Consider the following 113,181-nt stretch of genomic DNA (forward strand, 5'->3'; position numbering starts at 1 on the left):
TCCGGCCCACTCAGGCCTGGGTCTACAACGTTGCTCCGGCCGTGGACGGCTACGAGGACGAGTACGTCAAGATGAGCGGGGAACGGATCAGCGACTTCAACAAGGGCAACATCAAGGCCCGCGCCCGGATGACCGCCCAGTACGCGGTCGCCGGCCAGCACAACCTGCTGGTCATCGGCACTGACCACGGCGCGGAATCCGTCACCGGGTTCTTCACCAAATACGGCGACGGCGGGGCCGACATCCTGCCGCTCTTTGGGCTGAACAAGCGCCAGAACCGGCAGCTGCTGGCCGAGCTGGGCGCCCCGGAGAGCCTCGTGAAGAAGGCTCCCACCGCGGATCTGCTGGACGACGCCCCCGGCCAGACCGATGAAACGGAGCTGGGCATCAGCTACGACACCATCGACGACTACCTTGAGGGCCGCGACGTTCCGGCGGACGCCGCCGAGAAAATCGAACGCCGTTTCCTGATGACCCGGCACAAGCGCACGGTGCCGGTCAGCATCCTGGACACGTGGTGGAAGCCCTGAGGCATGCCCTGATCAGACGGCTCATTCGGTAACGTAGCAAGGGTGAAGATTGCTACCTGGAATGTGAACTCCATCCGTGCCCGTGCCGACCGCGTGGAAGCGTGGCTGCAGCGCTCCGACGTCGACGTCCTGGCCATTCAGGAAACCAAGGCCAAGGACGAGAACTTCCCGTGGGAGGTCTTTGAGAACAATGGCTACGAGGTGGCGCACTTCGGCCTGAGCCAGTGGAACGGCGTCGCCATTGCGTCCCGGGTGGGGCTGGACGACGTCGAGCGCACCTTCCCGGGCCAGCCGCAGTTCGGCAAGACCGAGGCCACCACCGCGTCCGAGGCGCGCGCCATTGGTGCCACCTGCAACGGGATCCGGATCTGGAGCCTCTACGTGCCCAACGGCCGGGCCGTCGGGGACCCGCACATGCCCTACAAGCTGCAGTGGCTGGACGTGCTGAAGGACCAGGCCTCAGGCTGGATTAAAGATAACCCGGAGCTGCCGCTGGCCCTGATGGGCGACTGGAACATCGCGCCGCAGGACGAGGACGTGTGGGACATCGACTGGTTCCGGGCACAGAACGCCACCCATATCACCGAGCCGGAGCGGGCCGCGTTCCGCGCCTTCCTCGACGCCGGTTTCACCGACGTGGTGCGCCCCTTCACCCCGGGACCCGGGGTGTACACCTACTGGGACTACACCCAGCTGCGTTTCCCGAAGAAGGAAGGCATGCGCATCGACTTTGTCCTTGGCTCCCCGGCGCTTGCCGCCCGCGTCACCGGCGCCACCATTGACCGCGAAGAACGCAAGGGCAAGGGCGCCTCGGACCACGCACCCGTCATTGTGGAGCTGGACTGATTGTGAGCGGGAAGCCGCAGCGCTCCCTTTACCGCACGTTCCCGTACGTGTCGCACCTGCGCGTCTACGAACCGCTCGACGTGTTCGACGACGACCAGCAGCTGGCCATTATGGAGCAGCGGGCGCGCGGGCGCCACGAAACTGAGGTGCTGGACCGCAGCGACGCCGTGCGCCGGCTGGTGCGCGCCGTCTCCGATCCCTTCCCGCACAGCACCACCGACCTGGTGCGCGTGCTGCATTATCCCGGCCACGAGGGAACCACGAGGCGGCTGTACTGCCCCAACCAGCTCGCCGTCCGGACATCGCTGGCCGCGGAGTCGCTCGGGGAGAGCATCCGCGGGCCGCTGGTGGACGTCCTGGTACCGGAGGTGGCCCGCGAGGCGCACGCCGCGCGGATCGACCCCGATTCCTTCGCCGATTCCCTTGCCCACCTGCACACCCGGTCGGCGACCTGGGGCGTTCCGTTTGGCTGGTTCGTGCTGCTGCACGAGGATGACCATTCCGAAGTGGTGGAGGACGACGGCAAGGTCCAGACCGTGCGCCTGAGCGCTCCCGTTCCCCAGTGCCTGGACCGGGCGAGGCGGGCCACGGCGGCGTTGACGCTGGCCGCACCCGAACTGGACCTGGTCGATGAGCTGGATGAGCTCATCAACTGGCTGGAAATCTTCTCCGAGGACGCGGTGCTGGAGCTGGACTACGGTCCGGTGGCGGATTTGGTCTTTCCCGACGACTCGCCCTCGGATGTCCGGCTCGGGATTGAGTCGCTGGCCGACGGCGACATGACCGGAGCCGCAGCCTCGTACCGCCGGCTGGCCAACCGCTGGATTCCGATCCGTCAGCTGGCCCGCGCCAGCTGATCCCCGGACGGGTCCTAGCGGACCCGGTCTTCGCGGTTGAAGCGCAGCCGGCGGCCGCCGTCGATACTGATCAGCACCGGAGTTTCCTGCCCCAGCGCGGCGTCGAGAGACTCCACCAGGGCGGTGGCGTCGGCGGCAATCAGGTGCGGCGCCGAACCCTGGCGGGGGGTGATGCGGATCCGCAGCGCGGAGCGGCCGTGCAAGTCGTAGGTACTGACAGCGGCGGACGCCACGTCCGGGTCATCCTGCAGCGCCGTCCGCAGCGCCTGTTCCGCCACGGCCCCGCTGATCGCCACCCGCCCCGGGGCGCCGTCGTCGTCGTACTCCGACACCAGGGTGCCGGTCCGTCCGCGGCCCTGCGCCGCGGCCCACAGGATCAGCAGGACGATCGCCACGATCATCGCCAGGGCCAGCAGCGGCCAGACCCAGCTCTGGGACTGGCCGGGAAGGGCGGTCTGCGCGCCGAAGTCGTGCATCCGGTCCAGCAGGCCGGGGGCAAAGACTGCCAGCGGCGGGCCGCTCCCCGTCAAGGCTGATCCACAGCAGTCCGCCGCCGAGGCCGATCAGGATCAGCCCCAGCAGACCGAGCAGCAGGCGGTTCAGCGACCGCGGAGTCCGGTTCACTGCCCGATCACCCCCAAGGTGGAAACCTGCACCCGGACCTCGGGCTGCGGATCCAGTCCGGTCAGCTGCAGTTCGTCCTGCACAGCTTCCCGCACCACCTCGCCGTTGACGGGCACTCCCGACGTTGGCCGGATGCGCACATCCACGCGGGTCCGGCCGACAGTGACCAGCACCTGCTCGGCCGTGACCCCGGCCGTGAGCCGGGCCCGTCGTGCCAGCGAGGAGGCCAGCACATCGGCGTCCACGACGACGGCGGCCCGCGGGTTGGGCAGGGCGTAGCGCGGGCGGCGGCCCGGCAGGACCGCCTGCAGGAAAAACACCAGCCCGGCCAGCAGGATCAGCACGCCAACAAGCCCCAGCACGGTGGTATCGGTGTCCGCCGGCAGCCGGGACAGCCAGGTGCCCAGGGCAGCCGGGTCGGTCAGCCAGGCGTCCTGGCCCAGGGCCTGCAGGGTTGCTTCCAGCAGGACATAGAGGCAGAACAGGATCCCCAGGAAGGCGGCGACCATGGCTCCGGAGGTCCGGCTGGCGTGGGTTTCACGGCGTACGATCCGCCGGGTCAGCGGCTCGTTGCTGTTCAACGGACCCTGCTTCCCTGGCTGAGCTGGACCCCGGTGACGCGGATGTCCACCCGGGACACCAGCGACCCGGTGAGTGCGGTGACCTTCTCCAGCAGGTACGGTTTCGCGGCGTGCGCGCGGTCCCACACGGAACCTCCGGAGCGGGTGACCAGTCCGGGATCAGCGGCTATGCGGGTCAGCGCAGGAAGGGAGACCGGCAGGGACAGGGCCATCGCCAGCATCCCCTGGTCATCGGACCAGCCGACACGGATGGAAGCCGGGGAAACATCAAAGAACTCCGCGGCCGCCGCCTTCGCTGTGGACGTCAGCGCCTGGGTGCTGATCCGGTTATGGCCGGCGAGGCCGGAGTTCCGGTCAGCGGCAGGGGCAGCGTCCTGGACTGCGGGGCTCACGAGGATGAACGGCGTCCGGTCAGCGCATCGCGGACGGTGCGGAAATCCACTTTGCCTTCTGCCGCGCGGCCGCACAGGGCACCCACGGCGATGAACAGCGCCATCAGGAGGAAGCCCCAAAAATCAAAGATCAGGGCGGTGAAGGCCAGAACAGCCCCGATCGCCATGCCCGTTACGGTTGGTTTCATTGTTCCTGCCTCATAACGATGGTCTGCGAGCTATCTTCGACCCTATACTGCCTGCTGCCGTCCCACCGTGTTGGCTGGGACTGTCCCGGCTAGGAAGGTGCGGAGCCCGGCCGGGGCTTGTCCGGGCGGGGCTCCGGGGCGCCGGGAATCTGTACATCATTCACATCAACGTTCACCTCGACCACCCGCAGGCCAACCAGGGACTCCACCGCCGAGTAGACGGCTGCCCGAACGTCATTGGCGATCCGGGTGAGCGGAATCCCGTACACGGCCACCAGGGTGACATCCACCGCGACCTCGGTTTCCCCCACCTCCACGTGGACGCCCTGGGTGGCGCTGGATCCGCCGACGGCGTCGCGTACCGCACCCAGTGCACGGCCGGACCCGGTGCCGAGGGCATACACCCCGTCCACTGCGCGTGCGGCAATGGCAGCCACCTTGGCCACGGCCTGCTCGCTGATGGCGGTCTTCCCGCCGATATCCTCCGGGCGGACTCCTGACCCCGCCGGGGCAGCAGGTGCAGGCGCCTGCACGGGAACGGGCGCGTGCGCCGGCGTCCGGGCGGGAGGAACATTCTGGTTGTGGGCATCATCCATGGTGCCCAGCGTATCCTGCGGCACTCCTCCTTGGGAGGCACGTCCGCGGGCGGTACTCACCGCTTACCGACCCGGCGCCCGGTCACCGCGGCGGGCTGGGTCCCGGTAGTCCAGTCCCCGCCAAGGACACCGCCGCGGGCGGTGCGGAAGCAGGCAGGCAGATTCCGGGAAGAGCAGCACGCGGCGTCCGGGGAAAGGACAAGGAAATGGCAGTCCGGGCAAAGAAAACCCCGGACTCGTAAGTCCGGGGTTTTAGCTGGTGGCTCCGACCGGCGTCGATCCGGTGACCTTTCGATTTTCAGTCGAACGCTCTACCAACTGAGCTACAGAGCCGGGCATCATCGCAACCGATGATCACCGAGATCTTCCAAATCGCTTCAGAAAATCTGAGCGACCCTGACGGGACTCGAACCCGCGACCTCCGCCGTGACAGGGCGGCGCGCTAACCAACTGCGCTACAGGGCCTTACTTTTCACGAGTGTAAACTCTACCAGCTTTTCACTGGCCCGATTACCACTCATGAGTACCCCCAACGGGATTCGAACCCGTGCCGCCGCCGTGAAAGGGCGGTGTCCTAGGCCGCTAGACGATGGGGGCCAACAGAACACACGGGAACGCTTGGAAGCGGAAATTTCCGTTCGTTTGCGCCCCTGTGGACTCATAAAACTATAGGGCCTGTTGGAGCAAACAGCAAAACGGCCGCGGCAGCACCCCCGGAGGCGGCCCCGGCTAGAGTGGCAGAGTGCCCATAGACATGCTGCCCGACGACTTCGAGACCGCCGTTGATGACGCGGTCGACTCCATCCCCGCAGACCTGGCGGCGGCCATGAACAACGTGGTGATCTTCATCGAGGACGAGTATGTTCCCGGACCCGGGGAGGATCCGGGAACCGAGCTCCTGGGGATCTACGACGGAACGCCGCTGACCGAACGGGACTCCTGGTGGGACGCAGGCTCACTGCCGGACCGCATCGTCATTTTCCGCGGGCCGCTGATGCGGATGTGCTCCTCGAGGATGAGCTGGTCCGTGAAATCCGCATCACCGTCATTCACGAGGTTGCCCACCATTTCGGGATTGACGATGCCCGGCTGCATGAACTCGGCTGGGGCTAGCTAGCCTTAAGGCATGGGAAATCATCACGGCCACACGCACGGCCTGCCGGCAGGCACCGCAACGGGACGCCACCGCCGCAAGCTGCTGATCGTTGTCATCATCACCCTCAGCGTGGTTTTCCTTCAGGTGGCGGGCGCCCTGCTCTCCGGCTCGCTCGCGCTGCTGGCCGACGCCGGACACATGCTCTCCGACGCCGCGGGCGTGTCCATAGCCCTGCTGGCCTCATGGATCGCCACCCGCCCGGCCACGAAGCGGCGAACCTACGGATACCAGCGCGCCGAAGTCCTGGCCGCCCTGGCCAACGCGGTGCTGCTGATTGTCATCGCAACCGTCATTTTCGTTGAGGCCATCCGCCGCTTCGGTACGGAACCCGAAGTACACACCGGCCTGATGCTCGGCGCGGCCATCATTGGCGGGCTGGCCAACCTCGCCTCCCTGCTGGTGCTGCACAGCGGCCGCCGGGAAAGCCTGAACGTGCGCGGCGCCTATCTGGAGGTCCTCGGCGACCTGCTGGGCTCGGCCGCCGTCGTCGTCTCCGCCGTCATCATCATGCTCACCGGCTACCAGCAGGCGGATACCTGGGCGTCGATCCTGATTGCCCTCATGATCCTGCCGCGGGCCTGGTCACTGCTGAAGGAGGTCATCGACGTCCTGCTGGAAGCCACCCCCCGGGGCGTGGACACCGAAATGATCCGCGACCACATAGTGAACGTGGAGGGCATCTCCGACGCGCATGACATCCATATTTGGACCATTACGTCCGGCGTGCCGGTGTTTTCGGCGCACGTAGTGGTCGACGACGACCACCTCACCTCCGAGCGGATGGACCAGCTCCTGGACCGGCTCACGAGCTGCCTGAGCCGGCACTTTGACACCGAGCACTGCACCTTCCAGCTTGAACCCGCCAGCCACGCCGTCCATGAAGGACACCAGCACGCCTGACCGCCGGCGCCCGGCTGCGCCTCGGCCGGGCTAGTTTTCGGCCGGAGTAGTCCTGCGGCCGGAGTAGTCCTGCGGCCGGCTAGTCCTGCGGCACCGGCCCGAACGCCGAACGGTCCGCCAGCCGCGGATCTTCGTGGTCGGGGACCACCATGACCGGCCCCTTGGCGTGGTGGAGGACGCTCTGGCTGGTCGAACCCATCAGCATTCCGGTGAACCCGCCCCTGCCGCGAGTGCCCAGGACCAGCAGCTCCACGGATGCCGTGCGCTCGATCAGGATTTCCGCCGGCGGACCGTCAACCAGCTGCACCGTCATGGGCAGCCCCGGGAAGTGGCTTTGCAGCCAGTCCCGGCCCGCGCGCAGCTGTTCGGAGATCTCCTCGTGGAGCGCTTCCAGATCCATCGGCGCCGGAACCCAGGCCAGGGAACCGCTGAACGGCGGCAGGGCGCACAGGATCTGCAGCGGCAGCCCCCGGTTCACTGCCTGCTCGGCCGCAACCAGGGACGCGGCGCGGCCCTGCTCCGACCCGTCCACGCCAACTACCACCATGTCCTCGACGGTCTGCTCGGTGGGTGCCCCGGACGGCGGCCGGACCCCGGCTTCCGGAAGCCGGCCGGCAGTGCGCAGCGGCACCACGGCGGTGGGGCATTTCGCGTGCGCCGGCAGGGCGCTGGACACCGAGCCCAGCAGGCGGCCGACAAAGCCGCCGCGGCCCCGGGATCCCACGACCATGAGGTCTGCTTCCTCGGAGAGTTCCAGCAGGACGGCGGCCGCATCCCCGGTCTCGACCCTTGGCAGGACCTCAATGTCGTATCCGCTGATGCGCTCAAGCGCCTTGTCCAGCACTGACCGGGCACCGTCGCGGATGATCGCGTCATCCATCGTGGTGTAGCCGGCGTCCATCGAGGACGCGGCAAAAATGGGAACGGTGTAAGCGGTGACCACATGCAGCGGAGTCCGGCGCCGTTCGGCTTCCTTTGCCGCCCAGACCAGGGCAAGGAGACTCTGGTCGGATCCGTCCACGCCGACGACGATGCCCGCCGACCCCTCCAGCCCGCCGTATTCACTCCACATTGAAGACAAGTGCCCCACCCCTTATGGTTCATCACCGGACGCCGTGTTCGTCGTCGAACACTGGAACCGTGCTTGTTTCGGTAGCCTACCGCGCGGCGGCCCCGCGCCGTGGTGTCCCCCGAAACACGCCCGCCAAAGCACTACACAGAGGTCCCTGCGGCGGATAGGCTTCGGGGCATTACAGCCGAAAACCGTCGCCGGGCAGCCGGGTGGCGCACATCTGCGGGACCGGAAGAGGCGCCGTTCCCGCTGCCTTGATCTACGTCAGGGGGTTGCCTCGGTGGATGGAACAGCGAACCGCGCGGAAGACGATGCGCCGGCGGCAGCCGGGCCGGGCACCGAGGTGGCGGCCGCCGTCGTCATAGGCTGCGGCCTGACGGGCCTGGCAGTGGCCAGCGAACTGAGCCGGCACGGCATCCATCCCATTGTCCTCAACGGGCTGCGCCAGGACACCGCCCCGGTGCCCGTCCCCGGCCCTGCCCCCGATGCCCTGAGCCTTCCACAGCGCGCGGAACTGCTGCGCCTGCTCCACGGTTATGCCGCCGGCCACTCCCTGGACGTCCGCCGCGGCACCCCCGCCGAGGAGCTGGGCCTGCTGCGCGGACCCGGCAGTCCTGCCCGGGAGTCCGGCGCCCTGCGGTGGACAGTCCACACCCGGCACGGAGTACTGCTGGCCGACACCGTGGTGCTCGCGGGCTGCGGCCAGCCGGCACTGGTGAAACTAATCCATGCTCTTGGCTTTGCCGCAGGCGCGGAGCTGATGAGCGCCCTGCGCGGCGTTGGACTCTACATCGTGGGCGCCGGCGAGGTGCTTACTGCTCCCACCCGCGAACTCCTCCGCCAGGCAAAGCGGGCCGGCCGGCAAATAGCGGCGCGCGGTGCAACCTTCGACGGCACGTCCACCCTGGGCGTGGGCACCGCTTAGAACCGCCCGCCGGGCCACCGCCCCGGACGCGAGCAAAATCACAATAAACCCCGTCCGCTTTGGCAATCGGTCCCGCTGCCCCGGCTGGAAGGGGCGCGATAAGATCGAATGGCGGATTTTCCCAGCAAACCAACACCCATTCAGAGGAACGTTCATGCTCAAACAAGGTTCAAAGCTGGACCAGTATTTTGAAATCACCAAAAGGGTTCTTCCGTTTCCCGCGAAGTCCGGGGTGGTTTGGCCACGTTTTTCGCCATGAGTTACATCGTTGTACTGAACCCGCTAATCCTCGGTGGTCCGGACTCCGCGGGGAATACGCTGGCCGGCCCCGCCGTCGCCGCGGCCACCGCCCTCGTGGCCGGCGTGCTCACGATCATCATGGGTGCCTGGGCAAAGCACCCCTTTGCCCTGGCTACGGGCTTGGGCGTCAACGCCTTCGTTGCAGCAACCGTGGCCACCAATGAGGGCCTGACCTGGCCTGATGTCATGGGCTTGATCGTGCTTTCCGGCATCACCATGTTCATCCTCGTCCTGACCGGTTTCCGCACCGCCGTCTTCAAGGCCGTTCCCGCAGGCCTCAAGACTGCCATCGTCGTCGGCATCGGGCTGTTCATTGCCCTCCTCGGATTCGTGAACGCAGGATTCGTCCGGCGCATCCCCGATGCCGCCGGCACGACCGTTCCCGTGGAACTGGGCACGGGCGGACAGCTGCTGGGCTGGCCCAGCCTGGTTTTCGTGTTCGGCCTGATCCTGACCATCGGTTTGATGTCCCGCAACGTCAAAGGCGCCATCCTCATTGGCATTGTTGCCTCCACCATCCTCTCCGTCATCATCGAGCTTGTGGCATCCCCGGGCGCGCAGGGCGCGGGCGTGGAAACCGGCTGGTCGCTGGTTACGCCGAGCATGCCGGACTGGGCCGCACCGGATCTGTCCCTGCTGGGCCAGGTCAGTGTGTTTGGCAGCTTTGAGAAACTCGGCATCGTGGCCGCGTCACTGCTGGCCTTCGTGATCCTGCTCAGCATTTTCTTCGACGCCATGGGCACCATGGTTGGCCTGGCCACCGAAGCAGGGTCGATTGACAAGGACGGCAACATTCCCAACGTGGAACGTGTGCTGCTGGTCGACGCGGCGGGCGCCGTAGTGGGCGGCGCCGCGGGCGTTTCCTCCAACCAGATCTTCGTCGAGTCCGGCTCCGGCATTGCCGAGGGCGCCCGGACCGGACTCGCCTCCGTGGTGACCGGCCTGCTGTTCATCGTTGCCATGTTCCTGACCCCGCTGATCTACCTGGTGCCGTTTGAGGCCGTGGCTCCGGCCCTCGTGGTGGTGGGGTACCTCATGGTGTCCCAGGTGGGCAAGATCGACTGGAGCGACATTGGCATCGCCGTCCCCGCGTTCCTGACCATCGCCCTGATGCCGTTCACGTACTCCATTGCCAACGGCCTGGGAGCCGGCTTCATCGCCTTCGCGCTGATCCGCCTGTTCCAGGGCCGCGCCAGGGAAGTCCACCCGCTGATGTGGGTTGTGGCCGCGGCGTTCGTCTTGTTCTTCTCCGTGGGAGCAATTTCCTCCGCCCTCGGGATGTAGCCGGGCTCAGGAAGCCGGCACGAAAAAGCCGCCCGAACCGCACTGCGCGCTTCGGGCGGCTTTTCTTGTGGCTGTCCGGATGCCCGCCCCAAGTGGCTGGCGCGGATCAGCCTGCCTCAGCGTCAGTGAGCGGCTGGGTTCCCGCCGCAAAGGCCCGCACCTTGGCGTCCTCCCATAGGTGGGCGGGCACCGCGCCGCCCAGCAGTGTCCGGGGCAGCGCGGGATGTCCGGCGAAGGGCAGGTCACTGCCGGCGATGATCATGTTGCCGTACCGCCGGCCCTTGAGCATGGCCGGGTCGGCAACGATGGCCGTGTGCGCAAAAACGGCCGCCACCGCGGCGGCTTCGCGCCGTGCACCCTTCAGATCCGGAGTGTCACCGCAGTTCATGATGTACAGCCCTCCGGGCGCGAGGACGCGTGCCGCTTCCGCGGTGAACTCCAGAGTGGTCAGGGCCGGCGGCGTTTTGGCACCGGCGAAGACGTCCCGGATGATCAGGTCCCGGCTGTCCGCATGAAGGGTCTCGGTGACCCCGCGGGCTTCCCCCACCCGCAGCCGCATCAGGGGCGCGCGGGGCAGGTCAAACCAGGCACGCACCAGTTCGGCGAGCCGCCCGTCCAGTTCAACGACCACCTGCCGCGCATTCGGATAACCGGCGGCAAAATAGCGGGCCATGGAACAGGCGGCACCGCCCAGATGGAGGGCACGCAGTTTTGCGTCTGCCTCCCAGTGGGTGTCTGCAAGGGCGGCGATCCAGCGCATGTACTCGAAGTCGAGCTGCCGGGGATCGGCGACGTCGATGTGCGAGCTGTGCACGCCGTTGACCTTGAGGATCCATCCATTCGGGTTGAACTGGTCCGGAAGGAGTTCGCAGGTGCCGGTGTCGATGGGGAAGGTTCCGGCTACGGGGCCGGATTTCGGTGTTCCTTCGGCCGGTTCGGAGGCGGCAGGGCCTTTGCCGGGTCGTTGCCGGCCCATCAGGCCGGTGTCCGCTTGAAGGTGGGAGTCATGCCTTCAGTTTGAGTGCCGGGCTGGGGCCCTTTTACCCCCGCCGAGTGTCGGGATAATGCCCTTGCCTGCCATCCATTGACGGAATCACGCCTGTATTTCGGGCTGAAAGCCGGAGGAGCCCGGCATTCGATGAAGACAAGCCGCACGAGCCCGACACTCGACGGGAAGAAGACGACGAAAACGGCCCCCACGGCAAGCGGGCGCCCGGCCGACCCTAATCGGAAGAGCGCTCCAGGGCTGCTTCCAGGCGTTCCACCTTGCCCTCGAGCTCACCGGAGTGGCCGGGCCGGATGTCTGCCTTGAGGACCAGCGACACCCGGCTGCCGTAGCGGCCCACTGCCTCCGTGGCACGGCGGACCACATCCATGACTTCGTCCCACTCACCCTCCAGCGTGGTGAACATGGCGTCGGTCCGGTTCGGCAGGCCGGATTCGCGGACAATCCGGACAGCGGCCGCGACGGCATCGTGCACCGATGCGTCCGCGGCGCCGGCACCGGCAGGGGTGTCCGGACCAACGCCGGACGGGGCTACGGAGAAGGCAACTAGCATGCCGACCAGTCTGCCACCCCCGCGGGGAGGTGCAAGTCCCCGCGGCAGGCACAGTCCGGCTAGGCCTCCGGGGCGGCCGGCTCCTGTTCGCGCTCCAGCCGGTCGGCGCGCTCGGCCGCACGCAGCTCCTTGAACTTGTCATTCAGCCGCGAATGGCGGCGGCCGTAGGCGAAGTAAAGCAGGAAGCCGACCAGCAGCCAGGCGGCAAAGTAGATCCAGGTTTCCACGGCCAGGTTGGTCATCAGGTACAGGCAGAGCAGGGCCGAGACGACCGGAATCACTGGGCCGAACGGCACACGGAAGGCGGGCTTGAGGTCGGGGCGCTTGCGCCGCAGGACCAGGACTCCGACACTGACCACGACAAACGCGGACAGGGTGCCGATGTTGATCATTTCCTCCAGCACGTCCACCTGGGTGAACCCGGCGACCAGGGCCACGAGCGTTCCGCACAGGATCTGCAGGCGGGCCGGAGTGGAATGCTTGTCACTGGTGCGGGAAAGGGCCCGCGGCAGCAGTCCGTCGCGGCTTATTGCCAGGACCACCCGCGCCAGGCCCATCAGCAGCACCATGATCACCGTGGTGAGGCCAATCAGGGAGCCGACGGCGATGACCCCCGCCGCCCAGGTGTTGCCTACGAGCGTAAACGCGGTCGCCAGATTCGGCGACTCGACGGCTGCGAGGTCGGTGTACGAGACCATGCCCGTCAGGGCCAGGGACACACCTATGTACAGGAGGGTGACCACGGCCAGTCCGGCGAAGATTCCCCGCGGCAGCGTCCTGCCCGGATTCTTCACTTCTTCCGCGGAGGTGGCGACGACGTCGAACCCAATGAATGCGAAGAACACGATCGCCGCGCCGGCAAAGACGCCCAGCATGCCGTACTGCGCCGGAGCGGCACCGGTCATGAAGGAGAACAGTGACTGCTGCATCACGCCGTCGCTGCCCAGCGACTCGGTCGGCACCGATTCCGGGATGAACGGGGTGTAGTTTTCGGCCTTGACGTAGAAGAACCCCGCAATGATGACGAACAGCACCACGCCGATCTTGATCAGCGTGAACACGTTGCCGACCTGCGCGGAAAGCTTGGTTCCCTTGACCAGCAGCACGGTGAACACCGTGACGATCAGCAGCGGGCCCCAGGTCAGATCCACCGGGCCCAGGTCGATCGTGGCCGGGATATTTAGGCCCATCAGGGTGAACACTTCGCTGAGGTAGATGCCCCAGTACTTGGCAATCACCGCCGCAGCGGTGAACAGTTCCAGGATCAGGTTCCAGCCAATGATCCAGGCCACCAGCTCGCCCATGGTCGCGTAGGTGAAGACATAGGCGGAGCCGGCCACCGGAATGGCGGTGGCGAACTCCGCGTAACACATGATGGCCAGGGCGCAGGTGAGGGCGGCCAGGACAAAGGAAAGGGTTACGGCAGGGCCGGAAAAATTGGCGGCTGCATTAGCTCCCACGGAGAAGATGCCCGCGCCCACGGCAACGGCGACACCCATGATCATCAGGTCCCACGTTGTCAGGGTCCGCCTGAGCCGGCGGCCCGGCTCGTCGGCGTCCGCGAGGGAATCCTCAATGGGCTTGGTTCTGAAGAGACTCACGGTGGTCCTTGTGCTCTGGTATTTCGTCAAAACTAACCGATCAATCGTAGGCCGCGGCCGGCCTGCCTCAGTTTAATCCCACATGCTGAGACGCTGCGGTCCATTCGGAGCCGCCGGCCGCCGGTTCCGGCGGGTGTAGCCGCATGTCCGCTAGCCAGCCATGGACGCTTTTGGGAGGATGAGAATGTGTTCCGCGCCACACTATGGAAGCGGACCGCGTGCTTCCCAAACCCACAGATCGGACAGCAACCATGGCCCGCGGAATCTATATCAGCGCCATGACCCCGGGGTCCGGCAAATCCCTTGTCACTCTCGGCCTGGCGGACATGCTGCTGCGCCATGCAGACCGCGTGGGGTTCTTCCGGCCGATCGTGGAAGGCGCCGAACCGGCCCGGGATCCGATGGTCCGGCTGATGCAGCGGAAGTTCAACCTCACTCCCGAAACAAGCCGCGGCGGGCTCACCCGCCCCGAACTGCGCGCCCTGCTGGTCGCCGGTGAACGCGGGGAGGTGGACTCCCGCTGCCTGGCCGTCTACAACGAAGTGGCCGCCCACTGCGACGTGGTGATCATCGAGGGCACCGACCTCTCGGGACACGACGTCGCCCTGGAGTTCGACCTGAATGCCCGCCTCGCAAACAACCTGGGCGCGGTCGTGCTGGCCGTCGTCAACGCCCGGGAAATGACGGTGCCGGAAACGGCGGACGCGGTGGATGTGGCCCGCAGGGAGCTGCATTCGGCACGGTGCGACCTGCTCGCCATGATGGTCAACCGCGCGGAGCCGGATGCGGTGGAGGAGATCCGGACCGCGGTGCGCCCCGGAACGTCGGGCCGGCCGGTTTACGTGATGCCAGAAGTGAATGAAATTTCCCAGCCGTCCATGTCGGAGGTCGCCCGGGCCCTCAAGGCCCGCCAGGTGGCCGGCAGCCCGTCACTGGAGCGCGACGTCGTCGGCATCAAAGTGGCGGCCATGACGGTGGGGAACTTCATTTCCCAGCTGGACCACGGGAACCTGGTGATTGCCCCCAGCGACCGGGCCGACGTCATGGTGGCCGCCCTGGCCTCCGCCGTTGCGCCCGAGTTCCCGGTGCCCAGCGGCATGGTCCTGACCGGTGGCCTGCCGATCGATCCCGGGATCCTCGCCCTGCTCTCCCAGGCGCCGTTTCCCGTGTTCGCCGTCGACGTCGACACCTACACCGCGGCGCGGCAGGTGAGCCGGGTCCGCGGGGAGATCTCCTCGGGCCAGCGGCGCAAGGTCGCCGCCGCCCTGGGTGTGTGGACCCGGCACGTGGACGAAAACGAACTGCTGGAGCGGCTGCAGCTGCCCCGCCCGGAGAAAATCACGCCGCTTCGCTTCCTGAACCAGCTGATCATCCGGGCCCGGGCGCAGCGCAGGCATATTGTCCTGCCGGAGGGCCTGGACACCCGGGTCCTGCGGGCGGCGGAAATCCTGCACCGCCGGGACGTTTGCGCGCTCACCCTGCTGGGACCGGAGGGGGAAGTGCGGGAGCTGGCCGCCAGCGAGGGCATCGACCTCAGCGGCACGGCGATCATCAACCCGGCCACCAGCGCCCTGCGGGATGACTTCGCGCGCGAATATGCCGCACTTCGGGCGAAGAAGGGCGTGACGCTCGAGGACGCCCGGGAACGCATGCTTCACGGCGCATATTTCGGCACCATGATGGTCCAGCTGGGCCGCGTTGACGGGATGGTCTCGGGCGCGGCGCACACCACGGCAAACACCATCCGCCCCGCCCTGGAATTCATCCGCACCAAGGAGGGCGTGGACATTGTTTCCTCCGTGTTCCTCATGCTCCTGGAGGACCGGGTGCTGGTCTACGGCGACTGTGCCGTGAACCCCGAGCCGGATGCCAAGCAGCTGGCTGACATCGCCCTGGCGTCGGCCGGCACGGCGTCCCGGTTCGGTGTGGAACCCCGGGTGGCGATGCTGTCCTATTCGACGGGCGCCTCCGGTCACGGCGAATCCGTGGAAATGGTCCGCGCGGCCACGGAAATTGTCCGCAGCCGCCGCCCGGACCTTCCGGTGGAAGGGCCCATCCAGTACGACGCCGCGGTGGACGCCACCACGGCGGCGTCGAAAATGCCCGGATCCGACGTGGCCGGGCATGCCACCGTTTTCATCTTTCCGGACCTGAATACCGGCAACAACACCTACAAGGCGGTGCAGCAGTCCGCCGGCGCGGTGGCGGTCGGGCCGATCCTGCAGGGACTGCGCAAACCCGTCAATGACCTCTCCCGCGGCTGCACCGTCGAGGACATCGTTAACACCGTGGCCATCACCGCGGTCCAGGCCCAGGAGGGCTGATGCTCGTACTCGTCATCAATTCCGGTTCCTCGTCCCTGAAGTACCAGGTGCGGGACACCGCCAACGGGGAGCTCCTGGCCAAGGGCATCATCGACCGGATCGGTGAGGATGCGGTCCCGGACCACGGCGCGGCCCTGGAGGAGCTAAGCCGGCGCATGCCCGGCCTCCTCGGCGGCCGCAGCATTGACGCCGTCGGGCACCGGGTGGTGCACGGCGGCGAGCGCTTCAGCGAACCCGTTCTGGTCAACAATGAGATTGTCCGGTCCATCGAACGGCTCAGCCCGCTGGCACCCCTGCACAATCCCCCCAGTGCCCGCGGCATCCGGGCCGTGCACGACAAATGGCCGGATATTCCCCAGGTGGCGGTCTTCGACACTGCCTTTCACCGCACGCTGCCCGAGCACGCCTGGCGCTACGCCGTGCCGGACAGCCTCTACCGGAAGTACGGGATCCGCCGCTACGGGTTCCATGGGACGAGCTACGGGTACGTGGCGCCGGCCGCAGCCCGGTTCCTTCGTATTGAACCCGGGGAGTTCGACGCCGTTATCGCCCACCTGGGCAACGGTGCGTCCGTCACGGCGATCCGGAACGGCAGGAGCATCGACACGTCGATGGGATTCACCCCGCTGGAGGGGTTGGTGATGGGCACCCGGAGCGGCGACGTTGACCCGTCCATTCTGGTGTTCCTGCTGCGCGAAGGCTACGACGCCGACTCCCTCGACAACCTGCTAAACCGGGAATCGGGACTTCTGGCACTGGGTGGCGCCTCGGATATGCGGACGGTGGAGGAGGCAGCGGCAGCAGGCGACGGCGCCGCGGCCCTGGCGCTGGACGTCGCCGCCTACCGGCTGGCGAAGTACATTGGCGCCTACCACGTGGCCGTGAACGGCGCGCAGGCAGTGGTGTTCACGGCCGGCATCGGAGAGAATTCCCCCGAATTCCGCGAGCTGACCGTTAACAAGCTGGGTGCTCTCGGAATCACCCTGGACCGGGAAGCAAACCAGCGGCGCGAACCGGGGGCGCGGCTGATCAGCGCCCCGGATTCGGCCGTTCCGGTGCTGGTGGTGCCCACCGATGAAGAGGAAGCGATCGCCGAAGCCACCGCCGCCACCGTGGCGCGCGACTTCGCCCCGCCGGCAGGGAGAGCAGGCGGCTGACCTGCACCGCCGCGGAACTACCCGGCGGAAACTGAGTGGCGGGCCGGTAATCAGTGGAAGGGACTCCCATTCGGCCGGCCTTTGGGCTACGGTCGAAGACCGGTCAAGCAGAGGCCGCCTGCCAGCGCCTGCGGAGAATCCCATGGACAGCCTCACCTCACGGGAACACCCATCATCCGACCACACACTCCGGGTTCTGGTCCGGGTGGACACCCGGCTGCGCGAGGCCTGCGTGGAAGTGCGCGGCTGCCTCACCTCCGACACCAGTCCCACGCTCATGAACATCCTGGCCCACACCGGCACCCTCGGGGCCGCCGTACGCATCAACCTGCTCCGGGCCGCCCACGTGGAGCAGGATGCCCTGGAACTGCTGTTTTCCGGAGCCGGCCCGGCCACCGGGGAATGCCCCGTCAAAGTACTGGCACCGCCGAACCTTCCGGTCTGCCGCCTGGGCTCCTTCGCCGCGCCCGCAGCGGACCGCCACGGCGCGCCGGCCCGTCCGCTGACCAATGAAGAGGCCCTCGAACTGGCCTTCCTCCGCAGGGATCCCCGGGTACTGGCCGCCGAACGGGCGGCCGGCCCGCACCACCCGGAAACCGGGCACGACATTCCGGTGTGACCGAGCCGTTTTGTCAGTACCCTTACTATTTGCGACAATGGGAGCACGCACTTTCAAGCACCCAAAAGCAATTAGCAGGAGGATCGCACGTGAAAGCAGTTACTTGGCAGGGAAAAACTCCGTCAGCGTCGAGCAAGTCCCGGATCCGGTCATCCAGGAGCCCACTGACGCCATCATCCGCGTCACCTCCACCGCAGTCTGCGGTTCGGACCTCCACCTGTACGGCGTACTCATGCCGTACATGAAGCCGGGCGACATTCTCGGCCACGAGACCATGGGCATCGTGGAAGAGGTCGGCTCCGCCGTCACCAACTTGAAAAAGGGCGACCGTGTGGTCATCCCCTTCCAGATTGCCTGCGGCGACTGCTTCATGTGCCGCCAGGGCCTGCAGACCCAGTGTGAGGTTACCCAGGTCCGCGAGAAGGGCTCCGGCGCCGCCCTCTTCGGGTTCTCCGAGCTGTACGGCTCCGTTCCCGGCGGACAGGCCGAATACCTGCGGGTTCCGCTCGCGGATTACAACCCCATCAAGGTCGGCTCCGAACTCCCGGACCACCGCTACCTGTTCCTCTCCGATATCCTGCCCACCGCGTGGCAGGGTGTCCAGTACGCCAACGTGCCCGACGGCGGCACGCTCGCCGTTTACGGCCTGGGTCCGGTGGGCCAGTTCGCGGCCCGCATCGGCACCCATTTGGGCTACCGGGTGATCGGCGTCGACCCCGTGGTGGAACGGCGCAAGCTGGCCGGGCAGTACGGCGTGGAGACTCTGGACCTGCATAAGGACGTTGCCGATGAGCTGCGCGAGATGACGGAGGGCCGCGGACCCGACTCGGTGGTGGACGCCGTCGGCATGGAAGCCCACGGCTCCCCCGCCGGCAAGGCCGCGCAGACCGCTGTTGGCCTGCTTCCCGACAAGCTGGCCCAGAAGGCCATGGAAACGGCCGGAACGGACCGTCTTTCAGCCCTTCACGGAGCGCTCGACGCGGTCCGCCGCGGCGGGACGGTATCCCTGAGCGGCGTCTACGGCGGCACGGCCAGCCCCATGCCCCTGATGAACATGTTCGACAAGCAGCTGAACCTGCGCATGGGCCAGTGCAACGTCAAGCGCTGGACGGATGACCTGATGCCGCTGGTGGAGGATTCCACCGACCCGCTGGGTGTCACCAACCTGGTAACCCACCAGGCATCCCTCGATGAGGCTCCGGAGCTGTACGAGAAGTTCCAGAAGAAGGAAGACGGCTGCATCAAGGTGGTCTTCCAGCCCGGGAACAACTAGGCACCCGCCTGCTGCCCCGCCGTCCGCCTATCGGACCGGCGGGGCAGCAGCCGTTAAGCCGCGGACGTGCGCGGCGGAAGCCGCACGAGCTCGGACGCGACGTCGGCGCCGTCCACTGTGACACGCAGGTAGGTGCAGAAAGGCTGCCGGCGCCGGTCGGTGGGCGACCCCGGATTCAGCAGCCGCAGCCCGCGCGGGGTCACCGTGTCCCACGGGATGTGGCTGTGCCCGAACACCAGCAGGTCGGTGTCCGGAAACTGTTCGTCCATGCGCCGCTCCCGGCCGGCTGCCGCACCGGTTTCGTGAATAACCGCCAGACGGACCTGCTCGATGGTTGCCGTCGCCACCAGGGGCAGCCGCGCCGGCAGCGCACCGCCGTCGTTGTTGCCGTAGCAGGCAATGAGCCGGTGGGAGCGCCGCAGCATCTCGTCGAGCGACTCTTCGCTGACCCAGTCGCCCGCGTGGACGACGGCGTCGGCCGCTTCGATGTCCCGCCAGAGCGCTTCGGGCAGTTTCCGCGCACGTTTGGGGAGGTGGGTGTCGGACAGGACGAGCAGGGTGGTTGCCATCTCCGGCCCCTAGCGGCGCAGGCTCCAGGCCCAGCGGATCAGGGGAAGCTGCAGCGGCAGCCGGGCCAGGTGAATGGCTTTCTGCTGATCTGATCCGCGCGGGCCGAAGGCACGCTGCAGGGCACTGAGGTGTCCGGCGATGAAGGCAACATACATGACAGCGGTGGCCGTGGCCGCAGCCCGCCGGGTGGCCGGCAGCAGCAGGCCGGCCGCCGCGGCGAATTCCAGTGCGCCGCTCAAATGCGTCCACTGCCGGCGCGTCATCACGCCCAGCGCGCCGTTGGTATCCGTGCTGATGCTCCGGGGCACCACGGCGTTGTAGAACTTCGGGTTGCGGAAGTGGTTGACGGCGCTAATGGTCAGCAGGGAGGCCATGCCGGCCGCTGAAATGCTGTGGCGGTTCATGTGCTTCTTTCAGATGGGAAGAACGCGCCGGTGGGCACGGGGGACGGTCGGCCCGGCTGACGATCCGCGGTATTCAGCGCATCTGCGGCCCGGACGAGGGCGAGGTGGGAAAAGGCCTGGGGGAAGTTCCCGGCCATGGTGTTCCCTACCGGATCGTACTCCTCGCTCAGCAAACCCAGTTCATTGGAGTAACCCACGAGCTGGTCCATGAGGGCGGTGGCCTCCTCCATCCGTCCGGTGGCGGCGTACTGCTCCACCAGCCAGAAACTGCAGGCGAGGAAGGGGTTTTCGCCGGTGGGCAGCCCGTCCACGCCGGAATGGGTGGAGTAGCGCAGCAGCAGGCCGGAATCGGTGAGCAGGTCCTTCTCCAGCCGCGCTACGGTGCCGAGCATGCGTTCGTCGCCGTAGGGCAGGAAGCCGACCTGCGGCAGCTGCAGGAGGGCGGCGTCGACCTCGGCGCTGCCGTAGTACTGGGTGAAGGACCCGAGTTCCGCGTTGTAGCCGCGGTCCAGGATCTCCTCCCGGAGCCCGTCCCGCAGGGCATCCCACAGTTCCACCGGCCCGTCCAGGCCATGGGTCCGCACCGCTGCCGCCGCCCGGTCGAAGGCTGCCCACATCATGACCCGCGAGTGCGTGAAGTGCTGCGGTTCGCCGCGCATTTCCCAGATACCACGGTCCTTCTCCTCCAGATGGCGTTCCAGGAAGGACATCAGGGCGCGCTGCAGGGGCCAGGAGAAGTGGTCCTCAGCCACCCCGCGGTCGCGCAGTTTGGCCAGTGCCACCATCACTTCGCCGACAACATCGGCCTGGTACTGGCTGACGGCGCGGTTGCCCACCCGGACGGGAACGGCGCCCCGGTAGCCGGAGAACTGTGTCAGGATGCGCTCGGGCAGGTCCCGGGCCCCATCCACGGCGTACATGATCTGCAGGTCCTCCGGATCCCCCGCAACCGCCCGCAGCAGCCAGTTGCGCCACTGCAGGGCCTCCTCCGCGTAGCCGTGGCCCAGCATCGCTTCCAGCGTCAGCGCCGCGTCCCGCAGCCAGCAGTAGCGGTAGTCCCAGTTGCGTTCCCCGCCGGCTACCTCCGGAAGCGAAGTGGTGGGGGCCGCGACAATTCCGCCGGTGGACTCGTGCGTGAGCGCCCGCAGCACCAGCAGCGAGCGCCGGACCGCCGGGGCATACCGCGGTGCGGGCTCGCAGGACGCCGCCCAGGATTCCCAGTAGGCGGCCGTGGCCTTCAGCGCGGCATCGACGTCCGTCAGTCCGGGAGCCGCGGAGTGCGAGCGGAACCAGGTCAGCTCCAGGTCCACCCGTTCCCCGGCCGAGACCTGGAATCTGCCCACGTGCCGGTGGTCCTGGGCCACAGGCAGGTTACCACCTCGCAGCACCAGCGCACTGGGCCCGGCAATGGCCAGCAGCCGCTCACCGTGCGGGTACGGGTCCCGGCGCATCCACGGCAGGACCGTGCCGTAGTTGAACCGCACCTCCAGCTCCTGGCGCATGTCCACGGTGCCGCTGATCCCCTCCACCCGGCGCACGATCGATGCCAGCCCGTCGGCAACCGGCATGAACTCGGTCACCAGCACGGTTCCCGTAGCGGTGACCCAGCGGGTCTGCAGAATGAAGGTGGACCCCGTATAGCTGCGGTGAACGACGTCGGCATCTCCCTCCGGCGCGAGCAGCCAGCGGCCGTGGTCTTTGGTTCCCAGCAGCGCGCCAAAGACCGACGGCGAATCGAACCGGGGCAGGCAGAGCCAGTCGATGCTCCCCCGCCGGGATATCAGGGCACCCGTGTGCAGGTCCGACACCAGCGCATAATCCTCAATCGGAGCAGCCATCACCCCACTCAATCACACTGCCGCAGCTTGGCCTAGGACGCCGCAGGGCGCCCTGCATTGGCTGACATGGCACCATGCCAAGCAGACTGACAAGATGGGCGGCATGAACTTATTTTCGATACGTCCCGTCCGGCGGGTCCGGACCGGCGGAGCCAGCGCATGAGCGTCCCGCTGCTGAATGACGTCGAACGCGCGGCGGGCCTGCGGCGGATGAAAATGCTGGCCACCGGCCTGCTCGTGCTGCTGGCGGTTATCTTCGTGTTTTCCTTTGCCCTGCAGGACCGCTACCCCTGGCTGCAGTATGTCCGTGCGGCAGCGGAGGGCGGCATGGTGGGGGCCCTGGCGGACTGGTTCGCCGTTACGGCGCTCTTCAAGCACCCGATGGGCGTGAAAATCCCGCACACGGCCATCATTCCCCGCAAAAAGGACCAGATTGGCGCATCCCTGGGGCAGTTCGTGGAGAGCAACTTCCTCTCCGAGGAGGTCATCCGCCAGAAGCTGGGATCCATGGCGCTGGCGCAAAAAGCCGGGGCCTGGCTGGAGCGCCCGGAGAGTGCGGCCCGGGTGGCTACCGAAGGTTCGGCGGCTATCCGCGGAATCCTGCGGGTTTTGGACGATGACGCGGTCAAGGCCGTCCTGGAGTCCATGTTCCGGCGCCACGTGGTTGATCCGCCCTGGGGCCCGCCGATGGGCCGGGTGGCGGAGAAGGTCTTCGACGAAGGGCACCACCACCAGCTGGTGAACCTGGTGGTGGACAGCATCAGCGACTGGGTGGCCGCCAACCCGTACATCATTTCCGAACTGGTCACCCAGCGTTCCCCGTCCTGGGTTCCGTCCTTTGTGGACGACCTGGTGGGAGACCGGGTGCAGGTGGAGGTGCGGCGCTTCCTGACGGCTGTGCAGGAGGATCCGAACCACGAGCTGCGCCGCGCCCTGGACGACTACCTCAAGGGCCTGGCCCGGGACCTGCAGGAGGACCCGGCGGTCATGGCGAAGGCAGACGCGATCAAGGAGCAGGTCCTCGACGACCCGCGGGTCCAGCAGCTCATTACTTCCACCTGGGCCACGGTCAAGAATGCCCTGACAACCGCCGTCGACGACCCGGACAGTGAGCTGACGCGGAACTTCAAGGCAGCAGTGCAGGACTTCGGCCGCCGGCTGACCACTGACACGGAACTCGCAGCGAAGGTGAACAACTGGATCGCCGACGGCGCCGGCTACCTGGTCAAGACCTACAGCAGTGACATTGCCGCAGTGATCACCGAGACGGTTGAGCACTGGGACGCCCGGGAAACGTCCGAGAAGATCGAGCTTCAGGTGGGCAAGGACCTGCAGTTCATCCGCATCAACGGCACAGTGGTCGGGTCCCTGGCGGGGCTGGCAATTTTCAGTGTCGCGCACGCCGTCTTCGGCTAGGCCGGCGGCAAGGGCTGGCAAGGCCGGGGGCGTGCCGGTCCGAGGGCCAAGGCCCGGCCGGCCCTACTGGTTATGAAGCGCCGCCGGGCAGCCGGCGCAGGTCTTCGGCCAGTTCTCCGCTAATGGTGTCCGGGGCCGGGCCGAAGGCCTTGCGCGCCGTTTTGATGACGCCCTTGCCCATCGCGTGGTTGCCTGCGCCGCCCACCACTGCGCCAACTCCCAGCGGCAGCGCGCGTCCCAGCATGGCCGTGCCCTGCCGGGCGACAATGCGCTTGGTGAACTGTTTGCGGATGGACGAACCAACGCCGCCCATCAGCCCGGAGGGCATTCCGCCCAGGGAGCTGGCCCACGGTTTGGCACCGCGCCCGGCGACGGACTGCATCATGGCAGTTCCTTCTTCGCCCAGCATGATGGCCATGACCATGGTCCGGGACCGTTCCGGGTCCTCCAGCTGCACGCCGTGCAGTTCCGCCACGGACTGGGCGAAAAGCGCGGTGGCTTCGAGGAAGCCAACGGTCGCGGCAGCGGAAAGGCCCAGGGCCGCCACGGTTCCAATGGCCGGGACGACGGCCGTGGCTCCCACAGCTGCTCCCCCGCCGGTTACGGTGGCCAGGTAATGCTTCTCGATGAGCGCGACCAGTTCCGCGGGCGCCGCGTCCGGATGCTTGCGCTGCAGTCTGCGGATGTTGGCCAGGACCAAGGGGCGCTGGACCTCCACGGCCCGTTCCATTGCCCGCAGCAGTCCAGCCTTCGGTGTGCCGTCCTTTTCAAAGACGGCACCTCCGGCAACCTTGAAGGCACGGTTGGATACAAAACCCACGGCAACGCTCCTTTGTAACTTCGGCGGACCGGTGCGGTGACCGGCCCGGTTAAGCCTACGTGAGGCAGATACGAAAAAGCGGGGCCGGCGGATATCCGCCGGCCCCGCTCCCTGCAGTTACTGCAGGGATCCGCGCCGAGGCGCGAAACTCGTGAAACTACGCGCGGCTGCCACTCTTGCGAGTAACGAAGCCGTAGATCACGAGGACAACGAGAGAGCCCAGGATGGCTACGAGCCAGGTCTCGATGGAGAAGAATTCATTGATGTCGGCACCGAAAGGGCGCCGCCGATCCAACCACCAAGCAGGGCGCCGATGACGCCGAGAACCAAAGTGGCGATCCAGCCGCCGCCCTGGCGGCCCGGAAGGATGGCCTTTGCGATAGCACCGGCGATAAGACCCAGAATAAGGAAAGCAATGAAACCCATGATGTACTCCTTGCTGTGTGAACGAGTGATGATTTCGTTGTTTTACTGAGCGGCCTGTGGGCCGCGCTTTCCTCCACTGTACTTCATAAGCATGCTTATGTAGTAGTCGAAGCGGATTTTCCTTCCCCGGTTATCAATGTTAGGACCGTTTGTATTCCTTGCTGCTTCAGGGTGGGGTTGATACATAACGGCGCAGAAAGATCCCGACGTCGCGGGCTTCCTCAGGACCGATTGAGTGCCCCATTCCGGGATACGTCCGCGCGGTCAAGGCGGTATTCTCCCGGAGCCAATTCTCCGTGTGGACAATCGCATCTTCATTGATGACCCAGTCATTCCGGTCCCGCCCCCAGAAGTACGGAACCGGCTCCGGCAGCGGTTCGGCCATGGCCAGCAGTTCGTTTTCCGCTATGAATCCGGACAGTCCGACGACGGCGCGGAAACCGGCGGGACGCAGCCGCAGCAGCGTAGTTGCCATGGCCATGCCCTGGGAAAACCCGAGCAGCGAAACGCCCGTATAGGAGCCGCCGGCACGGATTTTATCCACCCGGGCGAGCAGACCGGACGCTGCCTCCAGCACTTCCGAGGTATCCGATCCAAGGTAGGGATCCAACAGGAACCATCCGAAGGAATCCCCCACCGGAAAGCTGCCCTGCAGGGCAACACCGGTGACCCCGGCCGGCAGCGACGGGAATAGCCGGACCATTCCAGCCTCGTCGGCACCGTAGCCGTGCAGCATCACCAGGAGGTGGGTTCCGGGACGGGCCGGGGCTTCAGCGGACCAGATTTCCTTCTGCATCCATTTACCCTAGACCGCCGGCCCGCCCTCAGCCGCCAAGCGGTGCGCTGCTTGGCGGATGCGCCCGCCGCGGCGTGCCAATTCCGTCTTGGGAACGGCCGTCCCGACGCAGGTTATTGCAAGCGCCGATCGACCAAAAGTACGCTGGATTGAGCACACCGGACATGGTGCGCACCACAGATTGCAGGTGTCATTCCTTGGCTCCCTTCAACTCATAACAGCTTCCCGCAGCTCCCAGCATCATTGACGGACCGTGCGGCGCCGGCCGCCCAGGACCTCTTCGCCAGTGATTCCGCCACTGCTGCAGCACCGGCAGGCACGGCCGCCGCCCGGCCCCGGCTAAAGCCGCAGTATCCCCAGGAGCCCGAACATGGTGGTTCAATGATCGTCACCCTTACTGTCAATCCCAGCTTGGACCGGACCGTTGAACTGCCCGGGACCCTGGTCCGCGGCGCTGTCCAGCGCGCCACAGCGATCAGCGGGGACCCCGGAGGCAAAGGCGTCAATGTTTGCCGGGCCCTGACCGCGTCCGGGGTTCGGGCGGTGGCGGTCCTGCCCGGCCGGGACGACGATCCCGTGATGGCCGGGCTGCGTTCCGCCGGTGTCAGCTATGCAAACCTGCCGATCGCGGCCGCGCTCCGGAGCAACATCACGCTCACCGAACCCGACGGCACGACCACCAAGATCAACGTTCCGGGCCCGCCGCTCGATGCCGGGGAACAGGAAGGCCTCCTTGACCTGCTCCTTGCCACCTGTGCCGCCGGCGAGGACGGCTCCCCGGCGTCCTGGCTGGTGCTTGCCGGTTCCCTTCCGCCGGGGGCCTCACCGGACCTCTATGCCCTGGTCACCCACGCCGTCCGGCAGCGCTTCGGAAACCGGGCGCCGCGGATCGCCATTGATTCCTCCGGACCTCCCCTCCTGGGTGCGCTCCTTCACAATGCCGCCCCCGACCTGCTCAAGCCGAACGCCGAGGAGCTGGCCGAAGTGACGGGCATCGGCACCGAGGATGAGCTCGAGAGGGATCCCGCCCTCGCGGTCACGGCGGCCCGCACCCTGGTTGCCCGGGGTGTCGGCGCCGTCCTGGCGACCCTGGGACCCAAGGGGGCACTGCTGGTCACCGCCGGCGGTGCCTGGCAGGCAACCCGCCCTCCCGTTGAAGCCAGGTCAACCGTCGGGGCCGGAGATTCCTCGCTGGCCGGTTTCCTGCTGGCCGACGTGGCCGGAGCGCCGCCCCGGGACTGCCTCCGCCAGGCGGTTGCCCACGGAGCCGCTGCGGCGGCCCTGCCCGGCACGGCTGTCCCCGCCCTCTCCCAGACCGACCCCGCCGCGGTGACCGTGACGGAGATTGCCGGTCCTGTTGCCGTGCCGCACACCGGCTCCGCCCGGGCAGCATCCACCAAGGAGGAAGACTAATGTCTGAACTCATCACGCCGGAGTTAGTGACACTGGACCAAAATCTGGGACCTGAACGTTCGGAGGTGATCCGCCACCTGGTCCAAAACGTCGTCTCGGCGGGCCGCGCCACCAGCTTCGATGACCTCTATTCCGATGCCATGGCCCGAGAATCCAAGACAGCAACCGGAGTTCCGGGCGGCATCGCCATCCCCCACTGCCGGTCCGCTGCCGTCACGGAACCAACCCTGGTTATGGCACGCATCCACCCGCCGGTGGACTGGGGCGCCAAAGACGGGCCGGCGGACATTGTCTTCTTCATTGCCGCCCCTGAAGGCGCCGACCAGGAACACCTGCAGCTGCTCGCCAAACTGGCCCGTTCGCTGATCAAGAAGAACTTCACGGGGGCGCTCCGGACCGCCCAGTCCCCCGCGGAAATCGTGGAACTGGTCGACGGCGCCCTGGGCCTGGGCCCCGTCCCGCCGCCCCAGGCGGAAACCGCGGGCACTCCGGGAGCAGCTTCCGGCGCTCCGCGCGGCGCCCACACCGCAGGTGCCCGGCCGGCTGACGCTGATACCGGCGCCGGAACAGCCGGCAGCGGTGGGACATCCGGCACCGGGGGCGGGGAAGCCGCGTCCGGGGAACACCCCGCCGGCACGTCCGGCGCCGGGGAGCCCCGGCGGCTCGTGGCCGTTACGGCATGTCCCACCGGCATCGCCCACACGTATATGGCCGCGGATTCCCTGGGGGCCGCGGCAGCGGAGCGCGGCGTCGACCTCCAAGTGGAGACGCAGGGCTCGGCCGGCTCCACTCCGCTGGATCCGTCCGTGATCCGGAATGCTGATGCCGTCATCTTTGCCACCGACGTTGATGTGCGGGACAAGGGCCGGTTCGCCGGGCTGCCCGTGGTCAGCGGTCCGGTGAAGCGGGGCATCGACGAACCGGGCGTCATGATCGACGAGGCCCTGGCTTCGGCAAAGGACCCGCACGCCCGGCGGGTGGCCGGCGGAGGAGGCCCCGGAGGGAGGAACGGGACGCCGAAAGCAGCGGCGGCGGAGAAGGATTCGGCGGCCAGCTCAAGCGTGCGCTGCTGACCGGCGTCAGCTACATGATTCCGTTCGTTGCCGGCGGCGGCCTGCTGATTGCCCTGGGCTTCCTGCTGGGCGGGTACGAACTCTCGCTGTCCAGCGACGACGGCACCCTCACCGGCGACATCATCCTCGACGGAAACACCCTGTTCAGCCCCGGGCCGGAGGGCCTGCTGACCTATCTGGGCGCAGTCTTCTGGAAGATCGGAAACCTGTCCCTCGGCTTCCTGGTGCCGGCGCTGGCCGGCTACATTGCCTATGCCCTGGCGGACCGCCCGGGCATCGCCCCCGGCTTCACGGCCGGCGCCGTCGCGCTCTTCATGGACGCCGGGTTCATTGGCGGCATCATCGGCGGCCTGCTGGCCGGCTACGTCGCCAAGTGGGTGGGCAGCTGGAAGGTACCGGCCTGGCTCAGGGCCTGATGCCGGTGGTCATCATCCCCCTCGTTGCCTCCCTGATAGCCTCGGGCCTGATGATCCTGGTCCTGGGCGGACCAATTGCCGGCCTGACCCTCGCCCTGAACGACTGGCTCACCGGACTGTCCGGAGCCGCCGCCATCGTGCTGGGCATTATTCTGGGCCTGATGATGGGCTCGGACCTCGGCGGTCCCATCAACAAGGTCGCATACGCCTTTGCCGTCGCCGGCCTGGGCGAAGGCAGCTTCGAGAACCAGGCGCCATGGCAGATCATGGCGGCGGTGATGGCCGCGGGCATGGTTCCTCCGCTGGGCATGGCATTGGCCACCGTTCTGGACAAGCAGCAGTTCTCCATGGCGCTGCGGGAAAACGGGAAGGCCGCATGGCTGCTGGGAGCCGCGTTCATTTCGGAGGGCGCCATTCCGTTCGCCGCCGCGGATCCGTTCCGGGTCATCCCGTCCTGCATGGTCGGCGGTGCCGTTGCCGGCGCCATATGCATGGGGACAGGCGTGACGTCGCAGGCACCGCACGGCGGTATCTTCGTCTTCTTCGCCATTGGCAACGTACTGATGTTCATCGTGGCTATCCTCGCGGGAATGGCGGCCTCAGGATTGATCTATGTTGCCCTTAAGCGATGGACGTCGCCTAAGCGTGCCGAGGAGCCGGTCATTGCTTAACCCACCAACCATCCACGGAGAGGCACATTGATGCGGACCATCACGGGAATCGGAGTCAGCGCCGGACGGGTGCTGGGGCCCTCGCTGCGGATGCCGCCACCGGTGCCCGAGCCCGACGCAGATGCAAGGTTCGGCGCGGACAGCACAGTGGATGGTGAGAAGGCGCGCCTGAAGGACGCCGCCGAAGACGTTCGGGATGATCTGCGGCACCGCGCCGAAACAGCATCGGGTGACGCCAAGGCCGTCCTGAACGCAACGGCCATGATGGCAACGGATCCGATGCTGCTCAAGGCGGCCGGGAAACATATCAACGCGGGCATGACCCCGGAACGCGCCGTCTGGGAGGCGGGAATGGAGGTGGCGGCCATGCTGCAGAGCCTGGGCGGCTATATGGCCGAGCGCACCCAGGATGTCCTCGATGTTCGGGCCCGCATCGTCGCCCGGCTGGACGGGCTGCCGGCCCCCGGGATCCCGGCGTCCGATGTTCCGTTCATCCTCCTCGCCGAAGAACTGGCTCCCGCGGACACCGCCACATTGGATCCCGCCAAGGTGATCGGCCTGCTGACATCGGGCGGCGGGCCGCAGTCCCACACCGCCATTCTGGCCCGTTCCCTCGGGCTTCCCGCCGTGGTGGGTGCCCCGGACGCCGACTCGATTGCCGACGGCGCCGAACTCTTCCTCGACGGCGCCTCCGGAACCGTAGTGGTGGAACCCGGGACCGCCGAGCGGGAAGCGGCGCAAAAGTACGCAGCCAGGGTTTCCTCCCGCCGTTCAGCGGCAAGGGCATGACGTCGGACGGGTACGCCGTTCCGCTGCTCGCCAACGTCGGCTCCGGCAAGGACGCCCGTGCCGCTGCAGTGGCCGGCGCCGAAGGGATCGGCCTGCTGCGCACTGAGTTCTGCTTTCTGGGCCGTGATTCCGAACCCGGCGTGGAGGAGCAGGTGCAGGCCTACGGAACCGTCTTCGAGGCCTTCCCGGGCCGGAAAGTCGTGATCCGCACCCTGGATGCCGGAGCCGACAAACCGCTTCCGTTCCTGACCGACGCCAGCGAACCCAATCCGGCGCTGGGCGTCCGGGGTTACCGCACGGACCGCACTTCCCCCGGCGTGCTGGAGCGGCAGCTCGAGGCCATTGCGATTGCTGCGGGCGCACACGAGGCCGACGTTTGGGTCATGGCGCCCATGATCGCGACCGCAGCCGAAGCCGCGGACTTCGCCGTCATGTGCACCGGAGCGGGGCTGGCCATCCCCGGGGTGATGATTGAGGTTCCCGCAGCCGCAGTGATGGCGCAGTCGATACTGTCCCGGGTTCGGTTTGCCTCCTCGGCACCAATGACCTCACGCAGTACACCATGGCGGCGGACCGGCAGCTGGGCTCCCTGGCCGCCCTGAACGATCCCTGGCAGCCTGCGGTCCTGCAGCTGATAAAGAGCACTGTCGGCGGCGCCCGGGCCGCCGAGGCTGCCGCCGCCTCGGACTCCCCGGACGCGCCCAAGAATGTGGGCGTCTGCGGCGAGTCGGCAGCGGACCCGGCGCTCGCCGTCGTGCTGGCGGGGCTGGGAGTCAACACCCTGTCCATGACCCCGCGGGCGCTGGCAGCCGTGGGTGCGGTGCTGGCCTCGGTAAGCATTGCCGAAGCCCGGGACCTGGCCTCCCTTGCCCTGGGTGCCCCCTCCGCCGCAGAGGCGCGGTCGGCGGTGCGCAGCCGGCTCCCCGTCCTGGACGAGCTGGGGCTGTGAACGTCCTCCCAACTACGAAGTGCAACCGGAAGGAAACATCCCATGCCAGAACGTAAAGCCACAATCGCGAGCCGGGTGGGCCTGCACGCCCGCCCCGCGTCAATCTTCGCCGAGGCCGCAGCGGCGCAGCCGGTGGATGTCACCATTGCGATGGAGGGTGAGCCGGCCGACGAAGCGATGGACGCAGCGAGCATGCTGTCCCTGATGAGCCTGGGGGCCTCGAACGGTGATGTGGTGGTGCTGCGGGCGGAAGGCGACGGCGCCGACGAGGCCCTCGATGCCCTGGTCCAAATTCTGGAAACGGACCTCGACGCGCAATAGCACCGCCATACCGCGGGGTGAAAAGCGGGAGTTTCCGTTGGACGGAACTCCCGCTTTTCAACCCCGCACCATTTCCGGCAATGGAAACAGCGAAGCCAGCGGAGATAATCCGCTGGCTTCGGTTGTAACGTCACGCTGACCCCCCACAGGCAGCGGATGTTACATAATCATTATTCTGACACAAGATGATGAAAATGTGGACGTGCGTTGCCTATTCTTTATCAAAGGAGCCGTACGCCCTTGCCAGCAGACCTGGCTTCGGGTGCTTCTTGGCCATTCGGTGCGAGTTCCACATCAGCGCCAGCCCGAAAGCCACCACGATGACTGCCGCATAGTTCAGCAGGGTGTCCCACCATCCCCGCTCCAGGCCCCACACGAACAGGCTCAGCAGCGTGTGGACGACCGCTGCGCTCATTCCGAGCGCAATAAGGCCGGCACTGAACCGGATGTCGCCCGGCTGCCGGGAGTTCAGCGCGAAAGCGGACAGGGCGGGCACCAGACAGGCCGCGACGTATGCCGTGTACAGCCTGCCGGCGTCGCTGTAGGCCAGCACCGTCACTTGGTCCCGGTACCCGGAGAGGCCGGGCGAGGACCGCGGCAGGTCGCTGAGCAGGAAGAGCACGGTCACCAGCAGCACGGATGCGGCAAGAACGCAGCGGCCGGCCGGACCCCCAATGAAACGCGCGGCACCCTGTGCATTAAAGGCGGCAGCGAGTTTAAGTCCCAATATCAGGAAGACCGTGAACAGTGAGTAGCGAAGGATGAGATTCGCAGCGTTCACACCGCCCAGCAGCGGATCAACAAAGAGGTAAATCCGCGGGATACTCAATGCCATCGCCAGCGACATGAGAATCAGGGCAGTGAATATCCCCCTGTTCTCACCCCGGGCCGCCCCCGGAGCCCGCAGCAGCGCGAAAAAAGGGTCACACCCAAGGCTGCCCACTGTAACGTCATCCCAATTGCTCCAATAATGCAGAGTTGCTTTTTTCGTCGTTCTCAACCTTCTTCAGAACCTTACCCAGGGCATCCAACCGGTCGCGGGCCAGAATTACCAGGTCTGCGTCGGACAACTGCGCGAGGGCCTGCTCGCGTCCGCCCGGCGGCCAGCCGCATTCGTCGGGAGTGAGCAGGCCCGTCGCCACCAGGCCGCTGGCCAGTGACACTCCGGCCAGGCGGGCCGCTTCCAGGGCGAGAGCGCTGGCCAGCCGTCCGGCCGTGAGCTGCGCGGAGAGGTTCTGCGGCGCTACGCCCGTACTTGCGCTGAGCCGCTGCCGCAGGTCACCGGGATCAACAGCCTCGAACCAGCCGCGAACGGAGTTCCGGTGCGGAAAGGGGCATAGCTCAGGCAGTTCCTCGGGGGCAATCCCCGGCTGCCTGCTTCGGGCAACCACCTGCTCCAAAATGCAGACATAGGACACCTGGCTGATAAGTTCAGCGGCGGTCGGCGCCCGCACCCCGTCCCGCAGGCCGCGGTACTCCTCGAAAAAGGACAGCACCTCGACGGGGTCCTGGTCACAGGCCCGGGCCACCTGAACCACGGTGCTGACCGAGACTTTGCCGCGCACGAGCTGCTGAGCCAGTGTCGAGCGCTTAATGCCGGCCAGCCGGCAGAGGTCGGCCGTGGACTCCAGCGGGGCGGCTTTGGCGCGCCAGGTCTGGAAGGCTTTAGCGGACACTGACACGGACAACACCCCCCGATTGGTTTCTCCGGACGGATGCAACTATACTATTTTCACTGGCTCCCCCTTCTGCGTTCCCCCCATATGCAGAGCGGGGAGCCAGCTTCATTAACGCAGCAGCCTCCCCCATTCGGCACGTTTCCTCCCACTGCATGCCGTCAACCGCATTCCAGCCTTAACGGCTCCCCTGCGGCCAGGACACATGGTGACTGAATTCTCCGTGCTTCCCCAGATAGGAGGCAGCGTAGGAGCAGTAGGGTTTGATGCGCCGGCCCGACGCAATAATGTCTTCGGCTGCGAATCTCACGAGCATCGACGAATATCCCCGGTGCCGGAATTTCTCCCGGACCACCGTATGTGTCAGTGCCACCGAGTCAGGTTCTTCGATGTACTCGGCATATTCGGCAGTACCCGCCAGTTCACCCCCGATGCGAAGCTCGTAACGGCTGTGGTCAAGGTTGTGGGAGAGGTGAAGTTCATCCCTGCTGCGCCCGGTCATCCCCAGAGCCTGACACCGAAGTATCGTTTCGTCCAGACTTTGCCGGCAACGGTGCTACGCGGCCCGGCCGTCGCCGCCGGCAGCCTCCGCGCCGGCCCAGGCCTTCTCCAGTCCGGCTACAGCGGCAGCGTATTCCTCCAGCTCCGCATCACCCGGAGCGGCGGGCTCCCCCTCAAGGGGGCGAACGGCCGCCGCCGCCTTCATGGCCCGCATCAGCGTTTTGGTTTCGGGCTTGGCAGGATCCCGCAGGCCGGGCTTCTCCACGGCCTTCCATTCATCGAGCTCGTAGGAGCTCCAGCTGCGCAGGACCGCGTCGTGCCGCCGCTCCAGGGCTGCTGCGGCCTCCCGGCGCTCCGTTCTCTTTCGGCTCTCGACGCGCCGCCGGTGGCGTATCTGCACCCAGCCCACGGCGCATGCCGCCCCGGCGAGGGCGAAGAGCCCGATCCAGGGGGCGCGCTCCCGGACTGCCCGCCACCGCCCAGGCAACGGCGAGCAGGGCGGCCAGCAGCCCCGTGAAACCGATCCAGAACAGCTTCTCGCCGTCCCCCCGGTCCAGGGCGGCGTCCACCCGGAATGCCGTCAGCGCCAGGGCGGCAGCCATGAGGATCAGTGCAGGAATGAGGAACCCGGATATGGTTTCAGCTTGCGGCATGGTTCCCTCCTTGGCGCGCCGGCTGTTTTTGTTTCTCCCATCTCACGCCGGATCATCCCAAAGGTCAATGTCAGCAGGCGGGCACGCGGGGCCCGGTTTGGGGTTGGCGGAGCAATACCAAGTATGCTGATGTCCTGGATTTACCGTCCGGCCGCGGCTTCCGCCGCTCCCGGCACGGAGCACGCATCACGGAGCACAAAGGACCAGAATGAGAATTCCCGCAGCGCGCGGACCTGTCAGCACCGCACTCCTTGACCTGCTGCGCACTCCTGACGGACCGGCTGCCGACGGGTTTGCCGCCGTGGCGGATACCGTACGCCGTTCCATCGGCGAGACCGTCGACATTCTCCGGGACGAGGACCTGCAGCTGACCCTGTTTTGCCTCTATGAGCTGCATTACAGCGGACTGGACGGGGTTTCAGACAGCTGGGAATGGCATCCGGGCCTGGTTGGCCTGCGGCTGGAGCTGGAAGCGGTTTTTGAGGCGGCGCTCCGCCGCACGGTTAAGGTGCCCGCACTTCCCGAAGCGACCAGCGAAGCGGTGGCGGAGGAACTGTTCCGGATGGCCGCCGACGACGACGGTCCGAGCGTTTCGCGCTTTGTCGCCTCCAAGGCGACCAGGGAACAGCTGGAGGAATTCCTGATCCTGCGCTCCGTCTACCAGCTCAAAGAAGCAGATCCGCACAGCTGGGCCATTCCCCGCCTGCCGGTGGGCCGGGCGAAGGCCGCCCTCATCGAGATTCAGGCGGACGAGTACGGCGAGGGCGCCCGAACGCATGCACTCCCACCTCTTCGCCGTCACGATGAAGGGCCTGGAGCTGGAAACAGAGTACGGCTGGTATCTGGACTTCGTGCCCGCGCTGACCCTGGCCTCCTCCAACGCCATGTCCCTGTTCGGGCTGAACCGGCGGCTGCGCGGTGCCATTGCGGGCCATCTTGCCGCCTTTGAAATGACGTCCTCCATTCCGAATTCCTTCTACGCCCGCGGGTTCCGCCGGCTGGGCTTCGGCGAGGACGTCACCTACTACTTCGACGAGCACGTGGAAGCCGACGCCGTGCATGAGCAGATTGCCGCCCGGGACCTCGCCGGCGGGCTCGTGGAATCCGACCCTGCCCTGCTCGCCGATGTGCTCTTTGGAGCCGCAGCGGTCCTGACCCTGGACGCGATGATGGGACAGGACCAGCTCTCCGCCTGGCAGGACGGACGGTCCGCCCTGCGCGACGCGGACCCTGCTGCCGCCGCACCCGCCGGCGCTCTCGCCGGAGCCGCGCTGGCTGCCGGAGTGGCGCCGTGACGCGGGCCGGATTCGAACCAGCCGGGCCGGATTCGGGCGAAGCGGGCGAAGCGGGCGAAGCGGGCGAACAGACCGAACGGGCTGCCGCTGGATGCTGCTGCGGCAGCTGCCCTGCGCAGGACTCCCCGGCCGGCCGGGAAGCCGGTGCAGGCCGGGCCGCCGCCTCCGTGGTTGCCTGCCCAAACGGCCCGCTCCTTGTCCGGGGAGACTTCGAGATCGTCACTCCGGAAGGCGTGCCGATTCCCAGGGACCGGGGAACCGTGGCCCTGTGCCGGTGCGGCGGATCAGCCATCAAGCCGTACTGCGACGGTACGCACAAACTGATGAAATTCGACACCTCGCGGCGCCGTCCGGTGCCGGCCGCCGTCGTCGAACGCAGCGGCGGCGCCCCTCCTGACCGCAGCACGGGAAGGCCGCAGGACTCCCCGCGGGGAAAACGGCAAAAAGCACCCCGGTCCGAAGACCGGGGTGCTGCCGACGTCCCGCACCATCCTCAAATGACGCGGCCCATCACATGGTGGGCCCTGTGGGGCTCGAACCCACGACCCACGGATTAAAAGTCCGATGCTCTACCAACTGAGCTAAAGGCCCCCCGCCGACGAATCGACTTCTCCACTTTATCGCACGCGGGACGCATCTCACGAAACGCTGCCGGGGAGTCTTTTCATTTCACTGCCCCGGGAGTGCCTTACCCCGCGCCGGCAGGCTGCCGGGGCCGCCTCGACGCCCCTTCGCGCTGCGGAGTATTCTCAAAACATGAGTGAGTCGAATTCCATGCCGCCACGGCATCACAAGCCCAAGCTGTACGCTCCGCTGGATTTCGCCAATTTCCCCGGAGGTGCAGATCCCGCCCGGGTCTCGGAGGCGGCCCACCTGGCCGCGCAGGCCCTGGTCCATCATGGACGGGACAGCGATGATCCGGAAATCACCCGCCGCCTGGTCAAGCTCGCCGATAAGCAGGGACTCGAGTCCATAGCGGAACTCTGGGCGGAAAGCCCTGCCCGGTCCCTTCCGGGTGCCCTGTGGCGGCTGTATGCCCTCCGCGCCGCCACTCAGCAGAATCCCGAGCGCGTAGCCGCGTTCTACACTGCGGGCAAGGACGTTGCCCAGGTTTCCAAGGTGGTGGCCGGCGTCGCCGAGCCGCTGGGCGCCGACGAGGTCAAGGCCATGGCCGACACCATTCTCTCCGGAGCCTTCGAAGGAGAGTTTGATGTGGCCCTGGAGCGCTTCGCCGCGTTCTGCCGGGTAGTGGCCCTCGGCCAGACCCATCACGCGGATTCCGCGGAAACCGGAAGCAGCGGCACGGCCAGCCAGCTAACGCGCAACGCCCGCCAGCTCGTCAAAACCGCCGAGGACCTGGAACATTCCGCTGCCGCGTGGCGCCGGGGAGAGCTCGACTAGGTGCCCGCCGGGCCTCATGTTGACATCACCGGCCAAGAGTAGAAAACTGAAATCGGTGTCGGACTGCGGAACCCCCGGGCTTCAACTTAGAGCCGCTTCGAGCGGCCTTCCGCCGAGAGGCGCTCCCGGTCCGGCACCACTTTTGTGTCTTCCCGCCCAGCCGATAATCTTAGGCCCGTGACCTACTTCAGGCAGGGCCCCAACGGCACCCGACGTTCCCGGATCACCCAGTGAGGCTGCGGCTTTTCCCCAGGAAAACGCCGGGCTGGAGCTCCTGTCCCGCATGGGAAGCGTGCTGGTGCGCGGAGCGGGCACTCTCTCCGAGGTCCTGGGCGCCGAGCCGGCCGACTATGAGCGGCTCGCCGAACAGATGCACCAGCTGGAAGCCGAATCGACGGACCTGCACTTCGCGCTGATGACACAAATGCGCTCCAGCTTCATCAACCCCCTGCCGCGCGAGGATCTGTACGATATTTCGCTCATCCTGATGTCGGCCATGGAGAACCTCGACGCAGCCGCGGAAGTCGTTTCCCTGTACCGCCTGACCGGCATCTCCGCCCGTGCCGCCGAACAGCTCGAAGTGATCGGCCGGCAGTCGGATCTGACCGTGGGGGCGATGCGCAGGCTGGCCTCCCTCGAAGACCTCGACGACTACTGGATCGAGATGCTCCGCCTGTCCAAGCGGGCCGAAAGCACCCACCGCATCTGGGTTTCCGAACTGGTCCGCGACCACAAGCCCCTCAGCTACGCACGCCACCGGGACCTTGCCGAGCAGCTGGCCGGCACCGCCACCCAGCTTCGCCGGTGCGCAACCGCCGTCGGCGGCATCCTGGTCCGGGAATCCTAGGTGGAGCCGGTCCTGCTGGCCGCCGTCGTGCTGTTTGCCGGAGCCTATGCCTTCATCAACGGCTTCCATGACGTATCCAACTCCATCGCCACGTCGGTCCGCACCCGGGCTCTCCACCCACGGTCGCCGTCGTCCTCGCCGTCGTTTTCAACCTCACCGGCGCCCTGCTGAGCACTGCGCTGGCCGTGGTGCTGGCAGACCGGTTCATCCAGCTGCCGGCAGGAACCCCCGGACTGGGGATCCTGATCGCGGGGCTGCTGGCCGCGTGCGGCTGGGGACTGTGGACGTGGTGGAGGCGCATGCCATCGTCCTCGACCCATGCGCTGGTGGGCGGGATCGTAGGGTCCGGTGCGGCCTCCACGCTGGTGGGAGGCCCCAACATCGCCGAGTCCTACCAGGTGCTGCTGCAGCAGATTATCCTGCCGCTGCTGCTCTCCCCCGTGGTTGCCTTTGTCCTGGCCTACCTGCTGGTGTTCCCCACCACCTGGCTCATGCGCTACAGCTCGCCGCGCCGCGGCGACGCCGGAAACCGGATTGCCCAGTCAGTGTTCACTTCGGCGTTTTCCCTGGGCCACGGCATGCAGGACGGGCAGCGGACCATGGCCGTGATTGTCCTTGCCCTGGTGGCCGCCGGCTATTCGAGCGATGCCGGAATACCTCTGTGGGTGCAGGTCTTCGCCGGCACTGCGCTGGCCGCGGGCAGCCTCTTCGGCGGCTGGCGGATCAGCCACACGCTGGCCAGCCGGCTGGTGCGCATCGACCCCCTGCGCGGCATGAGCGCGACGGCAGTCAGCTCCTCCATGCTGTTCATGGGGGCCCTCTGGCTGCAGATTCCGCTCTCCGGAACCCAGACCATGACGTCGGCCATCGTCGGCGCAGGAGCGAACCAGCGCTTTTCCACGGTCCGGTTCATTCCGCTGCGGGAGATCCTGGTGACCTGGCTTACCACGGCTCCGGCCACCGCACTGCTGGGCGGGATCCTGTTCCTGGCGGTCAGCCCGCTGCTCTAGGCGGGGGGCCTGCCCGGGCCTATCCGAACCGGCCGGAAACGTAGTCCTCGGTGGCTTTCTGGGCCGGGTTGCTGAAGATCACCGGGGTGTCCGCGTATTCAATGAGCCGTCCCGGCTTGCCCGTGCCGGCAATGTTGAAGAACGCCGTCTTGTCCGAGACCCGGGCAGCCTGCTGCATGTTGTGCGTGACGATGACCACCGTGTAATCGCTCTTGAGCTCTTCGATGAGGTCCTCAATGGCGAGGGTGGAGATCGGGTCCAGGGCCGAGCACGGTTCATCCATGAGAATCACTTCCGGAGACACCGCAATGGCGCGGGCAATGCACAGGCGCTGCTGCTGGCCGCCGGAAAGGCCCGATCCCGGCTTGTCCAGACGGTCCCGGACTTCCTTCCACAGGTTTGCCCCGGTCAGGGAGCGTTCCACCAGGTCATCGGCGTCGGACTTGGAAATCCGCTTGTTGTTGAGCTTGACGCCGGCCAGCACGTTGTCCCGAATGGACATGGTGGGAAACGGATTGGGCCGCTGGAACACCATGCCGATGTGGCTGCGGACCGTGACCGGGTCCACTCCGGGGCCGTAGAGGTTCTCGCCGTCCAGCAGGACCTCGCCCTCCACCCGGGCACCGGGCAGGACTTCGTGCATCCGGTTCAGCGTCCGCAGGAACGTCGACTTGCCGCAGCCGGAGGGCCCGATGAAGGCAGTGACGGACTTCGCCTCGATATTGATGTTGACGTTTTCTACGGCCAGGAAGTCGCCGTAGTAGACGTTGAGGTCCTTGACGTCGATTCGCTTGGACATGTGTTTCCTTCTGTTTGAAAATTTCGGGAGGCCGGTGCGCGCAGGCACCCGCCGCGGTACGGGGAGGTTCGGTCAGCGGCCGGTCTTGGGCGCGAAGATCCGCGCAATCAGGCGGGCGCCGAGGTTCAGGAGCATCACCATGATGATCAGCAGCAGTGCGGCCGCCCAGGCGCGCTGGGTGCTGGGATCGGTGTTGGTCGGGGAGGTGGGGCTCATCAGCTGGCGGTAAATGTAGGTGGGCAGCGTGGTCATCCAGCCCGCGAACACGTTCATGTTGATGGTGTTCACGAAGCCGGCGGTGACCAGCAGCGGGGCGGTTTCGCCGATGACACGGGCGATGGCCAGGGTTACACCCGAGGCAATGCCGGAAATCGCCGTCGGCACCACCACCTTCAGGATGGTCCGCCACTTCCGCACCCCCAGCGCGTAGGAGGCCTCGCGCAGTTCGTTCGGAACGATTTTCAGCATTTCCTCGGTGGAACGGACCACCACCGGAATCATCAGGACCGAGAGCGCGACGGCGGCCACGAACCCGGTGCGTACGCCGGGGCCGAACACCAGCCCGAAGAACGCGGCCGCGAAGAGTCCGGCCACGATGGAGGGGATGCCGGTCATGACATCCACGAAGAAGGTGATGGCGCGGGAGAGCGGGCCGCCGTTGCTGTATTCCACCAGGTACACCGCGGTCAGCAGGCCGATCGGCACGGAAATGATGGTGGCCCAGAGCGTGATCAGCAGGGTGCCGACGATCCCGTGGTAAGCCCCACCCAGCACCGGACCGCCGCTCTCGGCGCTGGCGTTGTCCACGGCGCCGGTCATGCCGCCCATGGACGTGAACAGGAAATCCGGGCTGAGCCCGGCCAGGCCCTTGGACAGGACGGTGAAAATCACTGAAACGAGCGGAACCAGCGCCAGCAGGAACGATCCGCAGACCAGGTAAGTGGCAAAGCGGTCCACGGCACGGCGGCGCCCTCCACGACGCCGGTCACCGCAGTGGCTGTTGCCACAAAGACGACGGCCGTGAAGACGGCGAAACTGGCGATGCCGAAGCCGATCAGGGCCGACAGCGCCGCCCCGAGGATGACCGCCGCACCCAGTACGGCCCACACCGCATAACGGGGCAGCCGGTTCTTGGTGAGCGTGGCCGGACGGCGGCTGAGTGTTTGGGTCTGCATCAGTTGGCTCCGGAGAATTCTTTGTGGCGGCTGATGATCCAGCGCGCAATCACGTTCACGGCGAGGGTGATCAGGAACAGCACCAGTCCGGCGGCGATCAGCTCGGACAGGCGCAGCCCGTAGGCCTCGGGGAAGTTCAGGGCGATTTCGGCGGCGATGGTCTGGTTGCCCGGCCGGATCAGGCTGGCGATGAGGCCGCCGGAGGACAGCACCAGGGCCACTGCCATGGTTTCGCCCAGCGCGCGGCCCAGGCCCAGCATGACGGCGCTGATGACTCCGGGGCGGGCGAAGGGGAACACGGCCATCCGGATCATTTCCCAGCGGGTGGCGCCCATGGCCAGGGCGGCCTCCTCATGCAGTTTCGGGGTTTGCAGGAAGATTTCCCGGGTCAGCGACGTGATGATCGGCAGGACCATCACGGACAGCACGATTCCCGCGGTCAGCATGGTCTTTCCGGTCTGGCTGGCCGGGCCGGAGAAGATCGGAATCCAGCCGGCGTTCTCCGCCAGCCAGGTGTACGGCCCCACCAGGGCCGGTGCGAGCACCATCATGCCCCAGGCGCCGTAGACCACTGACGGAATGGCGGCCAAGAGGTCAATGAGGTAGCCCAGTCCCTGCGCCATGCGGCGGGGTGCATAGTGCGAGATGAACAGCGCGACGCCGATGCCCACCGGGGTGGCGATGGCCAGGGCAATGGCAGCGGCGATCACCGTGCCAATGACGAGCGGCCAAATGTAGGTGAAGAAACCCTCTCCGCCGCTGATGTCCGCGGAATCCGCCATAAAGGTGGGCAGCGCCTGCCACAGCAGGAACACGGCCACGGAAAACAGGACAAGAAGGATCAGGCAACCGGCCAGGAGCGTTATGCCGGAAAAGACCTTATCTCCGGCACGGCCGGCACCGCCGGTGCCTTCTATGGACTTGCTGGACACTGCACAACCCTTCGGTTCTTCACTGGCATCTGCTTAAACACTCTACTGACCCGGTACTAATCCCCCGCGCCACGGTGAGCCGGTGCACATTCCCCGGCCTCCACCGCGCGGGCCTTTGCTTTCCGGCAGGTGTATGGGCCCCGCCGCTCAGCGGGGCCCACTTTTACTGTCCCACGACTTTCACCGCTGCAACACGCTGATACCTTCCAGCGCGGAGGTTGCCTGCCCGCGCAGCGCTTCAGAGAGGGGCGCATTGCCCGCTGCGGCTTCGGCGGCGGCCTGCCCCTCCTCACTCACCACGTACTGGCCAAAGGCTTTGACGAGGTCAACAGTTTCGGCATCTTCATAGGCGGTGCAGTACACGTGGTAGGAGACCAGCACAATCGGGTAAGCGCCGGTTTGCGCAGTATCCCGGTCCAGGTCCATGGCCATGTCCGCCTCCGGGCGTCCGGCGCCGGCGGCCGGCGTCGACGCTTCAACGGCTTTGGCCGCCGCCTCCGGACTCAGCGGAACGTAGTCGCTGCCCACAAGGACGTTGACCCTGCCCAGGTTTCCCGCGGCGGAGGCGTCGGCGTAGGTCACGGCGCCTTCCGTGGAGGAGACCAGCGATACGACGCCGCCGGTGCCGGAGGCGTTCTCTCCGTTGCCGATGCCTGCGGGCCATTCCCCGGACGGTTCCTCCGTCCAGGTTTCCGGTGCCGCCGCGGCAAGGTATTCGGTGAAGTTCTCGGTGGTCCCTGATTCATCGCCGCGGTGGACCGGGCTGATGGGGATGTCGGGGAGTTCGGCCCCGGGATTCGCGGCAGTGATCGCCGGGTCGTTCCAGGAGGTGATCTCGGTGCGGAAGATCTTTGCGATGGTGTCGGCGTCGAGGTTCAACTCCTCGATGCCGGGCAGGTTGAAGGCCACCGCGATCGGAGAAATGTAGGCCGGGATGTGCAGGGCGCCGTCCGGGCCGCAAACCTCTGCGGCCGCCGCGGTTTCTTCCTCGTCCAGGTAGGCGTCGGAGCCCGCGAACTGCACCCCTCCGCCGAGCAGCGCTTCCCGGCCGGCTCCTGATCCGTCCGGTGAGTACTGCACCGATGCCCCCGGATGCGTTTCGCCGAACCCGGCGATCCACGCCTGCATGGCGGAATCCTGGGAGGAGGCGCCCGCGCCGGACAGGGTTCCGGACACTGCGCTCTCCGGTGGGGACGACGGCGTACTGCCGCCTGCGGGTGCCGTGGCGCTGTCGCTGCCGCAGGCTGTAAGGGTGAGGGCTGCTGCCGACAGGATCACGGCTGCAGTACGGACTTTTCCAATAACCAACACGTCTATCCCTTCAAGGGCCGCATCCCCGCGGTGCAGGCAGTGGCACGCGGGGGCCGTTCGCAGGGGCGGTCTGTTCCGTCCCTGCATTGATCGTGGCCGGGGAAGGTTAACGAAAGGTGAACAGCGGCGGTAGCGCCGGGAAACGTTTTATGGGACGGGTGCCGGCGCGTCATGGAAGGCTTCCGGATGGAGGCGGCGGCGGACGGGATCTAGACTGTTGGCATGCCCCCACGCGACCGTCTTGCCCAGAGCCGGGGCTTCCTGCGAAACCGGGTACGGGTGGGGCTTCACCGAAGCCGAAACTCCGTAGTGCCCGCCCTGCAGATGACAATCTGTGCTGTGGGCGCGTACGCGTTTGCGCAGTACGTCATGGGCCATGAAGGGCCGCTCTTTGCTGCCACCGCGGCTCTGATTTCCCTCGGTTTTTCCCGTGAGCCGCGCACCCGCCGCGTGCTGGAGGTGGGCATTGGCTGCACCCTGGGAATCACCATCGGCGAACTGCTCCTGCATGTCTTGGGCACGGGCCTGTGGCAGGCCGCCGTCGTCCTCTTTCTTTCCGTGATGCTGGCTCGCTTCCTGGACCGGGGCGTCATCTTCACTACCCAGCTGGGACTTCAGTCGCTGCTGGTGGTGCTGCTCCCGGCGCCGGACGGCGGGGTCTTCACCCGCAGCCTCGATGCCATTGTGGGCGGCCTGTTTGCCCTCCTGGTGACCATGCTCGCGCCCCGTGACCCGCGGCGCGAACCGCAGTCGAATGTCCGGGACCTGCTGCATGAGCTCTCCGCGGTGCTGCGCCAGTGCGCCGAAGCGGTGGCCAAGAGCGATTCCACCATTGCCTGGCATGCCCTGGTCCGCGCCCGCAATACCCAGCCCCAGCTTGATGCCCTCGCCCGCAGCGTCCGGGACGCGCGGGAGGTGGCCCGCATTTCCCCGGCCTACCGGCGCCACCTTGCCGAGCTCGGAGACCTGCGCGGGTCCATCGGATACCTGGACCTGGCGGTGCGCAACAGCCGCGTGTTTGCCCGCCGCACCACGTCGGTCATCAACCATGCCTCCTTGCATGATGATGCAATTGACCGGGTGGCGGACGTCGTGAATGACACGGCGGAAGCAGTGGATATCCTGGCCCGCGCCCTGGCCGGCGGAGAATCGGCGGGGACGCGTGAAAAACACCTGCGCCAGGCCCGCAATGAGCTGGCCATGGTGGGCGCACGGCTGAACCCCGCCACCCTGGGCGTGACCGACATCCAGGGGGACGCCCTGGTCATGCTCTTCCGGCCGCTGGTGGTGGACCTGCTCGAGTCCACCGGGCTGACGCATGAAGAAGCCGTGAGCTACCTCGCCGAGGTATGAGGGTCCGCGCTGCGGGAAGTGTCACCGGCGCGGGATAGCCTGTTTTCATGGCCACGAAGACTACCCGCGCGAAGACCGCCAACTACCGCTGCGCCGAATGCGGCTGGACCACGGCTAAGTGGGTGGGGCGCTGCGGCGAGTGCCAGGCCTGGGGAACAGTGGAGGAAGCCGCCGAAGTCCTGGCCCGCACCACCGCGGCAGCCACCGTGGCCCGGCCGGCCCTGCGCATCGCGGACGTTGATGCCACGTCCGCATCGTTCCAGGCCACCGGCGTCGATGAGCTGGACCGGGTGCTGGGCGGCGGCCTGGTGCCGGGCGCCGTCATCCTGCTCGCCGGTGAACCTGGCGTGGGCAAGTCAACCCTCCTGCTGGACGTCGCCGCGAAGGTGGGAAACGGAGGCCGGGACGTCCTGTACGTGACCGGGGAAGAATCCACGGCACAGGTGAAGCTGCGGGCCGAACGGATCGGCGCGGTGTCCGACTGCCTGTATCTGAGCGCCGAAACCGATTTGGGCCAGGCCCTGGGCCAGGTGGAGCAGGTCAAGCCGGCACTGCTGATCGTTGACTCCGTGCAGACCCTCAGCAGCGCGGCCGTGGACGGCAGCGCCGGCGGAGTCAGCCAGGTCCGCGAGGTGGCTGCCTCCCTGATCAATGCCGCCAAGAACAGCAACATGACCACTCTGCTGGTGGGGCACGTCACCAAGGACGGCTCCATTGCCGGGCCGCGGCTGCTGGAGCACCTGGTGGACGTGGTGTGCCAGTTCGACGGCGACCGGCACTCCCGGCTCCGGCTGCTGCGCGCGGTGAAGAACCGGTACGGCCCCACCGACGAAGTGGGCTGTTTCGACCTTACCGAGGAAGGCATTGAAGGGCTGGCCGACCCGTCCGGCCTCTTCGTGTCCAGGACCAAGGAGCCGGTGTCAGGCACCTGCATCACCGTCACCCTGGAGGGAAAGCGCCCCCTGGTGGCCGAAGTCCAGTCGCTGCTCGCGGAAACCAGCAACGCCCAGGCGAGGCGCGCCACGAGCGGCCTCGACTCCTCCCGCGTGGCCATGCTCCTGGCCGTCCTGCAGGCGCGCGCCTCCATGAACCTGGCCAAGGACGACAGTTATGTGGCGACCGTGGGCGGCGTGAAGCTCAGTGAGCCCGCCACCGACCTGGCTGTCGCACTGGCGGTGGCCTCGGCCAAAATGAACAAGCCCCTGCCCGCACAGCTGATTGCCTTCGGTGAAGTCGGCCTCGCCGGTGAGGTCCGGCCCGTCCCGGGAATTGCCCGCCGAATCTCCGAAGCCGAACGCCTGGGCTTCACCCACGCCGTCGTTCCGGCGTCCCCCAACGGCCCGGCTGCGGTTCCGGCCGGGTTTAAGGTCCGTGAAGTCAGTACCGTGGCCGAAGCCCTGGAACTGTTGTTCTGAGCTCCTCCGTTTCCTCCCGCTGCTGCCGCTGTGAATTTCGCGGCAGCAGCGGTCCGCGGACGGCTTGTGCCCGGTGTTCGCACGGCACAAAAGTGGCCATTGTCCCCTGCCGGACCACTACTATAGGGAAAGTGTCTGTGCAGCGCCCGCCCAGAACGCCCGTGGGCCCGATGGCCGGAAGGAAGTGACCATGGCACGCAGTCCCGAAGATTCCCTGAAGGCCACGCTGGCCCGGGTTGCGCCCGGAACCGATCTCCGCGACGGGTTGGAGCGCATCCTCCGCGGCCGGACCGGTGCCCTGATCGTGCTCGGCTTTGACCGCACCGTGGATTCCATCTGCTCCGGCGGATTCGACATCGGCATCGACTTCTCCCCCACCCGGCTGCGGGAACTGGCGAAAATGGACGGAGCCATTGTCTGCGACAAAGACGCCAGGACCATCCTGCGCGCCGCCGTCCAGCTGGTTCCGGACCACACCATTGAGACACACGAATCGGGCACCCGCCACCGCACGGCCGAGCGGGTGGCGATCGAAACCGGCTTCCCCGTCATCTCGGTCAGCCAGTCCATGCAAATCATCCAGCTTTATGTCGGCGGTCTCCGGCATGTGCTGGAGGGGTCGGAACCGGTCCTGGCCCGCGCCAACCAGGCGCTGGCCACTTGGAGCGCTACCGCGCACGCCTGGACCAGGTGACCAACTCCCTGTCCGCGCTGGAAATTGAAGCCATGGTCACCGTCCGGGATGTCGCCGTCACCCTGCAGCGCCAGGAAATGGTCCGCCGGATCTCCGAGGAAATCTCGCAGTACGTCCTCGAGCTCGGAGTGGACGGGCGGCTGCTGTCCCTGCAGCTCGAAGAGCTCACGGCGGGCCTGGGCCCGGGAAGCGAAATGATCGTCCGCGACTACGCCGACCTGCACGACGGCGACCGCCGGGCCGAGGACCAGGTGGCGACCCTGCAGAACCTCAGCTCCTCCGACATGGTGGATCTGGGCAAGATCGCCGCCGTCGTCGGGTTCCAGCCCGGCCAGGACTCGCTGGAGGCGGTGGTGCAGCCGCGCGGCTACCGGCTGCTGAGCAACATCAAGTCGGTTCCGCCCGCCGTCTCCAACCGGCTGGTGGACCACTTCGGCGGGCTGCAGAACCTCATGGCTGCCAACATCGAAGACCTGATGACCGTGGACGGCATTGGCGAGCAGCGGGCACGCACAGTGCGTGAGGGGCTCTCCCGGATCGCCGAGACGAGCCTGCTCGACCGCTTTATGTAGGCGCGGGCCACGCTCCGGGCCGGTTTACTCCAGTTCGAAGACCGTGGACTCGCTGGTGATGCCGCCCAGCCGGGTAGTGAACATGTAGGTGCCGGGGTTCGGATTGCTCGACACCTCCGCACAGCCCGGGGCTGACCGCTGGCGCTCCCAGCTGAACTTCGCGGTTTCCACGCTCTTCGGTTCGATGACCATCATCAGGTCCTGACTGGCCTGCATGCAGTCGACCGACGAGAAAATCCGGTCCGAGCCGCTGGTGACGGTGAACTCCATTTGGCTCGTTCCGACATTCACCTCGCAGGGCTCCTCCCCGGTATTGGTTACGGTCATGGTCAGCATGGGACTTGTCCCGGCCGAATAGCTCAACGCATCTGTCGTGGCCGCAACCTGGACCGCACCGGCCGGACACTCCGGGGCAGCCCCCGGCGAGGCAGAGGCGGTGGCACCCGGCGTGGCGCCGGGAGCGGGCGTGCCGCCGGGTTTCGCCGAGGGATCCGCGGCGGCGCCGGCCTGCGGGGCATCAGTGCCGCCGCCCTGGGTGTCGGGGCCGGGAATGGTGGCTTCGGTTCCGCCGTTGGATGCTGCGGCGCCATCGCCCCGAACCGCGTTGGCAATCGCAGTTATGCCGGCAATCAGGCCAATAACGACCAGCAGCACAAGCACGCCGGCCACGATCCGCCGGCGACGGTAGACGGCAGCGCTGGGCCGTCCGGCCGTTTTGTTGCCGGGCTCGGTGTTCGCGGACCCGGTGTTTGATGACCCATTCCCAACCATGTCTTAAGGCTAGGTACACCGCTGCAAATTACCTGCCGCACCACGCCGGTCAGTAGAGTATTGCTGGTCATAAGCAAGGGAGATCGCATGGAACCGGACCCCCGGCAGGCAGCGCAGCTGCACACCGAGATCATCAGCTGGTTCACCGCCAACGCGCGTGACCTCCCTGGCGGAAGGCTGACTGTACTCCGTGGGGAATCTTTGTCAGCGAAATCATGCTCCAGCAGACACCCGTGGTCCGGGTACTGCCGGTGTGGGAGCAGTGGATGGCCCGCTGGCCCGCTCCTGCCGACCTGGCCGCGGAGCCCAGCGGCGAAGCGGTGCGTGCCTGGGGCCGGCTTGGCTATCCCCGCCGGGCCCTTCGGCTGCATGCCGCGGCGTCCGTCATGGCTGCCAATTTTGACGGAAACGTGCCGGGAACCCACGCCGAACTTTTGACCCTGCCCGGTGTCGGGAACTACACCGCCGCCGCGGTGGCCTCCTTCGCCTTCGGCCGCCGGGAAACCGTGGTGGACACCAACATCCGGCGGGTCCACGCCCGGGCCGTCACCGGCAGGGCCCTGCCCGCTCCGGCGCTGAATGCCGCCGAAATGCGGCTGGCCGTGTCCCTGCTGCCGGCCGGTGACGCCGCGTCCGTCGCCTGGAACGCCTCCGTCATGGAACTCGGTGCCCTGGTCTGCACGGCCCGCAGCCCCAAATGCGCAGAATGTCCGGTGGCCGGCCGCTGTGCGTGGCTGGCCGCCGGGAAGCCGGCTCCGGACTACGTGCCCAAGGGGCAGTCCTGGGCCGGCACCGACCGCCAGGTCCGCGGCGCCCTCCTGGCCGTGCTGCGGCAGGCCGCAGCCCCGGTGCCCCGGGCCGTCCTGATGGGCGCGGCCGATCTGCTGCCGGCGCCTGCGCCGGGCCTGGAGCTGGCGGCGGAGCTGGCGGCAATGAGCAAACTGCATGCCCTCAATGCGCCGGCGGAGCAGCTGGAACGGGCATTGGCCGGCCTCCTGGCGGACCGGCTCGCCGAGGAGACCCACACCGGGCTGCAGCTTCCGGCCTGACCGGATTCTTCGACCCGGCTAGATTTCCCCGAAACCGTTCCGCACCTCCAGCGCCATGATCTCCACGGCACGGGCGGCATCGGGACCCCGGGCCGCCAGGGTGAGCGTCTGGCCCTGGCCGAGCCCCAGGGACATCAGCAGCATCACGGATTTGGCGTCGACGCCGTTGATGCGCACCTCGGCGTCAAGATCCGCCATGGCCTGGGCGACGGCGGCAGCGGGCCGGGCATGCAGCCCCGCAGGGTTGATGAGTTCCCATGAACCGGTGAAAACTCCTTCACCGTCGGCGTCGAGGCCGTCGAAGTCGTCTTCGGCGTCCGCCGGGTGTTCTCCGTCCGGGCGCTCCCCGGCCGGCTGCTCGCCCGACGGCGGCGTTCCGGCCGGAGCAGGGATGGCTCCGGCCGACTCGGCCTCCTGCACCACTTCCGTCAGGGACCTGCCGGTTTGCGCGGCAACGGCGGCTGCCACCGCCCCCTCGACCAGGGGCGCGTTCGCCAGCCGCACCCGGCCCCGCTGGTCATCGTCCAGGAATTCCACTGCGGTCTCGGCAGTCATGACCGCCGAGCCCAGATCGGCCAGCAGCACGGCGCCCCCGCCCGTGTCGGCGGCGGCAATGGCGGCGGAAACTTTCTCCAGGCTGGTGCCGATGCCGCCGTCGCCGGTGCCGCCGGCGGTCGCTATTCTCACGTCCCGCGCCATCTGCGCGGCGAGTTCCCAGACACCTTCGGCCAGCTTGGCGCTGTGCGACACAATGACCAGCCCGACACTCATGCGGCCTCTTCCGCGGTCCGGGCCGCGGCCTGCAGGATCAGGACGGTGGAGGCCGCCCCGGGATCCAGGTGCCCCGCACTTCGCTCGCCCAGGTAGCTGGCCCGCCCTTTGCGGGCAGTCAGCGGTTCTGTCCCCGCCAGCCCGGCGTTGGCGGCGTTGGCGGCCGCCGCAAGCACCCCGGCGCCGGTTGCCTGCGCGGCCGCGGCTGTCCTCGCCGCTTCGACTGCCGGTGTCCAGGCATCCACCATGGTCTTGTCCCCGGGTTCAGCTTTCCCACGGGCAACAATGCCGTCCCTGGCCGCGGCAAGCATGGCGGCCACGGCGGCAGGGCCGAGTTCCGGAGCCGCACCCGCCGCCGTCGAGGCCCGCAGGAACGCCGTACCGTACAAGGGCCCCGCAGCGCCTCCGACCTTGGACATTAAGGTCATGGCCGCCAGCTTCAGCACGTCGCCGGGAGTTGCCGGGGTTCCGTCGGCGTCCAGCTTCTGCACCACGGCGGAAAAGCCCCGGTCCATGTTTTCCCCGTGGTCGGCATCGCCGATGTCCCGGTCCAGGTCGATGAGCCGCTGCCGGTTCTCCGCCATTGCCGCCGCTCCGGCACGCATCCAGTTCGCGGCCCACTGCGCATCCAGCGCCATGCTCACACCCCCACCGGAGGGCCGGCGTATGCACAGGTGAGTCCCACAGTTCGGTCAGTTCCTCATCCAGGCGCAGTACTGTCACCGAGGCGCCCTGCATGTCCAGTGCCGTGATGTAGTTGCCCACCAGCGACCGTGCAACCCGGATGCCGCGCTCCGCCAGCACTTCAACCGCCCGGCGGTACACAATGTACAGCTCGCTCAGCGGGGTGCCGCCCATGCCGTTGACGAACAGGAGGACCGGCTCCCCGGATGCGGCGCCCAGGTCCTGGAGCACCGGTTCCAGCAGCTGGTCGGTGATGCTGTCCGCGGCTGCCATGGGCATCCGCCGCCGGCCCGGTTCGCCGTGGATTCCCACACCCAGCTCTATCTCGGTGTCCGCCAGGGCGAAACTGGGTTCCCCGGCGTGGGGGACGGTGCACGGGGCCAGTGCCACCCCCATGGAGCGCACGTTAGCGTTTACCCGTTCGGCCACGGCAGCCACCTGCTCCAGCGAACCTCCGCGTTCGGCGGCGCCTCCCGCAATCCGCTCCACCAGCACGGTGCCCGCCACCCCGCGCCGGCCGGCGGTGTACAGCGAGTCCTCGACCGCGACGTCGTCGTTGACGACCACGGTGGCCACACTGATGCCCTCTGCCTGGGCCAGTTCCGCAGCTGTCTCGAAGTTGAGGATGTCCCCGGTGTAGTTTTTGACGATCAGCAGGACCCCGGCGCCGGTGTCCGTGCCGGTGACCGCCGGCAGGATCTGGTCCGGGGTGGGAGAGGTAAAAACGGCACCGGGCACCGCCGCATCCAGCATGCCGTAGCCGACATACCCGGCGTGCAGCGGTTCGTGTCCGCTGCCTCCGCCGGAAACCAGGGCGACCTTGTTCCGGGCCGGTTCCCGGCGCACCACATAGTCCGGGTCGGTATGCACCCGGACCAGGTCATGGTGTGCCAGGCCGAAGCCGGCCAGCGATTCCGCCACCACACGCCGCGGATCGTTAATGAGTTTTTTCATTGCTCGAGCAGCTCCTTCAGCGAAGAATCTCCGGGCCGGCACGGCACCGCTGCCGGGTCAGGGATGAGTCCTGAGTTGCTCACGACGATACCCGGCCCGGGCCGCGGGGACAGGCTGCAGGATACGGGGGGGTCTGCCGGGAGGACAGGCTCGGAGCTTTGCGCAAGAGCCGGGTTAGAACAGCTGTGGGAGGGCAGAAGCCCCTCCCACAGCTGTTCTTCAAGAATTACTTACCCTTGAAAGCGTCCTTAATGTTCTCGCCGGCCTGCTTGGCGCTGCCCTTGGCCTGATCGCCGTGGCCTTCAGCTTCCATGCTCTCGTTGCCGGTGGCCTTTCCCAGGCCTTCCTTGACCTTGCCGCCAAGCTTCTCGGCCGAATTCTGCACCTTGTCATCTGCGCCCATAAGTGGATCCCGCTTTCTGATCGTGGCCCCGTGCGGCGATACAACCGCCGCACTTCTTCGAGCCGTTGGTGATGCTAAGTAACCTGAGCTTATCCACTTTCGTCGGGGAAAAACCAGCGATAACCCGGGGTTACTCTGTTCGCGAACAGCCCGGAACAAAAATTAACCGCTACAAACTGCGGATCATGCGGGTATTTCCCAGCGTATTTGGCTTCACCCTGGCCAGATCCAGAAACTCCGCCACTCCCTCGTCATGGGAACGCAGCAGCTCCGAGTAAACCTCCGGATCCACGGCCGACTGGTTGGCCATCACCTCAAAGCCGTGGCGGCGGAAGAACTCCACTTCAAAGGTGAGGCAAAAAACCCGCTGTACGCCAATTTCGGACGCTTCCGCCAGGAGGGCCTCCAACAGGACGTGCCCTACGCCGCGTCCGCGCCAGCTGCTGTCCGCGGCTAGAGTCCGCACTTCCGCGAGGTCTTCCCACATCACATGCAGGGCACCGCATCCCACCACCTCGCCGCCGGGCCCTTCCGCAATGCGAAACTCCTGCAGCCCCTCGTAATAGGCCACCGCTTCCTTTGCGACCAGGATGCGTTCGTCCGCCAGCGGCGCCACCAGGGCCCGGATGCGGGGAACGTCGGACGTGCGGGCGCGGCGGACGGTGATGGGGGAGGCAGAAGTCACCGGTACAGTCTAGGACCCCGCCGAATCTGACGGCGTAACACTGCGTTGCGGTGCCGACGCTGCCCCAAGCCGCGGAAACGGCTCCAGCGAAAACACAACCTCGACCGGGACCTCGAAGTGCCCGGCAATCCTCAGCGCCAGGTGCAGGCTGGGACTGTATTCACCGCACTCCAGGTATCCGGCGGTTTGGTACTGCGCGTCCAGCGCGTCAGCGGGCTCCCGGCGGGAAATGCCCCGTTCGGCGCGCAGCATGGCAATCCGGTTGTGCGCGCCCTCCGGCAATCGCTCAGCCAAACCGCTGCATCCGTTCCAGCCGGCGTGCCTCCACGGCCGACCCGGACTCGCGCCCGGGACATTCGCCGCAGGACCCTGGGCGCCGGGAACAGCCCCAGGGCCGCCCAGAGACCAGGAATGCCCAGTGCCTCCGCGATCTGCCGGGCACGGCCCTGGGCCTGCCGGGCGGGGGCTGCGGGGCTGCCGTCGGCAACGATGCGGCCGCCGGAGGGTCAGGATCCGGTCCGCCAGCTTATCCGCCTCGTCCAGGTCGTGCGTGGTCAGGATGACGGTGGTGTCCTCGAGATCAACGAGCGAATGAACGACGTCGTGGAACTCCCGGCGTGCCTCGGGATCGACTCCGGCGGTGGGCTCGTCGAGGAACAACAGCTCGGGCCGGCCCACGGTGCCGATGGCGACGTCGCGGGGCGCGGACGCTCCGGGGTTCCGTAGGGGCGGTAGTTTTCGCCCAGCCGCGCCGCACGGCCATATCGCCCGGCTGGGCTGTTAACGAGAAAACCCGGAGGGGATAACCCTCCGGGTTTTCTCAGTGCCGCATTGCGGCAGTTTGGCCTAAAGGCTTAGTCGCCCACGCCGGCTTCAATAGCCGACGGCGCTTCCTCGAGTGCCTTTGGCGCACCGTGGCCAATGAACGTGAACTTGGCGTCGTCGCCTTCGCCCTCCACGTCCACGGACACCAGTTCGCCCGGCTTCAGGTCTCCGAAGAGGATCTTCTCGGAGAGCTGGTCCTCGATTTCACGCTGGATGGTCCGGCGCAGCGGCCGGGCACCCATGGCGGGATCGTAACCCCGGTGGCGAGGAGTACCTTCGCCGCCGGAGTCAGCTCGATGGTCATGCCCTTGTCGGCCAGGCGCTTGCCCAGGCGTTCCAGGAACAGGTCCACGATCTGCACGATCTCGTCCTGCGTGAGCTGCGGGAAGACCACCGTGTCATCGACGCGGTTCAGGAACTCGGGGCGGAAGTGCTGGCGCAGCTCCTCCGTGACCCGGGCCCGCATCCGGTCGTAACCGGTCTTGGTGTCGGTGCCGGACTGGAAACCGGTGGAGACGCTCTTGGAGATGTCCCGGGTTCCCAGGTTGGTGGTCATGATGATGATGGTGTTCTTGAAGTCCACCACCCGGCCCTGGCTGTCCGTCAGGCGGCCGTCTTCGAGGATCTGCAGCAGCGAGTTGAAGAGGTCGGCGTGCGCCTTCTCCACCTCGTCGAACAGCACCACGGAGAACGGGCGGCGGCGGACCTTTTCAGTCAGCTGCCCGCCTTCCTCGTAGCCCACGTAGCCGGGAGGGGCACCGAAGAGCCGGGAAACCGTGTGCTTCTCGGAGTATTCGGACATGTCCAGGGTGATCAGTGCGTCTTCGTCGCCGAAGAGGAACTCCGCGAGGGCCTTGGCCAGCTCCGTCTTACCGACGCCGGTGGGACCGGCGAAGATAAAGGAACCGCCCGGACGTTTGGGGTCCTTCAACCCGGCCCGCGTGCGGCGCATGGCCTGCGAGATGGACTTGATGGCCTGGTCCTGACCGATAACGCGCTTGTGCAGCTCGTCTTCCATCTTGAGCAGGCGGGTGGACTCTTCCTCGTTGAGCTTGACCACGGGAATGCCGGTGGAGTTGGCAAGCACCTCGGCGATGAGTTCCTCATCAACCTCGGCAATGTCGTCAAGTCCGCCGGACTTCCACTGGCGCTCCTTCTCGGCCCGCTGGTCATGAAGCTTCTGCTCCTTGTCCCGCAGGTTCGCTGCCCCTTCGAAGTCCTGGGAATCGATGGCCGATTCCTTTTCCAGCTTCAGGGCGGAGATCCGCTCGTCAATTTCCTTGAGCTCCGGCGGCGCCGTCATGCGGCGGATCCGGAGCCGGGCACCGGCTTCATCAATCAGGTCAATGGCCTTGTCCGGAAGGAACCGGTCACTGATGTAGCGCTCGGCCAGGGTCGCTGCCGAAGCCAGCGCGGCATCCGTGATGGAGACGCGGTGGTGCGCTTCGTAGCGGTCCCGCAGGCCCTTCAGGATTTCAATGGAGTGCGCAACGGAAGGTTCCTTGACCTGGATCGGCTGGAAACGGCGCTCGAGGGCGGCGTCCTTCTCGATGTGCTTGCGGTATTCATCCAGCGTGGTGGCGCCGATGGTCTGCAGCTCGCCGCGGGCCAGCATCGGCTTCAGGATGGAGGCCGCGTCGATGGCGCCTTCGGCGGCACCGGCGCCCACGAGAGTGTGGATCTCATCGATGAAGAGGATGATGTCGCCGCGGGTGCGGATTTCCTTCAGGACCTTCTTCAGCCGTTCCTCGAAGTCGCCGCGGTAACGGGAGCCGGCAACGAGGGAACCCAGGTCAAGGGTGTAGAGCTGCTTGTCGCGGATGGTTTCCGGAACATCGCCGCGGACGATGGCCTGGGCCAGTCCTTCAACGACGGCAGTCTTGCCGACCCCGGGCTCACCGATTAGAACAGGGTTGTTCTTGGTGCGGCGGGACAGGACCTGCATGACCCGTTCCATCTCGTGCTCGCGCCCAATGACGGGATCGAGCTTGGATTCCCGGGCCGCCTGGGTCAGGTTGCGGCCGAACTGGTCCAGAACGACCGAGCCCGCGGGCTGGCCCTCCTGCTGCTGGCCGCCCGAGCTGACGGGTTCCTTGCCCTGGTACCCGGACAGCAGCTGGATAACCTGCTGGCGCACCCGGTTGAGGTCGGCACCGAGCTTGACCAGCACCTGGGCTGCCACACCCTCGCCTTCACGGATCAGGCCGAGCAGGATGTGCTCGGTTCCGATGTAGTTGTGGCCAAGCTGCAGGGCTTCCCGGAGGGAAAGCTCCAGGACTTTCTTGGCGCGGGGGGTGAAGGGGATGTGGCCGGAGGGGGCTTGCTGGCCCTGGCCAATGATCTCCTGCACCTGCTCACGCACGGCACCGAGCGAGATACTCAGGGATTCCAGGGCCTTAGCTGCTACGCCTTCACCCTCATGAATGAGCCCGAGCAGGATGTGCTCGGTGCCGATGTAGTTGTGGTTGAGCATGCGAGCCTCTTCTTGGGCAAGCACGACAACGCGACGGGCACGGTCGGTAAATCTTTCAAACATGAGGCACACTCCTAGCTAACGCGTAATTCGATGCTACGTGTCCCGTGCGTGCTTAAGGAGCATGTTCGCCGTAGGCGTGACCAGCGGCCCCGGAATGTCTCCGGGGCCGGGCACGGCATTAGCCCTGGGCGGCCCGGTAGGCTTCGATGATTTCGCTGTTCACGCGGCCGCGCTCTGAAACGGTGTATCCGTTGCTGCGGGCCCACTCGCGGATCTGCGCTGCTTCATTGTTGCGTGTGGATCCGGTGCCGCCGCTGCGGGGACGGCCCGCACGGCCGCCGCCCACCTTGCGGCCGGCATCCAGGTACGGCTTCAGGGCAGCACGGAGGTTCTTCGCGTTGTCGGTCGACAGGTCAATCTCGTACTGCGCCCCGTCAAGACCGAACCGCACGGTCTCATCCGCACTTCCGGCATCGAGGTCATCGACCAGAATAATTTTTACCTTTTGCGCCACGACAGGCTCTAAGCAGTTAAACCGGAAAAACGATAATGAGACCACTTAGAGTATGACGCAATTTTGAATGCCCCGTCAAAGCGTAGCCGGGGATTTAATTACTTTCTTTTTCAGATCCCCGACTACTTGTATCGGGGTCCCCGGCAAGATCAGCTTCCCGCTCGGCTTCGGCCAGAGCTTTTCGTTCCGACCGGTCCACATTCAGCAGCGCCTTCATCGCAAAATAAAAGAGACCTCCGACACATATGGAGGGGAGCAGTACTTCAACGTATTCCATGGTCTATCCCATTTCCGGCTTTAGCAGGGGAACAAAATTGTTTCCCGGATACCCGTGTTTGTGAAAAGCATCACGAGGCGGTCAATTCCGAGGCCTGCACCGCCCATGGGCGGTGCACCGTATTCAAGGGCCCGCAGGAAGTCCTCGTCAAGTGCCATGGCCTCGTCGTCGCCGCCAGCCGCCCGAAGAGACTGCTCGGTGAGGCGTTCGCGCTGGATGACGGGATCGATGAGCTCCGAGAAGGCGGTGCCGCGTTCCATGCCGCCGATAATGAGGTCCCAGGCTTCGATCAGGCGGGGGTCGTTCCGGTTCTGGCGGGCCAGCGGCTGGGCCGACGGCGGGTAATCGTAAACAAACGTCGGCTGGATCAGGGACGGCTCCACGATTTCGCCAAACAGTTCCACGACGAGCTTTTCCGCGTCCCACTTCGGGTCGGTCTTCACGCCGTGCTTTTCCGCAATCCGGAGCAGCGTTTCGGCGTCGGTGCCGGGAGTAATTTCTTCCCCCACGGCTTCGGACAGGCCCGGGTAGACGGACAGCCATTTCCATTCCCCGTCGAGGTTGATGGTTCCGGCGTCGGTCTCGATCTGCCGGCTGCCCACCAGGTCTGCGCAGTGGAGGATGATTTCCTTAATCCGGTCGGCCATGACGAACTGGTCGGCGTAGGCCTCGTAGCATTCCAGGGTCGTAAATTCGGGGCTGTGCGTGGAGTCCACCCCCTCGTTGCGGAAGATCCGGCCCAGTTCGAAGACCCGCTCAATGCCGCCCACCACGGCGCGCTTCAGATACAACTCGGTGGCGATCCGCAGGGTCATCTTCTGGTCGAACGCGTTCAGGTGCGTCTCGAAGGGCCGGGCCGCCGCTCCGCCGTGGACCAGCTGCAGCATGGGTGTTTCCACTTCCACGTAGCCGTGGGCGTGCAGGGTGTCGCGGACGCCGCGGATGATGGCGGCGCGCTTGTACACCATGTCCTGGGCTTCCTCGCGGACCATCAGGTCCACATAGCGCTGCCGAACCCGGGTTTCTTCATTGAGTCCGGCGTGCAGCACCGGCAGCGGCCGGAGGGCTTTCGAGGCCATTGACCAGGATTCCACCATGACAGAGAGCTCCCCGCGGCGGGAGGAAATTACTTCGCCGCGGACGAAGACGTGGTCCCCAAGGTCCACCAGGGCTTTCCAGTCGGCCAGCGATTCTTCGCCGACGACGGCCAGGCTGAGCATGGCCTGCACCCGGGTTCCGTTGCCCTCCTGGAGCGTGGCGAAGCAGAGCTTGCCCGTGTTGCGGATGAACACAACCCGGCCGGTGATGCCCACGGTCTCACCGCTGGTTTCATCGGCCTGCAGGTGGCCGAACTTCTCCCGAACCTCTTTGATGGAGTGCGTGCGCTCCACTCCCACCGGGTAGGCCTCCCCGCCGCGGGCGATCAGGCGCGCACGCTTCTCGGCGCGGATGCGCATCTGCTCGGAGGTGTCGGCTGCTTCGGGGACGGAGTTAGCTTCGGGAACGGGGTTTGATGTGGTCACACCCCTAAGTTTACAGAGCCGGGCGGCGGGCCCTTACGGCGGAACACCAGCCGGTATGCAGGGAGCGCGCAGGCCGCTGGGTTGGCGGCGTCTTCAGGCCGGCGGCATCAGCATCAGGTTGTCGATCAGCCGTACCGGCCCGACGCGCACTGCTGCGAGCGCCAGGGCCGGTTTCTCCAGCGGCCGGTCGACTGCCGGCAGGGGCAGCAGCGTGCGCGGATCCACAATGTCCAAATAGTCCAGTTCGGCCAGTGGTTCGCGTTCCACCAGTGCGACGGCGGCGGCAAGATCCGGCGCCGCCCCGGCGGAAGCCCGGTGCTGCAGGGCATACAGCGCCCGCGGAAGCACGGTTGCCGCCTGCCGGTGCGCAGGGTCCAGGAACACATTGCGGCTGGACTCCGCCAGTCCGTCGGCTCCGCGCACCACCGGGACCCCGACGATGTCCGCCGGAAAGTTCAGGTCCGCCGCCATCCGGCGGATCAGCGCCAGCTGCTGGGCGTCTTTCTGCCCGAAGTAGGCGCGGAAATGCGCCGGCACGGCAGGCTGGGCCCAGTGCAGCAGCTTGGCCACCACGGTCAGCACCCCGTCGAAGTGCCCGGGCCGGGAGGCACCCTCGTATCGGGTTCCCAGCTCGCCGGAACTAACCCGGACCAGGGGTGCTCCGTCCGGATAGACGTCGGCTTCCGCGGGCGCGAACACCAGATCCACCCCAGCGGCACCCAGCAGGTCCAGGTCCGCCGCCAGCGTCCGCGGATAGCGGCGCAGGTCCTCCGGATCGTTGAACTGCAGCGGGTTGACGAAAATCGAGGCGGCGACGACGTCGTTCTCCGCCCGGGCCGCGTCCGCCAGGGCGCGGTGCCCCTCGTGCAGCGCTCCCATGGTGGGGACCAGGCCAAGGGACGGCACGCCGGTCCCCCCGCCGGCCGTTCCGGCGGCGGCCAGTGCACCGGCCAGCGCGGACCGCAGTTCGTCCGCCGACCGCACCACCTGCGGCGTGCTCACAGCGGCCCTTCGGCATCCCGGGCCAGGACGTCGATGATGGCCTCGCCGGCGGCCTTGCTGAGCAGGCCGCGGTCGAGGGCACGCCGTGCCGTGGCCAGGGAAAGCGCGCGGTAGGTGTCGCGGAGGCCGGCACTGTCCTGGCCGGCCATTTCGCCCAGGTGCGCCGCCACCGTTCCGGCGTCTCCGCGCACCACCGGACCGGTCAGGGCATGCTCGCCGGAGGCCAGGGCGTTTTCCAGCGATGCACGCATCAGCGGCCCCAGCAGGCGGTCCGGGTTTTCCACGCCGATGTCCGTCAGCAGCTGCAGTGACTGGGCGGTGATGGTCACCAGGTGGTTGGAGGCATGGGCCAGCGCCAGGTGGTAATTGACGCGGTCGGCCTCATCAATGACGACGGGTTCGGCGCCCATTTCCACCACCAGCGCCTGGGCGATCGGGAGCACGGCTGTGGGGGCGGTGACGCCGAAGGAACAGTCGGTCAGCCGGGTGAGGTCAAGGCTCATCCCGGTAAAGGTCATGGCCGGGTGCAGCGCCAGCGGGATCGCCCCCGCCCGGCGGGCCGGTTCCAGGATGTCAGTGCCGAACCTGCCCGAGGTGTGGGCAACCAGCTGCCCCGCCTGCCATGCGTTGGTGGCGGCCAGCCCGGAGACCAGCGGCCCCAGGGCATCGTCCGGTACCGCCAGCAGGACGAGTTCTGAACGCTCGATCACGTCCGGAATATCCAGGACCGGCACGCCGGGCAGCAGGGTGGCAGCCCGCTCACGGCTCTCCTCGCTGACGGCGGAGACCCCGACGACGGCGTGTTCGGCCGCCCGCAGGGCGGCTCCCAGCACGGCACCGACCCGGCCGGCACCGATGACACCGACGCCGAGCCGGCCCCTCCGCCGTTTTTCGGCGGTGCTTGGTTCACTGCTGTTCATGGGGAAACTCCTTGGAGGCCGGATCAACGGCATTGGCGGGACCGGGCACTGCGGGAGCGGCTGATGAGGCGCCGGCCGGCCGGTTCCAGCGGGCCGTGCGGTCCCGCCGGCGCGCATCGCGGGCCCGGACTGCCTGCTCCAGGAACAACCGGTGCACAGTTTCAGTATCAATTTTCCGGACCCGAGGATGCACGGGCCCGGCGGTGGAGTGCAGAACCAGGTCGGCCGTGTCGAAGCGGCGTCGAAGCGGGCCCTGCTCCAGTGCCATCGACTGGGTGCGTGCATGGGGCACCACGGAGAGCACCCGCCACAGGGCGCCGCTGCGGACCAGCACCGCGGTGTCCGTGAGCGTAAAACCGTTGCGCCGCCAGGCCAGCGGTGCGATCCAGCGGGCACGGCGGGGAGTGGTGGTAAAACCGTGGTCGGCGCCGCGTCCGGTGATGCCCGCAGTGAAGACGTCCGCGGGCCGGTCCGTGCCCGGTTCGGGCAGCACGAGGGCAAGGATGGCGAAGACCTCCGGCAGTGTGCCGGCCGGAAGCAGTTTGGTCCGTGCCTGCCCCTCGGAGCTGGCCCCGTCACCGTACCCGGCCACGTTGACCGACACCCGGTACCAGCCGGTGAGCCGCCAAAGCGGCGACTGGCGGACAGCCACCGCCTGGATCCGGCCCGGCGGAACGGTTTGGGTCCGGGTATCCAGCAGTCCGTAGCGCACCCTGATACCGTCCCGGGAAACGGCGGCCCGGAAGTTGAACGACGTGGAGAACTCCGACCAGTAGCCGCCGACCGTACCAAAGAGAAGGGGCACCATGACGGCCAGGGTCACGGGTTCGCCGGTTACAGCGGTGATGACGACGGCGCAGGCAAGGCCGGCCAGCAGGAACAGCGTGGTCCCGGACAACAGAGTTGCGGCGACGACCCGCCCGGGACGGAGCTCCAGGATGGGCTGTTCCGGGGCTTCGGCCGCCCCCGGGCGCGGCCGGCCTCCGGCTGCACCGGCCGCGGCCGGTTTCGCGCCGTGGGTGCTCAGCATGTTGTCCCCCGCGTGCGGGTCACCGTCAGCGGGACCGGAGGCATCCGGGTCCGTGGCCGCTGCTCCGGATGCCCGGTTCAGGATCATGGTCCGCAGCTGCTGGGCGTCGTCAAGTTTCAGGAAGGCCAGCCGGACGGCCGATTCACCGGCGTCCGCCACTTCGAAGCGCAGTTCCGCCAGTCCAAAGAGCCGGGCCAGGAGGGGCTGAATGATGTCGATGGCCTGGACGCGGTCCAGCCGCGCCTGGCGCTGCTGGCGGAAAACGATGCCGGAATGCACGCGCACGTGCTCCTCCGTCACCTGATAGCGGGTGAACCGCCAGGACAGGAAGAACCCCACGGCGATGATCAGCAGGATGCCCGCGAGGACGGCGATGCCGATCAGCAGCACCGTGCCCTGGGGTGCCGATGCGCCGCTTTCGCTGCCGTCACCGCCGCGCAGCCCGACCAGGTCCTCCACGATATTTCGCCCGAAGACGAAGGCGATGGCGGCGAGGGCTATCCAGCCCCGCACCAGGGGGGACACCGGATGGACGCGTGCCCACTCCCCGTTGTGTGGAACGCTCACAGCCCGGCCAGCTGCGTTTCGCCACGCTCGGAAAGGTGCTCGCGCAGGCGGGCGCCTTCTGCCGCGGGCAGCCCGGGCAGCACCGCGTTGGTTCCGGGGGCCGCCGTGTGCAGCTTCAGGGAACACAGGCCGAAGGCACGCTCGAGCGGGCCGACGGTGACGTCCACGTACTGCATCCGGCCGTAGGGCACCACCAGCGTGCGCTGATAGAAAATGCCGCTGCGGAGCAGGAAATCCTCGTTCCGTTCGGCGTAGCCGACCGCGCGGACCTGGCGCGGCAGCAGCACTGCCCGCCATACGAACGCCGCTGCGGCCAGGGCGGGGAGTCCCCAGGCGAGCCAGTCCGGAGCCGACGGCCACACCCCGGCAGCCCGGAGGGCCAGCGGAATGCAGGCAAGGGCCACCGTCACCACGGCCTCCACGGCCCAGCCGATGAGGCGGACGGTCAGGTACCGGGGCGAAATGTGCTCCCAGTTCAAGTCCGCCGGATCGATTGCTGCACTAGACATATTCCCCGTCTCCCGGTTCGCGTTGGATATCCGGTCCGGTGGGAGGCCCGCCGTCACCGTTCAGGTCGTCGGGCGGCAGGCGGCAGAACCGCTCCACCAGCAGGCCGACGGCAATCGCGAGAATTCCCCCGGCGGTCATGGCCAGCGCAGCCCAGGTGGCACTGTGCCCCGGCCGAAGCGACCAGAGCGGAACCTGGTCCAGGAAAATGCCGGCATGCCAACCCAGCAGCAGCGAACCGGCATAGGCGGTGGCCTGCGCCAGGACCAGGGTGCGGGCCGCGGCGATCGGGTCCAGCTCGCGGTCCCGGTTGCCCTGCTGCCAGCGCCTCACCCGCAGGCCGAGCACCAGCGTGGCACCGGAAATGAGCAGGACAGTCAGCAGCCCGACCACGCTGAGGACCGGGGCGGGCAGGGAGTTGCGGGTGGCCCAGTTGTTCACCAGCCAGCCAACGACGCCGGACGCAATTGCGATGGCGGCCAGCCAGCGGTACCGGATGTTCCCCACGGTAAGGATCAGTCTCCCTCGAAGATTTCCAGGCCGGGCAGGTCTTCGGCCCGGGCCGCGAGTTCGGCGACGGGGGTTCCCGACAGCTCGGCGTTCGGATCCATCCATGCCCACGGCTGCAGCACGAAGGCACGGCTGCCGGCGCGCGGATGCGGGAGGGTGAGGGTCTCGTCGTCGAGCACCAGGTTTCCGTAGGTGATGATGTCTACGTCCAGGGTCCGCGGGCCCCACCGCACCCCGCGTTTGCGGTGGTGGGCATTTTCAACGCTCTGGCAGTGCGCCAGCAGGTCATGCGGCGGAAGGTCGGTCTCCACGGAGACGACCAGGTTCAGGTAGTCAGGCTGCTCGGGACCGCCCACGGGACGGGTCCGCACCACGGGCGATACCGCCTGCAGCCGGACGCCGGGATGGTCGGCCAGCTCCGCCACTGCCAGGGAAAAGAGTGTCCCGGCTTTCGCCGAGATTGCTGCCCAGGGCCAGGACCGCGGTCACCGCGGCGGTGCCGGTCACGGCCGGCCCCGGTGAATGGAGACCGCTACGTCGCCGAAGGGAACGGTGATGGGTGCCTGCGGCTTGTGCACAGTTACGTCGACGGCGCCGACCCCGGCAAAACCGTCCAGGACCGCGGCGGCAATGCGTTCGGCCAGTGCCTCAATCAGGTTCAGCGGCTCGCCCGCAATGATGGCCGCAACCTGCTCGGCGAGCTCACCGTAGTGCGCCGTCTGCGTCAGGTCGTCGCTCAGGCCGGCCGGCTGCAGGTCGGTGTGCAGCACCAGGTCGACCACAAAGGGCTGGCCGTTGCGCCGTTCGTCCTCGAACACGCCGTGGAAACCGCGGGCAGTGATTCCCGTCAGCGTGATGGTGTCGCGGGTGGCCGTGCTGGAAGCGCCCATGACCTAGTCCTTCCAAGCAGCGGCGGTCTTGACGGCATCGACGCTGGGGCCGACGTTGTGCACCCGGACGCACCAGACGTTGGAGAAGGCGGCCAGCGCCGTGACGGCCGCCGTGGCGCCGTCGCGCTCCAGCGGCGCCGCTGCTTTGCCGGAGCTGGCCAGCAGGGACCCGAGGAAACGCTTCCGGGACGCCCCGACGAGCACCCGGTGGCCCAGCCCGTTCAGCCGGTCGATGTTTCGCAGCAGGTCCCAGTTGGAGCTGCCGTCCTTGGAGAAGCCCAGTCCGGGATCAAGGATGATCTGGTCCGCGCCGGCACCGGCCGCATAGAAGAGTTCGCGGATCTTCGTCAGCTCCGTGATGACGTCGTCGACCACGGAGTCGTATTCCGCGTGCGGGTCGCTGCTTCGGACGGCGCCGCGGCTGTGCATCAGGACATACGGGACGCCGGTGCGTGCGATCAGAGCGGGCATCGCGGGATCCACGTCCAGTCCGGAGACATCATTGATCAGGGCGGCCCCGGCGGCGATGGCCTTTTCGGCCGTGGAGGCGTTCATGGTGTCCACGCTGACCAGCACGCCGGCCTTGACCAGCGCTTCCACCACGGGCAGGATGCGCTGCTGCTCTTCCTCGGCGGTAACCCGGACGGAATCGGGGCGGGTGGACTCGCCGCCCACGTCGATAATGTCGGCGCCGTCGTAATGCATTTTCAGTCCGGCCTGGATGGCCTGGTCGGCCTGCCCAAACTGCCCGCCGTCGCTGAAGGAGTCCGGCGTGACATTCAGGATGCCCATGACCAGGGTGCGGCCGGCCGGAAGGTCAGCGAACCGGCGGGGTGCGCGCACGGGGCGGATCAGCGGCAGGGGTGAGGTGGCTGGTCCGGTTCCGGGGGCGGCGGCGAGTGAATCCATGGGTGGTGGCGTCCTATCGTCCGAGTATGAGGCTCATTGCTTCTGCACGTGTTGCGGTTTCCCGCAGCTGGCCGCGTACGGCCGAGGTGACGGTCTTCGCTCCGGGCTTGCGCACGCCGCGCATCGACATGCACAGGTGTTCGCATTCAATGACAACTATGGCACCGCGGGGGTCCAGGTTGTCCATCAGCGCATCGACGATCTGGGTCGTCAGCCGTTCCTGGACCTGCGGACGCCGGGCGTACACGTCCACCAGCCGGGCCAGCTTGCTCAGGCCCGTGACTTTGCCGTCCCTGGAGGGAATGTAACCGATGTGGGCGGTGCCGTGGAAGGGCACCAGATGGTGCTCGCAGGTGGAAAAGAACGGGATGTCCTTCACCAGCACCATCTCCTCGTGTTCGAGGGCGAAGGTGGTTGCCAGCAGGTCCACCGGGCTCTGGTGCAGGCCGGCAAAGATCTCCGCATAGGATTTCGCGACCCGCATGGGGGTGTCCTGCAGGCCTTCCCGGTCGGGGTCTTCCCCAATGGCGAGGAGAATTTCACGGACCGCTCTTGCAATCCGCTGCTGGTCCACCGGGGTCGAGGAAGCGGACATATCATCCGCAGTCAGTTCATCGTCGAAATCCGTCACTGGTCGATCCTACCGTGGCTGCTGGGTCCGGTGACCCGCCGGCAAAAGCAAAGCGGCCCGGCACAAGTGCCGGGCCGCCCGTTTCCACGGTTGTTCCGCCGTCGTCCTAGCGGTCGCTGCGGGAGTCGTCGGTGCCGCCGGTCCGGCCGGCGGTGCCGCCCTGTCCGGCATGTCCGGGGCCGGTGCCCTCGGGGTGCGGCAGCCCGTTGCTGGAGACGTCGAAGTCCTGGGGCAGGTCGGCGTCGGCGATCTGGTCCTGCGGCGACACGGTGGCCGGATCCGGCTGGCCGTTGGCCGCAGCCTCGCGCCGTTCCCGGGGCGAGGTCACCGGAGGCAGGCTGTGGACCTGGCGGGTGGGCTTGGAGAGCCAGACTTCACGGACGTCGCGCTTGCGCACGTCGGAGAAGACCTCGGCGATTTCGGCCTGATTCAGGGTTTCCCGTTCCAGCAGTTCCAGGGCCAGCCGGTCCAGGACGTCGCGGTTCTCAGTGAGGATCTGGTAGGCCTCGTCGTGGGCGTTGTCCAGCAGGCGCCGGACCTCCTCGTCCACTACGTACGCCACCTGGTCGGAGTAGTTCCGCTCCTGGCTCATGTCGCGGCCCAGGAACGGCTCGCCGCCGCCGGAACCGAGCTTTACGGAGCCGATCCGCTCGCTCATGCCGTACTGGGTGACCATCTTCCGGGCTGTGGAGGTGGCCTTTTCGATGTCATTGGATGCGCCGGTGGAGGGGTCGTGGAACACGATTTCCTCGGCGACGCGGCCGCCCATGGCGTAGGCGAGCTGGTCCAGCAGCTCGTTGCGGGTAACGGAGTACTTGTCGTCCTGCGGCAGCACCATCGTGTAGCCCAGGGCGCGGCCGCGGGGCAGGATGGTCACCTTGGTGACGGGGTCGGTGTTGCGCAGGGCCGCAGCCACCAGGGCGTGGCCGCCCTCGTGGTAGGCGGTGATCTTGCGCTCCAGTTCCTTCATTACCCGGCTGCGCTTCTGCGGACCGGCAATCACGCGGTCGATGGCTTCGTCCAGTGCGCGGTCGTCAATGAGCTGGGCGTTGGAGCGGGCGGTCAGCAGGGCTGCCTCGTTCAGGACGTTGGCCAGGTCGGCGCCGGTGAAGCCGGGGGTCTTGCGGGCCACGGTTTCCAGGTCAACGCCTTCGGCCATCGGCTTGCCCTTGGCGTGGACCTGCAGGATGTGCAGGCGGCCCTGCATGTCCGGAGCCTCCACACCGATCTGGCGGTCAAAGCGGCCCGGGCGCAGCAGCGCCGGGTCCAGCACGTCGGGGCGGTTGGTGGCGGCAATCAGAATAACGTTGGTGTTGCCGTCGAATCCGTCCATTTCCACCAGGAGCTGGTTCAGGGTCTGCTCGCGTTCGTCGTTGCCGCCGCCGACGCCGGCACCGCGGTGGCGGCCGACGGCGTCGATTTCGTCAACGAAGATGATGGCCGGAGCGTTGGTCTTGGCCTGCTCGAAGAGGTCGCGGACGCGGGAGGCACCCACACCGACGAACATCTCGACGAAGTCGGACCCGGAAATGGAGTAGAACGGCACTCCGGCCTCGCCGGCCACTGCGCGGGCAAGCAGGGTCTTACCGGTGCCGGGAGGGCCGTAGAGCAGCACGCCTTTGGGGATCTTTGCGCCCACAGCCTGGAACTTGGCCGGATCCTGCAGGAATTCCTTGATCTCGTGCAGTTCCTCGACGGCTTCGTCCGCGCCTGCGACGTCGGCGAAGGTTACCTGCGGCATGTCCTTATTGGTCAGCTTGGCCTTGGACTTGCCGAACTTCATGACCTGGGAGCCGCCGCCCTGCATGCGGGAGAGCAGGAACCAGAAGATGACGCCGAGAATGATGAACGGCAGGAACAGGCCGAGGAAACTGGTGAACCAGTTGCTCTGCACCGGCTGGTCGGTGAAGCCTTCGGCGCCGGAGTCGTTTACCGCTGCGACAATGTCCTCGCCGCGGGCCGTGCCGAAGTAAAACTGGACGTTTTCGCTCTCCTGGCCGCTGCCGTCCGTGTACGGCTCCCTCAGCGTGAGGTCGACGCGCTGTTCGCCGTCGTAAATTTTGGCCTGCTCAACCTCTTGGTTCCTGAGCATCTCCAGCCCCACGCTGGTGTCCACCTTGGTTGCCCCGCTCTGGGAAAGGCTGGGAAGAATGAGCACCAGAAGGGCCAATGCCAGGACAATCCAAATGCCCGGCCCCTTGAAGAAGTTCTTAGATTTCATTCGTCGTCAGGGCGTACGCCCCGTCCCTCCTGATCAACAACGCTGATAATGCGCGGAAATATACTTCAACTAGCTATACACCGTTACCTGAAAGAACACGTCCCGAATACCCCGAAAGTTCCCTCTGGGCGTAGCACGCCGCCGTGATGTTGATCGCGGACGCAGAACCGGACGGCAGCCTGCGGGCCGCCGTCCGGTTCTGCCTGCGCTGATACGGGATCTACTCGTACACGTGCGGTGCCAGGGTTCCGATGAAGTCGAGGTTGCGGTAGCGCTCGGCAAAGTCCAGGCCGTAGCCCACCACAAACTCATTGGGGATCTCGTAACCGACGTACTTCACGTCGATTTCCACCTTCGCGGCGGTGGGCTTGCGCAGCAGCGTGCAGATTTCGACGCTGGCCGGGCCGCGGGACTGCAGGTTCGTGCGCAGCCAGGACAGGGTCAGGCCGGAGTCGATGATGTCTTCGACGATCAGCACATGCTTGCCCAGGAGGTCCGTTTCCAGGTCCTTGAGGATGCGTACGACGCCGGAGGACTGGGTGCCGGAGCCGTAGGAGGACACAGCCATCCAGTCCATGGTCACGTGGCTGTGCAGGGCACGGGAAAGATCGGCCATGATCATCACGGCACCCTTGAGCACGCCGACCAGCAGGATGTCCCGCCCGGCGTAGTCGCGGTCAATCTCGGCTGCGAGTTCGGTGACCCGCGTTTGAATCTGTTCCTTGGTATAGAGAACGTGCTTGAGGTCTGACTGGACGTCGTGTGAATCCACGAATGGCTCCCGGGTGCGAGATGTTGCAGCTGGATTTTAGGTGCTGCTCTTTTTCCTAAAGACAAGATTGCCATAGCCGGAGGTGCCTTGGGGAACCGCATTTGTACGCGCCTGGCGGTACACGCTCACTTTGCCGACGAGTTCCACGGGGCCGGCGGATCCGGTGCGGCGCAGAAGCGCCTCGACCGACCGGAGCCTTTCGTAGCTGGGCTGGGCGGCTCCGAGTTCGACGGCGGCTAGAGCCAGGACACGCTGGCGCACGGCGGGAGCCAGCTTCCGCAGCTGCGCTTCAGGCAACAGGACGGTTCCGGAGTCCGCCGCCTGCGAACCGGCTGCTTCTTCGGGAACGACCCGCAGCCGGGCGTAGGTTTCTGCACTCACGGCGTCGAGGTAGTCGGCGTCGCCCGCCAGGATACGTGAGGAACGGAACAGTGCCTCAGCGATTCCCGGGCCCAGTTTCTCCTCCAGGAACGGGAGGACCTCTGCCCGCACCCGGGACCGGGCAAAGGCCGGATCCGCGTTGGTGGGATCAAACCACGGGTCCAAGTTTTCGCTTTGGCAGATTTCCTCGGTCTCGCTGCGCCGCAGTCCGAGCAGCGGGCGCAGGTATTTCCCGCGCACGGCCCGCATGCCGGCCAGGGACCGGGTTCCGGAACCGCGGGCGAGGCCCAGCAGCACCTGCTCGGCCTGATCATCGAGGGTATGTCCGAGCAGCACGGCGTCGGCACCGGTCTCCGCCACGGCGGCGTCGAGGGCTTCGTAGCGGACCGTCCGGGCAGCTGCCTCGGGGCCCATGCCGGTGGCCGGCACTGCCACGGTGCGGACCTGGACCGGGTCCAGTCCCATGCCGCGGAGCTTGTGCGCGGCGGCTTCGGCGAGGTCCGCTGATCCGGGCTGCAGGGCGTGGTCCACCACGACGGCGCCCACCCGGTAGTCGCCGCGGCGGCCGAAGAAGGACGCGGCTTCGGCGAGTGCCAGGGAGTCCGGACCGCCGCTGCAGGCCACCAGCAGCAGCGGCGGCGGCGCGGCAGCCGTGCCGCGCGGCGCCAGCCCGGCGTCGTCGAGCGCTTCCTTGATCATGTTGCGGGCCTTGCCCAGGGTCGGGTTCAGGCGCTTGCGCGGACGGCCGGAGCCGGTGCCGCCCGCAGGGGCATTTTCGGAAATATCAGGGTCTTGCAGGTGCACGTGCGGTTACAGTCCCATCCGGGTCATCCACAGGGACGGATTATGGATTTCAGCTTCGCTGGGCAGGTTGGCGGGGCCTTCCCAGACCCGGTTGAACCCGTCCATGCCGGCGCGGTCCACCACGGCGCGGACAAACTTTGAGCCGTCCTTGTACTGGCGCATTTTGGCATCCAGTCCCATGATTTGCCGGAAGAAACGGTCCAGCCACCCGTGGCTCCTGCCGCGGGCGTTGAAGCGCTGCCGGATGGTCTTCACACTGGGAACCACCCGGGCGTCAACGGCGTCCATCACCACAGTGGCGTGTCCCTCCAGCAGGGACATCACCGCGGTGAGGTGGGACATCCGCTCCTTGTCCTCGGGGTCCTGCAGCAGGGACATGATGTCCGTGGGGCGCTGGGGAACACCGTCACCGCCGGTGCCGCGGCCGCCGCCGGCCAGGGCGTCACGGGCGGGCGAAGCGAGGGTCTTCGCGGCCTGTCCCAGGCGCTCGGAGAGAGTCTGGGCCTTATCCATCAGGCCGTTCGTGAGCATGCCGATCTGCTCCAGCATGTGATCGCGCAGCCACGGCGCCGCAGCAAACTGGACCCGGTGCGTCTGCTCATGCAGGCATACCCACAACCTGAAATCAGCCGGAACCACGTTGAGTTCGCGTTCCAGGGCGATGATGTTCGGAGCGACCAGGAGGAGCCGGCCGCCGGACGGGCCGCCGGGCGTCTTGGCGGAGAAGGGGTCGTACTGGCCGAGGACCTTCGAAGACAGGAAAGCCAGCACCGCACCGAGCTGGGCACCGGTAACCGTACTGCTGAAGGCCGTGTTCGCGCCGGACAGCTGGTCCGGCCGGGTGCGGGCCAAGTGGTCCAGCGCCGGGTTCATCAGTGCGGCGAAGCTGCGGGAATTGGCCTTGGCCCAGGAGGCGCGGTCCACTACCAGCACCTCGGAATCGCGCAGGTCGCGGGCGGCTTCCAGCCCGGTGATGCGGTGCACATGGGTCACTGCTTCATCTGCCAGGGCACGAAGTTCCGTCACGGCTTCACGAATCTCGCGGGCCGGCATCTTGGGACCGGCGGACACAAGGGTGGCTGCCGTGCCGGCGGCCAGGTCCCAATTCACCAGATCGGGGGTGGCTGGGGCGGGGTGGCGCTGATAGCTCTCCATCCGTCCATCAGACCACACGCCGCCCCGAATCGGAGCCGGGTTCGCTGAACGCCAAACAGCGTCAGCGGCAGCCGCAGGCGGCAAGCACCGTGGCCGCCGAGTCCACGGCGGCCCGGGCCTGGGCGGTGTTCGCTTCCAGCCCGTTTGCCACAAAGGCAAAGGACAGCAGCCGCCCGTCGGCATCCGTCACGAACCCGGTGAGCGAGGTAACCGCGAACAGGGTTCCAGTTTTTCCCCGAACCACGCCGGCCGGTGACACGTCCGGTTCGCCGGCGGACGTGTCCCCCGGTTCACCGGCGGACGTGTCCCCCGGTTCACCGGCGGAAAATCGGGTGGCTAGGGTTCCGCTCAGGCCGGCCACCGGCAGGGAATAGGGCAGCGTCCGCACATCGTTGTCCGTGGACGTCAGCGCCGCCTGCATGGTACGGGCGAGCTGCAGGGCGGAGATCCGGGTACCGGCGCCCAGGCCGGAGGCATCGGCCAGCACCAGTCCGGAAGTGTCCACGCCGAGCCGGGAAACCGCGGCCTTCACGGCCTGTGTTCCACCGTCGAAGGTCGCTTCCCTGCCCGTGGCCAGGGCACTCATCCGGGCCAGTGCCTCAGCCAGGTAGTTATCGGAGGTGAGCAGCATATGCCGCACCTGTTCGGAAACGGGCGCCGATTCCACGGCGGCCAGCTGCTCAGCCCCTCCGCTGCCGTGCCGCGTTCGATGACCGTATCGACCGTGAACCCGTTATCCACGGACGCTGTTTCGAGCGCGGCGGCGAAGGCTTCGGCGGCGGTGAGGGCGGCGTCGTCGGCCCGCAGGCCGGACGAGGCGCCCTCGGCGGCCCAGGCTGAATTGATGGCCAGCGGAAAGAGCGGTGCCATTTCCCCGGCCTCCACGTCCTCGCTGCTCCACGCCGGGGACAGCGTGTCACCGGTGAACAGCGTGTCATCGAGGCGGATGCGCACGGTTCCGCCGGTCCCGCGCTTTTCCAGGGCCGCTGCCGTCTTTTCGGCGAGGGTCTGCAGCCCGGCCCGGCCCGTAATCTGCTCCCCGTCCGACTCCCCGTCCGACTCCCCGGCAGCCAGGAGGACGTCCCCTCCGCCCTTCAGCACGATGGTGCTGGGGGCGTTTCCGGCATAGACAGCCGTTTCAAACCGGGTATCAGCCCCGAGGTCCGAGAGGGCGGCCGCGGCCGTGAGGATCTTAAGGCTGGAGGCCGGTGTCACGGCGGTGCCGCCGTCGAGATCGTAGAGGACCTCGCCCGTCAGGGCATCGAGGACGGTCCCGTGGAACGTGCCGCTTCCGGAGACCGCCAGCTCGGCGTCCAGCAGGTCCTTCAGCGTGTCCGTGTCCGGGGCGGTGTCCGGGGCGGACTGGCCTGCGCCGGCCGGCACCGGAAAGTCTCCGCCGCTGAACGCCAGCCGTCCCGGGCCCTGCTGGTACGGGGGCACCACGACCTGGCGCTGGGGCTGCTCGCCGCGCAGCGCGGTGAGCAGCGGAGGTCCGGCGTAAAACGCCAGCGGAACAACCAGCACGGCCAGGACCAGGGTCAGCAGAAGGCCGGTAAGCACCCGAGCCATCGCTTCACCGCTGCTTTCCGTAGCTGCATCCGCTGCGCGAGACAGTGAATGGGGACCAAGACATATATCTTTAAGACTAGACCGGCGCCGCAGCCCGCGCTGACGCGGACAGTTGGGCGGCTGCCGGTGTGTTGATCAGCCTACGTTCACGGCAGTGTTTTCGTTGACGCCGCGTTCGCCAACCCGTTCTGCGGAGCCCGCCGGGCCCCGCGCAAGAGGAGTATCCATGAAGCTCGACGTCACCATCGAGATCCCCAAGGGATCCCGGGTCAAGTACGAAATTGACCACGAAACGCACCGCCTGCGCCTGGACCGCATCCTGTTTACGTCCATGGCGTACCCCACGCACTACGGCTACTTCGAAAACACCCTGGGCGAGGACGGCGATCCCCTGGACGCCCTGGTCATGCTCCAGGACTTCGACCTGATGCCCGGCGTGCTCGTGGAATCCCGCCCGATCGGCGTGTTCAACATGGTGGACGACGGCGGCGGAGACGCCAAGGTTCTCTGCGTCCCGGTGGACCCGCGCTTTGACCACATCCAGGACATCTCCGACGTCTCCGATTTCCTGCTGGACGAGATCAAGCACTTCTTCACGAAGTACAAGGACCTGGAGCCGGGCAAGTGGGTTGAAGCCGCAGACTGGGCCGGCCGCGAGGCCGCAGAGGCCGAGGTCGAGGCGTCGCTGAAGCGTTTTGAAGCCCTTGGCGAGCGGAGTGAAGAGGACGAGCCCCAGGGCCGCGACGTCGACGCCGCACCCGACAACAACTAGCACTCCCCTGCCGGGCCGCCGTGCGGTGCACGGGCCGGCAATAAACCGCACGACGGCGGCTGCTCCCTCCCGGGACGGCCGCCGTCGTCGTTTGTGCAGTTGTCGCCGCTTTCCCGCGGGCGCCCCTCTGCTGTCGGAACGATGCGGCTTAGGCCCGCCCCCTCCCCTGCCCATCCAGTGTCGGAATGATGCGGCTTTTCCCAGTCGAGTGTCGGAGTAATGCCGCTTTGGCCGAAGAACTCCGACATCTGCGCGTCACTCGACGGGTGGGTCCGACACCTGCGCGTCACTCGACGGCAGGCGCGGATAGCGGTACGGGGCGCGCCGCAACCGGATCCGGTTGTTTTTGAAGCAGCTCTGGCATGCTGAGGCCATGCATTATGTGCTGACCATCAACCAGCGGGACTCCCGCGAGTACGGCGACCTCGTCCCCGGGCTGATCCGCTCGCTGCGGCATCTGCCGGCCGCGGTCCCGTTTCAGCGATCGGTCGGCGACGAGGCGCAGGGCGTGCTGGCCGACGCCCCGGCAGCTGTCGAAGCGGCGCTGACGGCCATCCGGCAGCGGCGCTGGAACGTGGGAATCGGCGTCGGCGAACTGCGCCCGCCACTGCGGCAGACCGTGCTGGACAATGACGGGTACGGGCTGGTCTACGCCCGCCGGGCGGTGGACCGTGCCCGAAAGACGGGAGAACGTATTCCGTTGGCCGTCGAAGGCCCGGATCAGGAAATTGCAGCCGAGGCCGAAGCCGTCCTGCGGCTGCTGGGCCAAATTGTGGCCAGCCGGACCGACGCCGAGTGGAAGGTCCTGGACCTCATGACGCCAGGCGCGCGGGGCCAGCAGAAATACGTGGCGGAGATCCTGGGCATCACCACCCAGGCCGTCAGCAAGGCTGTGGTGCGTTCGCACTGGCAGGAGGAGTGGGCAACCCGTCCCGCGGCAGCCCGGCTGCTGTCGCTTTGTTACGGACCGGCCGCTCTGCCACCGGCCGCGCTGACCTACTAAGGCAAACAGGAGAGCGCCGGAGTTAGGCCTGCGGGTTGCACAGCCCGCGAAGAATAACCGCCGCCCCATCCTCGTAGACGGTGCCGGTGACCTCCGTGGCTGCTTCCAGGACCTCCCGCGGAGCCTGGCCCATCGCCACTCCGCGGCCCGCCCAGCCCAGCATCTCGATGTCGTTGCGGCCGTCACCCATGGCCAGAGTGTGCCTGGGGTCAATGTCCAGGGTGCTGCGGACCTTTTCCAGGGCACTGGCCTTGGTGACGCCCTCGGCGGCGATATCCAGCCAGGCGGTCCAGCCCACGGAATAAGTCACACCGTGCAGCCCGATGGCCCGCACTGCCTCGCCGAACTCCTCCGCCGTGGAATCGGTGCTAAACACCACCACGCGGACGGCCTCGGCGCTGCGCAGCCGTTCGAAGTCAACGGGCTGGGCCTCAACCCCGAAGCTGGCGTCCTGGAACCGTTCGGTGGAGAGGAAGTCGCCGGAGGAATCTTCGAGGGCGAATTTGGCCGTGGGCAGGCTCACCCGCAGGGCATCCAGTGCCACCGAGGGATCAAAGACCACCCGGTCCAGCACCCGGTATCCGTCCGGCAGGGAGGTGTCGATTTCCAGGGTGACGCCGCCGTTGGAGCAAACGCAGTAGCCCTTGGTGATGCCGATGCGTTCCAGGATGGGAAGGGCGGCTCCGTAGGAGCGTCCGGTGGCGATAACCAGGTGGTGTCCTGCGGCGATGGCCGCCTGCGCAGCTTCGCGGACACCGGCGGACATGTGTCCGTCGTGGTCCACGAGGGTGCCGTCAACATCCAGGGCTACCAGGTGGGGCTGTGATTGGGGTTCCTGCCGGTCTTCGATGCCGGCGCTTGTCAAAGTAGTCATCGCCTCATTTAAACAGATGGCTGCGGATCCTGAAAGGACGCGGCTCACATAGGTGCTCAGGTGAGGTGCGGAAAAGCGGTTCCTGTTCCGGCACGCCGGAACAGGAACCGCCGCTCGGCTGGATAGGAACGGCGGCCCTTCTACAGGACGGGCAGAACCTCAAGTCCCCCGAGGTAGGGGCGCAGGGCGGCCGGGACCGTGACGGAGCCGTCCGGGTTCTGGTGGTGTTCCAGGATGGCCACGAGCCAGCGGGTGGTGGCCAGTGTTCCGTTCAGGGTTGCCACGGCGCGCGTTCCTTGCCCTCGCCGTCCTGGCGTTCACGGATGTTCAGGCGGCGGGCCTGGAACGTGGTGCAGTTGGACGTGGACGTCAGCTCCCGGTAGGCGTTCTGGGTGGGAACCCAGGCCTCACAGTCAAACTTCCGGGCCGCGGACATGCCCAGATCACCGGCTGCGGTGTCGATGACGCGGTAGGGCAGCTCCACCTTGGCCAGCATTTCCTCTTCCCAGGCCAGAAGGCGCTGGTGCTCGGCGGCGGCGTCCTCCGGCTTGGTGTAGATGAACATTTCCACCTTGTTGAACTGGTGGACGCGGATGATGCCGCGGGTGTCCTTCCCGTGCGAGCCGGCCTCGCGGCGGTAGCAGGAAGACCAGCCCGCGTACCGGACCGGGCCGCCGTTCAGGTCCAGGATCTCATCGGCGTGGTAGCCGGCCAGCGGCACCTCGGAGGTGCCGACCAGGTACAGGTCGTCGTCGGCCAGGCGGTAGATTTCGGCGTCGTGGGCCACATCGAAGCCCGTGCCCTGCATGGTCTCGGGGCGGACCAGCGTGGGAGTGATCATCGGAACGAAACCGGCCTTCACGGCCTGGTCCATGGCCATGTTCAGCAGCGCCAGCTCCAGCCGGGCACCAACTCCGCGCAGGAAGTAGAAACGGGAGCCGGATACCTTCGCACCGCGCTCCATGTCGATGGCGCCCAGCAGCTCGCCGATCTCCAAGTGGTCCCGGGGAGTGAACCCCTCGGCTTCGAAGTCGCGCGGCTTGCCAACCGTCTTGATAACCTCGAAATCGTCTTCGCCGCCGGCGGGAACGCCGTCGGACACCAGGTTCGGAATCCGGCGCAGCAGCGCATCCGACTCGGCCTGGGCGGCGTCGGCTTCGGCGCCGGCTGCTTTCACGGCGCCGGCCAGTTCCTTGACCTCGGCCAGCAGGGCCTGCTTTTCATCCCCCTTGGCCTTGGCAACGCGTTTGCCGAAGGCATTCTGCTCGGCCCTCAGGTTCTCGAAGCGGGTGCGGGAATCGCGGCGGGCAGCGTCGGCAGCAATGATCGCGTCCACCAGGGACTCGTCCGCCTGGCGGGCGCGCTGGGAGGCTCGGAATTTTTCGGGGTTTTCGCGGAGCTCATTAACATCGATCACGCTTCAAGGGTACCCAAAACCGCGGCGGGCCCGGGCACAGACCCGGGTTAGGCTGGGAACCACTATGTCCGCTTCCCAGATCTTCCTCATTTCACTGCTCGCTGCCGCCGCGGCCGCGGCCGCGGTGTGGGTGACGGTACGGCGGCGGCGGCGGCAGGCCGCGCGGCGGACCGTAGTCAAGACCCTCGCTCCCGGCCACCAAAGAGTTGCCGTGGTCATCAATCCCATTAAGGTCCAGGCACCGGCAGCCCGGACACTGCTGGCCGAAGCATGCGAGCTCGCCGGGTGGGATCCGCCCCTGATGATGGAAACGACGCCGGAGAGCCCGGGTTACGAACAGGCGCGGCGGGCCGTGCAGGCAGGGGCCGACGTCGTTATTGCCGCCGGCGGGGACGGCACCGTCCGCCAAGTGGCCCGTGCCCTGGCCAATACTCCGGCCGCCATGGGGCTGCTGCCGCTGGGAACCGGAAACCTGCTGGCGCGGAATCTTGGCCTGCCCGTGGTGGACCTTGCGGCGGCCGTCAGCACCGCGCTGCACGGGAGGAACGGCGCATTGACATGGGCACCATGACGCAGGAAAACTCCGTCACCGGAGAAACCGGCAGCAGCGCTTTCCTGGTGATGGGGGGCATCGGACTCGATGCCGAAGTGCTGGCCGCCACCCGGGACGACTTGAAGAAACGCGTCGGATGGATGGCCTACAGCGAGGCGGGGGTGCGGCTCATGCCCGGGCGCCGGACCAAGATGACCATCTCCCTGGACGGTGAGCCCCCGCGGGTCCGCAAAGCGCGCAGCATCCTGTTCGCCAACATTGGGCGGCTACCCGCCGGGATCGACTTCATTCCCGAAGCCAGGATGGACGACGGACTCCTGGACGTGGTCGTCATGAGTCCGCGGAGCCTGGCGGGCTGGCTTTGGGTGGCGGGCAAGGTGGTCACGAAATATCCGAAGGACATCCCGGTCATCGACCACCGCCGCGCCCGGACCGTGGAGATCACGGTGGCGCAGCCCACCCGCACCCAGCTGGACGGCGATGTCACCGGAGCGGCCACTACCGTGCGGGTCGAGGTGGACCCGCTGGCGCTGCTGATCCGGGCGCCGGCTCCGGTGCCGCAGCGGCCCCGGCCGTTCGCCGGCAGGAACCAGTCGGTTCCCGGCGAGCGGAACGGGGCCGTGCCGGGCACCCGCGCCTAGGAGTCCTGCGTTCCTTCGGCGTCCGTGTAGCCGCCTTCTTCCTTGGCCGGCGTGCCGCCGGTGCTGCCTGCGCCCTCGGCGTCGGTGTATTCGCCCTCATCGTCGCGGTTGACCGACGCAGGCGACGCCTGCTCCCGGATCAGCTGCTCTTCTTCGGCGAAACGGATGTCGTTGCCCTGGTCGCCGGCGTCACCGCGCCAGTTGTCGTCACCGGTGGACTGTCCGCTGGGCTTGGGGTCGGTCAGCTGTTCTTCCTCATTGGGGTACTCAGACATGTGCTTACCTTCCTGAACGTTGAGACAGGACCGGCTGTGGTCCTGCGCCGCGGGTGCGGCCGGGCCGCACTCTTAATATCAGCATACTTATGAACCGTGAAACAGGGAAAGTCAGCGGCGGTCCGGGCTAGGAAGTGAGCATCAGCCGGACCGCGGTTTCAGACGCCGAGAACCCCGCCACCTCGATCACATCACCGTCGAAGAACCGGTCCACCACCCGGGGATCGATATACGATTTCCGGGCCACGGCGGGAGTGTTTCCCAAGTGGTCGGCAACCTTCCGGACCGTGGTCACCACCGCCTTTTGCTTGTCCTTCTTGGTGGACGCCAGGCGGAAGGCCCGGGCCAGGTGCATGGCTGCCACCACCGTTGCCTGCCAGGTGCGGAAATCCTTGGCGGTGAAGTCACCGCCGGTCACCTCCTTCAGGAACGCGTTCAGCGACGAGCCTGCAACGCTGTGCCACCGGCCGTCGCTGCCCCGGTAGGCAAGGGCAGTGTCCGGATCCGGCCGGGCCAGCATTGGCTCCAGCGCCGCCACCAGGTCAGGGTCCTCAATGAGGGTGTGCCACTCCTGTCCGCTCTTGCCGGGAAAATCGAACCGCACCTCGCTGCCCTGCACCTGAACATGCTCCACGCGCAGGGTGGTGGTCCCGTAGGACCCGTTGACCTCGGCGTACCGCTCTCCGCCGATCCGCAGGGCCCCGGCGTCGACAATCCGCAGCGCAGCGGCGTAGGCGCGCTGCGGTCCGCTGCCCTCCGTGCGCAGGTGCTTGGTAATCAGCCGGCGGGCGGCCGGAAGCGTCTGGGCGAAGGCCAGCGACCGGTCAAACTTCTCCCGGTCTTTCATTTCCCGCCAGTGCGGGTGATAGATGTACTGCCGGCGGCCGGCCCCATCGGTTCCGGTGGCCTGGATGTGGCCGTTCGGATAGGGACTGATCCATACCTCAGTCCACGCCGGAGGAATGGCCAGGGAACGGATCCGCTCCAGGGTGTCCCGGTCGGTCAGGACGTCGCCGCGCAGTCCCCGGTAGCTGAAACCGCGGCCCCACCGCCGCCGCGAATATCCCGGATGCTCACAGTTGCTCCGCCGCAGCCGCATGGTGTTCTCGTTTCACGTCGGTCTTTTTCCGGGCCACCCGGAACGGGTCTTTCCGTTCCGGGTGCGGGCCTGGTTTTTACCGGAAAGCCCCTGCGGCGAGGTTAGCCCCCAAGGAGCCCCTGAAGCCAGAGGTCCGCGGAACGGAAGGCTTCGTCGCTGGTGTGTTTGGGGATCTCCGGCTCGCGGCCGTCCGCCCGGGGATAGGAACCGAGGAACGTCAGGTTCGGACTGATCCGGTGCAGGCCCTTCAGGGCATCGGCCATGCGGGCATCCCGGATGTGGCCGTCGGCATCGATGCTGAAAAAGTAGTCCCCCAGGAATAATCCGGTGGGCCGGGACTCGATGCGGCTGAGGTTGACCCCGTGCGTCGAGAACTGGTCCAGGATTTCCATCAGAGCGCCGGGATGATCCTCCGGCAGCGGCACCACCAAAGTGGTCTTGTCCGCGCCGGTGGGTTCCGGCAAAACGCCCGGCCGGCTAAGCAGCACGAAGCGGGTTACGGCATCGGAGACGTCTCCGATATCCGCCCGGAGCACCTCCAACCCAAGCCGCTCGGCAACCAGCGGCGAACAGATGGCGGCGTCGTATCCCGGATCCGGGGACTGCAGGCCGGTGGCAGCGGCAGCAGTAGACGATGCGGGAAGGTATTCCGCCTGGGGAATATTCTTTTCCGCCCAGTCCCGGCATTGGGCCCAGGCATGGGAATGCGTGGACACGGCGGCAATGGCGGCCAGCTCCACGCCTGGCCGTACGGCCAGGACGAAGGTGATCGGCACCAGGATTTCGCGCTGGATGCGCAGCGGCTCGCCGGCGGAAATCGCGTCAAGGGTGGCGCTGACGCCGCCCTCGACGGAGTTCTCGATGGGCACCACCGCGGCGGCGGCGCGGCCGGTCCGGACCATTTCCAGAGCAGCGGTCACACTGGTGGCGGGAATCCGCGCAGCCGCCCCGGCACCGGGAACCTGCAGCAGGGCGGCCTCGGTGAAGGTGCCCTCCGGTCCCAAAAAGGTGTAAACCGTACCTCCGTTACCCGGCCCGCCGTCTGCGGCATCGAGCGGAGCACTCATACGACCGTGGGATCCTGCCCGTTGTCGGAGACCATGGGCTTGCCTGCTTCCAGCCATGCGCCCATTCCGCCGTTGACGTTGACGGCGGAGTAGCCGTGCGATTCCAGCCAGGCGGTGGCGCGGGCACTGCGGCCGCCGGTACGGCAGATCACGGCGAGGTCCTGGTCCGGATCCAGGTCATCGAGACGTTCAGGCAGCGCATCGAGCGGAATGTGGATGGCCCCGTCAATGTGGCCGGCTTCCCACTCGTAGTCTTCGCGCACATCCAGAATCCTGGCGTCAGCACTGATGTCGTCTACGGGTACGTTTTCCATTTTCCGGTTCCTGTCCTTACAAATGCGGCCCCGATACTGCGGGCCTGAGCGGGTGAAACCCCGGGCTGATCCGCGGCTCCGGCGGCATGCCGGAACGCCGGCCCGGGCGTCAACTTCTTCCCAGCCTATAGTGGGAGCCCTGCCCGGAAAATAATTCCCCCTCCCGGAGGTCACATGTCCGCTTCACCGCTGCCCGGTCCCGTTCCGCCTCCCGCCGAACCCACGGCCCTGCAGTGGCGGAACCGCCTGGCTTCGGGCGAGGTCAGCGCACGAGAGGTGACCGGGTATTTTTTGCGCCGGGTTGAGGAACTGAACCCGGCCCTGGGCGCTTTCCTGCTGACAACCCCGGAGGCCGCCCTGCGGGAAGCGGCGGCAGCGGACAGTTCCTTTGCCCGCGGTGAACCGCTGGGACTTCTTCACGGCATGCCCCTGGCCCACAAGGACCTGACCGACGTTGCCGGGGTGCCCACCACCCTGGGCACTGCCGCACTGCCGCCCTACACTCCGGCCGAGGACGGGCCGCTCGCGGCGGTCCTGCGCCGGGCCGGGGCCATCAGCCTGGGCAAGACGCAGGTTCCGGAGTTTGGGCTGAGCAGCTACAGCGAGAACTTCGTGGGCGCTCCGGCACGCAATCCCCTCGATCCGGCCCGCAGCCCCGGCGGATCCAGCGGCGGCAGTGCCGCTGCGGTGGCGGCAGGCATGCTTCCCTTCGCACCCGGAACGGACGGCGGCGGTTCGATCCGCATTCCCGCCGCAGCCACCGGGCTCACCGGACTCAAGCCCAACCGCGGCCGGGTTCCGGCGGGTGCGGGCCAAAATGACCTGGGACAGTTTGTGGTGGCCGGACCGCTGGCGCGGACCGCCGCCGACGCCGCCCTGCTGCTGGATGCCATGGTGGCCGGCCCCAACCACCACGCAACCTCGGCCGCACCGGCTGACGGGAGTTTCCTGGCAGCCGCGCAGCGTGCGGCCGGCACCTTCCGGATTGGAGTCAGCACCCTCTCCCCGTTTTCCCCGCGCCTGGAGATCACGCTGGATCCGGAGGCGGTGGATGCGCTCGACGCCGGCATCCGCAGCCTCACCGCCGCCGGGCACGACGTCGTCGAAGCACAGCTCAGCTACGACGCGCGCTATCCCGAGGCGTTCCAGACCGTATGGACCGCCTCGCTGGCGAATCTGGAACTGCCGGAGGGCGCCGAAACCCGGCTGACCCCGCTGACGGCGGCGGTCCGCGGCCGGGCGTTGCAGCGCTCGGGCGCCGAGCTGGCCGCGGCGCTGGACATCCTGCGCCGGTTCGAAGAGGACACCATCCGGGCCTACAGCGCCTATGACATGATTCTTACTCCCGCGCTGGGCATGACTCCGCGGCCCATCGGCTGGTACTGGAACAGCGGATCCGAAGCAGCAGGCCCGGACGCGCAGGGCCTGGAGGACTATGAGCGGCAGTGCCGCTACTCCCCCTACACGTCAATGGTGAATGTGTGCGGACTGCCGGCCATCACCGTTCCGACCCTGCGGACACCGGACGGATTCTCCATGGGCATCCAGCTCATCGGACGCCCCGGGGCCGAGGCCCAGCTGCTGGCTGTGGCGGCCCAGCTGGAAAACTAAACCGTGCATCATATCCCGTCCCATCCCGGACCCCCGCCCGCCTGCCGTAACAGTGTGCCGCGGAACCAATTTACCGGTGATGTTTCTCACCCGCCGGGAGCCGGCAAAAGCCGCAGGGCGGAGTTTTAAGCCCCGGAGCCGCTGGTGGCACTCATGCTCCGGTGCGAATATGTTTGGGTGAGTTCTAATCCCAGCACCTCAGCCGCTCCGCCGGCCCGCAAGTCCTTTTTCGGCCATCCCCGCATGTTGGCGAACCTCTTCAGCGTCGAGCTGTGGGAACGGTTCTCCTTCTACGGCATGCAGGGCATCCTGCTGTACTACATGTACTACTCGGCCACGGAAGGCGGGCTGGGCATTGACCTGGCCGTCGCAACCGGTCTTGTCGGTGCGTACGGAGGTGGCGTTTACCTGTCCACCATCCTCGGTGCCTGGATCGCGGACCGCCTGCTGGGTTCCGAACGGGTACTGTTCTACTCCGCTGTCATTGTCATGCTCGGCCACATCGCCCTGGCCGTACTGCCGGGCGCCGCAGGCCTGGCCGCCGGCCTGATCCTGATTGCCCTCGGCTCGGGCGGCGTAAAAGCCAATGCCACGTCGCTCGTCGGAACGCTGTACGAAGAAAAGGACGAGCGGCGCGACGCCGGCTTCTCCATCTTCTATATGGGGATCAACATCGGCGCCCTGGTCGGCCCGCTCCTGACCGGCCTGGCCTGGAGCGAGTACGGCTTCCACTACGGCTTCGGCCTGGCAGCCGCCGGCATGGCCATTGGGCTCGTCCAGTACGGCATGACGCGCAAGTACCTGCCGGAATCCGCCCACCAGGTCAGCAACCCGCTGCCCCGTGCGCAGTTCAACAAGGTTGCCCTGGGGACGGCTGCCGCCCTTGCCGTGATCATCCTGGCCGTGGTCTTTGGGCTGCTGACCGCCCAGAACCTGGCACCCATCATGGCTGTCCTGGCGATCCTGGCCTCCATCGGCTACTTCGTGGTGATCCTCACCAGCAAGAAGGTCAGCACGCTCGAACGCCGCCGTGTGTACTCCTTCATGCCGCTGTTCGTTGCCAGCGCGGCGTTCTGGGCCCTGTTCCAGCAGCAGTTCACGGTGGTCGCCATCTACGCCGACACGTCCCTGGACCGCGACCTGTTCGGCTGGGAAATGCCGCCGAGCTTCGTGCAGTCCATCAACCCGATCTTCATCATCATTTTCGCCGCAGTTTTCGCCGGCGTGTGGACCAAGCTGGGCGACAAGCAGCCGTCCTCGCCGCTGAAGTTCGCCATGGGCCTGGCCGTCATGGGCCTGGCGTTCCTGGCCTTCATTCCGTTCTCCGGCGGCGGCGCCAACAGCACCCCGCTGCTGGCCCTGGCCGGCATCCTGCTGCTCTTCACCTTTGCCGAGCTGTTCCTGTCCCCGATCGGCCTGTCCGTGGCAACCAAACTGGCGCCGGCGATCTTCCGGACCCAGATGGTGGCCCTGTTCTTCCTGTCCGTTTCCCTGGGCACCACCCTGGCCGGCTGGCTGGCACAGTTCTACAGCACGGACACTGAAGTCAGCTACTTCATGTTCAGCGGCATTACAGCGATCGTCCTGGGCGTTGCCCTGGCCGCTGCCACTCCCGCCATCAAGAAGCTGATGGGCGGCGTGCGCTAACCGGTTCACACCCCGGGCCCCGGGCCTGCACAGCGACGACGACGGCGGCCCCCGCCGTCGTCGTCGCTGTTCTGCTGGATCCGGCCCCGTCCGCGGTGGTACACCTGAAACAGCAAGGTTACTGATGGTTTACCGCGGGGATTCGCCGCTCCGCAAAAGGAGGCAACCGTGGTTCAGGATAGTTCCAAGCACAACGGCAAGGATCCCGCCGAAACAGCGGACAATCCCGTGGAGGCCCTGATGGAGGACGGGGCTGATTTCGTTCCCGACGGCACCGGCGATCCCAATGAAACGGATGACCGGGTGGAAGTACACGCCAGCATTTCCGAAGGAACGAATGCGGCCAGCAAGACATCCGGCACCACCGGATCAGCCGGGCCGGGCCGGGAATCCTAGAAAGCCCGGACCGCCCTCCCGCGCACGGCCGGCCCGCCGGGAGCCGGCCGCACTGCGGATCCCGGCCTGCCCTCCTGCCGCGGCAGGATTTTGTTTGGCATGCTTAGGGGTATGTCTAACCGAGCTGGCACAGTTGCCCAACCCTCCGACCTTGTTGACCTGACGGCGCTTGTGGATGCCTACTACGACATCACACCCGATATGCAGGACCCCGCGCAGCGGGTGGTGTTCGGCACCTCGGGACACCGCGGAACCTCGCTGAACGGAGCGTTCAACGAACCGCACATTGCCGCCATAACCCAGGCGATCGTGGAGTACCGCAGCGGACAGGGCATCACCGGTCCGCTGTTCATGGGCAGGGACACCCACGCGCTGTCCGAACCGGCGCAGAACACCGCCCTGGAGGTGCTCGCCGGCAACGGAGTGGGTGTGCTGATCGATGCCCGCAACGGGTTCACCCCCACGCCGGCACTGAGCCACGCCATCTTGAAGCACAACGCCGGCCGCACCGAGGAAGCCGACGGCATCATCATCACGCCCTCGCACAATCCTCCGGCCGACGGCGGGTTCAAATACAATCCGCCAACCGGCGGCCCCGCCGGGTCCGAGGCCACCAATTGGATCGCCGGGCGCGCCAATGAACTCCTGGAAGACGGACTGCGCGGCGTGAAGCGCATCCCGCTGGGCCAGGCCCGCCTGGCGGACTCCGTGGGGACCTACGACTTTTTGCAGTACTACGTGGATGACCTGCCCTCCGTCCTGAACCTGGACGCCATCCGTGAAGCCGGCCTGCACATCGGCGCCGATCCGCTGGGCGGCGCGTCCGTGGACTACTGGGGTGCCATCGCCGAGATGCACCGGCTGAACCTGACCGTCGTCAATCCGGACGTGGACCCGCAGTGGGCCTTCATGACCCTGGACTGGGACGAGAAGATCCGCATGGACTGCTCCTCCCCGTACGCGATGGCCTCGCTGATTTCCCGCGCGGGCGAGTACGACATCGCCACCGGCAACGACGCCGACGCCGACCGCCACGGCATCGTCACCCCGGACGCCGGGCTGATGAACCCCAACCACTACCTCGCCGTTGCCATCGATTACCTGTACCGCAACCGTGCGGACTGGCCGAAGAACGCCGTCGTGGGCAAGACCCTGGTGTCCTCCTCCATGATCGACCGGGTCACCGGCGACCTGGGCCGGACCCTGATGGAGGTTCCCGTTGGCTTTGGGTGGTTTGTTCCGGGCCTGCTCACCGGCGAGGCAGCCTTCGGCGGCGAGGAATCCGCCGGCGCGTCCTTCCTGCGCCGGGACGGCAAGGCCTGGACCACCGACAAGGACGGCATCCTGCTGGCCCTGCTCGCGTCGGAAATCACCGCCGTCACGGGCAAGACCCCGTCCCAGCGGTACCGGGAACTGACGTCGCAGTTCGGCGATCCTGAATACGCCCGGGTGGATGCCCCGGCCAGCCGGGAACAGAAGGCAGCGCTGGCCAAGCTCTCGCCGTCGGACGTCACCGCCACCACGCTGGCCGGCGAGGAGATCACCGCCCGGCTTACCGAGGCTCCCGGCAACGGCGCTCCGATCGGCGGGCTCAAGGTCACCACGGAGAACGCCTGGTTCGCGGCGCGCCCCTCCGGCACGGAGGACGTGTACAAGATCTATGCGGAGTCCTTCAAGGGCTTGGAGCACCTGCACCAGGTCCAGGCCGAGGCCAAGGCCATTGTGGACGGGGTCATTTCCTAACCCGGCCTCCGGTCACAGCAGGCGGCGCAGCAGCCGCCGCTTGAGGCCGTTGTAGGGCGGATAGGCAACCTTCAGCGTGTCCAGCGCCGTGCCCTTGGTGAAAACCGGACGCAGCTGGCTGAAGGTGTCGAAGGAATATTTGCCGTGATAGGCGCCGGTGCCGCTGGCACCGGCGCTGCCGAACGGCAGTCCGGGAACGGCCAGCTGCACGGTGCTTACGTTGTGGTTTACGCTGCCTGCCCGCACGCCGCGTTCGAAGCTCTTCCGGGCAGCGGCTGACTGCGTGTACAGGTAGGACGCCAGCGGAACGGGGCGTGCGTTGATGAAGCTCATCGCCTCATCCAGGTCCCTCACGGTCAGCACCGGCAGGATGGGTCCAAAGATCTCTTCCTGCATGACCGGGGACTCCGGGGACACATCCGTCAGGATCGTCGGCTCCAGGTACAGCGCATCCCGGTCGCCGCGCCCGCCGGCAAGCACGGTGCCGCTGTCCAGCAGACCGTGGAGCCGGTCCCAGTGCTGTTCATTGATGATCCGGCCCAGGTCCGGGCTCTTGGCCGGGTCCTTGCCGAAAAGTTCCGTCACGGCGCGGACCAGGTGCTTGCGCAGCTTGGGCGCGGCCTCCTCCGTGACGAGGACATAGTCCGGCGCCACGCAGGTTTGGCCGGCGTTGAGCAGCTTTCCGTACACCAGGCGCCGGGCGGTGGCGGCAAAGTTGCCGTCCAGCACGACGGCGGGTGACTTGCCGCCCAGCTCCAGGGTGACTGGGGTGAGGTACTTGGCGGCTGCCTGCAGCACCACGCGGCCCACCCGTTCGCCGCCGGTGAAGAAAATGGAATCGAAGCGCTCGGCCAGCAGTGCGGTGCTCACTTCCCGGCCGCCTTCCACGACGACGGCGGCGTCCGGATCCAGGTAGCGGGGCAGCAGTTCGGCCACTGCCGCAGAGGTGGCCGGAGCCAGCTCCGAAGGTTTCAGCACTGCGGCGTTGCCTGCTGCCAGGGCGCCGATGAGCGGAGCCAGCAGCAGCTGCACCGGATAGTTCCACGGGGCAATGATCAGCACGACCCCCAGCGGCTGCGGCTCCGTCTTCGCCGAGGCCGGCTGCAGGCCCAGCGGCACCGGAACCTTTGTGACGCGTGTCCACTCGGACAGGTGCTTCAGGGCGTACTCCGCTTCGGCCCGGGTAATGGAGAGTTCGGTGAGGTACCCCTCGAGCCGGTTCTTCCCGAGGTCGCGGGCCAAAGCCGCACCGAGGTCCGTTTCGCACTCGGCCAGCATGCGGATCAGGCCCTGGAGCTGGGCCCGGCGCCAGGCCAGTGGCCGGGTCCGGCCGGAATCGTAGGTGCGGCGGACCGCCGCCACCGTGGCACCAATCATGGGCGCCGAGCGCGCGCCGGGGAGCCCTGAGGCAGTTTCCGCGCTCATCGACGGGCCTCCTGCGCCGCAGCCTCTGCCGCTGCTGTTGCCGGGGCGGATGGGCGGCCGGTGAAATGGTCCATGGACTGGTACACCTTGAACACCCGCCCGGCCACGACGTCCCACAGCTGCTGGGGCAGCAGTCCGCGCAGGGCGCTGCCCAGGGGACAGTCCAGGGCAGCTGGAGCCGGGCTCTGCCGGCCAGCATTGCGGTCCAGGCCCGGTCCACCACGTACTCCGGTTCCATGAGCGGTGTCAGCAGCGGTCCGCGGGCGCCGGCAAACATGCCGGTCTTGATGTAGCTCGGAATGAGGGTCGTGACCTGGACATGCCCGTTGCCGGATTCGTTCAGTTCCAGCCGCAGCGAATCGCTCCAGCCAATTACCGCCCACTTGGACGCGGTGTACACGCTCATTTTCGGCACCGACAGGGTGCCCGACGCCGACGCGACGTTCAGGATCCGCGCCGGAGTGCGGCGGGCAATCATGTGCGGCAGGAAAGCCCGCGTGACCTGCATGGGCGCGACCGCGTTGACCTGCATGACGGCGGCAATGTCCGCCTCCGGATCGTGGTCCCAGAAGTACTTGCCGCGCACGATGCCGGCATTGTTGATCAGGACGTCGGGAACGCCGATTTCCGCAGTAACCCGGCCGGCGGCGGCGGCCACTTCCGGCACGGAACCGACGTCCAGGGCGAAGGTATGGACGGCGCTGCTGCCCCGGGCACGCAGTTCGGCGGCTGCGGCCTCCAGGGCTCCGGCGTTGAGGTCCCAGAGGACCACGTGCGCTGCGCCGTCACGCACCGCACGCTCCGCATACAGCCGCCCCATGCCCATGGCCGCACCGGTGATGAGGACCGTCCGGCCTGAAACTGAAATGCCCATGCTGATCCGTCCGTTCGCAGCGGACTGCTGCGTCCGCCCTCTGTTTTGCCGGTAAAATAGTTCCGCCTGCAACGTAACACCGTGGACATCAACGCCCGGTACTATTCTGCACGAACCCTCCCCTGGTCTTTGAAAGGCACCTCCATGAGCAGATTCGGTACGGCCTGGACCCTTCATGGTGACGGCAAAACCATCAAACCGGGTGAATACGTAGCTCCCGGCGAACGGCTGAGCTGGCCCCGGACCATCGGCATCGGAGCCCAGCACGTGGTGGCCATGTTCGGAGCGACGTTCCTGGTTCCCCTGCTGACGGGCTTCCCGCCCGCCACCACCCTGCTTTTCTCCGGCATCGGCACCATCCTGTTCCTGATTATTACGGCCGGACGGGTTCCCAGTTACCTGGGTTCCAGCTTCGCTTTCATCGCCCCCATCACCGCCGCAACCAGCCAGCACGGTCCGGGCGGCGCGCTCGGTGGGATCATCATGGCGGGGGCGGTTCTGTTCCTCGTCGGTTGGGCTGTGCAGGTCGCGGGCACCAAGTGGATCCAAATCCTGATGCCGCCGGTGGTCACCGGCACGATCGTTGCCCTGATTGGCCTCAACCTGGCCGGTTCGGCGCGGGACAACTTCGAACAGGGACCGCTGACCGCCACCGTCACCGTGGTCGCCATCCTCGTGTCCACCGTCCTGTTCAAGGGCTTCCTGGGCCGGCTCTCGATCCTGATCGGCGTGGCCGCGGGCTATCTCGCCGCGATCTGGCAGGGGGAAGTGGATTTCCAGGCCATTAACGACGCCGCGTGGTTCGGCCTGCCCGAGTTCCAGTCCCCGACCTTCCACCTCTCCGTGATCGGCTTGTTTGTGCCGGTGGTCCTGGTCCTGGTGGCCGAGAACATTGGCCACGTGAAATCCGTTGCCGCCATGACCGGCAGCGACCTCGACCCGTACGCCGGCCGGGCCCTGATGGCCGACGGCCTGGCCACCGTGCTGGCCGGCTCCGCCGGCGGCTCCGCCACCACCACCTACGCCGAGAACATCGGCGTCATGGCGGCCTCCCGGGTGTACTCCACGGCGGCCTACTGGGTAGCCGGCATCGTGGCCATCCTGCTGAGCCTGTTTCCCAAGTTCGGGGCCATGATTGCCACCGTTCCCGGCGGCGTGCTGGGCGGCGCCGGCGTCATTCTGTACGGCATGATCGGCATCCTTGGCGTGCGGATCTGGGTGGACAACCGGGTCAGCTTCTCCAATCCGATCAACCTCTCCACCGCCGGCCTGGGCCTGATCATTGCCATCGCCAACTTCACCTGGGTGGTGGCCGGTGTGGAGTTCGGCGGCATTGCGCTGGGCACCGGCGCCACACTGCTGGCCTTCCACGGCATGCAGGCCATTGCCCGGTGGCGCGGCACCGATCCGGACCAGCCGGCGGAAGACCGGGGCGCGAAGCCCAGCCGGCTGGGCTAGGCGGGCTAGGTCTAGGCCCCTTCGAGGGCGTGGACGGTGGCCCGGGTCAGCCAGCGGCCGGCCTGGGTCATCGCGTCCTGCGGGTCAGCCACCAGGTCCAGGAGGCTGACGGCTGCCACCACCCCGTATTCCGCCAGGACATGCGGCGGAAGGGTGATCCGCCCGGCGAGGGCGACCACCGGAATGCCGGCGTCACGGGCACGCTCGGCCACGGACAGCGGAGCCTTTCCGTACCGGGACTGTTCGTCCAGGATCCCTCTCCCGTCAGCACCAGGTCCGCTTTCGCCAGGGCGGCGTCCAAGCCGGTGAGCCGCGAAATGACGTCGAACCCGCTTTCCAGGGTGGCACCGGTAAACGCCAGGAACGCTGACGGAAATCCGCCCGCCGCCCCGGCTCCCGGAATGTCGACGTCGGTGCCGGTCGCTTCCCGGAGCAGCGCGCTCCAGCGCACCAGCGCTTCATCCAGCAGCAGGCGTGCCGACGCGTCAGCGCCCTTTGTTCCCCAAACACGTGGGCCGCTCCCTCAGGGCCGGTCAGCGGGTTGGTGACGTCGGCGGCGATGCGGACCTGCACGCCGCGCAGCCTGCCGTCCAGGGCTGAGGCATCAATGGCCGCGGCCAGGGACAGGCCTGCTCCCCGGGCGGCACCGGCTCTCCGGCATCGTCCAGGATGCGCAGCCCCAAAGCTGTGAGTGCACCCGATCCACCGTCGGTCATGGCCGATCCGCCGATGCCGAGCACGATTTCGGTGGCTCCTGCGTCGAGTGCCTCCTTAATCAGCTCGCCGCTGCCGTAGCTCGACGCCGCCAGCGAGGACTGCACCGAGGGATCCACCAGCATCAATCCGGAGGCGCGGGCAGTCTCGATGACTGCGGTCGTTCCGGTCATCGCCCAGACGGCGGTGACGTATCCGCCCAGCGGGCCGCGCACGCCGGCAGTGTACTCCGCCGCTCCGGCGGCGAGCGCCGCTTCCAGGGTGCCTTCGCCGCCGTCGGCCACCGGCACCAGGGTCACGTCGGCTTCCGGATACACGGCGAGCACGCCTTCCGCCATGGCGGCCGCTGCTTCCACTGCTGAAAGGGAGCCTTTGAACTTATCCGGGGCAATGAGTACGCGCATATCCCCATACTGCCAGCCCGGGGGCCGATTCGGGCGGCATGCCGCAGCGGGTCAGGACTGCGGGTGCCCGCCGCGGTGCTGCGGCCAGGTGCCCCGCTGGGCCAGCAGGCCGGCGAGCAGGTCCGCGCGGTCCGAGACCAGGCCGTCCACGCCCAGGTTAAGCAGCCGTTCCATGTCGGCCGGCTCGTTTACAGTCCACACATGCACCTGCAGCCCGGCCCGGTAGCAGCGGCGGATGAACCCCGGGGTGACTATGCGCAGCGGACCCTGCCGCTCCGGCACCTGCAGGCACTGGTACCGCCCCAGGCGGGCGAGCAGGCCCGCCAGTCCCGCCGGAGCAAACAGCACGGTCAGGGCGGTGAAGAGCGCACCCGCGGAGCTGGCCGCCGGACGGTCCAGGCGCCGCAGCGCGGCCAGCCGCCGCCGGTCGGAGAATGACGTGACGAGCACACGGTTGTGGGCTTCATGCTTGTCCAGCAGCCGCGCCAGCTCAGCGGCTCCGGCGGCGTCCTTGATATCCACGTTCAGGCGCACCTCCGGCAGTGCGGTCAGCAGCTCCTCGAAGGCGGGAACCGGCTCGGTTCCGCCCACGCGGGCTCCACCCTGAACTTCACGGAAGCTGAGGTCCCGCACCGGCCCGCCGCCGCCGGCAACGCGGTCCAGTGAGGCGTCGTGGAACGCCAGGAGCACGCCGTCGCGGGTGGTCCGCACATCGGTCTCGAGATAGCCGAACCCCAGGGCGGCAGCCGCGCGGAAGGCCGTCATGGTGTTTTCCAGGCCCTCAGGGGAAAATCCGCGGTGGGCAAGGCCCAGCGGGGCGGGAGAGTCGAAATACGGATAGGTCACCCGTGTACTTTATCCATCGGAAAGCCCGCAGCCGCACAGCACATCCTCAACCGGCTTCCCGGGACCTACACTGGCAGCACCGGCAGCCGCTGTTCCGGCACCGGGAGCGGCGAAGCGGTGCGGAGGTACCCGGATTTGGCGACTCAGGCCCCTGCAACAAGACCACGAAGATTCATCCGGGCCCTGCCCTGGCTCGCGCAGCGGATTCGTGGAAGCGTCCGGGCGGCCCCGGTAACGGTGGCGTTTACCGCGTTCTTCTGGATCGCCGGACTCGCCACCGGCAGTCTCGCCTCCGGCCCCCGGGGCGCCCTGGGCAGCTGGGTGGTCCTGTCCGCCGATTCCCTTCCCAGCCACTGGCCGGCCCTGCTGCTGTCCGGCTTTGGGCCTCCAGCCTGGGCGGATACCTCACCGGAACCCTTGTGCTCCTGTTGGTGGCCGCACCCTGCGAACGTCTCCTGGGATCCGCGCGGTTTGCCGCCGCGGCGGTTTCGACACAGGTTCTCGGCGCCTCGCTGGCCATTGGCTTCACCCGCGCAGCCAACGCAATCCCCGGCGACTGGTCCCTGGCACTGGAAACGGAATCGTTCGTCGGCCCGCTGGCGCTGGTCTGCGGTGTCGCCGCCGCCGCCAGTGCACGCATTCCAACCCTGTGGCGCCGCAGGCTGCGGCTGGGCCTCTTCACACTCCTGCTCCTGCTGGCCCTCTACGGCGGATCGTTCCACAGCATCATGTTGCTGGGAGCAGCGGCCACCGGAGCGCTGGCCGGCCCGCTGCTGGACGGGCGCCGGCCTTCCTGCCGGGCCGGCTGGTCACCAGCCGGCGCGAAGCACGCGTGCTGGTGGGCCTTCTCGTGACGGCTTCAGCGGTGGGGCCGGTCATTTCCGCGCTCAGCACCCAGGCAGTGGGCCCGCTGGCTGTGCTGAGGTTCCTGAATACCGACATTGAACTCATCAATCCGCAGACTGTTGCTGCCCTGTGCAGCGATCCGGCCCAAACCGCGGACTGCAGCGCCGCCAGCCTTCGGCTGCGTGCAGGCCCGGCCGGGTTTTTCCTGGCAATGCTGCCGCAGGTGCTCCTGGTAGTCCTGGCCGACGGCCTGCGGCGGGGCCGCCGCTTTGCCTGGTGGGGCGCCGTCGTTCTGCAGGGACTGATGACCCTGCTGGCCGCCGTTCGAGCGGCACGGTACCTCAGCGGCGGCAATGCGGGAGCCGGCTACGCGCTGGGGGCAGCCCAAAATGCGCTGGCCCTGGCCCTGCCCGTGCTGGTGCCGCTGATGGTCTTCGTCCTGCTCTGCCTCTCCCGCCGCCTGTTCACGGTCTCCGCCCCGCCGGGCACCTACCGCCGGTTTCTCCTCCGGGTGGCCGGAGCGGCCGCGCTGCTCAGTGCCGCCTATGTCCTGGGCGGGCTGGCGCTCCGGACCTCGTTCACCCCGCAGGCGGGCGCCGGGGCGCTCATCGCTGACCTGCCCGAGCGCTTCCTGCCGGTCCTGGAGCTGGAGTTCCCCGCGTCAACACCCGGGCTCCTGCCTCTAACGGTGCCTGCTGACCTGCTGTATGAGGGCGTGGGATCACTGTTCTGGGTCTTCACCTGCGTGCTCCTGGCGGGGACCTTCCTGAAGCCGGCCCACCACAGTGACTCCAGTGACTCCGGGCAGGCCCGGACTCTGCTGAAGACCCACGGCGGCGGAACCATGGCCTGGATGACGCTGTGGCCCGGCAACGCCTACTGGTTCTCCTCCAGCGGAAACTCCTACGTGGCGTTCCGTCCCACCCCCGGCGTGGCGCTGACTGTGGGAGGGCCGGTTGGGCCGGAGCGGGAGCTGCACAGCACCATTGAGGAGTTCATCGCCTTTTGCACGGCGAACGGCACGGCCGCCTGTTTCTACTCCATACACGGGGAGGTTGAAACCGTCACTGCGGACCTGGGATTCTCCCGCTTGCAGGTTGCCGAGGAAACGGTCCTGCCGCTCGGGAATCTGGTCTTCCGGGGCAGGAAGTTCCAGGACCTCAGAACGGCTCTGAACCACGCCCGCAAGGCAGGCATCCAGGCCCGGTGGATCAGTTATCCCACCGCACCATTGGCCGTGGTGGACCAGCTGCAGGCCATCTCGGAGGAGTGGGTGGCGGATAAGAAGATGCCGGAGATGGGCTTTACCCTGGGCGGCCTGGATGAGGTTGACGATCCCGAGGTCCGCTGCCTGATCGCGGTGGACAAGGATGGTACGGTCCATGCCGTGACCTCCTGGCTCCCGGTCTACCGGGAGGGCAGGGTGGTGGGATGGACGCTGGACTTCATGCGCCGGCGCAGCAGCGGTTTCCGGCCGAGCATGGACTTCCTGATCGCCTCCGCCGCGGGCATGCTGCAGGACGAGGGGTACGAGCTGTTGAGCCTTTCCGGAGCACCGCTTGCCCGCGCCGGGCCGGAATCGGGAAGCGGCGATGAGCCGGGCACGGGTGATTCCTCCCTGCTGGACTCCGTGCTGGACCTGCTGGGAACCACACTGGAACCGGTGTACGGCTTCCGGTCCCTGCTGGCCTTCAAGGCCAAGTTCCAGCCCCGCTACGTCCCGCTGTACCTGGCCTACAGTGATCCGGCCTCCCTGCCCGCCATCGGCAACGCAGTGGCGCGTGCGTACCTGCCAAGAATGTCCCTGGCCCAGGGATTAACCCTGGTGCGGACCATTGTCGACGGCGCGCGGTGAACTCCGTTTCGCTGATCAGCGGAGTGGTTCCCGCGGCTGTGCTGATCCTGGGCTGCCTCTCCCTGGCCTGGCTTTTGTGGGGAGGGCGCCGCTATCTCCTCGTCGTGGTGCCCGCAGCTGCCGTGTGCGCTGCAGCTCTGACCCTCATCCTGTACGTCCTGGCCGAAGCCGTCTTTTACTGGTGGGATGCCTCCCTGCCCCGGACCCTGTATGTATATGCGGCCGCGGGAATACTCGCGGTCCTGCTTGCCGTTCCGAAGCTCAGGGCGGCGGAAAAGACCTGGACGCGAATCCTCACGGTGGCCGCGGCCGCACTGACGGTGGTGGCCGTTGCCGAAGCCGCCAACACCGCGTACCGGCAATATCCCACGCTTGAATCACTGGTCAGCCCGCCCCGGCCTGAATCCTCCGGCCTGCCGCACCGCAGCCCGTCCACAGCCGCCGGCCGTCCGGCCACCACGGAGGCCAACTGGATTCCGCCTGCGGACCTGCCCGCCGAAGGAAAGCTCTACTCCGCGGAGATACCGGGAACAACCTCCGGATACGCCTCCGATCCGGCGCTGGTCTATCTTCCCCCCGCATATCTGGCGGAGCCACCGGCCACCAACCTTCCCGTCCTGGTGCTGATTCACGGCAAGCCCGGGGCGCCGTCCGACTGGCTAACCGGCGGACAGCTCCTCGAGGTCCTGGATTCCTTCGCGGCAGAGCACGGCGGGCTGGCCCCGGTGGTCGTGATGCCCGATGCCTCCAATGCCGGCAACAGCACCTGGCCGCTGTGCCTGGATTCGGACATTAGTTCGTCGGCCACCTATCTGGCGGTGGATGTTCCGTCCTGGGTCGGGCAGCACCTGGCGTCCGGGCTGGAGGGCAGCCGGCAATGGGCGGTGGCCGGCTATTCCTACGGAGGCACCTGCGCCCTGCAGCTCGCCGCGAACTTTCCCCAGGCCTATCCGACCTTCATCGACATCGCCGGGGAGGCCGGCCCCAGCCTTCCACAGGGCCGGGACGCACTGGTGGAAACCTATTTCGACGGGGACGCCGCAGCCTTCAGCGACCAAAACCCCCTGGACCGGCTGCGGCGCTTCTCCTTCCCGGGGTCGGCGGGAATTGTGGTGGTGGGAGCGGATGATCCCGTCTTCGCGCCGGAAGGGGAGGCGGTGTCCGCCGCGGCCCGCGCCGCCGGCATGGACATCACACTTCAGGAACTGCCCGGCGGCCACTCCTGGCAGGTGTGGAAGGCGGGGTTGGCAAACAACCTGGACTGGCTCGGGCGCCGATTGGGCATACTGTCTTCATGACCCGTGACAGTTCCGCACCTTCCCCGCAGCGTTCCGGACCCCCGGCCCGGCCCGCCTCCCGGGTGCCGGGCTGGCTCGCCGCCGCATTCCAGTGGCTGGCACAGCTGACCTCTCCGCATGCGGCGCTGCTGATCACGCTGGCGGCCGGACTGCTCCCGGCCGTTCTCCTCACGCTGGGCTCGGCGGAGGTCTATGAGTCAGTGAGCGAATCCGACGGGGTGGCCCGGCTCGACCAGCCGGTCCTGGACGCGGCCCTGGCCCTGCGCTCCCCGGACCTGGACAGCGCGGTAACGGCGTTTACCAACCTGGGCGGCACCATCGGCATGCCTATCCTGGCTGCGGCGGCAACGCTGATCATGGCCCTGAAATGGCGGTCCTGGACACCGGTGCTGCTCGTGTCCGCCGCCGCCGCGGGATCCCTGCTGATGACGGTGACCGGCAAGGAACTGATTGGCCGGGCGCGGCCCGCGCTGACGGATGCCGTTCCGCCGTTCGAGTATTCGGCATCGTTCCCCAGCGGCCATTCCCTGAACGCCGTCGTTATTGCCGGCGTGGTGGCCTATCTGGTGGTGCTGCACCTGCAAAGCCGCGGCGCGAAGGTGCTGACCGTGCTCCTGGCCGTGGTTTTCGCAGCGGCCATGGGCCTGAGCCGGGTCTACTTGGGCCACCACTGGTTCACGGACGTCCTGGTGGCCTGGACCCTGGGGCTGGCCTGGCTGGCGGTGGTGATCACCGCGCACCGGCTGCTGCACTCCCGCCGGGCGGCCGGACGGGCCTCCGCCGGCGGGCCGGCCCGCGCGGACCCGGACCGCCCGCCCCGGTAGGCTCCCGGAGCGGGCGTCCGGGTCAGCTCCGGCGCAGCAGCGCTTCCAGGACGCAGGCAACGCCGTCGTCCGCGAACGGCGGAGCCACCCTGTCCGCGGCGGCGAGGGCCTCGGCGTGCCCGGACGCCATCGCATAGCCACATCCGGCCCACTGCAGCATCTGGACGTCGTTTGGCATGTCTCCGAAGGCCACCACATCGCCGGGGTCGATGTCCCGGGCGGCAGCGTAGTCGGCCAGGGTGACGGACTTGTCCAATCCCAGCAGCGACATTTCCAGCAGCGCTTCCGAGGGCGCGGAATGCGTGGTCGACACCAGGTGCGCCACCGCGGGCCGGACCCGGTGCAGGAACTGGTCAGGCGTCGCGCCGTCCACACGCGCCAGGAACTTCACCACGGTGTCGGCATCGGTGAGGGTGGATTCCAGCGGCGCAGGGGTAACCCCGCCGGGCAGCTCGGCGGAACCGGGTTCCAGGAAGCCCGGCCCCAGATGGAATCCCTCAACGGTTTCGGCGGCAAAGCGGACCCGGGGATAGAGCCCCCGGATGATCTCCGCGGCGGCAAGGATCTCCGACCGGGGCAGTGCCTGCGCCTTGAGCACCCGTTCGGCTCCCAAATCATAGGTGATGGCCCCGTTGGAACAGATGACGGTTCCCTCGTGGCCCAGGAAATCCTGCAGCGGACTGAGCCAGCGCGGCGGGCGGCCGGTCACGAACACAACGTCGATGCCGGCGTCGATGCAGCCGCGGAACGCCCGGACGGTCCGGTCACTGATCCTGTTGTCGGGACCGACGATGGTCCCGTCCAGGTCACTTGCCACCAGACGCACCGGGCACCTCGTTCACTTCCGGAGTTAATCTGCGCAGCTGCGCAGGCTTCCAGCCTATCCGGCCCCGCCGGCTGCACCGCCGCCGGCCATGCTGCGGCAAGCGTTACTCGGCTGCGACTTCGGCCAGGCCGACGATGCGGGCGCGCGCCAGGGTGTGGGTGAACAAATTGAATCCCAGGAAGGCCGGGCTGGCGTCGGCGGGAACGTCGAGGGTTTCGACGTCGACGGCGTGAACCACCACCATGTAGCGGTGCGGGCCGTGCCCGGCGGGCGGGGCGGCCCCCACAAAGCCGCGGAAGCCGGCGTCGTTGACCAGTTCCACGGTGCCTTCGGGCAGTTCCCCGCGGTTTGCGGCACCGGCCGGCAGGGACGACGCAGTTGCCGGGATGTTGAAGGCAGCCCAGTGCCAGAAGCCGCTGCCGGTGGGGGCATCGGGGTCATACATGGTCACGGCATAACTCCGGGTGCCCTCCGGCGCTCCGGACCAACTCAGCTGCGGCGATTCATCCTGCCCGCCCGGAACGCCCATCCTTCCGCTGTACTGCGCCGCGGGAAACGGCTCGAGATTCGAGAAACTGTCGCTGGTGACGGTAAAGGCCGGCACCTGCGGAAGCGCGTCATAGGGGTCGTAGGACTGCATGTATTCTCTCCTTCTGGTAGGGCCGCGGCTCCGGATGAGAGTCCGCGGGCAGGTTACGGCAGTTCCAGCTCCGTGCGGCAGGGCGGGTTGGCCCCGGCGCGGGACACTGTCACAGCGGCGGCCCGGACCGCGAATTCAAGCACCGCCTCCAGGTCCCCCGTGCCGATCCGGGCAAGTTCGCTGCGGCGGGCCCCGCCGTCGAGCTCCCGGTCCATCAGTGAAACCAGCAAGGCCGACATGAACGAGTCGCCAGCACCCACGGTGTCCACGACGGTGACCGGCGGCACCGAAGCCTGCGCTTCACCCGAGGCGGCTACCGCCCATGCTCCTTGGAGCCGCTGGTGACCGCGACCAGGGCCGGACCCAGGGCCAGCCAGCGCCGGGCGGCGTCCTGCGGTGAATCCTGCGGATACAGCCATGCGAGGTCCTCATCGGAGGCCTTGACGACGTCCGCCAGGGCCACGAATTTCTCCGCCTGTTCCCGCGCGTAGGACACGTCGGTGATGATGGACGGCCGGCAGTTCGGGTCATAACTGATGGTGACGCCGGGACGGGCGCGCTCCACCGCCTGAAGCACGGCGTCGGCGCCGGGGCGGAGCATGGCCGCGATGGAACCGGTGTGCAGCAGGGTGGTTCCGTCCAGCAGCCGCGGCAGGGCATCCGCCAGCGAGGGCAGCTCCCACTGAAGCTCAAAGGTGTAGCGGGCCCCGCCGGCCGGATCCAGGACGGCGGTGGCCACGCTGGTGGGCAGATCGTCGGCGGGCAGCGGAACCAGCACCGAGTTGCCGCGCAGGTGCTGCTCGATCAGCACGCCGTACTCGTCTTTGCCGTAGCGGCCGGCGAACTGCACCGGGCGGCCGAGCCGCGCCACGCCGACGGCCACGTTCAGCGGACTGCCGCCCGGGTGGAAACGCTTGGGGGCAGTGTCGCTGAGAACCTCGTCCACGAGGGCTTCGCCAATTACTGTGAGCACGTCCTCAACCTAACAGAGCGCCCTGCCGGCTGCCTTAAGAACAGGTCATATCGAAGGTGCCGGCCCGTTCGGCGGCCTCGGCGAGCGCCCGGACGACGGCGGTCCAGGCCGGGGTGCCGGGCGTAATCAGGTCGAAGTGGTCACCGGGAACCCTGCGCAGTTCGGCGGGTGACCCGCAGGCGGCCGCGGCCCGCGCAAACCCGGCGGACTGGCTCAGCGGAACGTGGGAATCGGCGTCGCCGTGCAGGGCGATGACCGGTGCCGGCAGCGGCAGCAGGAACATGGGATCGGTGCTGCGGTACCGCTGCGGATCCGCGTCGGGGGTGGAGCCCAGAAAGTTGCAGACGGCGCCGTCGCTCAGGTTTAGGGCGAGCGCCTCGGCGAGGTTCAGCACACCGGCCTGGCTCACGACGCCGGTGACCCGGACGGCGGGATCCGGGCGGGCCGCCGCCCATGCCGCCAGCTGCCCGCCGGCCGAGTGGCCCAGCACGGTGACCCGGGACAGGTCCAGGCCGTATTCCCGCGACGCCGGCTCCAGCGCGTCGATCCCGGCACTGATGTCGCGGAAGGTCTCCGGCCAGCCGCCGCCGTTCCCGGCCCGCCGGTATTCCAGGTTCCAGCAGGTGAACCCCCGGGCGGCCAGATCCGCGGCTCCCGGCCGGCCCAGTTCGGCAGAGTACTTGGAACGCCAGTAGCCGCCGTGGATGATGACCACCACCCCGGCACGGGAACCCGCGGCGGCGGCAGGGGTACCCGGAGTGAGTTCCGCGTATTGCTCCGGATGGGGCCCGTAGGGAATCCGCACGCGAAACGGCGGCATGGGCGACCCTCCTTCAACTGGCCTAACCTGATATTGAGTGAGCCTAATCTGGTCCCGGGCCTCATGGCCGGATTGACCGGACTGCGAACGCACATTGGGGCCGTGAACGAATGGAGAGTTTGTATGGGCGCGTGGGACAGCCTCGATGACCGGCTGCGTCCGGTGGTCCAGGCAAGCACGGACGAGTATGCCAGGGTTCGTCCTGCCTTGGAAAAGCTCACCCGGGAGATGGAGGAAAGCCTGCGCGGCACCTTTACCGACAGCCCGGTCCGCCCGCTGTTTGTCGCCTCGCGGACCAAGACGGTGGAGTCCTTCCGGGACAAGGCTTCCCGGACCCTGCCGTCCGAGGATCCCGATGAACTGCCGACACTGCTGTTTCCCGATCCGCTGCGGAACCTGATCGACCTGGTGGGCCTGCGGGTCATCGTGACACTGCCGCACGAGGTGGATGAGGCAGCCAGCCTGATCAAGCGCCAGCGCGCGGAGTTCGACTGCCGCGGAGACCGGGAAAAGGACATCGGCTCCATCGAGTCCGGCACCTACGGCTACTCCAGCCGCCATCTGATCCTGCGGACCATCCAGAACGAGACGGTCCGGGAGTACCACCGGTTGCTGGATCCGGAGCAGCGGCCCAACGGCAGCTACCTGTTCGAGGTGCAGATCCGCACCGTGCTGGCCCATGCCTGGTCCGAGATCGAACACGACATCCGGTTCAAGGCCGGTGATCCGCGCGCCTGGAGCCCGTATTTCGACCGTCAGTTCACGGCCACGGCGGCCATGCTGGAGACCGTGGAGACGGCGTTCGCCGAACTCCACGAACGCTATGAGACGGTCACCGGATTCTGGGATGAGGAAGGCGAGGGCAGTGCGCCGCTGACGCCCAACCGGATCCGCGACGTCTGGATGACTCTGCTGCCGCACGTGAACCGCAAGACCGGCGATGACTGGGGCTGGGCCGCCGAACTGCTGGCGGCGCACGGCATGAAAACCACCATGGACCTCGCCGGGCTGCTGCAGGCCGATGCCATCACCGAGGTGCGCCAGGCCCTGGACCACCGGTATTCCCCGGGTCCGGACCGCCTGCTCGATGACCTGCTGCTGTGGCGCTTCGGCAAGGACCACATTGACCTCACGGCCGAGCCGGAGGACGCCCCGGTGAAGCCTCGCCGGGAGTCCCTGGGCCGGCGCTACCGGCAAATGCAGCTCTTCCGCGCCCGGGAAGAGAACGCCTGACCTGACCTGCCGCAGCGGCTCCTTTGGGGAAACGCGGCCGTTCTGGGGAAACGCGGCCGTTCTGGGAAAACCCGGTCATGGCGGACCGTCCGTCATTTCCCAAAGTGGCCGGAAAATCCCACAACGGACGGTTTTCCGGGCCGCGCCGCGAGAAGCGCTGATCCTTGCCGCACGCCACTACGCCGCCTACCGTAAGCGGATGGGAATCCAACTCAGTGGCGAGGATGCACGGCGGATGCGGGTGCACGCCCAGCTGCTGGGCGGCTCGGACCTGTTGCCGGCCGACGTCGTAAACCGGGCGGTTGCGCTGCAGGGCCAGGATCTGCCCGCCGTCCTGCGTGCCGTCGCGCTCCGCTCCCGTCCCGGCACCACGGTGCCTGATGTGCGTGCCGCGTTCGATGACGGCGGACTGGTCCGCAGCTGGCCGATGCGGGGCACCCTGTTCGTCACGACGCCGGAGCACCTGGCCACACTGCTGTTCTTCACTGCCGAGCGCGTTCACCGGGCAACGGCGCGGAACCGGGAGGAGCTCGGGCTGGATGACCGCACGGTTGTCCGCGCCCGGGACCTGCTGCTGGAAGCCCTCCAAAGCCGCCCGCTGCGTCGGGCGGAGGTCCTTTCCCTGTGGGAGGCGGCCGGCATCGCCACCACCGGCGGCCCCGGTTATCACCTGCTGATGCACCTGTCCGTCGGCGGCCATGTGCACTGGGGCCCGTTCGATCGCGACCGACCCGAGCAGCTCCTGACACTCTCTCCGGACCATGCGCCTGCGGATCCGGAGGCCGCGCTGGCGCAGATAGTGCGCGGGTATGTTCTCGCCCGGGGACCCGTGACTGAAGCGGACCTCGCCTGGTGGACCAAACTGCCACGGGCGGCCCTGCGGCGCGCCGCAGCCGCGGTGGAAGACCTGACCACGGTGGAAGTGGACGGCATGCCCGCCTGGATCATCGGTGATCCACGGCCGGCCGCGCCGGCAGAAGCGGTGCTGCTGCCCGGGTTTGATGAGTGGATCCTTGGCTACGCGGACCGGTCCCTGACGGCCAGCCCTGCGATGTTCGAGGCCCTGGTGCCGGGCCGGAACGGAATTTTCCGCCCGGCAGTGGTGGTGGACGGGGTAACCGTGGGCACTTGGCGGCTGCCGCGCACCTCCTCCCGTGCCACACCGGAACCGGTGGTGGAGCTGCTGGAACGGGTATCCGCAGCCGTTCGGCGGCAGATTGAGCAGGCGGTTGCGGCCTGGCCGCACCGCTGATGTCCGGGCGGAACTAGGCCGAGGCCCGCACGACGAGGCTTACCAGTTCGGCCCCGCCGGCGGCAGGCGGTCCCGCCACGGCCATCCGGGCGAAGCGCTCACCCAGCAGCCCGGAATCCACCCGCACGGTGGTCAGCGGCGGCAGCGCCAGGGCTGCCAGGGGAACGTCCTCGGCGCCAATCACGGCGAGGTCCTCCGGTGCCCGCCGGCCCAGCGCCGCAAGCCCGGCCAGCAGCGCGAAGGCGTGATCGTCGTCGAACGCGCAGGCCGCGGTGACCGGCTCCGGTCCATCCAGCCAGCCGGCAACGACGGCGGCGGCCTCCCCGGCGTCCAGCCGCAGGTGGCCGACCAGCGGCGGAGGCATTCCGTGCCGCCGGCAGGCCTCCCGGACAGCCGCCAGCCGGATCTCCACGCGCCAGGCGTACCCGGGTTCCGGCGGCACGGCCACGGCGATCCGCCGGTGTCCCGCTTCGGCCAAATGCCGCACCTGGAGGGCTCCGATGCCGAGGTCGGGGCTGAGCGGATCGGACAGGGTTTCGTGCAGCGAGGCGACCGGAATTCCGGCGGCCCGGAGCGCGGCCAGATCCGTCTCCTCCAGCGCCGTGGTGAGGATCAGTGCGGCCGGAGCCAGCGAATGCACCAGGGGCACTGCGCCTCCCTGCCCCGGCAGCCGGTGGGCGACGAGCCGCCGGCCCTGCAGTTCCAGCTGCTCGGAGGCGGCGTCCACGATCATGGCCAGGGCCCGGCCGAGCGGTTCCGGCGGCAGCAGCATCAGCACCAGGTCGCTGCGGCCGCGGCGCAGCGTTCGGGCAGCGGTCGACGGCGTGTAGCCCAGCTGCCGGGCGGCGGCCAGCACCCGCTCCCGGGTGGCCGCTGAAATACTCTGGCCGGCGCTGCCGTTCAGCACGTAGCTGACGGTGGCGCGCGAGACTCCCGCAGCCTGTGCGACGTCGGTCGATGTGACCCTGCGATCCACCCCGCCGTACCTTTCCGTTTGGCCGTTAGTCGGGGGCATCTGCCCGCCGAATCCGGCACTTATCAGTTCCGGATTTCTCCGGTAGTCTGACGATACAGGCAACTTACACGTGTAACCACACGTGTGGAGCTGCCGGCACGACGGCGGCCGCAGCTGCGGCCGCATCCCGACCGAAAGGACCGGCATGGCCACGAACCAGCCCATCACCGCCCAGAACACCGTCCAGCAGTGGCTTGACCACCCCGCAGGCGGCCCCGCCATCCGCGGCATGCTCGCGCAGGCCGGCAGCGACGAGTCCACCCTGGGCCCGGCACTGACCCTGAAGCTGCAGCAGCTGGTGGATCTGAGCCAGGGCCAGTTCCCGCAGGCGGCCGTGGATGAACTGGTCAAGGCCGCCAACGGCGGGGTTATGCCTGAAACCGCAGCAGCAGCCCTGCCGACCGTGCCCGGCCGGTTCGAAGGCCGCACCGTGATCGTCACCGGCGCCGGGTCCGGCATTGGCCGCGCCACCGCCGCCCGGATTGCCCGCGAAGGCGGCCGCGTGATCGCCGTGGATATCGCCGAGCCCAGGATCAAGGAGCTCGCCGAAGAGCTCGGCGACGCCGTTGTTCCGGTGGCCGCCGACCTCACCGACCTCACCGCCGTGGACCGCATTGTTGCCGCCGCCGGCGGCACCATTGACGGCCTGGCCAACGTGGCCGGCATCAATGACGACTTCAGCCCGCTGCACGAGGTCGCTGACGCCATGTGGCAGAAGGTCTTCGCCGTGAACGTGGACGGCCTGGTGCGCCTGACCCGCGCCGTGCTGCCGTCCATGCTCGAAGCGCACAAGGGCTCGATCGTCAACATCACCTCTGAGGCAGGCCTGCGCGGCTCCGCGTCCGGCGTGGCCTACACGGCCTCCAAGCACGCCGTGGTCGGCATTACCCGCAGCACCGCGTTCATGTACGCCAAGGAAGGCATCCGCGTGAACGCCGTGGCTCCGGGCGGCGTCGCCACCGGTATTCCCATGGGCGGGGCGACCAGCGAATACGGCGAAGCCCGCCTCGGCCCGGCCCGCATCAACATCCCGGGCCTGGCCTCCGCCGAGGAGCTGGCAGCGTCCATCACGTTCCTGCTCAGCGACGACGGCGTGAACATCAACGGTGCCATCCTGCCCTCCGACGGCGGCTGGTCGGCGGTTTAACCGCATCGCTGCTTCATCCACTGTCTAACGACGGCGGCCGGCACCTCCCCAGGGGGAGGCACCGGCCGCCGTCGTACTGCTGTCAGGACCCGCTAGGAACCCGAGACCGCTGCCGCGAGCTTGTTCAGCGATTCCTCGAGGTCATCCTTCGACACCATCGGGAAGGACACCTGCTTCAGGGTGTCCTTGTCGGTGACGTGGGACCAGTCGTAGGTCAGCGTGACTTCGGTGGAGTCAGCGCCGTTGGGCTGCAGTTCCCAGACCCACTGCCAGCCCTTGGGCTCGGTGCCGGCCGGGGCGGTCTGCCAGGCCAGGATCTTGTTGGAGTCATACCCGGTGACGTGGTTGTCCGTCTGGTAATCGCCCATTTTCTCGTTGTGCATGTTCATGGTGAACACCTGGCCCGAGGCGGTGATGCGGTCGGTCTTCTCGTCCGAGACCACCATGCCCGATCCGTCCAGTTCGTGGTGCCGCTCCGGGTTGGACAGCAGATTGAAAATGTCCGCTGCCGAGGCATCGATGAACCGGGAAACTACTACGCTCGTCTGATCAGTGGTCAATGAACTCTCCTTCAGTAGATGGATCGTACGTACCCGCAGGCTCAGTCCGCGGTCTGTTCCGAGGCTTCCTGCAGTTCCCAGCCGGTAATGTACGGCGGATCCTGCCCTTCGTCCCGGGTATATTGCCGGCAGCGTGCCCGTTCATCCTGCAGCCACTGCCGGAAACCGGCCTGCGTTGATCCCAACGACGCTACCCGGTCCAGCACGTCGATGGCCAACTGGAAACGGTCGATCTGGTTGAGCATCGCCATGTCGAACGGCGTGGTGGTGGTGCCTTCCTCCTTGTAGCCGCGCACGTGCAGATTGCCGTGGTTGGCCCGGCGGTAGGTGAGCCGGTGGATCAACCAGGGGTAGCCGTGGTAAGCGAAAATGACGGGCCGGTCCTTGGTGAACAGGGTGTCGAAATCCCGGTCGGAAAGCCCGTGCGGGTGCTCTGCGGCGTCCTGCAGGCGCATCAGGTCCACCACGTTGACCACCCGGATTTTCAGCTCCGGGAGCTGCTCCTTCAGCAGGGCGGCGGCGGCCACGGTTTCCAGGGTGGGCACGTCCCCGGCGCAGGCCATAACGACGTCGGGATCGGTCTTTTCGCCGGGACCCGGGGTTTCGCTGCCGGCGAAGTCCCAGATACCGATGCCGCGCTCCACATGCAGCAGGGCTTCCGGCGGATTCAGCCACGCCGGGGTGGGCTGCTTGCCGGAGACCACCACGTTCACGCGGTCCCGGGTGCCCAGGATGTGTTCGGTGACGGCCAGCATGGTGTTCACATCCGGCGGCAGGTACACCCTGATGACGTCCGCTTTCTTGTTCACCACGTGGTCAATGAAGCCCGGGTCCTGGTGCGAGAACCCGTTATGGTCCTGTTGCCAGACGTGGCTGGACAGCAGGTAGTTCAGCGAAGCCACCGGCTGCCGCCAGGAGAGTTCACGGCTGACCTTCAGCCACTTGGCATGCTGGTTGAACATGGAATCGACAATGTGGACAAAGGCCTCATAGCAGTTGAAGATGCCGTGGCGGCCGGTCAGCAGATAGCCCTCCAGCCAGCCTTCGCACAGGTGCTCGGAAAGGACTTCGGCCACGCGCCCGCTGCGGGCCAGGTGCTCGTCGATCTCGTCGATGCGCTGCTGCCAGGCTTTGTCGGTCACGTCGTACACGGCCTGCAGCCGGTTGGAGGCGGTTTCGTCCGGGCCGAAGATCCGAAAGTTGGACGGGTTCTTCGCGATCACGTCCCGCAGGTAGCCGCCGGCGGTGATCATGGGTGAAATGCGCTGGGATCCCGGCTTCTCCACGTCCACGGCGTGCTCTGCGTAGGCCGGCAGCGCCAGGTCCTGCAGCAGCCGGCCGCCGTTCGCGTACGGGGTGGCGCTCATCCGCGCGTCGCCCGCCGGAGCGAGCGCCGCAATTTCGGCGCGCAGCCGGCCGGCGCTGTCGAAGAGTTCCTCCGGGCGGTAGGAGAGCATCCACTCTTCCAGCTGCGCCAGGTGCTCCGGATTGTCATGGATTTCGGACAGCGGCACCTGATGCGCGCGCCAGGTGCCCTCCACCTGTTTGCCGTCCACCACAGCCGGCCCGGTCCAGCCCTTGGGCGAGCGGAAAATGATCATCGGCCAGCGCGGCGCGTGTTCGTTCCGGTCTTCGGCATCCGGGGCGTCGGCCGGTACGGCTGTCCGTTCACCGCTGCGGTAGGGCGCCTGGATGGCATCGATTTCGGCCAGGCAGGCTTCCAGCGCGGCGGCGAAATCGGCGTGCGCCTGCGCCGTCGACGCCGGATCCTCCACCGCGACGAGATAGGGGCGGTAGCCGTAGCCTTCCATCAGCTTCACCAGCTGCTCCTCCGGCATCCGGGACAGGATGGTCGGGTTGGCAATCTTGTACCCGTTCAGGTGCAGGATCGGCAGCACGGCACCGTCCACCGCCGGATCCAGGAAGCTGTTCGAATGCCAGCTGGCGGCCAGCGGACCGGTTTCGGCCTCGCCGTCGCCGATCACCGTGGCGGCGATCAGGTCAGGGTTGTCGAACACCGCACCGTAGGCATGCGCCAGCGAGTATCCCAGTTCACCGCCCTCATGGATGGAACCGGGGGTTTCCGGTGCCGCATGGCTGGGAATGCCGCCGGGATAGGAAAACTGCCGGAACAGGGTCCGCAGCCCGTCCTCATCCTTGCCGACATGGCTGTAAATCTCGGAGTAGGTGCCCTCCAGCCACGCGTTGGCCACGTTGGCGGGGCCGCCGTGCCCGGGCCCGGTAATGAACAGGACCTCCCGCTGCTGTGCGCGGATCAGCCGGTTCAGGTGGGCGTAGATGAAATTCAGCCCGGGCGTGGTGCCCCAGTGGCCCAGCAGCCGGGCCTTGACGTCCTTCTTTTCCAGCGGCCGGCGCAGCAGCGGGTTGTCGCGCAGGTAAATCTGTCCGGCGGAGAGATAGTTGGCGGCCCGCCACCAGGTGTCGACGTCGTTCAGGGACTCGCTTTGAGGGCGTTCCGGTGCAGTTGGAGCAGAGATCATGCGGTGCCTCCTTGGCAGGATCGGTTCAGCGGTTGACGACTCACCGGCTCTCGGCTCAGTGGTGGGGAATTTCCACCACCACGTCCGAGGGTTTCTTGTCCGGACGCAGTCCCCGCCACGCGGGATGGCGCAGTTTTCCGGTGGCGGTGCGCTCGGAATAGGTCACTTCCCCCACCAGGACGGGCCGCACCCACTGCGCGTCGGAGGCGTCCGCGGCGGGAACATCACCAAGCGGCGCCGTTTTGCGGCCCAGTTTCCGAAGTTTGCCGCCCACCAGGGCCAGGTCCTTTTCGCTGAGTCCTGACCCAACCCGCCCAATGTAGGTCAGGTCGTGTCCGTCCGGAACGGCGACCAGCAGGGATCCGATTTTGTGCGCCCGGCTGCCCTTGCCGGGGCGCCAGCCCACCACCACCACCTCCTGGGTGAAGGAGTTCTTGAGTTTGATCCAGTTCCTGGTCCGGCGCCCGGAGGAATAGGCACTGTCCAGGCGCTTGGCCATTACCCCTTCCAGTCCCAGTTCCCGGCTGGAGTCCACCGCGTCGTCCAGGGACATTTCCAGTGCCGGCGGTACCTGGACGTGGCCGGCTTCCTCCGCCGGTTCCACCGCCTGGTGCAGGATTTCGCGGCGCTGGGCGTAGGGCAGGTCCAGCAGGGAGTTGCCGTCCAGCCACAGCAGGTCAAAGAGCATCAGGTGTACGGGGGTCCGGGCTGCGGCGGCTTCGATTTCGCGCCGTTTCGTCAGGTGCATGCGCGGCTGCAGCAGCCCAAAGTCGGGCCGGCCGGCTTTGTTGATGGCCACGATCTCCCCGTCCAGGACGGCCCGCTCACCGAACAGGCGCTGCCCCAGCTCCTGCAGTTCGGGATAGGCGGCGGTCATGTCGTTGCCGTTGCGGCTGATCAGCCGGGTTCCCTCCGGCGTCACCTCCGCAATGGCGCGGACACCGTCCCACTTCATTTCGAAGCCCCATTCCTCCTCGTCACTAACGTCGGCACGGGTGCCCAGAGTGGCAAGCATGGGTTCCACCGGCGGCATACCGTGCTCCGCAGCGTCAGCGGCGGCCGCCTTCGCGACACCGGCGGTGTCCGGTAGCTCCCTGCCCGCGGGGACGGGAGCGTCAGCCGCGGCAGCCACTGTGTCAACGGGTGAGTCTTCCCCCGCGGCTCGGGACTTTGCCGCCGGCCCGGGCGGCTGGTGCTTCATCAGGTGGATGAGCCAGTTGTTGGCTCCGCCTTTGCCGCCGGTGTGGATCAGCGCGAACCGCCGGTCGGCGCTGCCTTCGGAGGCGAGTCCGCCGTCGGGCTGGCCGTGCAGCACCGCGATGACTTCCTTGCCGTCCCGCCATTTTTCCTTCTCGTACGTGCCGTGGTCCCAGATCCGCACTTCGCCGGCCCCGTATTCGCCCTTCGGGATGCTGCCTTCAAAAGTGCCGTAATCCAGCGGATGGTCCTCGGTCTGGACGGCGAGGTGATTCTGGTCCGGCGAGTCCGGCGGCCCTTGGGCAGCGCCCAGGACACGAGGACGCCGTCGTGCTCCAGCCGGAAGTCCCAGTGCAGCCGCCGGGCGTGGTGTTCCTGGATCACGAAGCTGTTGCCCTCGGACGCTTCCGCCGGTTCCTCGGGCACCGGTTCGGGGGTCTTGGCGGCGTCGCGCATGCTGCGGTACTTGCTGAGCCGGTCGGTGCGGGCGGATCCGCCGCCGGCGGTTTCCTCCAGCGCATCCGCGTCCAGTCCGCCGGCGTCCATTCCCGCCAGCAGGTCGCCGTCGCCGGCTAGTCGCTGCATCACCTGTTCATAGTCCAGCTGCGCCAGGTCCGGGTCCTCCAGCTCTTCCCAGGTCCGCGGAGCGGCAACCGTGGGGGTGAACCGGCCGCGCAGGGAGTACGGGCAAATGGTGGTCTTATTGGCGTTGTTCTGGCTCCAGTCCAGCAGCACCTTTCCGGTGCGCAGCGACTTTTTCATGTCCGAGACGATCAGGTCGGGATGGTCGGCTTCCAGCGCCCGGGCGAGCTCGTGGGCGACGGCGCTGACTTCCCCGGACGTCTGCTGCCCGTCCAGCGCCGCGTACAGGTGGATCCCCTTCGAACCGCTGGTTACCGGCCGGGCATCAAGCCCCATGTCGGCCAGGATGGCGCGGGCCAGCCGGGCCACTTCCGCGCACTGCGCCAGGTCCGCCCCCTCTCCCGGGTCCAGGTCCAGCACCAGCCGGTCGGGATTGTTGATCCTGCCGCGCGGGCCGAACCGCCACTGCGGAACATGGATTTCCAGGGCAGCGCTCTGGGCCAGCCAGGTCAGGGTCGCCAGGTCGTTGACCAGCGGATAAATGTTGGTGCCGCTTTTGTGCTCAATCGAAAACCGCTTCACCCACGTGGGCGCGGAGGAATCGATGTTCTTCTGAAAGAAGACCTGCCCCGGGTCGCCGGGAACTCCGACGCCGTGCACCCAGCGCTTGCGGGTGGCCGGACGGTCCCGGGAGTGCGGCAGCAGCGCCCCGGCGACGGCTGCGTAATACGCCAGGACCTCGGCCTTAGTGGTTCCGGTCTGCGGATAGAGCACTTTGTCGAGGTTGGTCAGCCGCAGCCGGTGGCCGTCCACATTGACGGTTTCCTGCTGCTTCAGACCCGCTCCGCTGCTCGCCATGGTCCCTAGTCTTACCGGGATCAGCGGCCGAATTCCACTCTTGGTCAGACTGCTGAGCAAATTATGCCAAGGGCGTTCCTGCCACCCTCGGCTCCGGAGACCGACCTGTGTATGTTGGAAAAATGAGTGAACCAGAGCGGGTTTTGGTAACGGGCGCCACGGGCTATATCGGCGGGCGGCTGGTGCCGCTGCTGCTGCAGGACGGACACAAAGTGCGCGTCCTGGCCCGCTCCCCGAAAAGCTAAGCGACGTGCCGTGGCACGACGACGTCGAGATCGTCCAGGGCGACCTCACGGACCGCGGCTCCGTGGCCGGTGCCATGCAGGACACGGACACCGTGTACTTCCTGGTCCATTCGATGGCCTCCGGCAAGGGGTTCGCGGCCCAGGAGGAGGACATCGCGAACATCGTGGCCCGCGCCGCTGACGAGGCCGGAGTTGAGCGGATCGTCTACCTGGGCGGCCTGCACCCCGAGGGCGAACTGTCCCCGCATATGCGTTCCCGCACCGAGGTGGGGCGGATCCTGCTCAACGGGAAGGTTCCCGCGGTGGTTTACCAGGCCGGTGTGGTCATCGGATCCGGGTCGGCGTCGTTCGAAATGATCCGGCACCTGACCGAAACCCTCCCGGTGATGCCGGCGCCGAGCTGGGTGCGCCGGAAGATCGAGCCCATCGCCGTCCGCGACGTCCTGCACTATCTGGTCCGCGCCGTCGACCTCCCGGCGGATGTGAACCGAACCTTCGACATCGGGTCCCGTGAGGTGCTGACCTACGCCGAGATCATGAACGGCTACGCCGAGGAGGCGGGACTGCCGCGGCGGCGGATCTACGCGCTGCCGCTGCCCGCGCCCCGGCTGGCGGGCATGTGGGTGGCCCTGGTGACGCCGATTCCGCGGTCCATGTCGCTGCCGCTGGTGGAGTCGCTGCAGCACGACGCCGTGTCCAAGGAACACGACATTGACGAGTATCTGCCCGCGCCCGACGGCGGCCGCAGCGGCTACTCCGAAGCGGTCAAGCGGGCACTGGGCAAGGAAAAACGCGGCGAGGTGGAAACCACCTGGGCCGGCGCTTCACCCGCGGCGGACGAAGCGTCCTCCCCGCTGCCCAGCGACCCGGACTGGGCCGGACAGACCGTCTACGTGGACTCCCGCCAGCGCCGGTCCTCGGTGGCACCCGAGCACGTCTGGAAGGTGATCGAGGGCATCGGCGGCAAGAACGGCTGGTATTCGCTGCCCATGGCCTGGGCCATCCGCGGCGTGCTGGACAAGACCGTGGGCGGCGCCGGGCTGACCCGCGGCCGGCGCAACCCCACCACCCTGTTCACCGGTGACGTGGTGGACTGGTGGCGGGTGGAGCTGCTCGAGCGCGGCAGCCTGCTGCGGCTGCGCGCCGAAATGCGGGTGCCGGGCAAGGCCTGGCTGGAGCTGCGGGTGGATCCCGACGGCGGCGGCAGCCTCTACCGGCAGCGCGCCATTTACTTCCCCAAGGGTTTGGGCGGCAAGCTGTACTGGTGGGTGATTGCCCCGTTCCACGGACTGATTTTCCCGTCCATGGCCAAGAACATCATCAAGAACGCCTCCAAGGTGGCCCAGGAGAGCTGAGTCAGCCTTCCACGCGCAGGCCCAGGTTCGCGGCCAGCAGCGGTGCCAGCATCATCAGCTGGCCATCATCCACCGTGGCCCCGCTGAGGCCCGGCAAATGCGCGATGGACCGGAAGCCGGTGGTGCGCAAATCCACGTCCTGCAGGACCGCTCCGGACAGGTTCAGGCTGCCGATCCGGCAGTCCCGGAACGCCACCCGGGTGGCCTGGACGCCGTCCAGGTCCAGCTCCTCGATGGTGCAGCCGCTGAAGAGCACGTCCGTCAGCCGGGAGCTGCGCAGGTTCACGAAGTCGAGCTTGCCGCCGTCCACGTGGACGGAGTTCCAGACGTTGTCGTAGAGCTCGGCCGATCCCAGTCTGCTGCCCTCCAGCACCACGTCCCGGAAAGTCGCCCGCGGCGCCCGGAACACCGGTGCGTACAGGGCCGCGGCGCGGCACTCCAGGAACCTGGCGCCGCGCAGCCCGGTGTCCGTCATGGATACCGAGCTGAATTCACATTCCAGGAACGAGCTGCCCTGCAGGTCCGCACCGTCGAAGGATTCGCCGTCAAAGCGCAGTCCCTCAAAGGTGCCGGCGGCTTCCGGTGCCGGAGCCTCCGTCAGCCCGTGGAGCCGGACCGGGTCCAGTGACGGCGCCCGGGTCTTTGCGTTGCCGGTTTTCCCCCCGGCGGTCCTGCCGGAGCCGGTTCTGCGGTCGGCGGCCACGCCTACTTGCGCCGGCCGAAGATGAAGTAGGACAGCGGGCCGAAGAAGTTCACGGCGCAGGCGGCGGACCAGAGCGCCCGGGACCCGCGGACTTCGGCCGCCGGCCGGCGCCACATGTCCGCGAGGGCAAAGCCGGCCAGGAGCACCTGCACGGTGGCTCCGACGCCGGCCATTTTCTTCTGCTGGGCGGTGAGGTCCTTTACGGACTTTTTCTTGACCATGGTGTTCACCGTTTCTCTCGCTGATGGGTCTTCCCTCATCTTTCCAGTAAACGCAGCTGCCGCCACAGGTCCTCCGTGCCCGCGTGTCCCCGGACACACGGGCACGGAGCAGCCCGCTACGGAATCCGCTCGGACGGAGGCTCCGCCAGCCCGCGTTCCCATACCCCGTGGAAGTGGTGTACCGGACCGTGGCCGGCACCGACGTCGAGCTCGTCGGCGCTTTCCAGTGCCTCCTGCAACCATTCCTTGGTGGCCGTGAGAGCCCGGTCCCAGCGCCCCAGCCGGGCGTACAGCGTTGCCATGGCCGCCGACATGGAACACCCCGTGCCGTGGGTGTTGGCCGTGTCCACCCGGGGTGTCCGCACCTGCAGCACCAGCGGGTTGGCGGCTCCGGCATCCACCAGGGCATCCGGACACCAGCTGCCGGCCAGGTGGCCGCCTTTGACCAGGACCTTGACGCCGTAGGCCGCGGACAGCCGTTCGCCCTGAGCCAGGGCCGCGGACCAGGACTGTGCAGCGGATTCCTGCGTCAGCACTGCCAGCTCGGGCAGGTTCGGCGTGACCAGGTCCACGCGGTGCAGCAGCTGCCGCAGGGCGGCCTCCGCGCCGTCGTCGAGCAGGCGGTCGCCGCTGGTGGCAATCATGACCGGATCCAGGACCACGGCGGGCGGTTCCGTTTGCGCCAGCCACGCCTCAACGGTCTGCATGATGGCAGCATTACCGAGCATGCCAATCTTCACCGCGTCGATCCCGACGTCCTCGCTGACGGCATCCAGCTGCCCGCGGAGGAAGTCGGCGGGCGGAGTATGCACCGAGCGCACGCCGCGGGTGTTCTGGGCGACCAGTGCGGTGACCGCCGCCATGCCGTAGCCGCCGGTCGCCGCAATGGATTCAAGGTCGGCGTGGATGCCCGCCCCGCCGGTGGGGTCGGTGCCCGCAATACTGAGGATCCGGGGAATCCTGCGGCCGGCCAGGCCGGGGCCCGGTCCGGCGCTCATGCCGGGCTCCCGGCATGCCAGGCCCGGACGAGGTCCGCGGCTGCCGTCTGCGGATTAGCCGCCGCGCAGATGGCCGACACCACCGCGGCACCGGATGCACCGGCGGCCCGCAGCGCCCCGATGTCCTCCCGGAGGATGCCGCCGATCGCCACAACCGGCACCGGCGCCCGTGCGGCGAACTCGGTGAATCCGGAAATCCCCAGCGGTTCCGGATGGTCCGGTTTGGTGCGGGTGGGACGGATGACCCCGGCACCGAGGTAGTCCACGGTTCCCGGCGGCAGGGCTGCGAGCACCGCCAGGTGCTCTGCCGTGTTGGCGGTCAGGCCGACGACGGCGTCCGGGCCCACCAGGGTGCGCACCAGTTCGGCGGGAAGATCGCTTTGGCCCACGTGAACCCCGTGCACTGCCGCGCCGGCCGCCCGGGCCGCAAGGTAAATATCCACCCGGTCATCCACCAGCAGCGTGGCCCGGTTTCCGGCCGCTTCGGCAACCGCCAGGACCAGGGAGTAGAAGTCGGCGGCGGAAGCGTCCTTTTCCCGCACCTGAATGGTCTCCACGCCGCCGGCGACTGCCGCCCGCACGGTCTCGACGACGCCGCGCGGCCCGCACAGGACAGTATCCGTCACCAGGTAAATGCCGCTGCTGCGGATACGCTCCCGGGACCGGGACACATCAACGACTCCGGCCCTCATGCGCTCACCAGCCGCTGCTCCAGGTCCGCGCCGCTGAGGGAGGCAAGGCGGTCCAGGAAACCGGCGGCAAAGCTGCCCGGCCCGGAGCAGGCCTCCGCTGCGGGCTCCGCCGCTACTGTGTACACGGCGGTCGCCGCTGCCACGGCGGCCAGCTCACCGCCGTCGTCCGCCACCGCCAGGAACGCGGCGGTGACCGCGCCCAGTGCGCAGCCGCCGCCGGTAACCCGGGTCAGCAGCGCGTCGCCGTTGCTGACCCGCAGGGTCTGCACCCCGTTTGTAATCAGGTC

Annotated in this window: 100 protein-coding genes, 4 tRNA genes and 19 pseudogenes (2 of these 123 running past the window's edge); 46 read left to right on the forward strand and 77 right to left on the reverse strand. The window is 67.4% G+C overall.

Annotated elements, in window-relative coordinates:
* The 3 genes in view from nadE to OL239_RS00300 are tightly spaced (at most 42 nt apart) and all read left to right on the forward strand, a layout consistent with a single transcriptional unit that may run on beyond the window.
* Window positions 1-530, forward strand: partial view of an ammonia-dependent NAD(+) synthetase gene (nadE, locus tag OL239_RS00290; RefSeq protein WP_268910262.1) — the 3' portion only. Its footprint begins 295 nt before the window's first position; 530 of the gene's 825 nt are visible here — the last part of the coding sequence; the start codon falls outside the window, past its left edge; the stop codon is at window positions 528-530.
* A gap of 42 nt (window positions 531-572) precedes the next feature.
* A complete protein-coding gene (locus tag OL239_RS00295) occupies window positions 573-1,376 on the forward strand; it encodes an exodeoxyribonuclease III (RefSeq protein WP_268910263.1) in 804 nt (267 codons plus the stop codon).
* Between the two features lie 2 nt (window positions 1,377-1,378).
* On the forward strand, window positions 1,379-2,233 hold the full coding sequence (locus tag OL239_RS00300; RefSeq protein ID WP_268910264.1) for a hypothetical protein: 855 nt from the start codon (window positions 1,379-1,381) through the stop codon (window positions 2,231-2,233).
* Window positions 2,234-2,247: 14 nt separating this feature from the next.
* Here the strand turns inward: OL239_RS00300 and OL239_RS00305 are convergent, their stop codons facing one another.
* From OL239_RS00305 to OL239_RS00340, 8 genes are all read right to left on the reverse strand, one after another.
* The gene (locus OL239_RS00305) at window positions 2,248-2,763 is read right to left on the reverse strand and encodes a hypothetical protein (RefSeq protein ID WP_268910265.1); all 516 of its coding nucleotides are present in this window, start codon (window positions 2,761-2,763) and stop codon (window positions 2,248-2,250) included.
* A gap of 90 nt (window positions 2,764-2,853) precedes the next feature.
* A complete protein-coding gene (locus OL239_RS00310; protein WP_268910266.1) occupies window positions 2,854-3,438 on the reverse strand; it encodes a DUF6286 domain-containing protein in 585 nt (194 codons plus the stop codon).
* Window positions 3,435-3,830 carry a hypothetical protein gene (locus OL239_RS00315; protein ID WP_268910267.1) on the reverse strand — a complete coding sequence of 132 codons (396 nt, stop codon included), beginning with the start codon at window positions 3,828-3,830 and terminating at the stop codon, window positions 3,435-3,437. The genes OL239_RS00310 and OL239_RS00315 overlap by 4 nt, the downstream gene beginning before the upstream one ends.
* Window positions 3,827-4,018 carry a DUF2273 domain-containing protein gene (locus OL239_RS00320; protein ID WP_152220571.1) on the reverse strand — a complete coding sequence of 64 codons (192 nt, stop codon included), beginning with the start codon at window positions 4,016-4,018 and terminating at the stop codon, window positions 3,827-3,829. The genes OL239_RS00315 and OL239_RS00320 overlap by 4 nt, the downstream gene beginning before the upstream one ends.
* An 89-nt stretch (window positions 4,019-4,107) precedes the next feature.
* On the reverse strand, window positions 4,108-4,638 hold the full coding sequence (locus OL239_RS00325) for an Asp23/Gls24 family envelope stress response protein (protein WP_268910268.1): 531 nt from the start codon (window positions 4,636-4,638) through the stop codon (window positions 4,108-4,110).
* 233 nt (window positions 4,639-4,871) lie between these two features.
* A tRNA-Phe gene (locus tag OL239_RS00330) sits at window positions 4,872-4,947 on the reverse strand.
* 58 nt (window positions 4,948-5,005) lie between these two features.
* Window positions 5,006-5,079 (reverse strand) — tRNA-Asp (locus OL239_RS00335).
* Window positions 5,080-5,138: 59 nt separating this feature from the next.
* Window positions 5,139-5,211 (reverse strand) — tRNA-Glu (locus tag OL239_RS00340).
* Window positions 5,212-5,368: 157 nt separating this feature from the next.
* Between OL239_RS00340 and OL239_RS00345 the strand changes: the two are divergent.
* Together OL239_RS00345 and OL239_RS00350 are read left to right on the forward strand one after the other, a co-directional pair.
* A pseudogene (locus tag OL239_RS00345) lies at window positions 5,369-5,727 on the forward strand (metallopeptidase family protein).
* A 13-nt stretch (window positions 5,728-5,740) separates the two neighbouring features.
* Window positions 5,741-6,670, forward strand: coding sequence for a cation diffusion facilitator family transporter (locus tag OL239_RS00350; protein ID WP_268910269.1), 930 nt, complete (start codon window positions 5,741-5,743; stop codon window positions 6,668-6,670).
* Between the two features lie 79 nt (window positions 6,671-6,749).
* Here OL239_RS00350 and OL239_RS00355 read toward each other — a convergent pair whose 3' ends face one another.
* On the reverse strand, window positions 6,750-7,742 hold the full coding sequence (locus tag OL239_RS00355) for a universal stress protein (RefSeq protein WP_268910270.1): 993 nt from the start codon (window positions 7,740-7,742) through the stop codon (window positions 6,750-6,752).
* A gap of 280 nt (window positions 7,743-8,022) precedes the next feature.
* Here OL239_RS00355 and OL239_RS00360 point away from each other — a divergent pair, with 280 nt between their 5' ends.
* Both OL239_RS00360 and OL239_RS00365 read left to right on the forward strand, forming a co-directional pair.
* Complete coding sequence (locus OL239_RS00360; RefSeq protein ID WP_268910271.1) at window positions 8,023-8,667, forward strand: FAD-binding protein; 645 nt, start codon at window positions 8,023-8,025, stop codon at window positions 8,665-8,667.
* Between the two features lie 154 nt (window positions 8,668-8,821).
* Window positions 8,822-10,251 (forward strand): annotated as a pseudogene (locus OL239_RS00365) (NCS2 family permease).
* A gap of 106 nt (window positions 10,252-10,357) precedes the next feature.
* Here OL239_RS00365 and OL239_RS00370 read toward each other — a convergent pair.
* From OL239_RS00370 to OL239_RS00380, 3 genes are all read right to left on the reverse strand, one after another.
* A complete protein-coding gene (locus tag OL239_RS00370; protein WP_268910272.1) occupies window positions 10,358-11,227 on the reverse strand; it encodes a spermidine synthase in 870 nt (289 codons plus the stop codon).
* A 247-nt stretch (window positions 11,228-11,474) separates the two neighbouring features.
* A complete protein-coding gene (locus OL239_RS00375) occupies window positions 11,475-11,810 on the reverse strand; it encodes a thiamine-binding protein (protein WP_268910273.1) in 336 nt (111 codons plus the stop codon).
* A gap of 59 nt (window positions 11,811-11,869) precedes the next feature.
* Entirely contained in the window at window positions 11,870-13,411 is a 1,542-nt protein-coding gene (locus OL239_RS00380; protein ID WP_268910274.1) for an APC family permease, read from the reverse strand.
* Between the two features lie 251 nt (window positions 13,412-13,662).
* Here OL239_RS00380 and pta point away from each other — a divergent pair, with 251 nt between their 5' ends.
* The 4 genes and pseudogenes from pta to OL239_RS00400 all read left to right on the forward strand — a co-directional run bounded on the left by pta (window position 13,663) and on the right by OL239_RS00400 (window position 18,784).
* Window positions 13,663-15,735 carry a phosphate acetyltransferase gene (gene pta / locus OL239_RS00385; protein ID WP_268910275.1) on the forward strand — a complete coding sequence of 691 codons (2,073 nt, stop codon included), beginning with the start codon at window positions 13,663-13,665 and terminating at the stop codon, window positions 15,733-15,735.
* Window positions 15,735-16,892 (forward strand): acetate/propionate family kinase, encoded by a 1,158-nt coding sequence (locus OL239_RS00390; protein WP_268910276.1) that lies wholly within the window; start codon window positions 15,735-15,737, stop codon window positions 16,890-16,892. The genes pta and OL239_RS00390 overlap by 1 nt, the downstream gene beginning before the upstream one ends.
* 142 nt (window positions 16,893-17,034) lie before the next feature.
* A complete protein-coding gene (locus tag OL239_RS00395) occupies window positions 17,035-17,511 on the forward strand; it encodes a hypothetical protein (RefSeq protein ID WP_268910277.1) in 477 nt (158 codons plus the stop codon).
* A gap of 89 nt (window positions 17,512-17,600) precedes the next feature.
* Window positions 17,601-18,784 (forward strand): annotated as a pseudogene (locus tag OL239_RS00400) (zinc-dependent alcohol dehydrogenase).
* Between the two features lie 53 nt (window positions 18,785-18,837).
* Here OL239_RS00400 and OL239_RS00405 read toward each other — a convergent pair.
* The 3 genes from OL239_RS00405 to OL239_RS00415 are packed head-to-tail and all read right to left on the reverse strand — an operon-like array spanning window position 18,838 to window position 21,596.
* On the reverse strand, window positions 18,838-19,353 hold the full coding sequence (locus OL239_RS00405; protein ID WP_268910278.1) for a metallophosphoesterase family protein: 516 nt from the start codon (window positions 19,351-19,353) through the stop codon (window positions 18,838-18,840).
* A 9-nt stretch (window positions 19,354-19,362) separates the two neighbouring features.
* Window positions 19,363-19,758 (reverse strand): hypothetical protein, encoded by a 396-nt coding sequence (locus tag OL239_RS00410; RefSeq protein ID WP_268910279.1) that lies wholly within the window; start codon window positions 19,756-19,758, stop codon window positions 19,363-19,365.
* Window positions 19,755-21,596 carry a glycoside hydrolase family 15 protein gene (locus OL239_RS00415; protein ID WP_268910280.1) on the reverse strand — a complete coding sequence of 614 codons (1,842 nt, stop codon included), beginning with the start codon at window positions 21,594-21,596 and terminating at the stop codon, window positions 19,755-19,757. The genes OL239_RS00410 and OL239_RS00415 overlap by 4 nt, the downstream gene beginning before the upstream one ends.
* Window positions 21,597-21,755: 159 nt before the next feature.
* On the opposite strand from OL239_RS00415, the gene OL239_RS00420 reads away from it, so the two are divergent.
* The gene (locus OL239_RS00420) at window positions 21,756-23,012 is read left to right on the forward strand and encodes a DUF445 domain-containing protein (RefSeq protein WP_268910281.1); all 1,257 of its coding nucleotides are present in this window, start codon (window positions 21,756-21,758) and stop codon (window positions 23,010-23,012) included.
* A 70-nt stretch (window positions 23,013-23,082) separates the two neighbouring features.
* Here OL239_RS00420 and OL239_RS00425 read toward each other — a convergent pair whose 3' ends face one another.
* From OL239_RS00425 to OL239_RS00435, 3 genes and pseudogenes are all read right to left on the reverse strand, one after another.
* The gene (locus tag OL239_RS00425) at window positions 23,083-23,832 is read right to left on the reverse strand and encodes a hypothetical protein (protein WP_268910282.1); all 750 of its coding nucleotides are present in this window, start codon (window positions 23,830-23,832) and stop codon (window positions 23,083-23,085) included.
* Between the two features lie 157 nt (window positions 23,833-23,989).
* A pseudogene (locus OL239_RS00430) lies at window positions 23,990-24,258 on the reverse strand (GlsB/YeaQ/YmgE family stress response membrane protein).
* A 166-nt stretch (window positions 24,259-24,424) separates the two neighbouring features.
* A complete protein-coding gene (locus OL239_RS00435) occupies window positions 24,425-25,054 on the reverse strand; it encodes an alpha/beta hydrolase (RefSeq protein ID WP_268910283.1) in 630 nt (209 codons plus the stop codon).
* A gap of 381 nt (window positions 25,055-25,435) precedes the next feature.
* Here OL239_RS00435 and OL239_RS00440 point away from each other — a divergent pair, with 381 nt between their 5' ends.
* From OL239_RS00440 to OL239_RS00455, 4 genes and pseudogenes are all read left to right on the forward strand, one after another.
* Window positions 25,436-26,467, forward strand: a complete 1,032-nt coding sequence (locus tag OL239_RS00440) for a 1-phosphofructokinase family hexose kinase (protein ID WP_268910284.1) — start codon at window positions 25,436-25,438, stop codon at window positions 26,465-26,467.
* Window positions 26,467-28,627, forward strand: a pseudogene (locus OL239_RS00445) (PTS fructose transporter subunit IIABC). Before OL239_RS00440 ends, OL239_RS00445 begins: the two are co-directional and overlap by 1 nt.
* A gap of 30 nt (window positions 28,628-28,657) precedes the next feature.
* Window positions 28,658-30,365: pseudogene (gene ptsP, locus OL239_RS00450) on the forward strand (phosphoenolpyruvate--protein phosphotransferase).
* 42 nt (window positions 30,366-30,407) lie between these two features.
* The gene (locus OL239_RS00455; protein ID WP_268910285.1) at window positions 30,408-30,686 is read left to right on the forward strand and encodes an HPr family phosphocarrier protein; all 279 of its coding nucleotides are present in this window, start codon (window positions 30,408-30,410) and stop codon (window positions 30,684-30,686) included.
* A 211-nt stretch (window positions 30,687-30,897) separates the two neighbouring features.
* On the opposite strand, the gene OL239_RS00460 is transcribed toward OL239_RS00455, so the two are convergent.
* The 5 genes from OL239_RS00460 to OL239_RS00480 form a co-directional block, all read right to left on the reverse strand.
* Window positions 30,898-31,629 (reverse strand): hypothetical protein, encoded by a 732-nt coding sequence (locus OL239_RS00460; protein WP_268910286.1) that lies wholly within the window; start codon window positions 31,627-31,629, stop codon window positions 30,898-30,900.
* A gap of 7 nt (window positions 31,630-31,636) precedes the next feature.
* Window positions 31,637-32,368 carry a hypothetical protein gene (locus tag OL239_RS00465; protein WP_268910287.1) on the reverse strand — a complete coding sequence of 244 codons (732 nt, stop codon included), beginning with the start codon at window positions 32,366-32,368 and terminating at the stop codon, window positions 31,637-31,639.
* A 172-nt stretch (window positions 32,369-32,540) separates the two neighbouring features.
* A complete protein-coding gene (locus tag OL239_RS00470; protein WP_268910288.1) occupies window positions 32,541-32,864 on the reverse strand; it encodes a GNAT family N-acetyltransferase in 324 nt (107 codons plus the stop codon).
* A 54-nt stretch (window positions 32,865-32,918) separates the two neighbouring features.
* Window positions 32,919-33,128 (reverse strand): hypothetical protein, encoded by a 210-nt coding sequence (locus OL239_RS00475; RefSeq protein WP_268910289.1) that lies wholly within the window; start codon window positions 33,126-33,128, stop codon window positions 32,919-32,921.
* Window positions 33,129-33,138: 10 nt separating this feature from the next.
* The gene (locus tag OL239_RS00480; RefSeq protein ID WP_268910290.1) at window positions 33,139-33,516 is read right to left on the reverse strand and encodes a hypothetical protein; all 378 of its coding nucleotides are present in this window, start codon (window positions 33,514-33,516) and stop codon (window positions 33,139-33,141) included.
* A 562-nt stretch (window positions 33,517-34,078) separates the two neighbouring features.
* Here OL239_RS00480 and OL239_RS19205 point away from each other — a divergent pair.
* The 3 genes and pseudogenes from OL239_RS19205 to OL239_RS19895 form a co-directional block, all read left to right on the forward strand.
* Window positions 34,079-34,216: pseudogene (locus OL239_RS19205) on the forward strand (iron-containing redox enzyme family protein); the annotation flags it as partial.
* Between the two features lie 103 nt (window positions 34,217-34,319).
* Window positions 34,320-34,811, forward strand: a complete 492-nt coding sequence (locus OL239_RS19210; protein ID WP_329609309.1) for an iron-containing redox enzyme family protein — start codon at window positions 34,320-34,322, stop codon at window positions 34,809-34,811.
* Between the two features lie 167 nt (window positions 34,812-34,978).
* Complete coding sequence (locus OL239_RS19895) at window positions 34,979-35,368, forward strand: CDGSH iron-sulfur domain-containing protein (protein ID WP_442864268.1); 390 nt, start codon at window positions 34,979-34,981, stop codon at window positions 35,366-35,368.
* Here OL239_RS19895 and OL239_RS00495 read toward each other — a convergent pair.
* A tRNA-Lys gene (locus OL239_RS00495) sits at window positions 35,327-35,402 on the reverse strand. The genes OL239_RS19895 and OL239_RS00495 overlap by 42 nt on opposite strands.
* Window positions 35,403-35,567: 165 nt before the next feature.
* Here OL239_RS00495 and OL239_RS00500 point away from each other — a divergent pair.
* The 4 genes from OL239_RS00500 (at window position 35,568) to OL239_RS00510 (ending at window position 38,069) form a co-directional block, all read left to right on the forward strand.
* Entirely contained in the window at window positions 35,568-36,212 is a 645-nt protein-coding gene (locus OL239_RS00500) for a hypothetical protein (protein WP_268910291.1), read from the forward strand.
* Between the two features lie 283 nt (window positions 36,213-36,495).
* Window positions 36,496-37,059, forward strand: a complete 564-nt coding sequence (locus OL239_RS00505; protein ID WP_268910292.1) for a DUF47 domain-containing protein — start codon at window positions 36,496-36,498, stop codon at window positions 37,057-37,059.
* Window positions 37,060-37,230, forward strand: coding sequence for a hypothetical protein (locus OL239_RS19215; protein ID WP_329609310.1), 171 nt, complete (start codon window positions 37,060-37,062; stop codon window positions 37,228-37,230).
* On the forward strand, window positions 37,227-38,069 hold the full coding sequence (locus OL239_RS00510) for an inorganic phosphate transporter (RefSeq protein WP_329609390.1): 843 nt from the start codon (window positions 37,227-37,229) through the stop codon (window positions 38,067-38,069). The genes OL239_RS19215 and OL239_RS00510 overlap by 4 nt, the downstream gene beginning before the upstream one ends.
* A gap of 19 nt (window positions 38,070-38,088) precedes the next feature.
* Here OL239_RS00510 and pstB read toward each other — a convergent pair whose 3' ends face one another.
* The 4 genes and pseudogenes from pstB to pstS form a co-directional block, all read right to left on the reverse strand.
* Complete coding sequence (gene pstB, locus OL239_RS00515) at window positions 38,089-38,868, reverse strand: phosphate ABC transporter ATP-binding protein PstB (RefSeq protein ID WP_268910293.1); 780 nt, start codon at window positions 38,866-38,868, stop codon at window positions 38,089-38,091.
* 72 nt (window positions 38,869-38,940) lie between these two features.
* Window positions 38,941-40,043 (reverse strand): annotated as a pseudogene (pstA, locus tag OL239_RS00520) (phosphate ABC transporter permease PstA).
* Window positions 40,043-40,975, reverse strand: a complete 933-nt coding sequence (gene pstC, locus OL239_RS00525; RefSeq protein WP_268910294.1) for a phosphate ABC transporter permease subunit PstC — start codon at window positions 40,973-40,975, stop codon at window positions 40,043-40,045. Before pstC ends, pstA begins: the two are co-directional and overlap by 1 nt.
* Before the next feature lie 180 nt (window positions 40,976-41,155).
* The gene (gene pstS / locus OL239_RS00530) at window positions 41,156-42,292 is read right to left on the reverse strand and encodes a phosphate ABC transporter substrate-binding protein PstS (protein ID WP_442864269.1); all 1,137 of its coding nucleotides are present in this window, start codon (window positions 42,290-42,292) and stop codon (window positions 41,156-41,158) included.
* A gap of 216 nt (window positions 42,293-42,508) precedes the next feature.
* On the opposite strand from pstS, the gene OL239_RS00535 reads away from it, so the two are divergent.
* From OL239_RS00535 to disA, 3 genes and pseudogenes are all read left to right on the forward strand, one after another.
* Window positions 42,509-43,639, forward strand: a complete 1,131-nt coding sequence (locus tag OL239_RS00535; protein ID WP_268910295.1) for an FUSC family protein — start codon at window positions 42,509-42,511, stop codon at window positions 43,637-43,639.
* Window positions 43,640-43,686: 47 nt separating this feature from the next.
* On the forward strand, window positions 43,687-45,054 hold the full coding sequence (gene radA, locus OL239_RS00540) for a DNA repair protein RadA (RefSeq protein ID WP_268910296.1): 1,368 nt from the start codon (window positions 43,687-43,689) through the stop codon (window positions 45,052-45,054).
* 190 nt (window positions 45,055-45,244) lie between these two features.
* Window positions 45,245-46,320, forward strand: a pseudogene (disA, locus tag OL239_RS00545) (DNA integrity scanning diadenylate cyclase DisA).
* Between the two features lie 24 nt (window positions 46,321-46,344).
* On the opposite strand, the gene OL239_RS00550 reads toward disA, so the two are convergent.
* Window positions 46,345-47,091 carry a hypothetical protein gene (locus tag OL239_RS00550; RefSeq protein WP_268910297.1) on the reverse strand — a complete coding sequence of 249 codons (747 nt, stop codon included), beginning with the start codon at window positions 47,089-47,091 and terminating at the stop codon, window positions 46,345-46,347.
* Window positions 47,092-47,178: 87 nt separating this feature from the next.
* Here OL239_RS00550 and OL239_RS00555 point away from each other — a divergent pair.
* Window positions 47,179-48,140 (forward strand): annotated as a pseudogene (locus OL239_RS00555) (A/G-specific adenine glycosylase).
* A gap of 18 nt (window positions 48,141-48,158) precedes the next feature.
* Here the strand turns inward: OL239_RS00555 and dhaM are convergent.
* From dhaM to OL239_RS00585, 6 genes and pseudogenes are all read right to left on the reverse strand, one after another.
* Window positions 48,159-48,911 (reverse strand): dihydroxyacetone kinase phosphoryl donor subunit DhaM, encoded by a 753-nt coding sequence (dhaM, locus tag OL239_RS00560; RefSeq protein WP_268910298.1) that lies wholly within the window; start codon window positions 48,909-48,911, stop codon window positions 48,159-48,161.
* Window positions 48,908-49,549 carry a dihydroxyacetone kinase subunit DhaL gene (gene dhaL, locus OL239_RS00565; RefSeq protein ID WP_268910299.1) on the reverse strand — a complete coding sequence of 214 codons (642 nt, stop codon included), beginning with the start codon at window positions 49,547-49,549 and terminating at the stop codon, window positions 48,908-48,910. The genes dhaM and dhaL overlap by 4 nt, the downstream gene beginning before the upstream one ends.
* A 7-nt stretch (window positions 49,550-49,556) precedes the next feature.
* Window positions 49,557-50,549: pseudogene (dhaK, locus tag OL239_RS00570) on the reverse strand (dihydroxyacetone kinase subunit DhaK); the annotation flags it as partial.
* Between the two features lie 226 nt (window positions 50,550-50,775).
* Complete coding sequence (locus OL239_RS00575) at window positions 50,776-50,952, reverse strand: CsbD family protein (protein WP_104159952.1); 177 nt, start codon at window positions 50,950-50,952, stop codon at window positions 50,776-50,778.
* Window positions 50,953-51,121: 169 nt separating this feature from the next.
* Window positions 51,122-51,637: an amino-acid N-acetyltransferase gene (locus OL239_RS00580; protein WP_268910300.1), complete on the reverse strand. Its 516-nt coding sequence runs from the start codon at window positions 51,635-51,637 to the stop codon at window positions 51,122-51,124.
* 9 nt (window positions 51,638-51,646) lie between these two features.
* The gene (locus OL239_RS00585; protein WP_268910301.1) at window positions 51,647-51,931 is read right to left on the reverse strand and encodes a helix-turn-helix transcriptional regulator; all 285 of its coding nucleotides are present in this window, start codon (window positions 51,929-51,931) and stop codon (window positions 51,647-51,649) included.
* Between the two features lie 252 nt (window positions 51,932-52,183).
* Here OL239_RS00585 and OL239_RS19220 point away from each other — a divergent pair, with 252 nt between their 5' ends.
* A complete protein-coding gene (locus OL239_RS19220; RefSeq protein ID WP_329609311.1) occupies window positions 52,184-52,363 on the forward strand; it encodes a hypothetical protein in 180 nt (59 codons plus the stop codon).
* A 128-nt stretch (window positions 52,364-52,491) separates the two neighbouring features.
* Here the strand turns inward: OL239_RS19220 and OL239_RS00595 are convergent.
* The 19 genes and pseudogenes from OL239_RS00595 to OL239_RS00685 form a co-directional block, all read right to left on the reverse strand.
* A pseudogene (locus OL239_RS00595) lies at window positions 52,492-54,998 on the reverse strand (ATP-dependent Clp protease ATP-binding subunit).
* A gap of 118 nt (window positions 54,999-55,116) precedes the next feature.
* On the reverse strand, window positions 55,117-55,452 hold the full coding sequence (locus OL239_RS00600) for a histone-like nucleoid-structuring protein Lsr2 (RefSeq protein WP_268910302.1): 336 nt from the start codon (window positions 55,450-55,452) through the stop codon (window positions 55,117-55,119).
* 94 nt (window positions 55,453-55,546) lie between these two features.
* Complete coding sequence (locus OL239_RS00605; protein ID WP_268910303.1) at window positions 55,547-55,729, reverse strand: hypothetical protein; 183 nt, start codon at window positions 55,727-55,729, stop codon at window positions 55,547-55,549.
* 20 nt (window positions 55,730-55,749) lie between these two features.
* Entirely contained in the window at window positions 55,750-57,186 is a 1,437-nt protein-coding gene (gene lysS / locus OL239_RS00610; RefSeq protein ID WP_268911626.1) for a lysine--tRNA ligase, read from the reverse strand.
* 159 nt (window positions 57,187-57,345) lie between these two features.
* Window positions 57,346-58,254 (reverse strand): pantoate--beta-alanine ligase, encoded by a 909-nt coding sequence (panC, locus tag OL239_RS00615; RefSeq protein ID WP_442864182.1) that lies wholly within the window; start codon window positions 58,252-58,254, stop codon window positions 57,346-57,348.
* Window positions 58,251-59,174: a Rossmann-like and DUF2520 domain-containing protein gene (locus tag OL239_RS00620; protein WP_268910304.1), complete on the reverse strand. Its 924-nt coding sequence runs from the start codon at window positions 59,172-59,174 to the stop codon at window positions 58,251-58,253. Before OL239_RS00620 ends, panC begins: the two co-directional genes overlap by 4 nt.
* Entirely contained in the window at window positions 59,161-60,771 is a 1,611-nt protein-coding gene (locus OL239_RS00625; protein ID WP_268910305.1) for a PH domain-containing protein, read from the reverse strand. The genes OL239_RS00620 and OL239_RS00625 overlap by 14 nt, the downstream gene beginning before the upstream one ends.
* A complete protein-coding gene (locus OL239_RS00630; RefSeq protein ID WP_268910306.1) occupies window positions 60,768-61,280 on the reverse strand; it encodes a PH domain-containing protein in 513 nt (170 codons plus the stop codon). The genes OL239_RS00625 and OL239_RS00630 overlap by 4 nt, the downstream gene beginning before the upstream one ends.
* Window positions 61,273-61,785, reverse strand: a complete 513-nt coding sequence (locus tag OL239_RS00635; protein ID WP_268910307.1) for a DUF3180 domain-containing protein — start codon at window positions 61,783-61,785, stop codon at window positions 61,273-61,275. The genes OL239_RS00630 and OL239_RS00635 overlap by 8 nt, the downstream gene beginning before the upstream one ends.
* 8 nt (window positions 61,786-61,793) lie before the next feature.
* Window positions 61,794-62,213: a 2-amino-4-hydroxy-6-hydroxymethyldihydropteridine diphosphokinase gene (gene folK / locus OL239_RS00640; RefSeq protein ID WP_442864183.1), complete on the reverse strand. Its 420-nt coding sequence runs from the start codon at window positions 62,211-62,213 to the stop codon at window positions 61,794-61,796.
* 78 nt (window positions 62,214-62,291) lie between these two features.
* Complete coding sequence (gene folB, locus OL239_RS00645; RefSeq protein ID WP_268910308.1) at window positions 62,292-62,678, reverse strand: dihydroneopterin aldolase; 387 nt, start codon at window positions 62,676-62,678, stop codon at window positions 62,292-62,294.
* Window positions 62,679-62,681: 3 nt separating this feature from the next.
* Window positions 62,682-63,587, reverse strand: coding sequence for a dihydropteroate synthase (gene folP / locus OL239_RS00650; RefSeq protein ID WP_268910309.1), 906 nt, complete (start codon window positions 63,585-63,587; stop codon window positions 62,682-62,684).
* A gap of 13 nt (window positions 63,588-63,600) precedes the next feature.
* Window positions 63,601-64,218, reverse strand: a complete 618-nt coding sequence (gene folE / locus OL239_RS00655) for a GTP cyclohydrolase I FolE (protein WP_268910310.1) — start codon at window positions 64,216-64,218, stop codon at window positions 63,601-63,603.
* Between the two features lie 106 nt (window positions 64,219-64,324).
* Entirely contained in the window at window positions 64,325-66,439 is a 2,115-nt protein-coding gene (ftsH, locus tag OL239_RS00660) for an ATP-dependent zinc metalloprotease FtsH (protein ID WP_268910311.1), read from the reverse strand.
* Between the two features lie 220 nt (window positions 66,440-66,659).
* Entirely contained in the window at window positions 66,660-67,211 is a 552-nt protein-coding gene (gene hpt, locus OL239_RS00665; protein ID WP_268910312.1) for a hypoxanthine phosphoribosyltransferase, read from the reverse strand.
* 36 nt (window positions 67,212-67,247) lie between these two features.
* On the reverse strand, window positions 67,248-68,291 hold the full coding sequence (gene tilS, locus OL239_RS00670) for a tRNA lysidine(34) synthetase TilS (RefSeq protein WP_268911628.1): 1,044 nt from the start codon (window positions 68,289-68,291) through the stop codon (window positions 67,248-67,250).
* Between the two features lie 111 nt (window positions 68,292-68,402).
* Complete coding sequence (locus tag OL239_RS00675; RefSeq protein WP_268910313.1) at window positions 68,403-69,551, reverse strand: zinc-dependent metalloprotease; 1,149 nt, start codon at window positions 69,549-69,551, stop codon at window positions 68,403-68,405.
* Between the two features lie 61 nt (window positions 69,552-69,612).
* Window positions 69,613-70,182, reverse strand: coding sequence for a D-alanyl-D-alanine carboxypeptidase (locus OL239_RS00680; RefSeq protein ID WP_268910314.1), 570 nt, complete (start codon window positions 70,180-70,182; stop codon window positions 69,613-69,615).
* Complete coding sequence (locus OL239_RS00685; RefSeq protein ID WP_268910315.1) at window positions 70,134-71,111, reverse strand: D-alanyl-D-alanine carboxypeptidase; 978 nt, start codon at window positions 71,109-71,111, stop codon at window positions 70,134-70,136. Before OL239_RS00685 ends, OL239_RS00680 begins: the two co-directional genes overlap by 49 nt.
* A gap of 235 nt (window positions 71,112-71,346) precedes the next feature.
* Between OL239_RS00685 and OL239_RS00690 the strand changes: the two genes are divergently transcribed.
* Both OL239_RS00690 and OL239_RS00695 read left to right on the forward strand, forming a co-directional pair.
* A complete protein-coding gene (locus tag OL239_RS00690) occupies window positions 71,347-71,892 on the forward strand; it encodes an inorganic diphosphatase (RefSeq protein ID WP_268910316.1) in 546 nt (181 codons plus the stop codon).
* Window positions 71,893-72,265: 373 nt separating this feature from the next.
* Window positions 72,266-72,895: a hypothetical protein gene (locus tag OL239_RS00695; RefSeq protein WP_268910317.1), complete on the forward strand. Its 630-nt coding sequence runs from the start codon at window positions 72,266-72,268 to the stop codon at window positions 72,893-72,895.
* A 22-nt stretch (window positions 72,896-72,917) separates the two neighbouring features.
* Here the strand turns inward: OL239_RS00695 and OL239_RS00700 are convergent, their stop codons facing one another.
* Both OL239_RS00700 and serS read right to left on the reverse strand, forming a co-directional pair.
* A complete protein-coding gene (locus OL239_RS00700; RefSeq protein ID WP_268910318.1) occupies window positions 72,918-73,769 on the reverse strand; it encodes an HAD family hydrolase in 852 nt (283 codons plus the stop codon).
* Window positions 73,770-73,909: 140 nt separating this feature from the next.
* A pseudogene (gene serS, locus OL239_RS00705) lies at window positions 73,910-75,186 on the reverse strand (serine--tRNA ligase).
* Window positions 75,187-75,250: 64 nt separating this feature from the next.
* Between serS and OL239_RS00710 the strand changes: the two are divergent.
* Window positions 75,251-75,757 (forward strand): diacylglycerol/lipid kinase family protein, encoded by a 507-nt coding sequence (locus tag OL239_RS00710; RefSeq protein ID WP_268910319.1) that lies wholly within the window; start codon window positions 75,251-75,253, stop codon window positions 75,755-75,757.
* Entirely contained in the window at window positions 75,745-76,380 is a 636-nt protein-coding gene (locus tag OL239_RS00715; RefSeq protein WP_268910320.1) for a diacylglycerol/lipid kinase family protein, read from the forward strand. Before OL239_RS00710 ends, OL239_RS00715 begins: the two co-directional genes overlap by 13 nt.
* Here the strand turns inward: OL239_RS00715 and OL239_RS00720 are convergent.
* The 4 genes from OL239_RS00720 to OL239_RS00735 form a co-directional block, all read right to left on the reverse strand.
* Window positions 76,377-76,655 carry a hypothetical protein gene (locus tag OL239_RS00720; RefSeq protein ID WP_268910321.1) on the reverse strand — a complete coding sequence of 93 codons (279 nt, stop codon included), beginning with the start codon at window positions 76,653-76,655 and terminating at the stop codon, window positions 76,377-76,379. The genes OL239_RS00715 and OL239_RS00720 overlap by 4 nt on opposite strands.
* Window positions 76,656-76,782: 127 nt before the next feature.
* Window positions 76,783-77,754: a DNA topoisomerase IB gene (locus OL239_RS00725; RefSeq protein ID WP_268910322.1), complete on the reverse strand. Its 972-nt coding sequence runs from the start codon at window positions 77,752-77,754 to the stop codon at window positions 76,783-76,785.
* A gap of 101 nt (window positions 77,755-77,855) precedes the next feature.
* Window positions 77,856-78,821, reverse strand: coding sequence for a prephenate dehydratase (pheA, locus tag OL239_RS00730; RefSeq protein ID WP_268910323.1), 966 nt, complete (start codon window positions 78,819-78,821; stop codon window positions 77,856-77,858).
* A complete protein-coding gene (locus tag OL239_RS00735; RefSeq protein WP_268910324.1) occupies window positions 78,818-79,135 on the reverse strand; it encodes a rhodanese-like domain-containing protein in 318 nt (105 codons plus the stop codon). The genes pheA and OL239_RS00735 overlap by 4 nt, the downstream gene beginning before the upstream one ends.
* Before the next feature lie 174 nt (window positions 79,136-79,309).
* Between OL239_RS00735 and OL239_RS00740 the strand changes: the two genes are divergently transcribed.
* The 4 genes from OL239_RS00740 (at window position 79,310) to pgm (ending at window position 84,532) form a co-directional block, all read left to right on the forward strand.
* A complete protein-coding gene (locus OL239_RS00740; protein ID WP_268910325.1) occupies window positions 79,310-80,746 on the forward strand; it encodes an amidase in 1,437 nt (478 codons plus the stop codon).
* 153 nt (window positions 80,747-80,899) lie between these two features.
* Entirely contained in the window at window positions 80,900-82,393 is a 1,494-nt protein-coding gene (locus OL239_RS00745; RefSeq protein ID WP_442864270.1) for a peptide MFS transporter, read from the forward strand.
* A 168-nt stretch (window positions 82,394-82,561) separates the two neighbouring features.
* Complete coding sequence (locus OL239_RS00750) at window positions 82,562-82,789, forward strand: hypothetical protein (protein ID WP_268910327.1); 228 nt, start codon at window positions 82,562-82,564, stop codon at window positions 82,787-82,789.
* A gap of 111 nt (window positions 82,790-82,900) precedes the next feature.
* Complete coding sequence (pgm, locus tag OL239_RS00755) at window positions 82,901-84,532, forward strand: phosphoglucomutase (alpha-D-glucose-1,6-bisphosphate-dependent) (protein WP_268910328.1); 1,632 nt, start codon at window positions 82,901-82,903, stop codon at window positions 84,530-84,532.
* A 12-nt stretch (window positions 84,533-84,544) separates the two neighbouring features.
* Here the strand turns inward: pgm and OL239_RS00760 are convergent, their stop codons facing one another.
* Window positions 84,545-85,957, reverse strand: coding sequence for an aldehyde dehydrogenase family protein (locus tag OL239_RS00760; RefSeq protein ID WP_268910329.1), 1,413 nt, complete (start codon window positions 85,955-85,957; stop codon window positions 84,545-84,547).
* Between the two features lie 65 nt (window positions 85,958-86,022).
* Between OL239_RS00760 and OL239_RS19225 the strand changes: the two genes are divergently transcribed.
* On the forward strand, window positions 86,023-86,250 hold the full coding sequence (locus tag OL239_RS19225) for a hypothetical protein (RefSeq protein WP_329609312.1): 228 nt from the start codon (window positions 86,023-86,025) through the stop codon (window positions 86,248-86,250).
* 23 nt (window positions 86,251-86,273) lie between these two features.
* On the opposite strand, the pseudogene OL239_RS19230 reads toward OL239_RS19225, so the two are convergent.
* Window positions 86,274-87,008: pseudogene (locus tag OL239_RS19230) on the reverse strand (SDR family NAD(P)-dependent oxidoreductase); the annotation flags it as partial.
* On the opposite strand from OL239_RS19230, the gene OL239_RS00770 reads away from it, so the two are divergent.
* Complete coding sequence (locus OL239_RS00770; protein ID WP_268910330.1) at window positions 86,976-88,289, forward strand: uracil-xanthine permease family protein; 1,314 nt, start codon at window positions 86,976-86,978, stop codon at window positions 88,287-88,289. The pseudogene OL239_RS19230 and the gene OL239_RS00770 overlap by 33 nt on opposite strands.
* 11 nt (window positions 88,290-88,300) lie before the next feature.
* Here OL239_RS00770 and OL239_RS19900 read toward each other — a convergent pair.
* Window positions 88,301-89,407 (reverse strand): annotated as a pseudogene (locus OL239_RS19900) (glycerate kinase).
* Window positions 89,408-89,458: 51 nt separating this feature from the next.
* Window positions 89,459-90,253, reverse strand: coding sequence for a glycerophosphodiester phosphodiesterase (locus tag OL239_RS00795; protein WP_268910331.1), 795 nt, complete (start codon window positions 90,251-90,253; stop codon window positions 89,459-89,461).
* Window positions 90,254-90,672: 419 nt separating this feature from the next.
* On the opposite strand from OL239_RS00795, the gene OL239_RS00800 reads away from it, so the two are divergent.
* Genes OL239_RS00800 through OL239_RS00815 form a run of 4 tightly spaced genes read left to right on the forward strand, consistent with a single transcriptional unit; the run spans window position 90,673 to window position 95,076 of the window.
* A complete protein-coding gene (locus tag OL239_RS00800) occupies window positions 90,673-91,107 on the forward strand; it encodes a hypothetical protein (protein WP_268910332.1) in 435 nt (144 codons plus the stop codon).
* The gene (locus OL239_RS00805) at window positions 91,086-92,954 is read left to right on the forward strand and encodes a bifunctional lysylphosphatidylglycerol flippase/synthetase MprF (RefSeq protein ID WP_268910333.1); all 1,869 of its coding nucleotides are present in this window, start codon (window positions 91,086-91,088) and stop codon (window positions 92,952-92,954) included. Before OL239_RS00800 ends, OL239_RS00805 begins: the two co-directional genes overlap by 22 nt.
* On the forward strand, window positions 92,951-94,252 hold the full coding sequence (locus OL239_RS00810; RefSeq protein WP_268910334.1) for an alpha/beta hydrolase: 1,302 nt from the start codon (window positions 92,951-92,953) through the stop codon (window positions 94,250-94,252). The genes OL239_RS00805 and OL239_RS00810 overlap by 4 nt, the downstream gene beginning before the upstream one ends.
* The gene (locus OL239_RS00815; RefSeq protein ID WP_268910335.1) at window positions 94,249-95,076 is read left to right on the forward strand and encodes a phosphatase PAP2 family protein; all 828 of its coding nucleotides are present in this window, start codon (window positions 94,249-94,251) and stop codon (window positions 95,074-95,076) included. Before OL239_RS00810 ends, OL239_RS00815 begins: the two co-directional genes overlap by 4 nt.
* A 22-nt stretch (window positions 95,077-95,098) precedes the next feature.
* Here OL239_RS00815 and OL239_RS00820 read toward each other — a convergent pair whose 3' ends face one another.
* The 4 genes and pseudogenes from OL239_RS00820 to OL239_RS00835 form a co-directional block, all read right to left on the reverse strand.
* Entirely contained in the window at window positions 95,099-95,902 is an 804-nt protein-coding gene (locus OL239_RS00820; protein ID WP_268910336.1) for an HAD family hydrolase, read from the reverse strand.
* Between the two features lie 103 nt (window positions 95,903-96,005).
* A complete protein-coding gene (locus tag OL239_RS00825) occupies window positions 96,006-96,542 on the reverse strand; it encodes a YbhB/YbcL family Raf kinase inhibitor-like protein (protein ID WP_268910337.1) in 537 nt (178 codons plus the stop codon).
* A 53-nt stretch (window positions 96,543-96,595) separates the two neighbouring features.
* A pseudogene (locus OL239_RS00830) lies at window positions 96,596-97,515 on the reverse strand (carbohydrate kinase family protein).
* A 34-nt stretch (window positions 97,516-97,549) separates the two neighbouring features.
* The gene (locus OL239_RS00835; protein ID WP_268910338.1) at window positions 97,550-98,335 is read right to left on the reverse strand and encodes an alpha/beta hydrolase family protein; all 786 of its coding nucleotides are present in this window, start codon (window positions 98,333-98,335) and stop codon (window positions 97,550-97,552) included.
* Window positions 98,336-98,458: 123 nt separating this feature from the next.
* On the opposite strand from OL239_RS00835, the gene OL239_RS00840 reads away from it, so the two are divergent.
* Window positions 98,459-99,568: a GTP pyrophosphokinase gene (locus tag OL239_RS00840; RefSeq protein ID WP_268910339.1), complete on the forward strand. Its 1,110-nt coding sequence runs from the start codon at window positions 98,459-98,461 to the stop codon at window positions 99,566-99,568.
* A 235-nt stretch (window positions 99,569-99,803) separates the two neighbouring features.
* Complete coding sequence (locus OL239_RS00845) at window positions 99,804-100,820, forward strand: DNA glycosylase AlkZ-like family protein (RefSeq protein ID WP_268910340.1); 1,017 nt, start codon at window positions 99,804-99,806, stop codon at window positions 100,818-100,820.
* A gap of 13 nt (window positions 100,821-100,833) precedes the next feature.
* Here OL239_RS00845 and OL239_RS00850 read toward each other — a convergent pair whose 3' ends face one another.
* Window positions 100,834-101,796, reverse strand: coding sequence for a LacI family DNA-binding transcriptional regulator (locus tag OL239_RS00850; protein ID WP_268910341.1), 963 nt, complete (start codon window positions 101,794-101,796; stop codon window positions 100,834-100,836).
* A gap of 184 nt (window positions 101,797-101,980) precedes the next feature.
* Between OL239_RS00850 and OL239_RS00855 the strand changes: the two genes are divergently transcribed.
* Complete coding sequence (locus OL239_RS00855; protein ID WP_268910342.1) at window positions 101,981-102,982, forward strand: SDR family NAD(P)-dependent oxidoreductase; 1,002 nt, start codon at window positions 101,981-101,983, stop codon at window positions 102,980-102,982.
* A 92-nt stretch (window positions 102,983-103,074) separates the two neighbouring features.
* On the opposite strand, the gene OL239_RS00860 is transcribed toward OL239_RS00855, so the two are convergent.
* From OL239_RS00860 to OL239_RS00870, 3 genes and pseudogenes are all read right to left on the reverse strand, one after another.
* Entirely contained in the window at window positions 103,075-103,542 is a 468-nt protein-coding gene (locus OL239_RS00860) for an SRPBCC family protein (RefSeq protein WP_268910343.1), read from the reverse strand.
* A 41-nt stretch (window positions 103,543-103,583) separates the two neighbouring features.
* Entirely contained in the window at window positions 103,584-106,043 is a 2,460-nt protein-coding gene (locus OL239_RS00865) for a phosphoketolase family protein (protein ID WP_268910344.1), read from the reverse strand.
* 55 nt (window positions 106,044-106,098) lie between these two features.
* Window positions 106,099-108,680, reverse strand: a pseudogene (locus tag OL239_RS00870) (ATP-dependent DNA ligase).
* A 122-nt stretch (window positions 108,681-108,802) separates the two neighbouring features.
* On the opposite strand from OL239_RS00870, the pseudogene OL239_RS00875 reads away from it, so the two are divergent.
* Window positions 108,803-110,280, forward strand: a pseudogene (locus OL239_RS00875) (SDR family oxidoreductase).
* A gap of 1 nt (window position 110,281) precedes the next feature.
* On the opposite strand, the gene OL239_RS00880 reads toward OL239_RS00875, so the two are convergent.
* The 5 genes and pseudogenes from OL239_RS00880 to thiM all read right to left on the reverse strand — a co-directional run.
* Window positions 110,282-110,983: a pentapeptide repeat-containing protein gene (locus tag OL239_RS00880; RefSeq protein ID WP_268910345.1), complete on the reverse strand. Its 702-nt coding sequence runs from the start codon at window positions 110,981-110,983 to the stop codon at window positions 110,282-110,284.
* A gap of 2 nt (window positions 110,984-110,985) precedes the next feature.
* Window positions 110,986-111,204 (reverse strand): PLDc N-terminal domain-containing protein, encoded by a 219-nt coding sequence (locus OL239_RS00885; RefSeq protein ID WP_268910346.1) that lies wholly within the window; start codon window positions 111,202-111,204, stop codon window positions 110,986-110,988.
* Window positions 111,205-111,320: 116 nt separating this feature from the next.
* The gene (gene thiD / locus OL239_RS00890) at window positions 111,321-112,202 is read right to left on the reverse strand and encodes a bifunctional hydroxymethylpyrimidine kinase/phosphomethylpyrimidine kinase (protein WP_268910347.1); all 882 of its coding nucleotides are present in this window, start codon (window positions 112,200-112,202) and stop codon (window positions 111,321-111,323) included.
* On the reverse strand, window positions 112,199-112,894 hold the full coding sequence (gene thiE, locus OL239_RS00895; RefSeq protein WP_268910348.1) for a thiamine phosphate synthase: 696 nt from the start codon (window positions 112,892-112,894) through the stop codon (window positions 112,199-112,201). Before thiE ends, thiD begins: the two co-directional genes overlap by 4 nt.
* Window positions 112,891-113,181: pseudogene (gene thiM, locus OL239_RS00900) on the reverse strand (hydroxyethylthiazole kinase) (it continues 527 nt past the right edge of the window). The gene thiE and the pseudogene thiM overlap by 4 nt, the downstream one beginning before the upstream one ends.

The sequence above is a fragment of the Arthrobacter sp. ATA002 genome (genome assembly GCF_026898095.1).
Taxonomy (GTDB): Bacteria; Actinomycetota; Actinomycetes; order Actinomycetales; family Micrococcaceae; genus Arthrobacter_B.

Bases quoted from the DNA above. Each gene is read 5' to 3' on its own strand.
- OL239_RS00320 (WP_152220571.1), bottom strand. From the start codon at position 4,018: ATGAAACCAACCGTAACGGGCATGGCGATCGGGGCTGTTCTGGCCTTC.
- OL239_RS00350 (WP_268910269.1), top strand. From the start codon at position 5,741: ATGGGAAATCATCACGGCCACACGCACGGCCTGCCGGCAGGCACCGCA.
- OL239_RS00355 (WP_268910270.1), bottom strand. From the start codon at position 7,742: ATGTGGAGTGAATACGGCGGGCTGGAGGGGTCGGCGGGCATCGTCGTC.
- OL239_RS00370 (WP_268910272.1), bottom strand. From the start codon at position 11,227: ATGGGCCGGCAACGACCCGGCAAAGGCCCTGCCGCCTCCGAACCGGCC.
- OL239_RS00375 (WP_268910273.1), bottom strand. From the start codon at position 11,810: ATGCTAGTTGCCTTCTCCGTAGCCCCGTCCGGCGTTGGTCCGGACACC.
- pta (WP_268910275.1), top strand. From the start codon at position 13,663: ATGGCCCGCGGAATCTATATCAGCGCCATGACCCCGGGGTCCGGCAAA.
- OL239_RS00390 (WP_268910276.1), top strand. From the start codon at position 15,735: ATGCTCGTACTCGTCATCAATTCCGGTTCCTCGTCCCTGAAGTACCAG.
- OL239_RS00395 (WP_268910277.1), top strand. From the start codon at position 17,035: ATGGACAGCCTCACCTCACGGGAACACCCATCATCCGACCACACACTC.
- OL239_RS00405 (WP_268910278.1), bottom strand. From the start codon at position 19,353: ATGGCAACCACCCTGCTCGTCCTGTCCGACACCCACCTCCCCAAACGT.
- OL239_RS00410 (WP_268910279.1), bottom strand. From the start codon at position 19,758: ATGAACCGCCACAGCATTTCAGCGGCCGGCATGGCCTCCCTGCTGACC.
- OL239_RS00415 (WP_268910280.1), bottom strand. From the start codon at position 21,596: ATGGCTGCTCCGATTGAGGATTATGCGCTGGTGTCGGACCTGCACACG.
- OL239_RS00420 (WP_268910281.1), top strand. From the start codon at position 21,756: ATGAGCGTCCCGCTGCTGAATGACGTCGAACGCGCGGCGGGCCTGCGG.
- OL239_RS00435 (WP_268910283.1), bottom strand. From the start codon at position 25,054: ATGCAGAAGGAAATCTGGTCCGCTGAAGCCCCGGCCCGTCCCGGAACC.
- OL239_RS00440 (WP_268910284.1), top strand. From the start codon at position 25,436: ATGATCGTCACCCTTACTGTCAATCCCAGCTTGGACCGGACCGTTGAA.
- OL239_RS00455 (WP_268910285.1), top strand. From the start codon at position 30,408: ATGCCAGAACGTAAAGCCACAATCGCGAGCCGGGTGGGCCTGCACGCC.
- OL239_RS00470 (WP_268910288.1), bottom strand. From the start codon at position 32,864: ATGACCGGGCGCAGCAGGGATGAACTTCACCTCTCCCACAACCTTGAC.
- OL239_RS00480 (WP_268910290.1), bottom strand. From the start codon at position 33,516: ATGCCGCAAGCTGAAACCATATCCGGGTTCCTCATTCCTGCACTGATC.
- OL239_RS19210 (WP_329609309.1), top strand. From the start codon at position 34,320: ATGAAGGGCCTGGAGCTGGAAACAGAGTACGGCTGGTATCTGGACTTC.
- OL239_RS00500 (WP_268910291.1), top strand. From the start codon at position 35,568: ATGAGTGAGTCGAATTCCATGCCGCCACGGCATCACAAGCCCAAGCTG.
- OL239_RS00505 (WP_268910292.1), top strand. From the start codon at position 36,496: ATGGGAAGCGTGCTGGTGCGCGGAGCGGGCACTCTCTCCGAGGTCCTG.
- pstB (WP_268910293.1), bottom strand. From the start codon at position 38,868: ATGTCCAAGCGAATCGACGTCAAGGACCTCAACGTCTACTACGGCGAC.
- OL239_RS00535 (WP_268910295.1), top strand. From the start codon at position 42,509: ATGCCCCCACGCGACCGTCTTGCCCAGAGCCGGGGCTTCCTGCGAAAC.
- radA (WP_268910296.1), top strand. From the start codon at position 43,687: ATGGCCACGAAGACTACCCGCGCGAAGACCGCCAACTACCGCTGCGCC.
- OL239_RS00550 (WP_268910297.1), bottom strand. From the start codon at position 47,091: ATGGTTGGGAATGGGTCATCAAACACCGGGTCCGCGAACACCGAGCCC.
- dhaM (WP_268910298.1), bottom strand. From the start codon at position 48,911: ATGAGTGTCGGGCTGGTCATTGTGTCGCACAGCGCCAAGCTGGCCGAA.
- dhaL (WP_268910299.1), bottom strand. From the start codon at position 49,549: ATGGCGCTGGATGCGCAGTGGGCCGCGAACTGGATGCGTGCCGGAGCG.
- OL239_RS00575 (WP_104159952.1), bottom strand. From the start codon at position 50,952: ATGGGCGCAGATGACAAGGTGCAGAATTCGGCCGAGAAGCTTGGCGGC.
- OL239_RS00605 (WP_268910303.1), bottom strand. From the start codon at position 55,729: ATGGAATACGTTGAAGTACTGCTCCCCTCCATATGTGTCGGAGGTCTC.
- lysS (WP_268911626.1), bottom strand. From the start codon at position 57,186: ATGCGCATCCGCGCCGAGAAGCGTGCGCGCCTGATCGCCCGCGGCGGG.
- OL239_RS00620 (WP_268910304.1), bottom strand. From the start codon at position 59,174: ATGAACAGCAGTGAACCAAGCACCGCCGAAAAACGGCGGAGGGGCCGG.
- OL239_RS00630 (WP_268910306.1), bottom strand. From the start codon at position 61,280: ATGTCTAGTGCAGCAATCGATCCGGCGGACTTGAACTGGGAGCACATT.
- folB (WP_268910308.1), bottom strand. From the start codon at position 62,678: ATGGGCGCTTCCAGCACGGCCACCCGCGACACCATCACGCTGACGGGA.
- folP (WP_268910309.1), bottom strand. From the start codon at position 63,587: ATGGATTCACTCGCCGCCGCCCCCGGAACCGGACCAGCCACCTCACCC.
- ftsH (WP_268910311.1), bottom strand. From the start codon at position 66,439: ATGAAATCTAAGAACTTCTTCAAGGGGCCGGGCATTTGGATTGTCCTG.
- tilS (WP_268911628.1), bottom strand. From the start codon at position 68,291: ATGATCAAGGAAGCGCTCGACGACGCCGGGCTGGCGCCGCGCGGCACG.
- OL239_RS00675 (WP_268910313.1), bottom strand. From the start codon at position 69,551: ATGGAGAGCTATCAGCGCCACCCCGCCCCAGCCACCCCCGATCTGGTG.
- OL239_RS00680 (WP_268910314.1), bottom strand. From the start codon at position 70,182: ATGCTGCTCACCTCCGATAACTACCTGGCTGAGGCACTGGCCCGGATG.
- OL239_RS00690 (WP_268910316.1), top strand. From the start codon at position 71,347: ATGAAGCTCGACGTCACCATCGAGATCCCCAAGGGATCCCGGGTCAAG.
- OL239_RS00695 (WP_268910317.1), top strand. From the start codon at position 72,266: ATGCATTATGTGCTGACCATCAACCAGCGGGACTCCCGCGAGTACGGC.
- OL239_RS00700 (WP_268910318.1), bottom strand. From the start codon at position 73,769: ATGACTACTTTGACAAGCGCCGGCATCGAAGACCGGCAGGAACCCCAA.
- OL239_RS00710 (WP_268910319.1), top strand. From the start codon at position 75,251: ATGTCCGCTTCCCAGATCTTCCTCATTTCACTGCTCGCTGCCGCCGCG.
- OL239_RS00715 (WP_268910320.1), top strand. From the start codon at position 75,745: ATGGGCACCATGACGCAGGAAAACTCCGTCACCGGAGAAACCGGCAGC.
- OL239_RS00720 (WP_268910321.1), bottom strand. From the start codon at position 76,655: ATGTCTGAGTACCCCAATGAGGAAGAACAGCTGACCGACCCCAAGCCC.
- OL239_RS00725 (WP_268910322.1), bottom strand. From the start codon at position 77,754: ATGCGGCTGCGGCGGAGCAACTGTGAGCATCCGGGATATTCGCGGCGG.
- pheA (WP_268910323.1), bottom strand. From the start codon at position 78,821: ATGAGTGCTCCGCTCGATGCCGCAGACGGCGGGCCGGGTAACGGAGGT.
- OL239_RS00735 (WP_268910324.1), bottom strand. From the start codon at position 79,135: ATGGAAAACGTACCCGTAGACGACATCAGTGCTGACGCCAGGATTCTG.
- OL239_RS00740 (WP_268910325.1), top strand. From the start codon at position 79,310: ATGTCCGCTTCACCGCTGCCCGGTCCCGTTCCGCCTCCCGCCGAACCC.
- OL239_RS00745 (WP_442864270.1), top strand. From the start codon at position 80,900: ATGCTCCGGTGCGAATATGTTTGGGTGAGTTCTAATCCCAGCACCTCA.
- pgm (WP_268910328.1), top strand. From the start codon at position 82,901: ATGTCTAACCGAGCTGGCACAGTTGCCCAACCCTCCGACCTTGTTGAC.
- OL239_RS00760 (WP_268910329.1), bottom strand. From the start codon at position 85,957: ATGAGCGCGGAAACTGCCTCAGGGCTCCCCGGCGCGCGCTCGGCGCCC.
- OL239_RS19225 (WP_329609312.1), top strand. From the start codon at position 86,023: ATGGTCCATGGACTGGTACACCTTGAACACCCGCCCGGCCACGACGTC.
- OL239_RS00770 (WP_268910330.1), top strand. From the start codon at position 86,976: ATGAGCAGATTCGGTACGGCCTGGACCCTTCATGGTGACGGCAAAACC.
- OL239_RS00815 (WP_268910335.1), top strand. From the start codon at position 94,249: ATGACCCGTGACAGTTCCGCACCTTCCCCGCAGCGTTCCGGACCCCCG.
- OL239_RS00825 (WP_268910337.1), bottom strand. From the start codon at position 96,542: ATGCAGTCCTACGACCCCTATGACGCGCTTCCGCAGGTGCCGGCCTTT.
- OL239_RS00835 (WP_268910338.1), bottom strand. From the start codon at position 98,335: ATGCCGCCGTTTCGCGTGCGGATTCCCTACGGGCCCCATCCGGAGCAA.
- OL239_RS00840 (WP_268910339.1), top strand. From the start codon at position 98,459: ATGGGCGCGTGGGACAGCCTCGATGACCGGCTGCGTCCGGTGGTCCAG.
- OL239_RS00845 (WP_268910340.1), top strand. From the start codon at position 99,804: ATGCGGGTGCACGCCCAGCTGCTGGGCGGCTCGGACCTGTTGCCGGCC.
- OL239_RS00855 (WP_268910342.1), top strand. From the start codon at position 101,981: ATGGCCACGAACCAGCCCATCACCGCCCAGAACACCGTCCAGCAGTGG.
- OL239_RS00865 (WP_268910344.1), bottom strand. From the start codon at position 106,043: ATGATCTCTGCTCCAACTGCACCGGAACGCCCTCAAAGCGAGTCCCTG.
- OL239_RS00885 (WP_268910346.1), bottom strand. From the start codon at position 111,204: ATGGTCAAGAAAAAGTCCGTAAAGGACCTCACCGCCCAGCAGAAGAAA.
- thiD (WP_268910347.1), bottom strand. From the start codon at position 112,202: ATGAGCGCCGGACCGGGCCCCGGCCTGGCCGGCCGCAGGATTCCCCGG.
- thiE (WP_268910348.1), bottom strand. From the start codon at position 112,894: ATGAGGGCCGGAGTCGTTGATGTGTCCCGGTCCCGGGAGCGTATCCGC.